This is a genomic window from Mycobacterium rhizamassiliense, assembly GCF_900157375.1.
GTDB lineage: Bacteria > Actinomycetota > Actinomycetes > Mycobacteriales > Mycobacteriaceae > Mycobacterium > Mycobacterium rhizamassiliense.
This window is the reverse complement of the sequence record NZ_LT721901.1, coordinates 337664-451186: the sequence shown is the minus strand read 5'-3', so window position 1 is coordinate 451186 and position 113523 is coordinate 337664. Positions and strand designations below refer to the sequence as shown.

The window sequence follows — 113523 nt, the reverse complement described above, 5'->3', positions numbered from 1 at the left end:
GGCCCCGGCCGACAAGAAGCTGTACGCGCTACGCGATGTCACCGGCACGGTGGAGTCGCTGCCCCTGCTCGCCAGCTCGGTGATGAGCAAGAAGCTGGCCGAGGGCGTCGGGGCGCTGGTGCTCGACGTGAAGGTGGGCTCGGGCGCGTTCTTGCCGTCCGAGGACCAGTGCCGGGCGCTGGCGCAGACGATGGTTGACCTGGGCGCGGCGCACGGGGTGCCCACCCGCGCGCTGCTCACCGACATGGAGGGCCCGCTGGGCGCGACCGTCGGCAACGCACTCGAGGTCGCCGAGGCCATGGAGGTGCTGGCCGGCGGTGGCCCGCCCGACGTCGTGGAGCTGACGCTGCGGCTGGCCGGCGAGATGCTCGAGCTGGCGGGGATCGACGACCGCGACCCGGCGCAGACGCTGCGCGACGGGACCGCGATGGACCGGTTTCGGCAGCTGGTCGCGGCCCAGGGCGGCGACTTGTCGGTTCCGTTGCCAATCGGTGCGCACTCCGAGACCGTGACCGCCGGCCGTGGCGGCACAATGGGCAATATCGACGCGATGGCAGTGGGGCTCACGGCTTGGCGGCTCGGTGCGGGCAGGTCCCGGCCGGGGGACAGCGTGCAATCCGGCGCCGGCGTCCGGATCCACCGCCGTCCCGGCGAACCCGTCGCACCCGGCGAGCCGTTGTTCACCCTCTACACCGACACCCCGGACCGGTTTGGCGCCGCGCTGGCCGAGCTCGACGGCGCCTTCAGCGTCGGCGACGCTGCCCCGGTGCGGCGACCCCTGATCATCGATCGGATCGCGACGTGAGCACCCACTTGAGTCTGGCGCAGATCCGGAAAGCGCCGAAGGCCCTGCTGCATGATCACCTCGATGGCGGCCTGCGCCCGTCGACCGTGTTGGAGATCGCCGGCCAGGTCGGCTACGACGGGCTGCCCGCCTCCGACGCCGAAGAGCTGGCGACCTGGTTCCGCACCCGGTCGCACAGCGGCTCGCTGGAGCGGTACCTGGAGCCGTTCTCGCACACCGTGGCGGTGATGCAGACGCCCGAGGCGCTCTACCGCGTCGGCTACGAGTGCGTCGAGGACCTGGCCGCCGATTCGGTGGTCTACGCCGAGGTGCGGTTCGCCCCCGAGCTGCACATCGATCGCGGGCTGTCGTTCGACGAGATCGTCGACGCCGTACTGCAGGGTTTCGCCGCCGGCGAGCGGGCGGCCGCCGAGGCGGGACGCCCCATCAAGGTGCGCCTGCTGGTCACCGCGATGCGGCACGCAGCGGTGTCGCGGGAGATCGCCGAGTTGGCGATTCGGTTCCGGGACAAGGGAGTTGTCGGTTTCGACATCGCCGGGGCCGAGGCGGGCAACCCGCCGACGCGCCACCTGGACGCCTTCGAATACATGCGAGACCACAACGCGCGCTTCACAATTCACGCCGGTGAGGCATTCGGGCTGCCGTCCATCCACGAGGCGATCGCGTTCTGCGGCGCCGACCGGCTGGGCCACGGGGTGCGCATCGTCGACGACATCGACGTGGACGAGGACGGGGCCGTTCGGCTGGGCCAGCAGGCATCGATCCTGCGCGACAAGCGAATTCCGCTGGAGCTGTGCCCCAGCTCCAACGTGCAGACCGGCGCGGTCAAAAGCATCGCCGACCACCCCTTCGACCTGCTGGCCAGGGCGCGGTTCCGGGTGACCGTCAACACCGACAACCGGCTGATGAGCGACACCACGATGAGCCTCGAAATGCACCGGCTGGTCGAGGCATTCGGCTACGGGTGGAGCGACCTCGAGCGGTTCACCATCAACGCGATGAAGTCGGCGTTCATCCCGTTCGACGAGCGGCTGGCGATCATCGACGAGGTGATCAAGCCGCGGTATGCGGTGTTGATCGGCTAGCCGGAACATTCTGCGCGGGCACGGTGTTTCACCCCCCGTGGGCAACGTGGATGCGAACAGGCAGCCGGTCGGTATCAGCGTTTTGGGCGGACCGACGACGGTCGTCGATTTGGCAGGGTGGCGCTTTGTAATTGACCCGACGTTCGATGGTCCTGGCGTTAATGGCCACTTGACCAAGACGTCAGGTCCGGCGATCGCAGCTTCGGCCCTTGGTGCGGTTGATGCGGTGCTAATCAGTCACGACGACCACGTGGACAATCTGGACACCGAGGGGCGCCGCTTCGCACTCGATGCGCCGCGGATCCTGACGAACCCGGGCGCGGCCGGGCGGCTCGGGACGTCGGCACAGGGGCTGGCTCCCTGGGAGTCGGTCCAGCTGCATGCATCAGACGGCAGGCGGGCGGTTACCGTACAAGCGGTCCCCGCGGTGCACGGTCCTGCGGACGGCGATCGTGATGCTGGCGGCAATGTGACTTGTGAGACAACGGGTTTCGTGCTCACCGGGGATGGCCTGCCCACCATCTATCTCAGCGGCGACAACGCATCGTTGGAGGCGGTGGCGGACATCGCCGCCCGCTCGGGCCCGATCGACGTGGCGGTGCTGTTCGCCGGCGCCGCGCGGGTGCCGGGCCGGCAACACGAGCGACTCCTGACATTGAACAGTGCGTGGGCGGCGGCTGCCGCTGAGGTACTGCGGGCCAAACTCGTCATTCCGGCGCACATCGACGGCTGGGCGCACGTCACCGAAGGCGTCGATGACATACGACGCGCTTTCGAGGACGCGGGAATCTCCGAGGTGCTTGGGCTGGCCGCGCTGGGCCATTGGACGGTGCCGCCAACACCGACGTCAGGCTGACGTCGTGGCCAGCTAGATGTGGCCCATCCCCATGCCGCCCATGTGGTCCATCGCGCCCATGTGGTCCATCGCACCCATGCCGCCCATGCCGCCCATCGTCGGCGTGTCAATGTGCGGCGGCTCGATCGGGGCCATCGGCGGCGGGGCGATGGGAGCCATCGGTGGTGGGGCGATGGGGTCCATCGGTGGTGGAGCGATCGGTGGCGGTGCCACGGGCGCGGCCGCGGGCGGCGGTGGCGGGATGAACGGGCTTCCCAGGCAAGCGGCGTCGGCCGGCATGGCGGCGCATTGCGGATCCAGCGGGCCGGTGGGAAGGCCGTTCGGGGCTGCCCCAGCCGGCGGCGCATAGGGGCCACCCTGACAAACCGGATCCGTGGGCATGGTTATGCATTTGGGGTCCGAGGGGCCAGTCGGCGAGTCATCCGCCTTCGCGGGAGCCGCCATGCCGACCGGAGCCGCCGCGATAAGTGCCGCGGCCACAACAAGTTTCGTGATCGTGCCGCGGAAGCCCGCGGTGGTACACCCGTCCATGTATCCCCCCAAGGTCGGTATCTACTTACTTTGACACGCTCGCTTCCCTTTGCGGAAGAGGCAATTTCAAACGGACGACCCACGGGCGAGGACCGATTGGGTCGGGTAGCTGACGCGCCCGGCTGCGGCCCGACACCTGCGGGTGAAATTAGACAAATGTCAGTACGGTGCGGTGGTTTTCACGCCATGGGGAACGGCGACCGGGGGCGCGAGGACGACGCGGCGCGACTTGGGCGGCAGGCCCATTCGACGCCGTCACGCTTTCGGACAGAAGATTCCGAGGATTTGCTGGCAGTTGTCCTTGTTGGGCGGAGGCGGGGGATTGTCGCCGTCCCAGATGTTTTGGGCGACGTTGCCCTGTCCGAAGTAGACGTAGTAGTACGTGTGGCAGATGTTGTTGTCCCACCGCACGGGGTTGGTCACGTGATTGCCGGTCGGCGGCAAGGGCTGTCCCGGGCACCAGTGGCACGGCCCGGACGGATGGTCGTTCGGGCAGCCGGGCCATGCGTCCAGCGGCAGCGGTCCCGGCTGGGCGAACGCGGTGCCCGTGGTCAGGCCGGCACCGGACAGCGCGACGCCGGCCGATAGGAACGTCGCGGCGATCAACTTCTTGACGGTGTTGCGGTGTGCCATCGCTTCGCGGCCTTTCCGGAAGGTTTGCTGCTGGGTTGCGGCAAGTGCACACCTTCCGGATCGCTACCGATCCCAATAATCGCGCATTAGCAGCTAGAACGGTGGAGGCTCATCGTCGTCGGCCGTGTGGCGCGGCTCGGCATAGGCATATTGCCAACGTCTTCGGCGAGCTTCGCGTGCCGCCTCGTTTTGCCTGCGTTCGGCGGCGATGCGAGCGGCGCGGTTCTGTGCCCGAGAGCGGGCACGTCGCGGCACCATCGCGTGGCGGTCGCCGCAGCGCGCTTCGGACGTCGCGACGGTCGGCGGGACGTCGACGCCCGCGCACAGCCCGGGGAACAGCACGGCGCTGCCGGGTGTGGTGACGTACGTGCGGCCGTCCGGGACCGACCAGATCACGGTTCCGTCCGCGAGCTGTTCATCTCGCCAGCCCCAGAATGTCTTGAGCAGATGATGTTGTCGACAAAGGCATTTGAGATTCGATGGATGGGTGGGCCCGCCGTCGGCGTGCGGAACGGTGTGGTCGATGTCGCACCGCGTGGCCGGCCGGTCGCATCCGGGCGCCCGGCAGGTCAGGTCGCGGGCACGCACGAAGTCAGCCAGCGACCGCGACGGCACGTATCCGGTCTCCGGCGTCGACGGCAGCGTAATCGGTTGTAGCTTGGCAGTTTTGGCGAGCTCGCGCAGCATGTCGGCCGGGATGATCCCGTCTCCGTAAAGAAATCCTGGCGCCGCACCGGCCCCGTCCAGGGTGGCGCGCTCGGCCACCACATGGATCACTACGGAGGATCCGGGTCTCGATCCAGATGCCATGGGGCAGTTGGCTTTCTCGCAGCCGCAGGCCAGACGATCCCGGCCGGCGGCCAACACCCCCAGCGCGTCGGCGCGCCGCTGGCGCAGGGTGCGGGGGTCGTCGGCGCAGACCGTGCGGGCGATTTCGTCGATCCTGCGATCGAGGGCTTGTCCGTCCGTCGCGAACACGCTGCCGTTGACCAGCGCCATGCCCTGCTCCATCGGGGTGAACTCCAGGTATCGGTCGGTCGCGTCCCGTTGCGACCGGCGCACCGCGTCGCGATCGACTTTGGCGACCACCCGATCGACCTCGGTGGCGAGCTTCCAGCTCGTCATCGACGGCCAGCGGGGCGCCTTGATGGCGAGTTGGGCGTCGACGGAGCACAGCGCATCGGCGTCGACGACCAGATCGGTACGGAACACGATCGTGCGGAACAGCCGGAAGTCGATGTCGCCGGCGGCAAAAACCGCGGCTACCCGCGGCAGGCGCTCGTGCATGGCACGCGCATAGCGCAGGTTGCTGTGGGCCATGGCCAAGCTGGTGGACAGCTGGGCGGCGATTTCGGCGGCCACCTCGTCACAGGTGTCGGTGGCCCACTCCTCGCAGCCGCCGTGTTGGGCCACTCGGAGCCGGAACAGGTCCCCGATCGCGATCAGGCGGGCCGCGGCGGCCTGGGCTTCCGCCCGCGCCGCATCGCCGATCCGACTGAGCAACTCAGAACTATCGAACATGTGTTCGAGTATAGGGCGGCCCTCTGACAAGAATTCTTCAGCCGCCGATGAGCGACGGCTCCACGGCCATCCCGATGGCGCGCACCGTGCTGGCCAGGTGTGCCTGCACGGCCCGCAGCGCCCGCGGCAGATCGCCGTCGCGCAGGGCCTCGGCGATGCCCAGGTGCTCGTCCATGATCGTGGCCACCCGATGTGGTTCGCGCAGCGTCGATTCGCCGATCATCCGCATCTGGCGGTCGCGCAGCGTCGAGTAGAAACCCGACAGGATCGCGTTGCCCGACTCGTCGAGCGTGATCGCGTGGAAGGCGCGGTCGGCGTCGAGGAACTCCCGCCAGTCGTCCGCCGCCGCGGCATCGCGCTGCCGCCGCAGTTCACCCGAGAGCCGCTCGAATACCGCGGCGCAGGCGGCGGGGCCGCGGCCGACCACCTTGCCGGCTGCGAACTGCTCGAGGATCAGCCGCGCCTCGATGACGGCGCGCACCTCGTCGGGCGAGACCGGAACCACCAGGGCGCCGCGCTGTGGGTACAGCCGCAGCAGGCCCTCGGCCTCCAGCCGCAGGAACGCCTCGCGCACGGGGGTGCGCGACATCCCCAGCACGGCGGCGACGTCGCCCTCGCTGATGAGCTCGCCGCCGGGGAACGCGCCGGTGAGCACCTGCGTCTTGACGTAGTCCAGTGCGCGGTCCTTGGCCGTGGCCGGCCGCGAGCTCTTTGCTGCCACGACGCCCCCTCTTGTAGCTAAGTGGTATCTCAACCGTGTCTATGACCATACGCCCAGCGCTGCTACCTGCGGAGATTGACACTGAGATACTAGATAGATACGATTCAGACACAAGATGCAGCCCGAAGCAAGGAGATCGACATGTCCACCGTGAACCTGGACCCGACGGTCCCCGCGCCAATGACCAACGTGGCCGAATACGGGTTCGAAGGCCGGTTCGTGGACTGGGCCGACGACGCCTGCTACTTCGAATACTCCAAGGCCGCCAACCCGATCGGCTCCGGTGACGCGCCGCAGGTGCCGATCACCCAGTTCGGGCCCGACGTGTACATGGACCAGCCGACCGGAATCATTCCGCTGGACCTGTCCGACGCCCTGGGTATCAAGACCGGCGCGGCGACCAGCCCCGCGCTGCTGGCCAACTTCGTGCGCATCCGGGCCAACCAGCAGATCGACACCAGTCCCAACGCCACCTCGCAGCTGTACTACGTGCTCTACGGCCGGGGCTTCGCCGCGGTCAACGGCCAGCTGGTGCAGTGGGAGAAGGGCGACTTCCTGACGCTGCCCGCCGGCACCAGTTCGGTGTTCTACGCCGACGCCGACGCGGCCATGTACTGGGTGCACGACGAGCCGCTGATGCGCTACCTCGGTGCCGAGGCGCGCGAGCCGCGGTTCCGGGCGACCAAGTTCCGCCGGTCGGACGCGGTGGCGAAGCTGGAGGAGATCGCGTCGCGCCCGGGCGCCAACGACAAGAGCCGGGTCAGCGTGCTGCTGGCCAACGAGAACCAGGAGCAGACGCTGACCATCACCCACGTCCTGTGGGCCATGTTCGGCGTGCTGCCGGCGAATCAGGAGCAGCGCCCACACCGACACCAGTCGGTCGCGCTGGACCTGATCCTCGACGCCCCAGCCAGCGGCTGCTACTCGCTGCTGGGCACCCGACTCGACGAGCGGGGCAACATCGTCGACCCGATCCGGGTGGACTGGCAGGCCGGCGGCGCCTTCACCACGCCGCCGGGCATGTGGCACGCCCACTTCAACGAGACCGACCAGCCCGCGCACCTGATCCCCGTTCAGGACGCGGGGCTGCAGACCCACCTGCGCAGCCTGGACATCAAATTCACCCAGCGCCGCGATCTCGTCGCGGGCTGACCTGCGGTGGCGGTCGGTGCACCGCCAGCGATTGACGAATAGTGTGGCTGGACATGAAGGTGCCCCTGTTGGGTCCGGTGTCGCTCACGGGCTTCGAGCACGCCTGGTTCTTCCTGTTCCTACTGGCCGTGCTGCTGCTGATCGGCATCTACGTCGCGCAGCAATACGCCCGGCGGCGCCGCGTGCTGCGATTCGCCAACATGGAAGTGCTGGAGCGGGTGGCACCGGCGCGGCTCAGTCGCTTGCGGCACATCCCGACGGTCCTGCTCGCCGCGTCGCTGGTGCTGCTGACGACGGCGATGGCGGGCCCGACCACCGACATCCGGATCCCGCTCAACCGCGCGGTGGTGATGCTGGTCATCGACATCTCGGAGTCCATGGCATCCACGGACGTCGCGCCGAACCGGCTCGCGGCCGCGCAGGAGGCCGGCAAGCAATTCGCCGACCAGCTGACCCCGGCGATCAACCTCGGGCTGGTGGCCTTCGCGGCCAACGCCACGCTGCTGGTCTCGCCGACGACGAATCGCGGCGCGGTCAAGTCGGCGATCGACGGCCTGCAGGCGGCGCCGAAAACCGCTACCGGGGAAGGGATTTTCACCGCGCTGCAGGCGATCGCGACCGTCGGCGCGGTGATGGGCGGCGGCGACGGGCCCCCGCCGGCGCGCATCGTGCTGGAATCCGATGGCGCCGAGAACGTTCCGCTGGACCCCAACGCCCCGCAGGGCGCGTTCACCGCGGCCCGCGCGGCCAAGGCCGAGGGCGTCCAGATCTCGACGATCTCGTTCGGCACGCCCGACGGCACCGTGGTGTATCAGGGCGCGACGATTCCGGTGCCGGTCGACGACCAGACGCTGCAGGAGATCTGCAAGATCACCGACGGCGAGGCGTTTCACGCCGACAGCCTGGAGTCGCTGAAGAGCGTCTACACGACGCTGCAACGCCAGATCGGCTACGAGACCGTGAAGGGTGACGCGAGCCTGGCGTGGATGCTGCTCGGTTCGGTGGCCATGGCCGGTGCGGTGCTGGCCGGTCTGCTGCTGAACCGCAGGCTGCCGGCCTAGGCCGTGCCCGACGTCAGCCGGGTTTGGCAGCGCCCGTTCTTCGTGCGGACCGTGGGGTCGTCGTACGAGTGGGCGATGCAACGCCCGCGGGTGGCGGCAGGATTCGGGCGCGTGGTGATGGGCGCCGACGTCGGTCGCATCTACCGCGCGATGGCGGTGGTCGCCGAAATGCCCGATGGCACAGACATTCTCGACGTCCCGTGCGGGGGAGGCGCCGTCATATCACGGATACGGCCCGGGCAGCGGGTCCGCTACGTCGGCGTCGACGTATCCGCCGCCATGCTGGACCGCGCCCGCGCCCGGTATGGCGACGTCGAGCTGGTCAAGGCGAGCATCGATCGAATGCCTTTCGCCGACAACGAATTCGATCTCTGCCTGTGTTTCAACGGGCTGCACTGCGTGCCCGATCCCGGGGCGGCGGTCGCCGAGATGGCCCGGTGTCTTCGCCCCGGTGGCCGGCTGCTCGGCGAGTTCGCGGTCCGGGGCCAGCTGGCCCGGTCCGATGCCTACATGTCGGTGCTACGCGCGGCCGGCGCCTTCGGCCCGGCCGGAACTATCCGGGATGCCCGGCGCTGGTTCACCGAGGCGGGCCTTGCACTCGACGCCCTGGATTGCACCGGGGCGATCGCGCATTTCGACGCGCGCCTGCGGGAGTAGCGGCCTACGGCTCGAGGATTTCGGTGAGCACTCGCCAGCGCCGGTGCCGGTGCTTGAACATCGCCCGGATGAACAGCCGCGTGACGAAGCCCGTGAGCCCGTCGTCGGTCTCGATCTCGTCGGTGTAGCGGCACTGATTCTCGCCGATCGGCACGAACGTCAGCCGGTGGTTCCAGGTGTGCACCGGCCCGCCGTGCTCGCGGGTGGCGATCTCGGTGTCGTCGAGCTTCTCGATCAGCAGGTGGTGCGTCCACGTCGGGATGACGCCGAACCACCACAGTCGCGCCGAACCCTGGGTACCGACCTCGATCCGTTCGGGCACCTCCAGGCCCCGCGTGTTCAGATACGGCCCGAGCACGAACCGCATCAGCTGTGGCTTTCGCGCCAGGCCCGCTGCCGTCTCGGCCGAGATCGGCAACTCCGTAGTTAGGGTTACCTTACTCATCTAATAAGACTGTCAAACCAGGGCCCGCTGCGCAAGGCCCCGGCTTTAAGTAGGCAGGCGCCGATTGAGCAGCAGCCCCAGCGCCGCGGCGATCAACGTTGTGATCACACCGAGGCGAAGCCACCCTGAGCTGCCGGGACCGGGCACTGTGCGATAGCCGATCTCGTTCTGGATGGCGTCGTAGTCCTTTTCGAGTTCGCCGAGATTGGTGGCCGTGTAGGACTGCCCGCCGGCCAGCCTCGCGATGGTCCGCATCTGGTCCGTCGACACCGGGACGTTGATGTGCGCCCCGTCCAGCACGATGTTGCCGCTCGGGGTGCCGAACGAGATCGTGGAGATGGGCACGCCCTGGTCCTTGGCCAGGCGCGAGGCCGTGTAGGCGCCGTCATGGGGGTCGCTGGGGTTCGTCGGCCGGTTCTCGCCGCCGTCGGACAGCAGCACGATGCGGGCCGGCGGCGGGGTGTCCCCGCCCGTGAGCCCCGCGGCCTCGATCGCGTGCAGGGCGGTGAAGATGGCCTCGCCGGTCGCGGTGCCCTCGGCGAAGTTGAGCTTGCCCAGCGCGTCGATGGTCGCCTGGTGTTGCGGCGTCGGCGGCACCAGCAGGTACGGCGTCCCGGCGAACCCGACGAGCCCCAGGTTGACCCCGGGCGTCAGCTGGGCGGCGAACTTGCCGGCCGCCTGCTCGGCGGCCTTGAGCCGGTTGGGGTCGACGTCGGTGGCGCGCATGGAATTCGACATGTCGATCACCAGCATGATGACGGCGCGGTTGCGCGGGATCTTCATGTCGTGCGTCGGTGTGCCCAGCGCGATCGTCAGCAGCGCCAGGCCCAGCAGTGACACCGCGATCGGGATGTGGCGCCACCACGGCTGCGGCACCCGCGCCTCGGTGAACCGGTGCAGGCGGCGGCGCCGCCGGAACTGGACCAGGACGTAGACGGCCAGCAGAGCCACCGGGATCACGGCGAACAGCAGCATGCCCGGACGCTGGAACCCGTATAGCGGGAGCGGGCCGATGCCGGGCAGCGACACTCGACTTACCTCTCCTTCTGGTCCTTATGGGCCAAGGCCGGTCACACCGACGCTATTCGCGTCGCAGCCGTCCGTCGACGAATTGCTCCAGCTTCTCCCACTCGCGCACCGCCGCCGTGTAGGGCGCGGACGGCTTCGCGACGGAATCGGGCTCGAGCACGTGGGCCACCAGCTTGCCCAGCGGCCGGCCCGGTTCGAGCGCCTTGTCGATCGTGGGGTCCTCGGAGTAGTCGCCGATGTCGCGAAGCAGTTCGACGGCGAGGTCCAGCTGATCGCGGTCCACCGCGTCGGGGCCCTCGGCGAAGTCGTCGGCCAGCCCGGACAGCACGTAGATGTTCTCGTCGGAGACGTCGATGGACAGGGAGCCGTCGGTCGCGGCGGTCCGGATGTCGTCGTAGGTGCTCAGGTCGGACAGGTCGTGGTCGTGTTCGTCGGCCAGGTAGCGGGCCAGCGTCCGCTCCGAGCTGAACACGCTGATGCGGCCGTTGCGGCCCAGGAATATCGGGCGGTCGTCCAGGTAGCAGCGCAGCGTGAAGAACGTGCCGGAGCTGGTCATGATCCGCACCGGGTCGATGCCGACCTCCAGCCAGAAGTCCTCGTCGCTGCCGAGCACGACCGTGTCGCCGGGCGCGCGCTCTTCGTCCTCGGCTTCGGCCTCGACCTCGTCCTCGTCGTCGACTTCGTCCGCGGCGTCTTCCTCGTCGTCGTCCTGCGTCTCGTCGACGGCGTCTTCGGTCTCGTCGCCGTCCTCGGCCTCGTCCTCTTCCGGCTCCTCGCGCTCCTCGGCGAGTTCCTCGGCGGCCTTCTCCGACAGCGCGGAGTCGACGTCGGGGGTCGTGACGATGCCGTCGATCGCGGCGAGCACGTCGTCCCAGCTGCGATCGATCACCTCGGCCAGCGAGTTCCAGCGCTTGGCGCCCGCCTTGCCGGTGAAGTGGTCGATCCCGCCGGACACCGTGCCCAGGCTGGGGTTGCCGTTGAAGAACTTCGAGACGGCGGCCAGCTCGCACACGGACCCGATCGACGACACGATCGCCAGCGCCTCGGCCAGCGCGTTCACCGACTCCTCGGTCGGCTTCTCCGACACCAATTCCTCGACGACGACCAGATCGAAGTGCTGGTCGTCGGCGGGCTCGAGGCTGTGCGCGTGCGCGGTGGTCAGGGCCTTCCACGCCGGGTGGTCGACCAGGTCGTTGTCGGAGTTCGAACGCACGAATGCGACCAGGTCGGCGACGGTCTCGAAGCCGAACAGGTCCTCGTCCTTGCCCAGGAACGCCTCCCACTCGTCGCCGGCGTCCCGCCAGCGGGGTGCCCACACGGTGTAACGGTCACCGGCGGACAAGCTCAGTCGGATGGGCAGGAGGTCAGCAGCCATGCGGCACAGAATAGGCGACGACCGATGAGCCTATGGGGCCCAGATGGTCGCGATGGGGGCAGCGTTGGCCGCGTTACCCGTCTTGGGCAGGCCGTACATCTGTTCCAGCGTGGACAGCACGCTGTAGTGATTGATCTGCTCGGTGTAGGTGCCGGGCTGCACGTGTGCGCCGTAGACGATGGTCGGGATCTGGTTGCGGCCGCCGGCACCGGAGCCGTCGTCCTCGTCCCACGTGACGATCAGCAGGCTGTTGTTGGCCACCGCCCAGTTGGCGTAGTCCGACAGGTTGCGCTGCAGCCACGCGTCACCCGCGGGGACCGAGCCGTCGTGCATGTTGTCGTCGTTGTTGGGGATGACGAACGAGACCGTGGGCAGGCTGTTGTAGTTGCCCATCGGAAACGCCGAGAACGGCACCGAGTTCGTCGCGGGCACGTTGGCGAAGTTGGCCCACGGCACGTGCTTGCGCGCATATTTGCCTGCGCTGCAAGCGGGTGAGCCCACCGCGGGCAGGTCTTCGGCGTAGCCGATGAACGTGTAGCCGGCGCCCAGCAATTCGGATCCCAGGTTGGGCGCGTTGCCGGCGTTGATCGGGCAGGTGTCCTTGGTGACGCCGAAGGTGTTGCCGGCGAACAGCGCCAGGTAGTTGGGCTCGCTCGGATGCGTCTCCGCGAACGACTGGGCCATGTTGGCCCCGCGGGACGCCAGCGCGTTGATGAACGGGTTGGACGGGCTGCCGATGATGCGGCCCTCAGAACGGTTCTCTTCCACCACGATTACCACGTGTGCCGGGCGGGGCAGTGTCGCCGCGACCAGGCCCACGCGCGGAGTCAACGGCGTGGCGACCGCCGTGATCAGCGTCGCCGCGCCGGCCAGCATCAGGGTGCGGTAGGCCCACCTGATCAGCCTTCTGCGGCTTCGAGTTTCGTGGTTCACGCGCGCAGTATATGAGCGGCGAACGGCCGTTCCGGCCCGCAAAGATGCGTGTCAGCAGGGCTTTGCCCGATCGTTATATACCCTCGTAGCCATGGAAGTGCGCGTGATCGACCACCCGTTGGCCGCGGCCCGGCTGACGATGCTGCGCGACGAACGCACCGACGGGGCGGGCTTCCGGGCCGCGCTGCGCGAGCTCACGCTGGTGTTGGTCTACGAGGCCCTGCGCGACGCACCGACCCAACCGGTCCGGATCCGGACGCCACTGGCCGAGACGTTCGGCCGCCGGCTGGCCACCCCGCCACTGCTGGTTCCGGTGTTGCGGGCCGGGCTCGGCATGGTCGACGAGGCGCACGCCGCGATCCCGGACGCCGAGGTGGGTTTCATCGGTGTCGCCCGCGACGAGGAAACGCATGAGGCCGTGCCGTACATGGAGGCGCTGCCCGAGAAGCTCAAGCGGCGGCCGGTGATAGTGCTCGACCCGATGCTGGCCACCGGCGGGTCGATGACCTACGCCATCGAACTGCTGCAGCGGCGCGGCGCGACGGATATCAGCGTGCTCTGCGTCGTGGCTGCGCCGGAAGGCATTGCGGCAGTGGAGAAGATAGCGCCCAACGCGCGGGTGTTCACCGCCGCGATCGACAAGGGGCTCAACAAGTCGGCGTTCATCGTGCCGGGCCTCGGCGATGCGGGCGACCGTCAGTTCGGGCCCCGGATATTCACCAGTGCGCCAGCGAAGCGACCAGCTGCTCACGCAGGGCGGCGGCATAAGTCCGAGAAGAAGTCAGGTCGTCGGAAGCCGCGCAGCGAATCTCCAAGTAGCACTTCAGCTTCGGCTCCGTCCCGGAAGGCCGCACCACCACCCTGATCGACGTGTCGTCGTCGCCGCCGGTGAAGATCAGCGCATCGGTGATGTCGGTGACGGTCGCGGCGAATCCCGCCAACGCGGTCGGCGGCTCGGCCCGTAGCCGGGCCATCAGCGCGGCGGCCTCGCCGGGGTCGGCGACCCGGCGCGACACCGCCGCGACCTCGTGCACGCCGTAGCGACGGGCCAGCTCGTCGAGCTTGTCCGGCACGTCAAGGCCCTGGTCTTTGCACGCGGCCACCAGATCGCACACCAGCACCGCGGCGCTGATGCCGTCCTTGTCGCGCACCGCCGCCGGGTCGACGCAGTGGCCGATCGCCTCCTCGTAGGCGTATACCAATGTGCCGGAGGGCAATTCGGCGTCGGCGCGCGCGAGCCACTTGAAGCCGGTGAGGGTTTCGACGTGCACGGCGCCGTAGCGTGCGGCGATCGCGGCCAGCATCCGGGAGGACACCACGCTGCTGGCCACCACGGCCGCCGCCGGGTCGGGCGTTCGCGACAGGAGGTAATCGCCCAGCAGCCAACCGGTTTCGTCGCCGGAGAGCATCCGCCACCCCGACGCGGTGGGTATGCCGACCGCGCACCGGTCGGCGTCGGGGTCCAGCGCGATCGCGACGTCGGCGTGGACGTCGGCGGCCAGGGCGAGCAAACCGTCGGTGGCGCCGGGCTCTTCGGGATTGGGGAACGCGACGGTGGGGAAGTCGGGGTCGGGCGCGAACTGGGCGCCGACGGTGTGCACCTGGTCGAAGCCGGCGCGATGCAACGTCTCGACGGCCACCGCGCCGCCGACCCCGTGCAGCGGGGTCAGGGCCACCCGCACCGAGCCGGCGCCGCGCCGCACCCCGGCGGCCCGCGTGATGTAGCGCTCGATCAGGCCGGCGTCGGCGGGCTCGACCGGTGTGCGCTCGATCCGGTCGGCGAAAGGGGCTGCGGCCATCGCGGTTTCGATCTGGCGGTCGGTGGGGGAGACGATCTGGATGCCGCCGTCGAAGTACACCTTGTAGCCATTGTCGGCGGGCGGATTGTGCGAGGCCGTGATCTGGATTCCGGCCGCGGCCTCAGTGTGGCGCACCGCGAACGCCACCACCGGCGTGGGCACCGCACCGGGCAGTAGAATCACCGAAAAACCCTGGGCGGCGAGCACTTCCGCGGCTACCGTGGCGAAGATCGCCGAGCCGTGCCGGGCGTCGCGTCCCACGATCACCGTCGAACCGGCCGCGCCGCGATCGGCAAGCACCCGGGCCACCGCCCAGGTGGCGCGCGCGACCACCGCGACGTTCATGGCGTCCGGGCCGCCGCGCACCGGTCCGCGCAGCCCCGCGGTGCCGAACGTCAGCGGGCGGGCGAAACGCGCGGCGAGTTCGTCTGGGGCACAAGCCGAGAGCTCCTCCGCGGTCCCCGGGTCCGGGTCGTGGTCGATCCACTCCTCGGGCGTCATGGGTTCAGAACTGGGCGATCACGCCGGCCAGCAGGGCTCCGATGCGGGTCGCGGATTCGGCGCCGGCGGCCACCACCTCGGCGTGGCTGAGCGGCTCCCCGGTGATCCCGGCCGCCAGGTTGGTCACCAGCGAGATGCCCAGCACCTCGGCGCCGGATGCCCGCGCCGCGATCGTCTCGTGCACCGTCGACATGCCGACCAGGTCGGCGCCGAGCACCCGCAGCATCCGGATCTCGGCGGGCGTCTCGTAGTGCGGGCCCGGCAGGCCAGCGTAGACGCCCTCGGTCAGCTCCGGATCGGCCGCACGGGCCAGCTCGCGCAGCCGCGGCGAGTAGGCGTCGGTGAGGTCGACGAACTGCGGGCCGACCAGCGGCGAGCGCGCCGTGAGGTTCAGGTGATCGCTGATCAGCACCGGCTGGCCGACCGTCATGTCCGGGCGCAGCCCGCCCGCGGCGTTGGTCAGCACGACGATGCGCGCGCCGGCTTCGCACGCGGTGCGCACCGGGTGCACGACATGGCTCAGGTCGTGGCCCTCGTAGGCGTGCACGCGGCCGACCAGGACCAACACCCGGTGAGCCCCGATGCGCATGGACAGCAGTTCGCCGGGGTGGCCGACCGCCTTCGGCGGTGCGAAGCCGGGCAATTCGGCCTGGGGCAAGGCGACCGTCGGCGACCCCAGCTCCGCGACGGCCGGCGACCATCCCGAACCCAGGACGATCGCGATGTCGTGCTCGTCCACCCCGGTTTTCTCCCGGATGGAATTTGCCGCGCGCTTTGCGAGTTGGGAGTTCTCGAATGCAACGTCGGTCACACTGTGCGAGCTTAGCCTCGCTATATATGTCAGGATTTGCCACATGAGATTTGGTAGGGGGCCGGTTGCCGGCTTGGTTGTTGCAGTTGCGCTGTCGGTGGCAGCGGTCGTCGTCGGCCCCGCCCCCGCCGCGCGGGCTGACTGTCCGGACGTCCAACTCATCTTTGCCCGCGGCACCAACGAGCCACCCGGCCTGGGGGCCGTGGGGGACGCGCTGTTCGGCGCGCTGCAAGGCAGTGTCGGCGGGCGCAGCCTGGACAACTACGCGGTGAACTACCCGGCCAGCTACAACTTTCTGCAGACCGGCACCGGCGCCGACGACGCGCGGAATCACATCGCGGCGATGGCCGACCAGTGCCCCGGCACCCACCTGATCCTCGGTGGCTTCTCACAGGGCGCCGCGGCGGTGTCGATGCTGGCCGGCGTGCCGCCGCTGGGCAACACCGTCGGCAACCTCGGCTCAGCGCCCGCGCTGGACCCCGGTCTGGCCAACAAGATCGCGGCGGTCGCGGTGTTCGGCAACCCGGGCAACCGCTTCAACACCCCGCTGTCGACGTCGGGCCAGTTCGCCGGCCGCGCCATCGATCTGTGCGCCGAGGGTGATCCGGTCTGCGTCGTCGGCGGCCGCGACCGTGACGCGCACCACGATTACTCGGTGCCGCCGTACCCCGGTCAAGCGGCGGGATTTATCGCCGGACGGGTGTAGCCCGCCCCGGTGCGGTGATCGGCGGCCCGCGTCGGTGAGATACTGCGAGGATGTCCCCACACACCGCATTGGACACCGTTGAGGACGCGGTGCGGCGTCGTGGTATCGATCTCGCCGAGCTGTCGCACGCAATCCACGCCGAGCCCGAACTCGCCTTCGCCGAGCACCGCAGCTGCGCGAAGGCGCAGGCCCTGGTGGCTGAACGTGGCTTCGAGATCACCGCGGCCGCCGGCGGTCTGGACACCGCATTCCGGGCCGACTTCGGCAGCGGACCGCTGGTTGTCGGCGTCTGCGCGGAGTACGACGCTCTGCCCGAGATCGGGCACGCCTGCGGCCACAACATCATCGCCGCGTCCGCGGTCGGGACCGCGCTGGCCCTCGCCGAGGTGGCCGACGAGCTGGGCCTGACGGTCGCGCTGCTGGGCACCCCCGCCGAGGAGGCCGGCGGCGGCAAGGAACTGTTGTTGCGCGCCGGGACGTTCGACGACGTCGCGGTCGCGGTGATGGTGCACCCCGGGCCCACCGACATCGCTGCGGGCCGTTCGCTGGCGCTGTCCGAGGCTGTCGCGCACTACCGCGGCAAGGAATCGCACGCCGCCGTCGCGCCGCACCTGGGCGTCAACGCCGCCGACGCCGTGACCGTCGCGCAGGTGGCCATCGGGCTGCTGCGCCAGCAACTGGCGCCGGGCCAGCTCGTGCACGGGATCGTCACCGACGGGGGGCAGGCGGTCAACGTCATCCCCGGGCGCGCGGCGGTCGAATACGCGATGCGCGCGCTGGAATCGGATTCGCTGCGAGAGCTGGAGGGCAGGATGTTCGCCTGCTTTGCCGCGGGCGCGCTGGCCACCGGCTGCGAATACCAAATCGAGCAGCCCGCACCGCCATACGCCGAGTTGAAGTCCGACGAGTGGCTGTCCGAAGTCTGCCGGCACGAGATGAATCGGCTCGGCCGCCAGCCGCTGGCACCGCAGTACGAGGCAATGTTCCCGATGGGCAGCACCGACATGGGCAACGTGACGCACGTGCTGCCGGGGATCCATCCGGTGATCGGTGTCGACGCCGGCGGGGCGACGGTGCACCAGCGCGACTTCGCCGCGGCCGCCGCGGGACCCAGCGCCGACCGCGCGGTGCTCGACGGCGCAATCATGTTGGCGCGCGCGGTCGTTCAGCTCGCCGAGAGCCCGGAGCAACGCGACCGGGTGTTGAGCGCGTTAGAACGCCGGGCCGCCACATGAGCCTGGCTGACGCCGCGGGCGACTGGCTGGGGACGCATTTCGAGGACCTGGTCGAGTGGCGCCGGCACATTCACCGCTACCCGGAGCTGGGGCGCCAGGAGTACGCCACCACCCAGTTCGTCGCGGAGCGCCTCGCCGACGCCGGCCTGAACCCCAAGGTGCTGCCCGCCGGTACCGGGCTCACGTGCGACTTCGGGCCCGAACACGCGCCCAGGATCGCGCTGCGCGCCGACATGGACGCGCTGCCGATGGCCGAGCGGACCGGCGCGCCGTACACGTCGACGATGCCGAACGTCGCGCACGCCTGCGGCCACGACGCGCACACCGCGATCCTGCTGGCTACCGGGCTGGTCCTGGCGTCGGTGCCCGAACTGCCGGTCGGAGTGCGGTTGATCTTCCAGGCCGCCGAGGAGCTGATGCCCGGCGGCGCGATCGACGCCATCGCGGCGGGCGCGCTGACCGGGGTGTCGCGCATCTTCGCGCTGCACTGCGACCCCCGCCTGGAGGTGGGCAAGGTCGCGGTGCGGCAGGGCCCCATCACGTCGGCGGCCGACCAGCTGGAGATCACGCTGTATTCGCCGGGCGGGCACACGTCGCGGCCGCACCTGACCGCCGACCTGGTCTACGGCCTGGGCACGCTGATCACCGGGCTGCCCGGCGTGATCTCGCGCCGCATCGACCCGCGCAACAGCACCGTGCTGGTGTGGGGCGCGGTCAACGCCGGCGTGGCGCCCAACGCCATTCCGCAGACCGGGGTGCTGGCCGGCACCGTGCGCACCGCCAGCAGGCAGACCTGGGTGTCGCTGGAGGAGATCATCCGCCACTCCGTGGACGGGCTGCTGTCGCCGTTGGGCATCGAGCACACGCTGCAATACCGGCGCGGCGTGCCGCCGGTGGTCAACGAGGAAGCCTCGACCCGCATCCTGACCCACGCGATCGAGGCCGTCGGCCCCGACGCCCTGGCCGACACCCGGCAGTCCGGCGGCGGCGAGGACTTCTCCTGGTACCTCGAGGAGATTCCCGGCGCGATGGCCCGGCTGGGCGTCTGGTCGGGCCAGGGGCCGCAGCTGGACCTGCACCAGCCGACGTTCGATCTCGACGAGCGGGCGCTGGAGGTGGGGCTGCGCGTGATGGTCAACATCGTCGAGCAGTCGGCCGTGCTCGCCGGGTCTTAGGCGCCGGTGCCCGGGCCGATGTTGCGTGCCGGCCGGGTCCGCAGGTCGTGCACGTATTCCTCTGGCGCACCGGCGATTTCGGCGGCGTCGGCCATCACGCCCAGGTAGCGCGCCGACGGCAGGCCGCCCTCCCAGGCGTCCAGGACATACAGCCACGCCAGCACCGGGTCGGTGTTGGTGTCCGACGACGTCCGCTCGACGCGGCACCGGATCTTCTTGTGGACGCCGAACTCGGAGCCCTCCCACCGGTCCAGGTTCATCTCGTCGGCCGGCGTCATGTCGTAGAGCACGACGAACACCTTGGCGTCGGGATCCTCCACGACGCTGGCCAGCGCGCCCTCCCAGCCGATGTCCTCGCCGCCGAACGTCAGCCGCCACCCGTGCAGCCAGCCGCAACCCGCCATCGGCGAGTGCGGTGCACGCTGCTGCATCTGTTCGGGATGCATGTTGGAGCCATAGGCGGCGTAGAGCGGCACTGGGAAAGCTTAAACGCCGCACCCGTTGGGCACCGCCGCCGCGCTGCGTCTGATGGCGCGCTCCTCTTCACGCCATGCTGGTGTGCATCGTCGCCGCGCTGCGGGGAGCCGGCAAGTCCGGCTAGGTTAGGGCTGTGGTGACCCGCATCGTGATCCTGGGTGGAGGCCCGGCCGGTTACGAAGCCGCGCTGGTGGCCGCCACGTTGCATCCCGACACGACGCACGTCACGGTGATCGACTCGGAGGGCATCGGCGGGGCCGCCGTCCTGGACGACTGCGTGCCGTCCAAGACGTTCATCGCCTCGACCTGGCTGCGCACCGAGCTGCGCCGGGCGCCCCGGCTGGGCTTCGACATCGACATCGACGACGCCAAGATCTCGCTCCCACGGATCCACAGCCGCGTCAAAAGCCTTGCCGCCGAGCAATCGGCCGACATCGCGACCCAGCTGCTCAGTGCCGGTGTGACTTTGGTCGCGGCGCGCGGGGAGCTGATCGACCCCAACCCGGGGCTGGCCCGGCACAACGTCAGGGCGACTCATTCCGATCCGGGGCCTGACGGCCCCGTCATCAGCGAGTACGAGGCGGACGTCGTGCTGATCGCCACCGGCGCCAGCCCGCGGATCCTGCCGTCGGCGCAACCCGACGGCGAGCGCATCCTCACCTGGCGCCAGCTGTACAACCTCGAGGCACTGCCCGAGCACCTGATCGTGGTGGGCTCCGGCGTCACCGGCGCCGAGTTCGTGCACGCCTACACCGAGCTGGGCGTGCCGGTGACGGTGGCGGCCAGCCGCGACCGGGTGCTGCCCTACGAGGACGCCGACGCGGCGCTGGTGCTGGAGGAGGCGTTCGCCGAACGCGGCGTGAACCTGGTCAAGAACGCCCGCGCCGAATCGGTCACCCGCACCGAGAACGGGGTGCTGGTCACCATGACGGATGGCCGGACCGTCGAGGGCAGCCACGCGCTGATGACCATCGGGTCGGTGCCCAACACCAGCGGCCTCGGCCTGGAACGCGTCGGCATCGAGCTGGGCCGGGGCGACTACCTGAAGGTGGACCGGGTGTCGCGGACGTCCGTCCCTGGGATCTACGCCGCAGGCGACTGCACCGGCCTGCTGCTGCTGGCCTCGGTGGCCGCCATGCAGGGCCGCATCGCGATGTATCACGCGCTGGGCGAGGGCGTCAGCCCGATCCGGCTGCGCACGGTGGCCGCGACGGTGTTCACCCGGCCCGAGATCGCGGCCGTCGGCGTGCCGCAGACGATGATCGACGACGGCTCGGTGCCGGCGCGGACCATCATGCTGCCGCTGCGCACCAACGCCCGCGCCAAGATGTCCGGGCTGCGGCAGGGCTTCGTCAAGCTGTTCTGCCGGCAGGCCACCGGCGTGGTGATCGGCGGCGTCGTGGTGGCGCCGATCGCCTCCGAGCTGATCCTGCCGATCGCCGTGGCCGTGCAAAACCGCATCACCGTCAACGAGCTGGCACAGACGCTGGCCGTCTACCCGTCGCTGTCGGGTTCGATCACCGAGGCCGCTCGTCGGCTGATGGCGCACGACGATCTGGACTAGGTTCGTAGGCGTGAGTGACCCGATTTCCGTCCTGGGCCCCGAGCAACGCGCGGCGGCCTGGCAGCGGCTCGGCGCCGAGCAGTTCGACGTGGTCGTCATCGGCGGCGGGGTGGTTGGTTCCGGCTGTGCGCTGGACGCCGCCACCCGCGGCCTCAAGGTGGCGCTGGTCGAGGCGCGTGACTTCGCCTCGGGTACCTCGAGCCGCTCCTCGAAGATGTTTCACGGCGGGCTGCGCTACCTCGAGCAGCTGGAATTCGGGCTGGTGCGCGAGGCGCTCTACGAGCGCGAGCTGTCGCTGACCAGGCTGGCGCCGCACCTGGTGAAGCCGATGCCGTTCCTGTTCCCGCTGACCCATCGGTGGTGGGAGCGACCGTACACCGCGGCGGGCATCTTCCTGTACGACAGCCTGGGTGGCGCGAAATCCGTTCCGGCGCAAAAGCATTTGACCCGCGCGGGCGCGCTGCGGCTGAGCCCGGGCTTGAAGCGGTCGTCGCTGATCGGGGGGATTCGCTACTACGACACCGTCGTTGACGACGCCCGGCACACGATGACGGTCGCGCGCACCGCAGCCCATTACGGCGCGGTGGTGCGCTGCTCGACGCAGGTGGTTGCGTTGCTGCGCGAGGGCGACCGGGTGATCGGCGTGCGGGTCCGCGACTCCGAGGACGGCTCGATCACCGAGGTCCGCGGCCACGTCGTGGTCAACGCGACCGGGGTATGGACCGACGAGATCCAGGCATTGTCCAAGCAGCGCGGGCGATTTCAGGTGCGCGCGTCCAAGGGCGTGCACGTCGTCGTGCCGCGCGACCGCATCGTCAGCGACGTCGCCATCATCCTGCGCACCGCGCAGTCGGTGATGTTCGTCATCCCGTGGGGAAGCCACTGGATCATCGGGACCACCGACACGGACTGGAATCTCGACCTGGCCCACCCCGCGGCGACCAAGGCCGACATCGACTACATCCTGGAAACCGTCAACACGGTGCTGGCCACCCCGCTGACGCACGCCGACATCGACGGCGTGTACGCCGGCCTGCGGCCCCTGCTGGCCGGCGAGAGCGAGGAAACCTCCAAGCTGTCCCGGGAGCACGCCGTCGCGGTACCCGCGCCCGGCCTGGTCGCCATCGCCGGCGGCAAGTACACCACCTACCGCGTGATGGCCGCCGACGCGATCGACACCGCGGTCCAGTTCGTCCCGGCCCGGGTCGCGCCGTCGATCACCGAGAAGGTCGGCCTGCTGGGCGCCGACGGCTATTTCGCGCTGATCAACCAGGTCGAGCACGTCGGTGAGCTGGTCCACCTGCACCCGTACCGGGTGCGTCACCTGCTGGACCGCTACGGCTCGCTGATGGACGACGTGCTGGCCCTGGCGGGCGGCCGGCCCGAGCTGCTGGCCCCTATCGCGGAGGCGCCGGGGTATCTGAAGGTCGAGGCGCTCTACGCCGTCACCGCCGAGGGCGCGCTGCACCTGGAGGACGTCCTGGCGCGCCGGATGCGGATCTCCATCGAGTACTCGCACCGCGGCGTCGACTGCGCCAGGGAGGTCGCCGAGATCGTCGCCCCGGTGCTGGGCTGGACGGCCGCCGACGTCGACCGCGAGGTCGACAACTACACCGCGCGGGTGGAGGCCGAGATCCTGTCGCAGGCCCAGCCCGACGACGTGTCGGCCGACGAGCTGCGGGCCAGCGCGCCGGAGGCGCGCGCCGAGATTCTCGAGCCGGTGCCGCTGAATTGATTTCGTGGTGAGGCCGGCCCCGCTGCCCGTCCGCGACGGGTTGGGGCCCGCGCGGGTCCGGCTGCACGGCGGGCCGGTGCTGGCCGAGCTGACCGCCCGGTTCGGCGAGCGGGCCGCCGCCAAGGTGCTGGCCGGGGAGGTCGTCGACGCCGACGGCGCGGTGATCGACGCGGCAACCGAGCTGCCCGCCGGCGCCAGCGTCTACCTCTACCGCGAGCTGCCCGACGAGGTGCCGGTCCCGTTCGACGTCCCGGTGCTGCATCGCGATGACGGCATCGTGGTCGTGGACAAGCCGCATTTTCTGGCCACCATGCCGCGCGGGCGGCACGTCGCGCAGACCGCGCTGGTGCGGCTGCGCCGCGAGCTGGAGCTGCCCGAGCTCAGCCCCGCGCACCGGCTGGACCGGCTGACCGCGGGCGTGCTGCTGTTCACCACGCGCCGCGAGCTGCGCGGCGCCTACCAGACGCTGTTCGCCAGGGGCCTGGTCGCCAAGACGTACCTGGCGCTGGCCGCGATCGACCCGGCCGTCGAGCTGCCGCGCGTGGTCAGGAGCCGAATCATCAAGCGCCGCGGCCACTTACAGGCCGTCAGCGAGCCGGGCGAGCCCAACGCCGAGACGCTGGTGGAGCTGTCCCCCGCAAGTGGGAGGCGCCCCCATGCGCCGGAGGGGCTCTACCGGTTGACGCCACGCACCGGGCGCACCCATCAACTGCGGGTGCATATGGCGTCGCTGGGTCTGCCGATAATCGGAGACCCGTTGTACCCCAACGTGATTGACGTGCCCGCCGACGACTTCAGCACTCCGCTGCAGCTACTGGCGCAACGCATCGAATTCGACGACCCGATCACCGGATCGCACCGCGAGTTCGCCAGCCGGCGAACCCTGGACCCCGGTCAGGCCTGAGGCGTGGTCTGGTTCCCCACGGGCTGCGGCACGTCCTGCTTGGGGACGTCCGGCATGAACTGCGGGCAGTACGCCTTGATCGCCGCGCCGACGAAGAAGCCGGTGTCGTAGTCGGGCATGTTGCTGCTGTTCTCGACGTCGGCCGCGACCTCTTTCCAGTTCATCCCGGATTCGAGGTACTCGCAGACCTTGTGGCCGGCCGCGATGGCGGCCGGCGCCGAGCTGTGGTTGATGTCGTCCTTCTTCAGCATGGCCAAGAATTGGGCGTCGCCGGCGTCGGCGCTAGCGATGGGCGCCGTTCCTAACAGGCCGAAAACCGAGATCAACCCGGCGGCCGATAGCGACAGCACAGCCCCCGACATGCGGATACGCGTACCGATCATTTGCGTCACTCCCCTGAAACTTCAATCGCGGCCGAATGGTGACTATCAAAGCGATCCGTGATTACTAAAGCCGTCCCACAAGATGGCCGGAAGGTTAAATCTCGGCGCGATTTGATTAACACCCAGGTTGCGGCTGGATTTTGCCGCCGCCGTAAGTTGACGCCGGGTTGTGTCGGCCGTCACACTCTTTAGCCGCCCGTCCCCCCTCGACCCGCGATTGCAATCGGTAATTTGACGCCCATGCCGTACCGACACTGGTTAGCGCTGGCCGTGCTGGCCGCGTGCCTGGTCGGCTGCGGTGTGCGGCACGTCTCGGCCACCCACCGGGACCTGACCGGCAGCTTCCGGTCCGGAGGCATGAACCGGACCTACACCATGCATCTGCCGCCCGGCGACCCCGTCGGCCTGGTGCTCAGCCTGCACGGCGGCGGCGGCACCGGGAACGGGCAGCGCGGGCTGACCGAGTTCGACGCCGTCGCCGACGCGAACAACCTGCTGGTCGTCTACCCCGACGGCTACGACAAGAGCTGGGCCGACGGGCGCGGCGCTTCGCCGGCGGATCGCCGCCACGTCGACGACGTCGGCTTCCTGGCCGGGCTGGCGGCCAAGCTGCAGAACGACTACAACATCGCGCCCGGGCACGTCTTCGCCACCGGGATGTCCAACGGCGGGTTCATGTCCAACAAGCTGGCCTGCGACCGCGCCGACATCTTCGCCGCGATCGCGCCGGTGGCGGGCACCCTGGGCGTCGGTGTGGCCTGCAATCCGTCCCGCCCGGTGTCGGTGTGGGAGGCGCACGGGACGGCCGATCCGCTGGTGCCCTACAACGGGGGAGCCGTCCACGGCCGCGGCGGGCTTAGCCATTCGATCTCGGTGGGCAGCATGGTCGACCGGTGGCGATCGGCGAACGGGTGCCAGAGCGGCCCGGCGTCGCAGGTGCTGCCCAACGTCGGCGACGGCACCGTCGTGCGTCGCTACGACTCCGTCGAATGCACGTCGTCCACCGAAGTGGTGCTGTACCAAATCGACAACGGCGGGCACACCTGGCCGGGAGGCAAGCAATATCTGCCCAAGGCCATCATCGGCCCCACCACCCGCGCCCTGGACGGCTCGGAGGCCATCGCGCAGTTCTTCCTGGCGCACGCTCGCGACTAGCGCTCAGACCTGGCAGGCCGGGCACCAGTAGGCCACCCGCTCGCCGCTGTCGTCGCGCCTGATGCGGGTGCCGCAGCGTCGGCAGTTCTCGCCGGCCCGGCCGTAGACCCACAGCTGCCTGCCCTGACGGGTATCGCCCGTCGTGCACCGGTTCCAACGAAACCTGTTCAGCCACAGCATGTCCCGGGCACGCGACACCAGGCGTCGCGGATCGGCGATCGCGGCGACCGGCGCTGTGGGCAGATGCCCGGTGACGAAACACAATTCGTTGCAGTACACGTTGCCGATGCCGGCCAGCACCCGCTGGTCCAACAGCGCCTCGGCGATCGGCCGGTCCGGCTGCGCGGCCAGGTTCGCGGCGGCCAACGGGGCGTCCCAGTCGGGGCCCAGCAGGTCGGGCCCCAGGTGCGCGACGGCCTCGCTCTCGTGCTCGCGCTCGAGTATCTCCAGCACCCCGAGGTCGACGCCGATGGCGCGAATGGGCCCGGCCTCCAAGATGATTCGCGTTCGATGGTCCACCCGCACCGGGCGGTTGCCGACCCGCCAGCTGCCGTCCATCTTCAGATGCGAATGAATGCTGGCCTGCCCCACCCGAATGAACAGGTGCTTGCCGCGGCTGACCACCTCGTCGATCACCTGACCTGTCAGGTCGACGGTGGCGAATTTCGGCACCCGAACGTCGCAGCGGGTCAGCGTGCGCCCGGCCAAGTGCTCGCGCAGCGTGGCCGCCGTGTGCCAGACGGTGTCACCCTCGGGCATCAGTCAATCCCGGCTCACCGCAGCCGCATCCCGCGCGGGGTGCGCGTGAAACCGGCCTCGGACAGGGCGGCGCTCACCAGGGTGGGGCCGCCGGCCGACGCCTCCAGGGCCGGTGCCCCGTCGATGCGTTCGACCAGGATGGACGCGACCCGTCCGCCCGAGACCAGGTCGGCCAGCGCCACGGCGGCGGCGTGATGGGCGGCGGGGTCGCCGGTGAACGTCAACAGCGACCGACCGCCGCGCTCGAGGAACCAGGCCAGCTCGCCGTCCACCAGCACCACCAGGGCGCCCGCCTTGCGACCGGGCCGGGCCCCCTCGGGCGACGGCCAGGGCAGGGCCGCGCCGTAGGGATTGGCCGGGTCGGTGGCGGCCAGCACCACCGCCCGGTATTCCGGACGCTCCGGATCGACGCCGTCGAGGTAGCTGCGCAGCCGGTCGACGGTCGACGCGACGGCGAACTGGGCGCCGCCGAGTGACTCCACGAAATAGCCGCGCTGGCAGCGGCCGGCCTCCTCGAAGGTGCTCAGCACCTTGTACAGCGTGGCGAACCCGCCCGGCACGCCCTCGGCGGTCACCGCGCCCCTGGTCAGCACGCCGTGCCGGTTCAGCAGCAGCTCGGCCTGGTAGTGGGCGCGCAGCGTGGAATCCGGCTCGGGAGCCGGCAGGACGGACCATCGCCCGGCCACGGTCGCGTCGACGCTGCGTTGCTGGGCGTGCGCGACGCTGTAGCGGCTCAGCCGCGGCGCCCGGCGTCCCCGGTGTGCCGGGGCGGCTCGCTTGCGGCTGCCGGTCCCGGCGAGCGCCGCGCGAACCGGGGCGAACGTGTCGCCGCTGATCCAGCCGGCCCAAATCAGTTCCCACAGAGCCTCTTTGAGCGCCGTCTCGCCGACACCGTCCTGGGCGAGCTGGCGGAAGAAGTACCCGCCGCCACCGGCAAGCGTGTCCAGGATCGCCCGGTGGGTGTCGGTGAACTCGATCTCGGCGGGGGCGGCCAGCGTCAGCGGCGCGGTGTCGCTGGCGTGCAACGTGATCCAGCCGTCGCTACCCGAGATCGACCCCGCGCCCGACCAGGTGACTTCCCCGGTCGCCAGCAGCTCGTCGAGCATCGCCGGCGAGTAGTCACGCACCCGGGGCGCCAGCACCAGCGGCTCGATCGCCGAGGCCGGGATCCGGACGGCGGCCACCTGGTCGATCACCGACATCAGCCCGTCCAGCCCCGAGTAGCCGGCGGACAGGCCGTGCCAGGACGGCAGGAAGCGGCCGTAGGCGGCGGTGCTCACCGGCTCGACCTGGGCGCGCAGCGCGGCCAGCGAACGGCGCCGCAGGATGCGCAGCACCTCCGCGTCGCACCACTGCTCGCCGCCCGGACCGCCGGTGGTGTCGCCACCCGCGACGAAGTCGCCGCGCACCAGCCGGCCGTCGCCGGCCAGCCTGCCGAGCACGTCGGCGGTCACGCGCAGTCCCAGGCCGAAGCGGCCGGCCGCGTCGGCCGTGGTGAACGGGGTGCGGGTGCGGGCGTAGCGGCCGAGCAGCTCGCCCAGCGGGTCGGCGACCTGCTCGGCGAAGGCCGCCGGGACGCCGACCGGAACCGCGACCCCGACGCCGTCGCGCAGCCTGCCGATGTCCTCGATGGCCACCCACCAGCTGCGACCGGCGAACGACACGGTCAGCGCGCGCCGGGCGGCGCGCAGGCCCTCCAGCCAGCCGCCGACGTCCTCGGCGGCGGCCCGCTCGGCGACCTCGTCCTCGGTCAGCGGGCCGAGCAGCCGCAGCAGGTCGGCCACGCCCTCGGCGTCGCGCGCCGCGCGGTCGGCCGATAGGTGCTGCAGCTGGCGGCCGGTGGCGACGATGACGTCCGGGTCGAGCAGCTCGCGCAGTTCCACGCGGCCGAGCAGCTCGGCCAGCAGCGTGCTGTCCAGCGACAGCGCCGCGGCGCGGCGTTCGGCCAGCGGGGTGTCGCCCTCGTACATGAACGCGCCGACGTAGCCGAACAACAGCGACGCCGCGAAGGGCGACGGCCTCGCGGTCTCGACCTCGAGCATCCGGACCCGGCGGCCCGCGATGCCGGTCATCAGTTCGGTCAGGGCGGGCACGTCGTACACGTCCTGCAGGCATTCGCGGATGGTCTCCAGCACCACCGGGAAGTCGGGGTACTTGCGGGCCACCTCCAGCAGCTGCGCGGCGCGCTGGCGCTGCTGCCACAGCGGCGAGCGGCGGCCGGGCTGGCGGCGGGGCAGCAGCAGCGCGCGGGCCGCGCATTCGCGGAACCGCGAGGCGAACAGCGCCGAGGAGCCCACCTCGGCGGTGACGATGGGGTCGATCTCGTCGGCGTCGAAGACGAAAAGCTCTGCTCCGGGCGGGCTTTCGTCCAGGGTGTCGGGGAGCCGGACCACGATGCCGTCGTCGGAGGCGGTCGGCTTCTCGTCGACGCCGTAGCGTTCGCGCAGCCGCTTACTCACCGCCAGTGCCAGCGGGCCGTGCACCCGCAGCCCGTACGGCGAATGCAGGATCACCCGCCAGTCGCCGAGCTCGTCGCGGAACCGCTCGACCAGCAGGGTGGTGTCGGTGGGCACCACCCCGGCGGTGCTGCGCTGCTCGTCGAGCAGTCCCCACAGATTGTCGGTCGCATAGGCATCGAAACCCAATGCGGCACAACGCGTATCGAACTCATCGCGGCCGAGGCCGGCCAGCTCGCCGGTGAACGCGCCGAGCGCGGCGCCCAGCTCGGCGGGGCGCCCCGCGTCGTCGCCGCGCCAGAACGGCAGCCGGGCCGGCTGGCCGGGCGCGGGAATCACCAGCACCCGGTCGTGGGTGATCTCGGTGATCCGCCAACTGGTCGCGCCCAGCGAGATGACGTCGCCGGGCCGCGACTCGTAGACCATCTCCTCGTCCAGTTCGCCTACCCGCGAAGGCTTTTCGGAATCGGTCGCCAGGAACACCGCGAACTGCCCGCGGTCGGGGATCGCGCCGCCGGAGGTGACGGCCAGCCGCTGTGCGCCGGGCCGGGCGGTCAGCGTGCCCGTGTCGCGGTCGTAGACCAGACGCGGCCGCAGCTCGGCGAAATCGGTGGACGGGTACTTGCCCGACAGCAGGTCCAGCGTGGCCTCGAAGACGCTGCGGGGCAGCGTCGCGAACGGGGCGGCCCGCCGCACGGTGTCGAACCAGCGGTCGGCGTCCAGCGGCTCGAGCGCGGCCGCCGCCACGGTCTGCTGGGCCAGGATGTCGAGTGGGTTGGCGGGCACCCGCATCATCTCGATCTGCCCGGTCAGCATCCGCTGCACGCTGACCGCGCAGCCGATCAGGTCGGTGCGGTGTTTGGGGAACAGCACGCCCCGGGAGACCTCGCCGACCTGGTGGCCGGCGCGCCCGATGCGCTGCAGGCCGCTGGCCACCGACGGCGGGGCTTCCACCTGGATCACCAGGTCGACGGCGCCCATGTCGATGCCCAGTTCCAGGCTGGACGTCGCGACCACCGCCTTGAGCAGCCCGCGTTTGAGGTCCTCCTCGACGACCGCGCGCTGCTCCTTGCTGACCGAACCGTGGTGGGCGCGGGCGAGTATCGCGTCGGCGCCCAGGGTCTGGCCGCTGCCCATGATGTGCGCGGGCGCGCCACCGGGCACCTTCGGGTTGGCCTCCATGGCCAGCGCAATGCCGCAGCGCTCGGCGTGAATCTCGTTGAGCCGCGCGGTAAGTCGCTCGGCCAGCCGCCGCGAGTTGGCGAACACGATGGTCGAGCCGTGCGCTTCGATCAGGTCGACCAGCCGGGCCTCGACGTCGGGCCAAATGCTGTTATTGGCGAGGTTCGCCATGTCGGGCACCGGCACCTGCACGGAGAGCTCGAAGGACTTGTCGGACTGCGGGGCGACGATGGTCGTCGGGGCCTGCCCGGACAGGAACCGGGCCAGCTCCTCGGGCGGGCGCACGGTCGCCGACAGACCGATGCGCTGCGCGGGGCGCCCGTCGCGAAGGTCGCGGGACAGGTCCTCGAGCCGCTCCAGCGACAGTGCCAGATGCGCGCCGCGCTTGCCCCCGGCGATCGCGTGAATCTCGTCGACGATCACCGTCTGCACCCCGACCAGCGTCTCGCGGGCGGCGGAGGTCAGCATCAAGAACAGCGACTCAGGGGTGGTGATCAGCACGTCGGGCGGGTGCGCGATGAGCTGCCGGCGTGCCGCGGGCGGGGTATCGCCGGAGCGGACGCCGACGCTGATCTGCGGGGCCGGCAGGCCGTCCCGCTCGGCGATCCGGGTGAGTCCGGCCAGCGGGGTGCGCAGGTTGCGCTCGACATCGACCGCCAGGGCCTTCAGCGGCGACACGTAGAGCACTCGGGTGCCCGCCGGCTTTTCGGCCGGGCGGGCGAGGCTGTCCAGCGCCCACAGGAAGGCCGCGAGCGTCTTGCCGGACCCGGTCGGCGCGACGACCAACGTGTTCTTGCCGTCGGCGATCGCATCCCAGGCCGCCGCCTGGGCGGTGGTGGGCGCGGCGAACGTACTGTCGAACCACTCACGGGTGGTCGCGCTGAACCGGCTCAGCGCATCGGTGCTCACCTAGCCATGGTGCCAACAGACACCGACAAAAGCCGACCCGAAGGCCGATTACTGCGGTTGGTGACGAGAATTCGCCATCGCGTGCGCGAGCTCCGGCGGAATCTCGGGCACCCGGGTGATCGCGTCCAGCAGCGTGTGTGCGCACGAATCGGCGAGGCGCTCGGCGCTGGCGGTGGGGTCCATGATGCGCTGGCGGCACAGCTCGAAGGTGAACGCGATCCAGCCGTTGACGATGATCCGCAGGTCGCGCTCGATGTCCGGTTCCAGCTTCGCCCCGGGAACCTTGGTGACGACCTCGCCGATGCGCGTCATGATGAGTTCCATCTGACGGATCTTGGCGTCGTCCTCGACCCCGAGCAGGACCGGGTCGGACCGGCCCAGGCCGACGTATGCCGCCCAGGCCGCCTCCGGGTTCTGTTCGTGGTAGGCCATGTAGGCCAGCACGCCCATCCGCGCCTCTTCGAACATCGTCAGCCCGGCGACGGGCTCTTTGTTCGTGGCCTCGTAGAGCCGGTCGGCCTCGTCCTTGACCACGGCGGCGAAGAACGCGCGCTTGTCCGGGAAGTAGTGATACATCAGGGCCCGAGAGACTCCGGCGCGCTCGGCTATCTCGTCAATGCGGACCTCGTCGTAGGGTCGTTTCCCAAAGACTTCTGCCCCCAATGCGAGCAGCTCGGCGCGCCGATCCTCGGGGGATAAGCGCCTTCTGGCTGTCGGCATGTGACAGATATTACTCATGTCGATTAGGTGCACCGCCAGCCCGCGTTCATCCGGAGTCCACGCCCCGTGCCAGGGCCAACCCCGCACGGGCGCGCAACCGGCGGCGGGCCGACCGGAACCGCTTGCAGACGTCGGCAATTGGGCATCGAGAGCGCGGCATAGGCGGGTGGCGGGTTAGTCGGGAATCCGGCGGGTATCCGCATCGGGTGGAGCAAATTCCCGCAACTCGGTAACTAATCCCGCGTTGCGGCCGAAATAGAAGTGCAATCAATACCCGGACATGAGGTTCAGCGATGCCGAAAGCCGACGAGCGTTCGCGTGGCGACCGCCTGGGCCAGGAGGACGGCGACGTGCGCGCCGCCATCCGGTTCGCGATGCTGTCGGCGGCCGGCGGGGTCGGCTTCGTCATCATGGCCGCCCTGTGGGTCAGCACCTGCCCGGCCACCGGTGTCGACACCGTCGCGTGCGGCGCGCCACAGCGCACGCTGCTGGCAATTGGCGGACCGGCGATCCTTCTGGCGGCCGGGCTTTGGGCCTTCGTGCAGACCTACCGCGTGTGGCGCCGGGAGGGCACGTGGTGGGGCTGGCACGGCGCGGGCTGGTTCTTGCTGACGCTGATGATCGTGACCGTCTCCATGAGCGTCCCCGCGATTGCCGGGCCCGTGCTGGCTCTTTGAGATTCGGCGTTCTACCGTGGATATTGCGGCCTTAACTAGGAGCAGCCATGGGAGACACCTACCGTGACCCCGTCGACCATCTACGGACGACGCGTCCACTCGCCGGCGAGTCGCTGATCGACGTAATACATTGGCCCGGCTACCTGTTCGTGGTAGCCGGGGTGATCGGAGTGTGCGGAAGCCTGGCGGCCTTCGGCACCGGACACCAGCACGAGGGCATGACCGCGGGCGTCACCGCGGTCGTCGTCACGGTGGTGGGGCTGGTGTGGCTGGCCGTCGAGCACCGGCGGATCCGAAGAATTTTTGAACGATGGGCCTCCGAGCACCCCGAGGTGCCCAGGTCGGGGCTCAGCAGCTAACCGCAGTCCAGGTCGCGAATATTTAATAGATCCGTGGGTTATTCGGTGCCTTCAGTGGGTATCAGGTGTGAACCATGATGAGTGCTGCCTATATTCGCGCGCCCGCGCACGCAGTCCAGCATCGGGCACGGAATCAAGAAAGCACCAACATCAATGGTGACGCGACAGCGACAAGTATGATCAGCACAATCCCGGGTAATCACTGCTACGCGCCCGAGTCTGCGCGTCCGGGGTGGGTTGGTTATGACGGGCCCGTTCATCGCGAACGGAATAACCCGGCGGCGATCATGAATAACCGGCTCGACCGTAACGTCCAGGGCGCGCTCCAACGCGAGGAGTAGTGTGAGTCAAACTTTGCCGGGAGAGCATATGACCGATGCGCAACTGCGCGGTAGCAAACGCCAACGGGGCCACCGCGCCGTCGAATTGCAAGTTGCTGCACGCCTGGAGAACCTGGCGATGCTGCGTACGTTGGTCGGCGCCATCGGCACTTTCGAGGACCTCGATTTCGACGCGGTGGCCGATTTGCGGCTCGCGGTCGACGAAGTTTGCACCCGTTTGATCCGGTCGGCGACGCCCGACGCGACCCTGGCCGTCGTGGTCGACCCGCGCGACGAGGTCTTGATTGTGGAGGCCTCCGCGGCATGCGAAACACACGACGTGGTCGCGCCCGGCAGCTTCAGCTGGCATGTCCTGACATCCTTGGCCGATGACGTCCAGACCTTCCAGGACGGACGCGAACCCAATGAAACCGGCAGTGTTTTCGGTATCACGCTGACGGCGCGACGGGCGGCCTCCAGCAGGTGACAGCGAAAGCTGACGGCGGTTCGGGTTCGCGCCCAAATGAATACGCCGACGTTCCGGACATGTTCCGTGAGCTGGCCACTGTCGACGCCGATTCGTCGGAGTTCCAGCGGCAGCGGGACAAGATCGTCGAGCGGTGCCTACCCCTTGCCGACCACATCGCCCGCCGATTCGAGGGCCGCGGCGAGCCGCGCGACGACCTGGTTCAGGTGGCGCGCGTCGGATTGGTCAACGCCGTAGCGCGTTTCGACGTCGAGACCGGATCTGACTTCGTGTCGTTCGCCGTGCCCACGATCATGGGAGAGGTTCGCCGCCACTTCCGCGACAACAGTTGGTCGGTCAAGGTTCCCCGGCGATTGAAGGAATTGCATCTGCGGCTGGGCACCGCCACCGCCGAACTCTCGCAACGGCTGGGCCGTGCGCCCACCGCCACCGAACTCGCCGCCGAACTGGAAATGGACCGTGCCGAGGTCGTCGAGGGCCTGGTGGCCGGCAGCTCCTACAACACCCTGTCCATCGACAGCGGCGGTGGCAGCGGCGGCGAAGAGGACGACGCGCGCGCCATCGCCGACACGCTGGGCGACGTGGACGCCAGCCTCGATCGGATCGAGGACCGCGAGGCGCTGCGGCCGTTGCTCGAGGGGCTGCCCGAGCGTGAGCGAATGGTGTTAATGCTCAGGTTCTTTGAGTCGATGACCCAGACTCAGATCGCGGATCGGGTGGGCATCTCGCAGATGCACGTGTCGCGACTGCTGGCCAAGTCGCTGACGCGGCTACGTGACCAGTTGGAGTAGCGGACGCTGGTCGTCGCCCCGGTGCGCGGCCTTGAGCAGCGGCTCGTCCGTCGCACCGGTGACCGGCAGGGTGCCGTCGGGATCACAGACCCGCAATAGCCGCGACACCGCTTCGCTCGGTGCCATCGCCCAGTGCACCTGGGCGGCCGAGCACACCACATTGATCCGGTGCAGCGCCGAAAACCCGGCGGTGCCAATGAATTCCAGGCCGCGAAGGTCGAGGATGACCCGGCTGGTGCGGCCCACATTGCGCTGGACGTAGGTGGCGAGCTGATCGGCGTTGGCGGCATCGAGCTCTCCGTCGACGGTCATCACGGCGCCCGACGCGTGCCATTGCGCGCTGAATTGGGCGGTACGGCAACGCTGCCAAGATTGGGCCACAGCCATTGCTGACTCCATCCATTGAGGAGAATTCCTGCTATGGAACACGTCAGCCACGAGGGAAAGGTTCGGAGGAGGAGGGAATTCCGCCTACCCCACGCGTCTGGCACGTATTCCGGGTGGCTGTGAACTCAACCTGTCCGCAACCCTACTCGGGGCAGCCGGGACCGACAACGCTCCCTGTGAATTCTCGCAGGATCGTTACTTGATCTCCGCGAGCACGGTGCCCTGCGTGACGGCGGCGCCGGCCTCGACAGCCAGTCCGGTGATGACGCCGTCCTTGTGGGCGGTGACGGGGTTCTCCATCTTCATCGCCTCGAGGACCACCACCAGATCGCCCGTGGCGACCTCTTGGCCTTCCTCGACCGCGACCTTGACGACGGTGCCCTGCATGGGCGCGGTGACGGAGTCGCCGGAGGCCGCAGCGCCGCCGTGCGAGCCACGCTGGCGCGCCTTGGGCTTCTTGCGGACGACGCCGGCCTCGCCGCCGCCACCGCCGCCGGACAGCGCCAGGTCGCCGGGCAGCGAGACCTCGAGCCGGCGTCCGTTGACCTCGACGACCACCTTCTGGCGCGGCTGGGGGTCCTCGCCGTCCAGGGGTTCGCCGGCGGTGAAGGGCTCGACGGTGTTGTCCCACTCGGTCTCGATCCAGCGGGTGTGCACCGTGAAGCCGTCGTCGTCACCGATGAACGCCGGGTCGGACACCACGGCGCGGTGGAACGGGATGACCGTCGCCAGGCCCTCGACGTGGAATTCATCGAGCGCCCGGCGGGAGCGCGCCAGCGCCTCCTCGCGGGTGGCGCCGTACACGATCAGCTTGGACAGCATCGAGTCGAACTGGCCGCCGATCACCGAACCCGCCTCGACGCCGGAGTCCAGCCGGACGCCGGGGCCGGTGGGGATGTCGTAGCGGGTGACCGGGCCGGGGGCGGGCAGGAAGCCACGCCCGGCGTCCTCGCCGTTGATCCGGAACTCGATGGCGTGCCCGCGCGGCGTCGGGTCCTCGGTGATGTCCAGCTTCTCGCCGTTGGCGATCTTGAACTGCTGCAGCACCAGGTCGATGCCCGCGGTCTCCTCGGTGACCGGGTGTTCCACCTGCAGCCGGGTGTTGACCTCGAGGAAGGAGATCAGGCCGTCCTGGCCGACCAGGTACTCGACCGTTCCCGCGCCGTAGTAGCCGGCCTCCTTGCAGATGCGCTTGGCGGACTCGTGGATCTCCTTGCGCTGCGCGTCGGTCAGGAACGGCGCGGGCGCCTCCTCGACCAGCTTCTGGAACCGGCGCTGCAGCGAGCAGTCGCGGGTGCCGGCGACGATGACGTTGCCGTGCTGGTCGGCGATCACCTGGGCCTCGACGTGGCGCGGCTTGTCCAGGTAGCGCTCGACGAAGCACTCACCGCGGCCGAACGCCGCGACCGCCTCGCGGGTGGCCGACTCGAACAGCTCGGGGATCTCCTCGATGCTGCGGGCCACCTTCATGCCACGTCCGCCACCGCCGAAGGCCGCCTTGATCGCGACCGGCACGCCGTACTCCTTGGCGAAGGCCACCACCTCGTCGGCGTCCTTGACCGGGTCCGGGGTGCCGGGCACCAGTGGCGCCTGCGCCTTGGCGGCGATGTGGCGGGCGGTGACCTTGTCGCCGAGGTCGCGGATGGACTGCGGGCTGGGCCCGATCCAGATCAGGTTCGCGTCGAGGACCGCCTGGGCGAAGTCGGCGTTCTCGGACAGGAAGCCGTAACCCGGGTGGATGGCGTTGGCGCCGGACTTCGCGGCGGCGTCGAGGATCTTGGCGAAGTCCAGGTAGGACTCCGCGGACGTCTGGCCGCCCAGGGCGAACGCCTCGTCGGCCAGCCGCACGTGCGGCGCGTCGGCGTCGGGTTCGGCGTACACCGCCACGCTGGACAAGCCCGCATCGCGGGCCGCCCGGATCACCCGGACAGCGATTTCGCCGCGGTTGGCGACGAGCACCTTGGAGATCCTTGAGCTGGCGTGACTGGCCACTGCGCCTCCTGTTTGGGCCTTCTGCAGAGATTCTTCTGCGTGCGTCTCTAAGAGAATTTCTTACAACGATTTCGGGGGAAGTCTAAGCGCCGCGCCGCCGGGCCGATGAGGCGGTGTCGGAATTCCTTGGTTACTCGGGAGTAGCTCGCAATCGCCGCTTGATGCGGGCCAGCATCGCCGACATGCCGCGTAGCCGCAGCGGGCTGATCAGAGGGCCCAGGCCAAGCTCGGTGTAGAAATCCTCTGGCACGGCCAGGATGTCGGCGGCGGGCTGGTTGTCGAGGCCGGCGGCCAGGATGGACGCGAAACCCCGGGTGGTCGGCGCCTCGGCCGGCGCGCTGAAGTACAGCCGGACCCGGTTCGGGTCGTCGGCGTCGACATGCAGGAACAGCGGCGACTGGCATTCGGGCACCGGCTCCATGGCCGCCTCGGCCATGTCGTCGGGCAGGGCCGGCAGCTCGTCGGCGAATTCCAGCAGCAGCCTCAGCTTGTCCTGGCCCTGCACTTCGGAGAAGTCGGACACCACCTCGGCCAACGGCGCGGGCATGCTCATCCGGCGGCCCTCAGGCGGGTACGACGCCGGGGCTTTCGCCCGCGACGATCGGCACTCGCACGGTGTTGCCCCACTCGGTCCAGGAGCCGTCGTAATTGCGGACGTCCGGCTTGCCGAGCAGGTGCGTGAGCACGAACCAGGTGTGGCTGGACCGCTCGCCGATGCGGCAGTAGACGACGGTCTTGTCGTCGGGCTGCAGGAAGTCGTAGAGCTCCTCGAGCTCCTCGCGGCTGCGGAACCGGCCGCTCTCGTCGACCGCCTTGCCCCACGGGATCGAGCGCGCGGTGGGGATGTGCCCGGCGCGCAGCGCGCCCTCTTCGGGGTAGTCGGGCATGTGGGTGCGCTTGCCCGTGTACTCGTCGGGCGAGCGGACGTCGATCAGCGGCTGGCTGCCGATGACGGCGAGCACGTCGTCCTTGTACGCCCGGATCGGGGTGTCGTTGCGCTGCACGACGGGATAGCCCGACGACGTTCTGGTCGGCACCTCCAGGCTGGTGTCGCGCCGTTCGGCCAGCCACAGGTCGCGCCCGCCGTTGAGCAGCCGGACGTCGGGGTGGCCGAACAACGTGAACACCCACAGCGCGTAGGCCGCCCACCAATTGCTCTTGTCGCCGTAGATCACCACGGTGTCGTCGCGCGAGATGCCTTTGCGATCCATGAGTTCGGCAAACTGCTCGCCGCTGATGTAGTCGCGGACCCGCGGGTCGTTGAGGTCGGTGTGCCAGTCGATCTTGACCGCGCCGGGGATGTGGCCGACGTCGTAGAGCAGAACGTCCTCGTCGGATTCGACGATCACCAGACCGGGCGCGCCCATGTGGCCGGACAACCAGTCGGCGGTGACCAATCGCTCGGGGTGGGCGTAACCGGTCAGCGTTGGGCTTGGATCGGGAGGTAGCGGCACAAAACCGAGCCTACCGTCAGGGCCCCAACCAGCACCGGGCGGCGCATGAGCTGCCGGATCAGATGCGTTCGTCCGCGTCGGGGCCGGCGGCCCACAAGGCGTTGATCGACAACCCGATTCGCTCCAGCATGCCGCGCAGCAGGGGCAGGCTGAGCCCGATGACGTTCGAGGGATGGCCCTCGATCCGGTCGATGAACCAGCCGCCCAGGCCGTCCAGGGTGAACCCGCCCGCGACCCCCAGCGGCTCGCCGCTGGCGACGTAGGCGCTCAGATCGGCGTCGGTCGGATTGCCGAAATGTACTGTGGTACAGCCTGATTGGACTTCGCTGTGGGTGACGGCGCCGTCGACCAGCCGCAGCAGGCAGTGTCCGGTGTGCAGCTGTCCGGACCGGCCGCGCATCAGGTGCCACTGGCGCACGGCGGCGTCCGCCGACCCGGGCTTGCCGCAGAGTCGGCCGTCCAGGTAGAGCATCGAATCACAGCCGATGACAACGCAATCCGCCGCGACGCCGGGGTCCAGCTCGCCGGCCACCTGCGCGGCCTTGGCTCTGGCGAGCGCGCAGACGACCTCGTCCGGCGGGGCCTGGGGCCCCAGTTCTTCGATGAGGCGATCCTCGTCGACGCCGGAGACCGCGACCAGGGGATCGATGCCGGCCTGGCGCAGCACGGTGCGGCGGCCGGTGGAGGCCGACCCGAGTACGACCCGGGTCAATGCTTCATGTGCGCGATTTGCTGCATCGTGAGCCGCTGGTAATTCGACATCGAGAACCGCAGCCTGTCGACCGGAAGGCCCCAGCGGGTGCGCTCGGTGGGCGGCTGCGGGGGCATGCCCCCGGTGGCACCCAGCACCACGATGAGCGCGGCCAGCTCGGCGTCGGTGGGCTGTCCCTTGACTACCTGGATCCGCGGCTCGTGCGGCTGCGGGGTCTCGTCGGCCGTGGTGGCCTCGTCGCTCGTCGCGTCGTCGCTCATAGCGGGATGTTCCCGTGCTTCTTCGGCGGCAGGTGGGAGATCTTGCGTTCCAGCAGGCGCAGCGCGGTGGCGATGTAGCCGCGGGTGTGCGAGGGCGGGATCACCGCGTCCACGTAACCGCGCTCGGCGGCGACGTACGGGTTGACCAGCGTGTCCTCGTACTCCTGCTGCAGCTGCAGCCGCAGCTCGTCGACGTCCTTGCCCTCCTTGGCGGCCTCCTTGAGCTGCTGGCGGTAGACGAACCCGACCGCACCGGAGGCGCCCATGACCGCGATCTGCGCGGTCGGCCAGGCGATGTTGACGTCGCAGCCCATGTCCTTGGAGCCCATGACGCAGTAGGCGCCGCCGTAGGCCTTGCGGGTGATGACGGTGATCTTCGGGACGGTGGCCTCGCCGTAGGCGAACAGCAGCTTGGCGCCGCGGCGGATGATGCCGTTGTATTCCTGGCCGGTTCCCGGTAGGAAGCCCGGAACGTCCACCAGCATGATGATCGGGATGTTGAAGCAGTCGCAGGTCCGCACGAACCGCGCCGCCTTCTCCGAGGCGTTGATGTCCAGGCAGCCGGCGAACTGGGTCGGCTGGTTGGCCACGATCCCGACCGGCCGACCTTCGATGCGGCCGAACCCGACGACGATGTTCTGCGCGTAACCGCCCTGGACTTCCAGGAATTCGTCGTCGTCGAGGATGCGGGTGATCACCTCGTGCATGTCGTACGGCTGGTTGGGCGAGTCCGGGATCAGCGTGTCCAGCTCGAGGTCCTCGTCGGTGAGGTTGTCCTCGATGGCGCCGGGCGGATGCGGCTCGGCGTAGCGCGGCGGATCGGTGAAGTTATTCGGCGGCAGGTAGCCCAGCAGGTCGCGGACCCAGTCGAAGGCGTCCTGTTCGCCGGAGGCGACGTAGTGCAGGGTGCCCGACTTGGCCATGTGCGTGTGCGCGCCGCCGAGCTCTTCCATCGTGACGTCCTCGCCGGTGACGGTCTTGATGACGTCGGGTCCGGTGATGAACATCTGGCTGGTCTGGTCGACCATGATGACGAAGTCGGTCAGCGCGGGGGAGTAGACGTGCCCACCGGCGGCGGCACCCATGATCAGCGAGATCTGCGGGATGACGCCCGAGGCCAGGATGTTGTTGCGGAAGATGCGGCTGTACAGGCCCAGCGAGACGACACCCTCCTGGATGCGCGCGCCCGCGCCGTCGTTGATGCCGATCAGGGGGCGGCCGGTCTTGATGGCCAGCTCCTGGATCTTGACGATCTTCTCGCCGTACACCTCGCCGAGGCTGCCGCCGAACACGGTGGCGTCCTGGCTGAAGATGCACACGTCGCGGCCGTCGATGGTGCCGTAGCCGGTGATCACACCGTCGCCGAGCGGGCGGTTGTGCTCCAGCCCGAAGTTCTTGCTGCGGTGCTTGGCCAGCGCGTCGAGCTCGACGAACGAGTCCTCGTCGAGCAGGGCGAGGATGCGCTCGCGGGCGGTCAGCTTGCCCTTGGCGTGCACCTTCTCGACGGCCTCTTCACCGACCGGGTGCAGGGCCTCTTCGCGGCGCTTGTGCAGCTCGGCCAGCTTGCCCGCGGTGGTGTGGATGTCGATGGTGTGCTCGGCGGCGGGTTCCGCAGTGTGGTCCGTAACGCTCGTCATGGCAGCGATGTTATCGGCAGCCCTGTCGGTCCCCCTTAAGCAGCCCTTAAATATTCGTCGGCGATTTGCGAATATAAACAGATGTTGAGTTTTGGTCGTCGGGATCGTAGGTTGCAGGAGTGACTTCCGCAGACCCGTCGGCCCGGGAACAAATGGTGTTCATGCCGTCTCGCCCGCTGGAACCGGGCGACCGATACGGCGTGCTGAGCGGGTTCGATCCGGGCACGCGGACCCTGCCGGCGGGATTTCGGCTCGCGCCCGCGTTCCGGGAGCTGCCGGTCGACATCGTGCTGGAGAAGGACGTGGCGGTCACCATGCGCGACGGCGTCACCACCTACGTCGACATCCTGCGACCGGTGGGTGCCGAGAAGGTGCCGGTCATCGTGGCGTGGAGCCCCTACGGCAAGGGGGAGGGCAGCGCCCCGGCCGCGATGGGGGTGTTCGGGCTGGTCGGCCTGGCCAACGACATCGTGTCGGGCCTGCACAAGTTCGAGGGACCCGACCCGGCCTACTGGTGCGCGCGGGGCTACGCGATCTGCAACCCGGACGTTCGGGGGGTGTCCGACTGCGAGGGCGACAGCGTCCTGTGGGATCGCCAGGAGGGCCAGGACTGCTACGACCTGATCGAATGGCTGGCCGCCCAGGACTGGTGCACCGGCAAGGTCGCGATGAGCGGCACCTCCTACCTCGCGGTCGCGCAGTGGTTCGCCGCCGCCGAACAACCGCCGCACCTGGCGGCGGTCAACCCCTGGGAAGGCGTCAGCGACACCTACCGCGATCTGGTGCTGCGCGGCGGCATGCCCGACACCGGGTTCGCCAGGCAGCTCCGCGACAACAGCTACTGGGGCAAGGGCCGCAAGGAGGACATCCTCGCCGAGGCCGAGCGTTACCCGCTCGTCAATGACCTGTGGCGCAACAAGATTCCGCGCGTGGAGCGGATCACCGTGCCGGCGTATGTCGTGGCCAGTTATTCCAACTCGCTGCACACGGCCGGCACCTTTCGCGCCTGGCGCCGCATCGGGTCGAAGCAGAAGTGGCTGCGCATCCACAACAGCCAGGAGTGGCCGGACTACTACGACGAGGCGAACACCGACGACCTGCGGCGATTCTTCGACCACTTCCTCCGGGGCGACGACAACGGCTGGGAGCGGACTCCGCGCGTGCGGTACGCGCTGCTCGACCTCGAGGGCGGCGACCGGGTCAATCTGCCCGCGCAGCAGTTCCCCCCGGCCGATGTCACCTACACGAAGTACTACCTGGACGGCGCCTCGCGAACGCTGGGCACCGAGCCGCCGGCGCAGGCGTCGACCGCGGCTTACGACACGCAGGCCAACCCGAACTTCGTCTCATTCCTGGTCCGTTTCGGCGAGCAGACCACGATGGTCGGCTATCCGAAGGCGCGGCTGTGGGTCGAAGCGACGGGCGCCGACGACATGGACCTGTTCGTCTTCGTCCAGAAGCTCGATCGGCACGGGACGCCGCTGCAGCAGTTCACCGTGCCCAATCACGGCGCGCGGGTCCACGACGTCACCGAACGGGGGGCATCGATCCTGCGGTACAAGGGTTCCGACGGTCGCCTGCGCGTGTCGATGCGGCACCTGGACGAGACGCAATCGACGGACGAAGTGCCCGCCCACAGCTTCGACCGGGTCCAGAAGCTGACTCCCGGCGAGGTGGTCGACGTCGAAATCGATTTGCTGCCAGTCGGTCTCGTCTTCTACCCCGGCGAACAGCTTCGGCTCGTCGTCAGCGCGCAGAACCTGTTCGGCACCTGGATGCCCGGGCTGCGCGAATACTCGCCGCGCAACACCGGACAACACGTCGTCCATACCGGGGGATCGCGCGCCTCGTATCTGCAACTGCCGATCCAGCCGGCCGGATGACAACCGCGCGCCGCGGCCGGCGGCCGGGGGCGAGCACCACCCGGCAGGCCATTCTGGATGCGGCCCGCGCCAGGTTCGCCGCCGACGGCTATGCCGGCACGACGATCAGGCGGGTCGCCGCCGACGCCGGGGTCGACGCGTCGCTGGTGATGCAGTTCTTCCGGTCGAAGGACGAGCTGTTCGGCGCGGTCATGTCGATCACCCCGGAAGCGTTGGCGCGCTTGGGATCCGCGTTCGAGGGTCCCGACGAACACCTCGGGGAGCGAGTCGTCCGCGCCTTTCTCGACGTGTGGGAGGGCGATCCGCGCGACTCCGAGCCGTTGATGGCGATGCTGCGTGGCGCGATCGTCAACGAGCAGGCGGGTGAGCAGCTGCGCGCGTTCATCCAGGCGCGGCTGCTCGACGGCATCCGCTCGCGACCCGGCGACCCCGACGATGCGGCGTTGCGTGCCGGTCTGGCGTCGTCGATGTTGGTGGGTATCGTCGTCGGACGACGAATCGTGGGAGTTCGGATCCTCGCGGAAGCGGACAGCGAAACGCTGATCGCGCGGCTGGCGCCGGCGATTCACCACGTATTGACGGCAGCGCAGGAGTAGCGATGGTCGACTGGGCGCAGGAGTGCGACGTACTGGTTGCCGGATCGGGCGGGGGCGGCGTCACCGGCGCCTACACCGCGGCCCGCGAGGGCCTCGAGGTGCTGCTGGTCGAGGCGACCGACAAATTCGGCGGCACCACCGCGTACTCCGGCGGCGGTGGCGTCTGGTTCCCGTGCAACCCGGTGCTGATCCGCGCCGGCATGGACGACGACACCATCGAGGACGCGCTCACCTACTACCGCGCCGTCGTCGGCGACCGCACCCCGCGCGAACTGCAGGAGACCTTCGTCCGCGGTGGCGCGCCGCTGATCGAGTACCTGGAAGCCGATTCGACCATCAAATTCGTGCCGCTGCCCTGGCCCGACTACTACGGCAAGGCGCCCAAGGCGCGGCTGGACGGCCAGCGCCACATCGCGGCAAAGCCGTTGGCGGTGGCCGCCGCTCCCGAATTCCGCGACGCCATCCGCGGGCCGCTGGACACCGACCGGCTCGGCGCCGAGACGCCTCCCGACTACTACCTCGGGGGCCGCGCCCTGATCGCGCGTTTCCTCAAGGCGATCGGGCAGTACCCGACTGCGTCGCTGCAGCGTGAGACGGAACTCGTCGAGCTGGTGGTGTCCGACGGTCCAGAAAGACGGGTGACGGGCGCGATCGTCGAGACCGGCGGGCAGCGCCGGGCGATCCGCACCCGCCGTGGCGTGCTGCTGGCCGCCGGTGGCTTCGAGGCCAACGACGAGCTGCGACAGCGCTACGGCGTCCCCGGCGTATCGCGAGACACCATGGGCGGCCCGGGAAGTCGCGGCCTGGCGCTGCAGGCCGGTATCGCCGCGGGCGCCGACACCGACCTGCTGGACCAGGCGTGGTGGTCGCCGGGCATGACCCACCCCGACGGGCGCTCGGCGTTCGCGCTGTGGTTCACCGGCGGCATCTTCGTCAACCAGGACGGCAACCGGTTCGTCAACGAGTCGCGGGCCTACGACCGGGCCGGCCGCGAGATCATCGCGCAGCTGCAGGACGGCTCAATGTCGTTGCCGTACTGGATGATCTACGACGACAAAGAGGGCGAGGTGCCGCCGGTCAAGGCGGCCAATGTCAGTATCGTCGAGACGGAGAAGTACGTCGCCGCCGGCCTGTGGCATACCGCGGACACCCTGGAGGAGCTGGCCGCCAAGATCGGGATACCGGGCGAGCATCTGGCGGCAACGGTGTTGCGGTTCAACGGTTTTGCAGCCTCAGGCGTCGACGAGGACTTCGGCCGCGGCGACGAGGCCTTCGATCGGGCGTTCTCGGCGGGCGCCTCGCCGCTGGTGGCCATCGCCCGCCCGCCGTATCACGCCGCGGCATTCGGCATCTCCGACCTGGGTACCAAGGGCGGCCTGCGCACCGACACCGCGGCGCGGGTGCTCGACGCGTCCGGTGATCCCATCGGCGGCCTGTACGCGGCGGGCAACACGATGGCCGCGCCCAGCGGCACGGCGTATCCGGGCGGGGGCAACCCGATCGGAACCAGCATGCTGTTCAGCCATTTGGCCGCTATGGACATGCGCGACCGTCGGCCCTGAGTTCTAGGCTGGGTCCGGTGACAGACTCCGACCAACTCAGGACGCCACTGGACGCCGCCGCACTGCGCGCCGAGTTGATCGGCACCGGGCTGGGCTGGCGAAAGCTCGACATCGTCGAGCAAACCGGTTCCACCAACGCCGATTTGCTGGCCCGCGCGGCCGAGGGAGAAGACATCGCCGGGGCCGTGCTCATCGCCGAGCATCAGACCGCCGGTCGCGGGCGGCACGGCCGCGGCTGGTCGGCCTCGCCGCGCGCGCAGATCACCATGTCGGTCGGGGTCAGCGTGGTCGACGTGCCGACCGAGGGATGGGGCTGGCTGTCGCTGGCCACCGGGGTGGCGGTCGTCGACGCGCTGGCCCCGTTGCTGGACGGGGTCGGAGTCCGGGCCGGCCTGAAATGGCCCAACGACGTGCTGGCCGGGCCGGCGGATTCGCGGGGCAAGCTGGCGGGCATTCTCGCCGAGGTCACCCGGCCGGTGGTGGTAATCGGCTTGGGGCTCAACGTAACTCAGGCACCCGGGGAGGTCGACGGGTCCGGGGCTAATCCGCCCACGTCGCTGCTGGACCTTGGGGTGAGCGCGCCGGACCGCGGCCAGCTGGTCAGCCGGCTGTTGCGCGAGCTCGGGGGGCGCTTCCTCGCGTGGCGGGCCGCACGCGGGGCGGACTGGCAGCTGGCGGCCGACTACCGGGAGCGCAGCCTGACGATCGGTGCCCGGGTGCGCGCGCAGTTGCCCGGCGGCAAGGAAGTGGTCGGAACTGCGACCGCCATCGACGACCAGGGCAGGTTGTGTCTGGAGGCCGGCGCCGAGACCGTCGTGGTTTCCGCGGGTGACGTTATTCATCTGCGGGGCTAATGTCTCGACCATGGGCTATCCGGACAACGCGTTGGCCGCCGGCGAGCAGGTCGTCATTCATCGCCACCCGCACTGGAAGCGGCTGATCTGGCCCGTCGTGGGGTTCATCGTCGTGACCGGACTGGCGGCGTTCGGGTCCGGCTACCTCAACTCCACGCACTGGGAGCAGGTCGCCAAGAACATCCTCTACGCCGTCATCTGGGGAATCTGGCTGGTGATCGTCGGCTGGCTGACCCTGTGGCCGTTTTTGACCTGGCTGACCACCCACTTCGTGGTCACCAACCGGCGGGTGATGTTTCGGCACGGAGTGCTGACCCGCAGCGGCATCGACATCCCGCTGGCGCGGATCAACAGCGTGGAATTCCGGGACCGGCTGACCGAGCGCGCGTTTCGCACCGGGACGCTGATTATCGAGTCGGCGTCACAAGATCCGTTGGAGTTTCACGACATTCCGCGACTGCGCGAGGTGCACTCGCTGCTGTATCACGAAGTCTTCGACACCCTGGGTTCCGAGGAATCGCCGAGCTGACTCGACCGGCTGGTCCGGTTCCGCCAGACGCGCAACAGGGTGACGTTCTCGTTCAGCAAGCCACCCTCGATTTCGTCCTCGAAGACTTCGGCGATACCGCCTGCGGTAAGCGCGGTTTCGGCGGACTCCAGGGCCTTGTCGGGGTCGCGGGCGAACTGGTCGGGAAACACCCAGCGCCGAAATGCCCAGAACCGGAACGCCATCTGCAGCAGGTTGCCGATGACGTAGGCGGAAACGAAGTCCGCGATGTTCTCCACGGTCAGCGAGACCATCGGCACCCGTAGCCCGAAGACGTAGCTGGAGACCCACAGCGGCGCCATGGACAGCAGCACCCCGACCCCACTGAAGGCGAAGAACAGCAGCGCCTCGTGATGGCGCTCGCGCCCGCCCCGGCCGCGGAAGCTCCACTCCCGGTTCAGCACGTAGGACGCGATCACCGCGACAATTCCCGCGATCACCTTGGCCGTCACCGGCTTGGGCTCGAGAATCGTCAGTTTCAGCGTGTAGAAAATTGCCGAGTCGATGACAAATGTGGTGCCGCCAACGATGGCGAATTTGATGAATTCATGATGGCGCTGCGCAAAGGGCTGAAGGACCCCGGGCAAACGCTCGATCGTGGCATCGGCGAAGGACACAAGACGTGAGTGTACGGACGGACGCGAAAACGACGCAAAATGGTACATAACAATTGCATGTCATCGCCGGTCAACACGCCATGACACGATGATGCCCGTGCCGAGTAGACGTAGCCCATCTCCTGCTCCCGTCGTTGCGATGGTCGGTGGCGGCCAGCTGGCCCGGATGACGCACCAGGCGGCGATCGCGCTGGGCCAGACGCTGCGGGTGCTGGCCACCGCCGCCGACGAGCCCGCCGCGCAGGTGGCGCCCGACGTGGTGATCGGCTCGCACACCGACCTGGACGACCTGCGCCGGGTCGCGGCCGGGGCCGACGCGCTGACGTTCGACCACGAGCACGTCCCCAACGAGCTGCTGGAGAAGCTGGTCGCCGAGGGCGTCAATGTGGCCCCGCCGCCGCAGGCGTTGTTGCACGCCCAGGACAAGCTCGTGATGCGGCGCCGGCTCGAGGCGCTGGGCGCACCGGTGCCCCGCTACGCCGACATTCAGAACCTCGACCAGCTGGAAGCGTTCGCGGCGCGGGTGGGCGGCCCCGTGGTCGTCAAGGCGGTCCGCGGTGGCTACGACGGGCGCGGGGTCCGGATGGCCCGCGACCCATCGCACGCCCGTGAGATCGCGGCGGACTTTCTGGCCGATGGGGTGCCGGTGATGGCAGAGGAGCAGGTGGACCTGCGCCGCGAGCTGTCGGCCCTGGTGGCGCGGTCGCCGTTCGGCCAGGGCGCCGCGTGGCCGGTGGTGGAGACCGTGCAGCGGGACGGGATCTGCGTGCAGGTCATCGCGCCCGCCCCGGAGCTCACCCACGATTCGGCCGCGGGTGCCCAGCAGTTGGCGTTGCGGCTGGCCGCCGAGCTCGGCGTGGTCGGTGTGCTCGCGGTCGAGCTGTTCGAGATCCGCGACGGCACCCTGCTGGTCAACGAGCTCGCGATGCGGCCGCACAACTCCGGGCACTGGACCATGGACGGGGCCCGCACCAGCCAGTTCGAGCAGCACCTGCGCGCGGTGCTGGACTATCCGCTGGGCGACACCGACGCCATCGTGCCGATCACGGTGATGGCCAACGTGCTCGGCGGCTCGCGGCAGCCGGAGATGACGCTCGACGAGCGGCTGCACCACCTGTACGCGCGGATGCCCGACGCGCGGGTGCACCTATACGGCAAGGCCGAGCGCCCCGGGCGCAAAATCGGGCACATCAACTTCCTGGGCACCGATTCGGACCTGAAGAACCCCGGGAAGCTGCGTGAGCGCGCCGAGCTGGCGGCACACTGGTTGTCGGATGGGCAGTGGACGGACGGATGGGATCCACATGGCTAAACAGCCTCGCGTCGGGGTGATCATGGGCAGCGACAGCGACTGGTCGGTGATGGCCGACGCCGCCGCCGCGCTGGCCGAGTTCGACATCCCGGCGGAGGTGCGCGTGGTCTCGGCGCACCGGACGCCCGACGTGATGTTCGACTACGCGCGCAGCGCGGCCGACCGTGGCCTCGAGGTGATCATCGCCGGGGCCGGCGGCGCGGCCCACCTGCCCGGAATGGTGGCGTCCGCGACGCCGCTGCCGGTGATTGGCGTGCCCGTGCCGCTGGCCCGGCTGGACGGACTGGACTCGTTGCTGTCGATCGTGCAGATGCCCGCCGGGGTCCCGGTGGCCACCGTCTCGATCGGCGGCGCACGCAATGCCGGCCTGCTGGCCGTCCGGATGCTGGCCTCGTCCGACGCCGCGCTGCGGGCCAGGGTCGTGGCATTCCAGGAGGGGCTGGCCGAGAGCGTGCGGGCCAAGGATGCGGCCCTACAGGAGCGCCAGGGTAAAGTTACCGGCCAGTAGCCGGCGACGGCGCGGGCCGTGTCGGCCCGAAGAGGAGCCGGCGGAGTTCGGCGGAGTGCTAGGAGGCTGACATGGCCGGATGGGCCGGAAACCCCACGTTTGATGTGTTCAAGCTGCCCGAGGAACACGACGAATTGCGGGCCGCGATTCGGGCGCTGGCCGAAAAGGAAATCGCGCCCCACGCCGCCGAGGTGGACGAGAAGTCGCGGTTCCCGCAGGAGGCGCTGGACGCGCTGAACGCCTCGGGCTTCAACGCCGTGCACGTGCCGGAGGAGTACGGCGGGCAGGGCGCGGACTCCGTGGCCGCCTGCATCGTCATCGAAGAGGTAGCCCGCGTCGACGCCTCCGCGTCGCTGATCCCCGCCGTGAACAAGCTGGGCACCATGGGCCTGATCCTGCGCGGCTCCGACGAGCTGAAGAAGCAGGTGCTGCCGCAGATCGCCGACGGGACCGCGATGGCGTCCTACGCGCTGAGCGAGCGGGAGGCCGGCAGCGACGCGGCGGCGATGAAGACCCGCGCCAAAGCCGACGGCGACGACTGGATCCTCAACGGCGCCAAGTGCTGGATCACCAACGGCGGCAAGTCGAGCTGGTACACCGTGATGGCGGTGACCGACCCCGACAAGGGCGCCAACGGCATCTCGTCGTTCATGGTGCACGTCGACGACGAGGGCTTCACCGTCGGGCCGAAGGAGAAAAAGCTCGGCATCAAGGGTTCGCCCACCACCGAGCTGTACTTCGAGAACTGTCGGATCCCCGGCGACCGGATCATCGGCGAGCCGGGCACCGGCTTCAAGACGGCGCTGGCCACGCTCGACCACACCCGCCCGACCATCGGGGCCCAGGCTGTGGGCATCGCCCAGGGCGCCGTGGACGCCGCCATCGCCTACACCAAGGACCGCAAGCAGTTCGCGCAGTCGATCAGCACCTTCCAGGGCGTGCAGTTCATGCTCGCCGACATGGCCATGAAGGTCGAGGCCGCGCGGCTGATGGTCTACAGCGCGGCGGCCCGGGCCGAGCGCGGCGAGGGCGACCTGGGGTTCATCTCGGCGGCGTCCAAGTGCTTTGCCTCCGACGTCGCGATGGAGGTCACCACCGATGCCGTGCAGCTGTTCGGCGGCGCCGGCTACACCATCGACTTCCCCGTCGAGCGGATGATGCGCGACGCCAAGATCACCCAGATCTACGAGGGCACCAATCAGATTCAGCGCGTGGTGATGTCGCGGGCGCTGTTGCGCTGACGGTAGCTTTGACGCACCGGGTGGCAAAACAGGCTGACCGCCCCGTTTAAGATCGGCCTTTGCATACCGCGGCCAGGGTGAGAGGTGAAGGACGTGGCTTCACGTGCACACCCGCTCGGACTCGATGCCGGTGCGTAGCCCCGTGACGTCGGTGGCCAACCGGCAGACATTGTCGTTGCTGTTGGTCGAAGACGACCGGGCCGACGCGATCTTGGTGGAGGAGCTGATCGCCGAGGCGGTCGACGACATCCGCATGGTGTGGGCGCCGTCGATCGCGGTGGCCGAACGCGAGCTGGAATCGCTGCGGCCCGACTGCGTGCTGCTGGACCTGAACCTGCCGGACGCCAGCGGCATGGACGCGCTGGACCGCATCGCCAAATACGACGTGACCGTCCCGATCGTCGTGCTGACCGGCCTCAACGACGAATACTTCGGGGCCTCCGCGGTGGCCGCCGGGGCGCAGGACTATCTGGTCAAGGGCCGGGTCGAACCCGAAATGCTGCGGCGCGCAGTGCTTTACGCGATCGAGCGCAAGCGGGTCGAGCTCATCGCCGCGGACCTGCACACGAGCCAGTTGCGTGCCCGCGAGAACGCGCTGCTGGAACGCGGGTTGCTGCCCTCGCCGCTGCTGCTGGACAATCCGGGCGTCGAGATCGTCGCCCGGTACCGGCCCAGCCGGGTGGACGCGCTGCTGTGCGGTGACTTCTACGACGTCGTGCAGACGCCGGACCGGGTGCTGCACGTCCTGATCGGTGACGTCGCCGGGCACGGACCCGACGAGGCGGCTCTGGGCGCGGCGCTGCGAATCGCTTGGCGCGCACTCACTTTCGCCGATGTGCGCGGCGCCGAATCGATGCGCCAGCTCGAGCGGCTGCTGCACGCCGAACGGACCGCCACCGGGATCTTCGCGACCGTGCTCAGCCTGGAGATTCCGCCGGACAGCGCGGTCATCACGGGAATCCGCGCCGGCCACCCGGGAATGCTGCGGCAGGACGCGACGACCGTAGAATGGATCGAGCCGCCCGCCGGCCCGGCGTTGGGCCTGCGCGCCGGCGGCTGGCCGCAATTCGAGATGGAATTGCCGGTGGGGCAGGGGCTGATGTTGCTCACCGACGGGCTGTTCGAGGGCTACTGCGGGCCGGGTAACGAGCGTCTCGGGGAGGACGGCTTGCTTGCACTGGCTCGATCACACGCGGACCTGTCCGGTCCGGCGTTCGTCGACGCGCTGATCGACGGCGCCGAGGAACTCGCCCAGCCCCGCGGCGGTCTCACCGACGACATCGCGGTGGTGCGGGTGGAGCGGACCGCGTGAGCGCCGACTCGCATCCGCTCTGGCGTGCCCGGCTCACGGTCCGGGGCTGGCTGGCCCTGGTGCTGATCCTGATGGGGGTCCTGGTCCTGGCGGGGGCGGTGGTGGGCGCGGCGCTGCTGCATCGCACCGACACGGTGTCGCGCGAGCTGAGCGACCAGATTCAGCCGGCGCGGGCGGCATCCCTCCAGCTACAGGCCGCGCTGCGCGACCAGGAGACCGGGGTCCGGGGTTACCTGCTCGCCGCCGACCGGCAGTTCCTGACGCCCTACTACGACGGACAACAGGCCGAACACGCTGCGGCCGAGGACATTCGGCGCCTCGTCGGTGGCCGCCCCGAGCTGATCGCCGACCTGGACGCAATCGAGCGGGCGGCCGGGTCGTGGCGGTCCAGCTACGCCGAACCACTCATCACGAGCGTCACGCCCAACGCCCCCAGCGTCGTCAACGGCGCGATCGCCGACCGCGGCAAATACGAATTCGACCAGCTGCGTGGGCTTTTCGACACCCAGAACGCGGACTTCGGCACGGCATCCAGCCACGCCGACACTCAACTGAAGAACATCGACACGTGGCGCGACCGGACGCTGGGCGCGATTGTGCTGCTGTTCTTCGGCATGGCTATTCTGCTGGGCTTTTTGACCAGGGCCGCGATCACCGTGCCGCTATCCAGGCTGGCCGAATCCTGCCGGCGGATCACCGACGGCAACTTCGGGGAGACCATCACGCCGCCCCAGCGGCCCAAGGACATTCGCGACATGGCGATCGACGTCGAGAACATGCGGCAGAGCGTGGTGGCGGCGCTGGAGGCGTCGCGGGAGGCGGAGGCCCGGCTCGACGAGCAGGCCGTCGATTTGCGGCGTTCCAACGCCGAGCTCGAGCAGTTCGCCTATGTCGCGTCGCACGACCTACAGGAACCCCTGCGTAAGGTCGCCTCGTTCTGCCAGCTGCTCGAAAAGCGCTACGGCGACCAGCTCGACGAGCGCGGCATCGAGTACATCGGCTTTGCGGTCGACGGGGCCAAGCGCATGCAGGTGCTCATCAACGACCTGCTCAGCTTCTCCCGGGTGGGGCGGATCGGCACCAAGGAAATAGAGGTCGACCTGGACGCCACGCTGGATGCCGCGATCGCCAACCTTGCCGTCGCCATCGAGGAGACCGGCGCAGAGGTGGTGCGCCCGGATTCGCTGCCCTGCATCGTCGGGGATCCCACGCTGCTGACGATGTTGTGGCAGAACCTGATCGGCAATGCGATAAAGTTCCGCCACAAGGAACGCACACCGCGGATCGTGATCGACTGCGAACGCGCCGACGACGACGCCAACTGGCTGCTGACGTTGTCGGACAACGGCATCGGCATCGCCGAGGAATTCACCGACAAGGTCTTCGTCATCTTTCAGCGGCTGCACGGCCGCGAGGTGTATCCCGGAACCGGCGTCGGCCTGGCGCTGGTGAAGAAGATCGTCGAGTACCACGACGGGACCGTGCGCATCGATCCGACCTACACCGACGGCACCAAATTCGAGTTCACGCTGCCGGCCGCGGTCGACACCGAACAGCAAACCGCCCTGGAAGGAGCGCATTAAATGACACCAGCCGGACGGCCGATCGAGATCCTGCTCGTCGAAGACGATCCGGGTGATGAGCTGATCACGCGAGAAGCTTTGGAGCACAACAAGTTCCAGAATAACTTGCACGTCGCCCACGATGGCGAGGAGGGCCTGAACTTCCTCTATCGGCGCGGTGGGTTCGAGGACGCGCCGCGGCCCGACCTGATCCTGCTCGACCTCAATCTGCCCAAATACGACGGCCGGCAGCTACTCGAGAAGGTCAAGTCCGACGCCGAGCTGTCCCGCATTCCGATCGTCGTGTTGACCACCTCCTCGGCCGAGGAGGACATCGTGCGCAGCTACAAGCTGCACGCCAACGCGTACGTCTCCAAGCCCGTCGACCTCGACCAGTTCATCAACGCGGTGCGCCAGATCGACGAGTTCTTCCTCCAGGTCGTGCGCCTGCCCGGAGGGTGAACGCGGTCAACGAGATTCGGAGTGCCGGCGGGCGAACCAGGTGATCAGCCGGCCGACGATGATGAGCAGCAACACGAAAACGATCAGCAGGAACGCCGCATCGTAGGACAGGTTGCGCGCCGCCTTCGACGGCAGGTTGTAGAACGTCCAGATCGGGTAGGTCAGGTAGCCGACCGGTGAGTCGGTGAGCTTTCCGGTGGGCGCCGAATTCGACCACCCCGCCGTGTACAGCATCGGCGCCGTCTCGCCGACGGCCAGCGCGAGTGCGACCAGTAGGCCGGTGACGATTCCGGGGATGGCCGACTTGAGCACGATCTTGCGCAGGGTCCACCCCAACGGCAGCCCGAGCGCCTCGGCCCCCTCCCGGTAGGACGTCGGCACCTGGGACAGCGCGGATTCGGTGGCCTTGGCGATGTACGGAATGCTCATCGCCGACAGCGTCAGCACGCCGGCCGCCAGCGAAAATCCCCAGTGGAACGTGACCACCAGGGCCAGGTATCCGACGTAGCCCAGCACGATGGACGGGATGCCGGACAGCACCTCATAGGCGCCGCGCAGAATCGATCGCGTTCTGCCGCCGGCGAATTCGGACAGATAGATTCCGGTCAACACGCTCACGGTCCCACCCACCAGCATCACCCCGACGCCGACGACCACGGTGCCGATGATCGCGTTGCGCAGGCCGCCGCCGTTGCCGCGGGTGTCGGTGAACAGCACGCGCCAGTGGAACACCGGCAGGGCGCGGCCGACGACTTCGATCAACATCCACAGCGTGGGCACGACCACCACCGCCAAGCAGCACACGCAGCCGGCCCAGAACAGCGCGTTGACGACCTTGCGCCTGGTTGCGCTCACTTCACACCCCCCGGCCCACGGGTAGTGCCGTGCCCGACACCCTGCGCACCAGTGCGCGGGCCGCCACGTTGGTCAGCAGCGTGATCACCATCAGTACCAGGGAGACCTCGGCGAGGGTCTTCACCGCAAAGTCCGTGAAGTCGGTCATCGCCGAATCCAATTGCGACACAACGGTTGCGGCGATGGTGGTCATCGTCGAATAGATGTTGGTGGGCATTGCGCCCAGCACCGCGCCCGACACCATGGCCACGGCCATCGTCTCGCCAAGCGCGCGGCCCAGCCCGAGCACCACGGCGCCGACGATGCCGCTGGACACCCACGGCAGCGTGACCCGTCGCGCGCACTCCCAGTCCGTCATGCCCAGCGCGACCGCACCCTCGCGGGGCAGCACCGGGACCTGTCGGATCAGGTCGCGGGTGGTGCTGGCGATGATGGGGATGACCATCACCGCCAGCACCAGGCCCGAGATCAACAGGCCCTCGCCGTTGCCGGTGCTGCCGCGGAAGTAGTCGAGCACCGGCACGTCGGGTGCGTTGCGCGCGATCACCGGGGCGACCTGGTGGGCGATGAACGGCCCGAATGTCATTGCGCCCCAGAGGCCGACGATGACGCTCGGGATGCCCGCGAGCAGTTCGAGGACCATCCCGATCGCGGACGCGAGATGCCTGGGCAGCCGCTCGACGATCACCAGCGCCGCGCCGATGGAGACCGGCACGGCGATGATCAACGCGATCGCCGAGCTGGCCAGGGTCCCGACGATCATCGGCAACGCCCCGTAGTTGGCGCCGATCGGATGCTGGACGCCGTGCGTGACGACGGCGTCGCCATAGGTGTTGCCCGGGTTCCAATCGGTTGCGGTGAAAAAGTGCCAACCGTTGACCTTGATCGCGGGCAGCGCCTCGAGGAGCAGCGTCGCCAGCACGAACGCGAGCACGAGCAGCGGTATCACCGCGCCCACCGCGCCGAGCGAACGAACGGCGAAACCCGCGCGGGTCGCGCCGCGAATCCGGTCCAGTGCGCGTTGCACTTCTACTGGGCGCTGATCTTGGCGATCTGGGCGTCCGACAACTTCACCACCGGGGCCGGCAGCGGTTGGAAGTGAACCTTGTCCAGGAAGGTGGGGGCGTTGCCGTCGGTGATCGCCCAGTGCAGGAAGGCCTGCACGGTCTGGGCGGTGGCGGCGTCCTTCTGGCCGCTGTTGACGATGGCGTACTCGTAGTTGACGATCGGGTATCCGTCGGCGGCCGGCCCGTTGATCAGCGAGACCGCCTGGTTGGCCGGTGTCGACGACGCGAAGCCCGCGGCCTCGGCCTGGATGCTCTGCGCGTCAGGCATCAGGTACTTGCCGGAGGCATTCGCCAGCTGTGCCTCGCCGAGGCCTTTTTGCTGGGCCTGGTCGAGGAAGCTGATGCCGATGTAGGCCACGCAGCCCGGGGTGTCCGCACAGCCGGTCACCATGCCGCCGTTGCCGTTTTCACCCAGCGCGCCGGGCACCGCCGGGAACGCCACGGTGGTGCCGAAGGCGGGCGACTTGCCCCAGCCGTCGGGGTCCTGCTTGGACAGGTACTGGGTGAACAGGAAGGTGTCGCCGGACCCGTCGGAGCGGTGCAGCGGCACGACGGGGGTGGCGGGCAGATTCACCCCGGGGTTGAGGGCGGCGACCTGTGGGTCGTTCCAGGTCTTGATCGAGCCGTTGTACATGCCGGCCAGCACCTTGCCGTTGAGCTTGACGTGGTCGGTGACGCCGGGGAGGTTGTAGTTGATCTGCTGCGCCGAGATCGCCAACGCGATGTTCATCAGCCCCTTGTGCTGGGCCATGTCGCCGTCGGACAGGTAGGCGTCGGAGGCGCCGATGTTGACCGCCCCTGCCGCGGCCTGGGAGATGCCGGTCCCCGAACCGGTGCCCTGCGGAGTGATCGTGACGTTCGAATACTTGTCGTGATAGGCCGGGCCCCACAGGTTGAACAACGGGTACAGCAGCGTGCTGCCGGTCTCTGACAGCGTCACCGGTGAGGTCGCCGGGGCGGTCGCGACCGGGCCCCCGCCGGCCCCGGGGGTCGACGAACTGTTCGACGAGTTCGAACCGCAGGCGGCGGCGGCCAAAACCAATGGCGCAGTAGCCGCCAGGGCCAAGAATTTCTCCAAACGAGTTTTCACGGTCTCACCTTTCCGTTGACTGTGCTCACCCAGTGATCTTGGCGATCTGGGCGTCGGACAACTTCACTACCGAATCCGGTAGGGGCTGGAAGTGAACCTTGTCCAGGAATGTGGGGGCGTTGCCTTCGGTCACCGCCCAGTGCAGGAATGCCTGCATCGTCTGGGCGGTGGCGGCGTCCTTCTGGCCGCCGTTGACGATGGCGTACTCGTAGTTGACGATCGGGTATCCGTCCGCGGCCGGCCCGTTGATCAGCGAGATCGCCTGGTTCGCCGGCGTCGTCGTCGCGAAGTCGGCGGCCGCGGCCCCGATGGTCTTGGCCTTGGGCAGCAGGTACTTGCCGGAGGCGTTGCCCAGCTTGGCCTGGCCGAGCCCCTGCTCGTCGGCGGCGTCGACGGAGCCGAGGCTGGTATAGGCCACGCATCCGGGGTTCGCGGAGCAGCCGGTCACCATGGCGCCATCGCCGTTCTCGCCCACCGCGCCCGGCACCGCCGGGAAGTCGACCGTGGTGCCGAAGCCGGGCGAGCGGCCCCAGCCGTCGGGGTCCTGCTTGGACAGGTACTGAGTGAACTGGAACGTGCTGCCCGAGCCGTCGGAGCGGTGCAGCGGAACCACCGGGGTGTCGGGCAGTTGCACGTTGGGATTGAGCGCGGCGATCTGCGGGTCGTTCCACTTTTTGACCGTGCCCCGGTACATGGCGGCCAGCACCTTGCCGTTGAGCCGCAGATGCTGGTGGACGCCGGGCACGTTGTAGCTGACCTGCTGGGCCGAGATGGCCAGTGCGATGTTCATCAGGCCTTTGTGGGCGGCCATGTCGCCCTCGGACAGGTAGGCGTCGGAGGCACCGATGTCGACCGCCCCGGTCGCGGCCTGGGAGATCCCGGCCCCCGAGCCGCTGCCCTGGGTGGTGATGGTGACGTTCGGGAACTTCTGGTGATAGGCCGGGCCCCACTCACTGAACAGCGGGTAGAGCAGCGTGCTGCCGGTCTCCGACAGCTCCACCTTCGACGTCGCGGGGGAGGCGCTGGCGGTGGTGGACCCGGCGGGCGAACCGACCGTCGGGTGCGAACCGCAGGCCGCGATGCCCAGGGTCAGCGGGGCGGCGGTCACCAGTGCCAACAGCACTGCCAAGCGAGTCTTGGTGTCCTCGCTTCCTCGTGCCCCCTTCGTCCGGCAGGCCGTCCGGGTGCTAACCGTCTGCGGCCCCAACCTTGTGGGCCCCGGCCGCCATCGAGGAGTCGTTGGACGGCCGAAACGGGGCGAAGTAGCGGACGGTTTCCTCGTGCTTCGGCGCGAGGAACAGCTGCTCGGTAGGGCCCTCCTCGACCAGCCTGCCCTCGAAGAAGAAAGCGGTCCGGTCACTGGTGCGAGCGGCCTGCGCCAGATCGTGGGTCACCATGATCACGGTCAGCCGGTCGGCGAGCGATCGAATGAGCCCCTCGATCTTTTCGGTCGTGGTCGGGTCCAGCGAGGACGTGGGCTCGTCGAGCAGCAGCACCTGGGGGTCGACGGCAAGCGCGCGGGCCAGGCAGAGCAACTGTTGCTGGCCGCCGGAGAGCCGGAACGGGGAATCACCGAGCCGATCTTTGACCGCGTTCCAGAGGCCGACCTCGGTGAGCCGGGCCTCGGCGACATTTTTGAACTCCTTGCGCGGCGCCATCTTGTGGGCACGCACACCCGCCACGACGTTGTCCATGATCGACATCGGGAAGGGGTTGGGGCGCTGGAACAGCATGCCGACGCTGCGGCGGAGCTCCATCAAATCGCGCTCGGAGAACACGCTGCGCCCGCCCAGCAGGACCTCGCCGGTGTGCCGGAAACCGGAGACCTTGTCGTTCATTCGATTCAGGGTGCGCAGGAAGGTCGTCTTGCCGGAACCGGTCGGTCCCAGCAGTGACGTGACAGCGCGCGCCGGGAAATCCAGGCTCACCCGATCGAGCACGGTTTTGGGGCCGAAACCCAAGGTCAGGTCCACGGCTGCCATCGCGGAAGCAGCGGCTCCGGCGCTGGCGTCGAGCTGTTGACGGCCCATAACGGCCCGATGGTACTGCCGGATCCTGTGCCAACCTGTGAGACAACTGGCTATTCGTTCTCAGCTGGCTCCAAGGCGCCGTTAATCACCCGCCCATCTTTAGGGGTTTGTATATTCACCACTAGTTCATTTGCTCGTTGCCGACGTTCCCGCGTCGATCGCGTGCTTGCCCGGACTGAACTGAGGTGCTCCGTGAGGTTTGCCCGATCTAGCGCGGCGCTCGGCCTGCTGGCCGCGAGCGCGCTGCTGCTGTCGGGGTGCGGTGGCCATGGCAACAATTCGGCTCCATCCAGCGCCAAGCCGGCGCCGGTGAACTGCGGCGGCAAAAAGGTGCTGCGCGCCAGCGGTTCGACCGCACAAGAGAACGCGATGGAGCAATTCGTCTACGCATACGTCCGCGCGTGTTCGGGCTACACGCTGGACTACAACGCCAATGGCTCCGGTAGCGGGGTGGAGGAGTTTTCCAGCAACGTCACCGACCTGGCCGGCTCTGATGTTCCGTTGGACCCGTCGACCGGTCAGCCCGACCGGGCGGCGGCCCGGTGCGGTTCCCCGGCGTGGGACCTGCCGACGGTGTTCGGTCCGATCGCCATCACCTACAACGTCAGCGGCATCGGCTCGCTGAACCTGGACGGGCCCACCGCGGCGAAGATCTTCAACGGCACCATCACCAAGTGGGATGACCCGGCGATCAAGGCGCTCAACGGGGGCGCCGCCTTCCCCTCGACGCCCATCCACGTCGTGTTCCGCAGCGACAAATCCGGGACCACGGCCAATTTCCAGAAGTACCTCGACGGCGCAGGCAACGGCGCCTGGGGCAAGGGCACGGACGAGAAGTTCAACGGGGGCGTCGGGGACGGTGCCAGCGGCAACAACGGCACGTCGGCCTCGCTGCAGAACACCGACGGGTCGATCACCTACAACGAATGGTCGTTCGCGGTGGGGAAGCAGTTGCACATGGCGCAGATCATCACGTCGGCCGGCCCGACTCCGGTGGCGATCACCTCCGACTCGGTCGGCAAAACCATCGCGGGCGCCAGGTTCCAAGGGCAGGGCAACGACCTGGTCCTGGACACGTCGTCGTTCTACAAGCCGACGCAGGCCGGCGCCTATCCGATCGTGCTGGCGACCTACGAGATCGTCTGCTCGAAATACCCCGATGCCGCGACGGGGGCGGCGGTCAAGGCGTTTATGCAGGCCGCGATCGGCCCGGGGCAAGATGGACTGGAGCAGTACGGATCGATTCCGCTACCCAGCTCGTTCCAGTCGAAGCTGGCGGCGGCTGTCGATGCTATCGCGTGACCAGGCGAGAGGAGTCCCGACGGTGAGCGGCCCAACTTCGTGGGCGGGGTCCCAATTCGGGCCCTACCGACTGCTGCGCCTGCTGGGCCGGGGCGGGATGGGTGAGGTCTACGAGGCCGAGGACACCCGCAAACGCCGGGTGGTGGCGTTGAAGCTGATCTCCAACCAGTACTCCGGCAACCCGCTCTTTCGCGAGCGGATGCAGCGCGAGGCCGACGCCGCGGGCCGGCTGACCGAGCCGCACGTGGTGCCGATCCACGACTACGGCGAGATCGACGGCCGCCTGTATCTGGACATGCGCCTGATCGAGGGCAGCGACCTGGCCACGCTGTTGAAGCGCTACGGCCCGCTCAGCCCACCACGCGCGGTGGCCATCGTGAGCCAGATCGCCGCCGCGCTCGACGCCGCGCACGCCGGCGGCGTGACGCACCGCGACGTCAAACCGGAAAACATCCTGATCACCAACAGCGACTTCGCCTATCTGGTGGACTTCGGGATCGCCCGTGCCGCAAGCGATCCCGGCCTGACCGCAACCGGGACGGCGATGGGGACCTACAAGTACATGGCCCCGGAGCGGTTCACCAGCGACGACGTCACCTACCGAGCCGACATCTATTCTCTCGCTTGCGTTTTGGGCGAGTGCCTGACCGGGATGCCTCCGTATCAGTCCGACAGCGTCGAGCGGCTGATCGCCTCACACCTGCTCGAGCCCGTGCCGCGGCCCAGCCAGCAGCTGCCCGGGCGGGTGCCGGTGGCCTTGGATCAGGTGATCGCCCGGGGCATGGCCAAGAACCCGCAGGAGCGGTATCGCAGCGCCGGCGATATGGCCGCCGCCGCCCAGAACGCCCTGACCACATCCGACCAGCACCAGGCGTTCGCGATCTTGGAGCACGGCGAACATGCGCCCGGTACAAGCGATTTGGCTGAAACGATGGCCCGTCCGGTGCCTAACGGCGGCGACACCAGCTGGCGGCACCGGCCCGAGCCGCCGCCCGCCGCTCCCTCGGGCCAACCGCAGTACCGGCAGCCATCCGCCGCGCCCCCGGCTGACTACTGGCGCGCCGAACCCCCGGCCGGCCGGAAGCGCAAGCTGTGGATCATCGCCGCGGTCGTCGCGGCCGTGCTGGTGGCCGGCGTTGTCATCGCCACCGTCGGATCCCGCGGACCGCAGAACCCGCCGTCGACGCAGGCGTCCGGGCAGAGCGTCCTGCCGTTCACCGGCATCGACTTCCGGCTGTCGCCGGGCGGGGTCGCGGTGGACCAGGCCGGCAACGTGTACGTCACGAGTGAAGGCATGTACGGGCGGGTGGTCGAGCTACCCGCGGGGTCGAGCACCTCAACGGTGTTGCCGTTCAACGGCCTTTACCAACCGCAGGGGCTGGCGGTGGACGATGCCGGCGCGGTGTACGTCGCCGACTTCAACAACCGGGTGGTGAAGCTGACGGCCGGGTCGAACAACCAGGCGGTGTTGCCGTTCAACGGCCTCAACTACCCCGAAGGCGTTGCGGTGGACCCGCAGGGCGGTGTCTACGTCGTCGACCGGGGCAATAGCAGAGTGCTGAAGCTGGCTGCCGGGTCGAACGCGCAGACCGTGCTGCCGTTCGATGGCCTCAAGAACCCCGACGGCGTCGCGGTCGATACCACCGGGAATGTCTACGTCACTGACACCGACAACAACCGGGTGCTGCAGCTGGCTGCCGGGTCGAACGCGCAGACCGTGCTGCCATTCACCGGCGTCAGCGTGCCCTGGGGTGTCGGCGTCGACAACGCCGGCGACGTGTTCGTCACCGAGCACGACAGCAACCAGGTGATGAAGTTGCCGGCCGGCTCGAACACCCCGACGGTGCTGCCGCTCACCGGACTCAACACCCCGCTGGGGGTGGCGATCGACAAGACCGGAAACGTCTACGTCGCCGACCGCGGCAACGACCGGACGGTCAAACTGGCGCCCTGAGCTCAGGCGAGAATGTCGTTGTGCTCGCCCAGGTTTGGCGGCGGTTCGGCAACCGCGGCATCGAAGCTGGAGTACCGCGCCGGCGTGCGGACCACCGTGACGGCGGTGTCGCCGTCGCCGACCGCGAGCGCCAGTTCGTTTTCGGCGAACAGCTCGGTGCCCACCACCTGTTTCCAGTTGTAGGCCAGGCAGGCCATCAGGCCACCCTGCTGCAGCAGCTCGACCCACTCGGCGGCGGGCTTGGCGGCCAGCGCCTTTTCCAGCTCCTCGGTCAGCTCGTGATAGTTGACGGCGCGAGCCCGCTGGTCGACGAAGCGCTCGTCGGTCAGCATGTCGGGCCGGTCGATGATCTCGCACAGCTTGGCCCAGTGCTTGGGCACGTAGGCCGACAGCACGAGGTAGCCGTCGGCGGCCTTGAACGCGTCGGACGGCTGGGTGGCGAACCCGACTCCCTTGCGCTTCTTGGTGTTTGGTGCGGCGTCCGGCTTCGGCTTGGGCGCCTCGGTGGGCTTGTTCAGGTGAATCGTCAGCTGGCCGGCCTGCAGGCTGACGGCGACGTCGTACATCGCGACGCGCACCACGTCGCCGATGCCGTGGCGCTCGCGGTTGAGCAGCGCGGCCAGCACCGCCTGGGCCAGCACGTGACCGCTGGCGGCGTCGACGAGCTGGAACGGGATGATCTGCGGCTTGCCGGTGGGCGTGGGCATCCCGGTCGTCATGCCCGACTCGGCGGCGACCATCAGGTCGACGCCGGGCCTGCTGCCCTGCGGGCCGTTGCCGCCGTACGCCGACAGCCGCGCGTAGATGAGTTTCGGGTTGCGCGAACGCAATTCGTCGGGACCCAGCCCCATGCGTTCCATCACGCCGGGCCGAAAGCCTTCCAGTACAACGTCGGCGGTGTCGACCAGCCGCAGGATCTGCTCCTTGGCCTCGTCGGTCCGCAGGTCCGCCATCACCGACTTCTTGCCCCGGTTGTGCGGCAGGAACAGCGTGGCCAGCGGCGGGCGCCCGGGCAGCACGGCGGTGATGTGGCGGGCCGCCTCGCCGGCGGGCGCCTCGACCTTGATCACCTCGGCGCCCAGGTCGGCCAGCACCTGCCCGGCCAGCGGCCCGGCGATGTTCTGGGTGAAGTCGAGTACCCGGAACCCGTCAAGTGGCTTAGGGGGCTGGCTGTTTGGCATCATCGGCCTTCCGTTAATCCGCCTCGCGCAATACCGCGGTGCAGTAGTAGTTCCTGCCGAACGGGGCTTCCTCGCCGCCGGTGTGCGGCGGTAACCCGTTGTCGGCCAAGAGTTGATTAAGCGGGGTGTTGGTCGTCTGCCAGCCGCGATCGCCCAGGTAGGTCGCGGCGTCGTTGCGCTCGCCCGGGAAGCCGAGGCTGTCCAGCGCGATCTCTAGCCCGTTGGCCCGCCACCTCGCGGTGGCCTCGTCCAGGGCATCCCCGCTGTTGCCGGTGTTCACGAAGATCTCGGCGACCACCCGGCTGCCGTCGGCGGACAGCTCGGTGATCTTGTCCAGCAAGCGATCCTGGGCCTCGGGCGGCAGGAACCCGAGCAGGCCCTCAGCAGCCCACGCGGCGGCCCGGCCCGTGTCGATGCCGGCCTCTTGCAGCGCCGCGGGCCAATCGTGGCGCAGGTCGACTCCGACGACGCGGATCTGCGCGGTGGGTTTGGCGCCCAGCCCCTCGATGGTGGCGGACTTGAATTCGATGACCTCCGGCTGGTCGATCTCGAACACCGTCGTCCCCGGCGCCCAGGGCAGCCGGTAGCCGCGGGCGTCGAGCCCGGAAGCCAGGATCACCACCTGGCGGATGCCGGCGGCCACGACGTCGGCGAAGAACGCGTCGATGTAGCGGGTGCGGGCGGCCAGCAGGTCGGTCATGCGCTGCATGCCCCACGGCGCGCCGGGGACGTCGACGTCGGCGGCGGCGATCTCGCCGTTGGCCCATCGGGTGAAGAAGTCGACGCCGACGGCGCGCACCAGCGGTTCGGCGAAGGGGTCGTCGATCAGCCCGTCGTGGGTGGCCCGGCCGCGTCCCGCGGCCACCATCGTCGCGGTGGCCCCCACGCTGGTCGCCAGGTCCCAGGTGTCGTCGTCGCTGCGCGCCATGGTTAGACAGATTAACGAAAGGACTTTCGCCGGTGGTACTGACCCGGCCCCGCTCAGTCCAGCCGATAGCGGATCAGCCGGGAGCTGTTGGCCACCACGGCGACCGAGGACGCGTTGTGCAGGATCGCGGCCAGCACGGGGGACAGGGCCCCGCCCGCGCCGATCAGCAGCCCGACGGCGTTGACCGCGATGGACATGCCGTAGTTCTCCCGGATCACGTCGACGGCGCGGGCGCCCAGGTCGCCGACGTCGAGCAGACGGTGCAGGTCGTCGTTAGCCAGCGCGACGTCGGCGGTCTCGACGGCCACGTCGGTACCGGCCAGGCCCATCGCGATGCCGATATCGGCGGCCGCCAGCGCCGGGGCGTCGTTGATGCCGTCGCCCACCATCCCGACGATGTAGCCCTCGGCCTGCAGCTCGCGCACCACCTCGAGCTTGTCCTCCGGCATCACCTCGGCGCGCCACTCGTCGATGCCCAGCTCGTCGGCGACCACCCCGGCGATGTCCGGGTGGTCACCGGTCAGCATCACGATGCGGCGAATCCCGTTGGCCCGCAGCTTGTTCAACACGTCGGCGGCTTCGGGACGCACCTCGTCGCGCAGGCTGATCAGCCCGACCAGGGTGCCGTCCACCGCGAGCAGCAGCGGCGTCTCGGCCTGGCGGCGCAGTTTGGCGACCCAGTCCTTGGCCTTCTTGGACACCTTGACCTTCTCGGCCTGCAGCAGCCCCGGGCTGCCCAGCAGCAGGGTGCGGCCGTCGGCCCAGGTCCGCATGCCCAGGCCCACCAGCACCTCGCACTCCTCGTGCGGCGGGATGGTGATGTGGCGTTCCTCGGTCGAGCGGATCACCGCCTCGGCCAGCGGGTGTCGCGAGTGGATCTCCGAGCTGGCCGCATACGCCAGCACCTGTTCGGGTTCCCAATCCGTGTGCATGGCAACGATATTCGTCACGACCGGGCGTCCGGCCGTCAGCGTTCCGGTCTTGTCGAACACGATCGCGTCGACGCGGCCGGCCTGCTCGAGGTGCGATCCGCCCTTGATCAGGATGCCGCGGCGCGCCCCGTTGCCGATCGCCGCGCTGATCGCCGTCGGGGTGGCCAGCCCGACCGCGCACGGGCAGGCGATCAGCAGCATCGTCATCGCGCGCCGCACGTCGCCGGTGATCGCCAGGGTGACGGCCGAGACGATGAACGACGTGGGAACGAAACGGCGGGAGAAGTTTTCGCCGACGGTCTGGATGGGCGCCCGGTCGTGATGCGCCTCCTCGACGCGGGTGATGATGCGCCCGATGGTGGTCTGGTTGCCGACGGCCTCGGCGCGCACCACCAGCCGGCCGCGCTCGACCACCGAGCCGGCGTGCACGTGCGCCCCGGCCGTGATGCTGACGGGCAGGTTCTCGCCGGTGATCGCGGACTGGTTGACGACGGCCTCGCCGTCGACCACTTCGCCGTCCACCGGGATCGCGACGTGATCGTGCACCACGACCTCGTCGCCGACCTCCACTGAGTCGATCGGCACCTGAATCTCATTGCCGTCCAGTCTGATCCAGGCCGTATCCTGTGTACCGCGCAGCAGCTCGGAGATGGCCCGCCGGGTGCGGCGCAGCGTCAGATCCTGTAGGTACTCACCGATATTCAGCAGCCACAGCACGGTGAGGGCGACGACGTTCTCGCGCAGGATCAGGCTGGCCACGGTCGCGGCCGAGACCAGCGCGTCGGTCCCGGCCCGGCCCGATCGCAGCGAGCTCAGCGCCCCGCGCAGGAACGGGTAGCCGGTGAAGACGGTGACGCCGGTGGCGACCACCCGGCCGCTCGTGCCCAGCAGCGGCGGCCGGGCGAACACGTAGCGGCGCACGCCGAGCAGCGCCAGCGCCGCACCGCCGATCACCATGCGCAGCACGTCGGTGTTGCGGATCTCCTCCGAATGCGGGGCGCGGGCGGGAATCAGCTCCGCGGCGACCTGTGCGGCGGCGCCGATCGCGGCCAGCACCGCGGCGCGATCGCAGCGCCGGGGGGAGTACCAGACGACGACGGACCCGGTGCGCGGGTAGGCGTGCACGACCCGCACCCCGTTGCACTTGGCGACGGCCTCTTCCACCGCGACGGCGCGCCGCGCGTCGCAGCGCACCCAATCGACCAGCACGCGCATGCGTCCGGCGGCGTCCGAAACAACCTGGTACGCAGCGTCATTCGACGTGTCCGCAGCCGGGACCAGGGCGAGGCTCATGTCGCGCGGTCAGTGCTCGTGGTCGTGCACTTCGCCGACGGCGGGAGTGGGCGCCTCCTCGCCGATGCGCTCCCGGGCCTCGGCCATCACGTCGGCGATCTTGAGGCGGGCCGATTCCGCGGCCTCCTCGGCCTTGCGGGTGCCGCGCAGCCCCAGCTCGGCGCCCTTGACGGCCGTCTCGTGCAGCGGCGCCTTGGCTGCGGCTTTGCGCACCACCTCGTAGGCCGTCACTCCGACCAAACCGGTGAATACCGTCCCCGCCGCCTTTGCCAACAATCCGTATGCCGCCATGGTGTGAACCTTTCCCGCAGTTCGGCGAAGCGTCAACCCTTAATGACAATCATTCCCAGTAACCGCCACAGCGCAATTTCGGCGTAGGCCGACGCTAACATCGCTATATTGCGATATCAACATAGATCCGAACGCGGCCGCGCCGGACCCGCCGATTACAGGACGCGGGTGACCTTTTCGGTCTCGACGCGGCGGTCTAGCGCCGCGGGATTGAGGTTGGCCACCTGCACCAGCGAGGCACCGACGGCCATGATCGCCAGCAGCCCGTCGACCAACTCGGCGGGGCCGGGCCACGAAGCGGTGGACAGCACCCGGTCCTTGGCCGTCAAACCCCTTGCGGCCGTGGACTTCTCGCAATCGGCGAGGATGTCTTCGGCCGAACGCCCGGCCAGCGCCGGGCCGGGATTGCGCTCGGCGATGATCTGGTCGCCGTGCACGCGCACCGCGGTGGCGTAGTCGGTGACGCCGATCGGCAGGTCGGATCCCCCCAGTTTCGCAGGGCGGCCGAACGGGTCCAGCGACAGGACGGCGACCTCCGCGGCCCCAGTGCCATCGGCGTCGTCCAGGCGCTCGCCGGTGCACAGGGCCAGGTCGGCCGGCGAGCCGTCGAGCACGGCCTCGGCGCCGATCCACCAGACCCCGAACAGCACCGCCGCGGTCTGCCAGTGCGCCGGCAGCAGGATGGACACCCGGCTGCCCGGGCCCGCGCCCAGCTCGTCGCGTAACAGGTTGCCGGTCTTGGCCGCCCAGTTAGCCAGCGTCACCCCGGACAACTCGATGCGCTCGCCGGTGGCGTCGTCGTAGTAGGTGATCCGCGGCCCAACCGGGTCGGCACGCAACATCGGGTCCAGGATCGCCCCGGAAAGAGTGACAGCCACGAGTGGCTAGTTTATGCACTCCGGCTTGTCGGACCCGGCGGTCAGGATCGGCGACGGCGCCGGCACGTTCGGATCGGCGGCGGTGGAGTTCGCCCGGGCCGGCACGATGGATGCGGTGCCCGACAATCCGGAGCCCGGGCCGCTGTAGTCGTTGGCCAGCACCACCCGGACAGTGCCCGCCGCAAGCGACGTGTCCGGCACCACCGGCAACCCGCCCAGGTCCTTGGAGACCTCCTGGGCGCCCAGGTCGTCGGACTTGGCGGCGCGCACCTGGCTGGCCTTGACGTGGCCGCCGTCGTTGTTGCCGACGGCTCCGGTGTTAAAACCCTTGGCGCTCAACACGTCTGCGACCGCCGATGCGAGGCCGTTGATGTCGGTGTCGTTCACCACGCTGGCGGTGGTCTTCGCCGGCGTGTAGGCCAGCTGCTCGGTCTTGCCCTCGTTCTGGTCGTTGAGCAGGCCGCCGACCCAGTCCTGCACCTGGCGCGGGTCCACCCGCACGACGCTCTGCATGCCGTCGTCGCTCCAGCCGGCGCCGTCGAGCACCGGGATGGTGGCGAAGGCGACCTTGCCGCCGGCCAGCTTGGACAGCTGTTGGACGAAATCCATCACGTCCCAACCCGAGGAGATCACCACCGACCGCTGCACGGCGGATTCCAAGCGCTTGAGCGTCGTCGGGCTGGACAGGGTCTTGCCGGAGATGATCCGGTGCGCCAGCGAGGCCATCACCACCTGCTGGCGGACCACCCGGTCCAGGTCGCCGCGCGGCAGGTCGTGGCGCTGGCGCACGAAGCTGAGCGCCTCGGGGCCGCTGAGCTTCTGCGGGCCGGCCGGGAAGTCGGCGCCCGAAAGGGGTTCGAACACCGGGTCTTTGAGGCAGACCTGCACGCCGCCGAGCGCGTCGGTGATCAGCGCGAAGCCGAGCAGCCCGATCTCGGCGTAGTGGTCGACGGTGACGCCGGTGAGGTCGGCGACGGTCTTGATCAGGGCGTCGCGGCCGGCCTCGGTGCCCTGCGCCGCGGCCTCCTGGGCGGACGCGCCGGTCCGCACCAGGCTGGCCCGCTTGGTCTCGCGGGTCTGGCCGTAGACGCCGTTGATCTTCGTCTTGCCCAGGCCGGGGGCCGCGACGTAGGAGTCGCGCGGGATCGAGATCGCGGTGGCCGACTTCCCGTTGTTCGGTATCCGGATCAGGATGATCGTGTCGGTGTTGGTCGCCTCCTCGTCGCCGGCGCGCAGCGTCGCCAGCTCCTCGGGGGACAGCGCGTTGCCGTGCGCGTCGGTGCGGCTGTCGACACCCACCAGCAGGATGTCGATTGCGCCGTCGTCGCCGCCCTTACCCAGCGAGGACGCCGTCATGTGGAAGATGCCGTCCTCGAATCCGCGGACGTTGTTCCATGCGATACCGGTGCCGATGACGACGGCGACAGCGAGCACAGTTGCAATCACACGCATCACACGGTGCACAGGCATCACATTAGATTACTTGCGAATCACCAGTTCGCGGGTAGCCGACGGCGGCGCGCCCAGGACATGCCAGACTTCAAACCATGTCGAGCAGGATCGTCATCGCCGGAGCCGGAGGGCAGCTCGGCAGCTCTCTCACGGCGCAGGCCCAGGATCAGGGCCGCGACGTGCTGGCATGTACGTCGTCGCACTGGGACATCACCGATCCGGCCGCGGCCGAGGCGATCGTCCAGCGCGGCGATGTGGTGATCAACTGCGCGGCCTACACCGACGTCGACGGCGCCGAAAGCGACGAGGCCGCCGCCTACGCGGTGAACGTCACAGGCCCCGAACACATCGCGCGCGTGTGCGCCCGCGTCGGCGCCCGGCTGCTGCACGTCTCCACCGACTATGTCTTCGACACCGACGCCGCCGCGCCCCAACCCTTCGAGCCCAGCGACCACACCACGCCGCTGGGCGTCTACGGCCGCAGCAAGCACGCCGGCGAGCAGGCCGTGCTGGCCGCGCTGCCGGAGGCCGTCGTCGTGCGCACCGCCTGGGTGTACACCGGCGGGACGGGCAAGGACTTCGTCGCGGTGATGCGTCGGCTGGCCGCCGGCGACGGCCCGATCGACGTGGTCGACGATCAGACCGGCTCGCCGACCTACGTGGCCGACCTGGCCGCGGCGCTGCTGCAGATCGTCGACGATCGCGTTCCCGGCCCGATCCTGCACGCTGCCAACGAGGGTGTGGTGTCCCGCTTCGACCAGGCCCGCGCCGTCTTCGAAGAGTGCGGCGCCGACCCGGCCCGAGTGCGGCCGGTCAGCACCGCACAGTTTCCGCGGCCCGCGCCGCGGCCGACCTACTCGGCGCTGTCCGGCCGGGAATCGGTGGCCGCGGGCATGACGCCGCTAAGGCCATGGCGCCCTGCGCTTGTCGCGGCGCTGGCCGCCTCCGTGACCGATCGACCGATAACCTCGACGCGTGACTGACGTCCTGCCGGTGGTGACCGTGACCTTTTCGCCAGGTCCGCACCTGGAGCGTTTTCTGGCTTCCCTGGCGCTGGCCACCGAGCGCCCGGTCAGTGTGCTGTTGGCGGACAACGGTTCCACCGACGGCACCCCGCAGGAGGCCCTGGACCGCTATCCCAACGTGCGGTTCTTCGACACCGGCGCCAACCTCGGCTACGGCACGGCGATCAACCGCGCGGTCCGGCACCTGTCGCAGAGCGGGGGAGTCGATGACTGGGTGATCGTGGCCAACCCCGACGTTCAGTGGGGGCCCGGCAGCATCGACGCGCTGCTGGATGCCGCCAACCGCTGGCCGCGCGCCGGGGCGCTGGGCCCGCTGATCCGCGACCCCGACGGGTCGGTCTACCCGTCGGCGCGCCACCTGCCGAGCCTGATCCGCGGCGGCATGCACGCGGTGGTGGGGCCGTTCTGGAAACGCAACCCGTGGACGGCGGCCTACCGACAGGAGCGGATCGAGCCCAGCGAGCGCCCGGTCGGCTGGCTGTCGGGATCGTGTCTGCTGGTGCGCCGCTCGGCCTTTGAGCAAGTGGGCGGCTTCGACGAGCGCTACTACATGTATATGGAAGACGTCGACCTCGGCGACCGGCTGGGCCGGGCCGGCTGGCTGTCCGTCTACGTGCCGACCGCCGAGGTCCTGCACAACAAGGGCCACTCCACCGGTCGCGATCCAGCGAGCTATCTGGCGGCCCACCATAAGAGCACGTACATGTTCCTGGCCGATCGGTTTTCCGGTTGGTGGCTGGCCCCGCTGCGCTGGACGCTGCGGGCATCGCTGGCGGTGCGTTCGCGGCTGATGGTGCGCAACTCGCGGAAGCGTTCTCTGGCAGAAGGGCGGCGCTGAATTGTCAAGTCCCCCAGTCGATGTGGTGATCCTGGTCGGCGGCAAGGGCACTCGGTTGCGGCCGCTGACGCTGTCGGCGCCCAAGCCGATGCTGCCCACCGCGGGGCTGCCCTTCCTCACCCACCTGTTGTCGCGGGTCGCCGCGGCGGGCATCAAGCACGTCGTGTTGTCGACGTCGTATCAGGCCGCGGTGTTCGAGGCGGAGTTCGGCGACGGCTCGCAGCTGGGGCTCGAGATCGACTACGTCACCGAGTCCCAACCGCTGGGCACCGGCGGCGGCATCGCCAACGTCGCCGACAAGCTGCGCCACGACACCGTCATGGTGTTCAACGGCGACGTGCTCTCCAGTCTCGACCTGGGCCAGCTGCTGGAGTTCCACAACGCCAGGCAGTCCGACGTCACCCTGCACCTGACGCGGGTCGGCGACCCGCGCGCGTTCGGCTGCGTGCCCACCGACGACGGCCGGGTCACCGCGTTCCTGGAGAAGACCGAGGATCCGCCGACCGACCAGATCAACGCCGGCACCTATGTTTTCGAGCGCAAGATCATCGACCGGATCCCGCGCGGTCGCGCGGTCTCGGTGGAGCGTGAGGTGTTCCCGTCGTTGCTGGCCGACGACGCGGTCAAGTTCTGCGGCTACGTCGACACAAGTTACTGGCGCGACATGGGCACGCCCGAGGACTTCGTGCGCGGGTCGGCCGACCTGGTGCGCGGCATCGCGCCCTCGCCCGCGCTGGGCGGCCACCGCGGCGAGCAGCTGGTGGACGACAGCGCGGCGGTGTCGCCGGGTGCGCTGCTGATCGGCGGCACGGTCGTCGGGCGTGGGGCCGAGATCGGCCCGGGCGTGCGGCTGGATGGCGCGGTGATCTTCGACGGCGTCAAGATCGAGGCCGGCTGCGTGATCGAGCGCTCCATCATCGGCTTCGGCGCGCGCATCGGCCCGCGGGCGCTGATCCGCGACGGGGTGATCGGCGACGGCGCCGACATCGGTGCGCGCTGCGAGCTGCTGCGCGGCGCGCGGGTGTGGCCCGGCGTCTCGATTCCCGACGGCGGCATCCGCTACTCGTCCGACGTCTAACCCGCCGGCGCCGTGGCCCGCGCGACCAGATAGGCCAGCGCGTGGTCGGTGCCGTCCGGCAACGCGTCGGCCGGCCACCACCGCAGGTCGTCGGACTCGTCGCTGATCGCGATCTGCGCGTCTGGCGGCGCGTGCGCGACGAATTGCAGATCCAGGTGGCGCGTCGGCACACCCAGCGAGCAGGTGACCGGGTGGACGTGAATCGCCGTCAGCCCGGGCGCCAGTCGCAGGTCTGCGACGCCGGATTCCTCGACCGCCTCGCGCAGCGCGGCGGCCGCGATGTCGGGATCGTCGTCGTCGCAGTGCCCGCCGAGTTGTACCCACTTGCCAAGGCGCGGATGCAAAGTCAGCAACACCCGGGTGCCGGTGGCGTCGAGCACCAACGCCGACGCGGTGACGTGGCCGGGCACGCACTCGCGCACGCAGGCGTCGGCGCGGGCGTCCACGAACGACAGCACCGCATGGCGCAGCGCGTCCTGTTCCGGGTCGGGCGGCCGCCAGTCGGCGAGCAGCGTGCGCACCGACTCCCGGACGCTCACCGCGACCCCCGCTTCGTCCGGCGGTCGCGCAGCGTCATCCACGCCGCGCGGCACTGCGCCACGACATCCGGCGACCAGCCGAGCCCGTCGATCAGCACCCGACGGTCGACGAGGTCCAGGGCCTTCTCCAGCTCGTTGGCCTTCAACAACAGATCGACGTCGGCGGCGAGTTCCCCGCCGGCGTGCGCCAGTGGGGGAATGGGCAGCTGCTCGGCTTCCCGCGGTTCCAGCTCCAAGATGCCCCCACCATAGCTGCGGCCCATGATCTCGGCGAAGGCGAACGTCGCGCTGTTGTGGAACGCCGCGGCCAGCGCGCGCGGCTCGGTCGCGGGGTCCGTCAGCCGCACCCGATGCACGGTGTCGGTGCAAGTCGTCCCGGCCGCGTTGACGGTCAGCCGGGGCGCGAGATGAATCTGGCGCAGCATCAACAGGTTTGGGATCCACAGCGACGGCGTGGTCCACCACGGCTTTCTGATGGAGCACTTGTAGCCGCGGTCCACGCCCGCGGCCGCGCCGGCCTCGATGTGCGCGAGCAGCGCGGCGTCCGTCGGGTCCGGCGGCGCGTCGAGCAGCCAGGTGCGGTGGCCGCCCGCGAGATCGCTTGCGCGGCAATCGTTGTCGTAGACCAGGCCGCACAGCTGGCTGCTGCGCGAGACCAGCGGGACGCAATGCGGCCGCAGCGCCAGATCGCGGGCCTGCGCGTCGGTGAAGGTGAAGAAGCTGTTGCGGCCCGTCACGATGCCGACGTCGACCTCGGCGACCGACCCGAGCGGGGCCATCTCGTCGGACCGCTTCAGGGACCGCAGCAGCCCTATCGCATCAGGGTCCAGAAAATACTTCGTCCACTTCTCGTTCTCATGCAGCAGCGCGGGGGCGGAGCCGGTGGGCAGCCGCGCGCTCGCGAGCTCGCTCGCATCGACGAGCTGCATCGTGCGTATCCGCGCCGGGCCGGCACCGGTGACGCCGCAAAACAACACGACCTCCTGCAGGATGCCGTCGAACACCAACCGCCCGAACGTGACAAGGGTGATGTCGCGGAATCGGGCCAGCAGGAATTCGCGCAGGGGTGCGGCGTAACCGACCTGGAGCAGTTCGGCGGGCAGCACCAGGCCCACCCGGCCGCCGTCGCGCACCAGCACCGTGCTCGCGACGACGAACGGGACCCAGGCGTTGGTCAGCTTGCTGGGGTGCAGGCCCTCGCGGCGCATGAGTTCCAGCGCGGGCTCGCGCTGCTCGGCCGGCCAGTTGCCGAAGCGGATGTAGGGCGGGTTGCCCGCGACGCCGTCCCAGCGGCCTGCGCCGGCGCCGGTGTTGGCCAGCCAGGCGAACAGGCTGTCGGTGTCGACGGGTGCGAACTCGCGCGCCTTCGCCGCCTCGGCCGCGACGAGCTCCACGCCGCGCACCCGGTCGCTGAGCGCGGCGAGCTCGCGCAGGATCCGGCCGTCGCCGCAGGACGGTTCGACGATGCGGGGCCCGGCCTGGCGAACCCAGCCGGCCAGAAACCGGGCCACCGGCTCCGGCGTGTAGTACCCGCCGCGCACCTTGTCCGCAGACGCCGCCGCCTTGCCCGCGAACGTCTTCATCGGCTCAGTATTACTTGCGGATCAGCAAATCTTCGGCATCGGCGGGTTCGCGGGGGCCGCCGGGTCCCCCTTCTTCGGAGGCGTAGCCGATCGCGATGGCACCCAACGGCTCCCAGTCGTCCGGCAGTCCGAGCTCGGCGCGCACCAGGTCGGCGGCGAAGATCGTCGAGCCGATCCAGCAGCTGCCCACGCCGCGCACGGCCAGCGCCACCAGCAACGCCTGCACGGCGGCGCCGACGGCGACGGTGAACATGGTGTGCTCGGCGTCGGTGCGCGCCGCATCGGGATAGCTGTGTGCGCCGTCGAGCACCAGAACCGGGATGACGACCTCGGGGGCGTCGTAGAGAATCTGGCCGCGTCCGACCCGCCGCTCGACGGCGTCGGTGGCCTTCCCGTCGCCCGCGAGATCGGCGCGCCACTTGTCCTTCATGCGGTCCAGCAGCCGGGTCCGGGTGGCCCCGGTCCGCAGCCACACGAATCGCACCGGCCGGGTGTGATGCGGGGCGGGCGCGGTGAGGGCCTCGGCGACGGCGGCCTCGATCAGCTCCGGCGGCACCGGCTCGGCGGAGAAACGGCGCACCGATCGGCGCAACAGCTGCGCCTGCTGCCGGCCCAGCTCGATGGCCTCGGCGGTGCCGAGCCAGAACAGGTCCTCCTCGCCGGCGCGCAGCAGTTGCCGGGCCGTCGTGCCGTCGTCGACGACGGTCAGCCCGCGCACCACGGCCACCGGCATCGCGGTGAGCTTGCCCTTGACCAGATCGGCCGCCGCCGCGACCTCGTCGGCCACCGCGATCTCGGTGACCACCAACTCGTTGCCGTGCTCGTCGACCGCACCCGAATAGCCATGCAGCACAGCCAGACCGGCCGAACCCACCGCGGCGTCGGTCTGCCCGTTGCGCCAGGCCCGGCCCATGGTGTCGGTGATGACGACCGCGACCGCGACGCCCAGCCGCTCGCGCAGCGCCGCGCGCAACCCCGCCGCGCTGGCGTCCGGGTCGACGGGCAGCAGCGCCAGCTCGGCCCGGCCGACGTTGGAGCCGTCGACGCCGGCGGCGGCCTGCACCAGCCCGATGCGGCTCTCGGTGATCAGGGTCTTGCCCTTGCGGGCCAGCACCCGCACGGCCTCGTCCTCGACCAGCTTGCGGCGCAGCTCGTCGCGCTCCTCGGGATCCTCCGGCGCCGCGACCAGCCGGCCCTCGCACTTGGACACGACCTTGCTGGTGACCACCACGACGTCGCCATCGCGCAGCCACGGCGCGGCGCCGGCGAGCGCGGCACCCAGATCGTCGCCCGGGCGGAATTCGGGAAGCCCCGCGACGGGCAGGATCTCGATGGCCGCGGCGGTGCCGTGCTCGATGGGGGAGTCGGTCACATCGTCACGCCCGCAAGCTCGAGCCCGGCGCGCACCATCTCGGCCGTCGCCTTCGGGTCGGTCATCAACAGCGGGATCGAGCGCACCGCGACGCCGTCGATGTCGGCGTGATCGCCCTCGTGCACCAGCCAGCCATCCAGGATGCCGGTGGCTTGCCGCGCGCCGAAGTGCCGGCCGACCGCCTCGGCGGTGGATTCGATGCCGACGACCTTGAGGCATTCGTCGGCCATGCCACGCAACGGCTTTCCGCCGACGATCGGGGAGTAGCCGACGACCGGCGCGCTGGCCGACCGCAACGCGCCGCGAATACCGGGCACGGCCAGGATGGCCCCGACGCTGACCACCGGGTTGGACGGCGCCAGGAAAATGACGTCGGCCCCGGCGATGGCCGCCAGCGCTTCGGTTGCCGCGCTGGCCTTTTCGGCGCCGACGAAAGCGAAGCTGTGCGTGGGCACCTGGGCCCGGTAGCGCACCCACCACTCCTGGAAGTGGATCGCCCGGCGGCTGTCGTCGGCGGGATCGGTGATCACCACGTGTGTTTCGCAGCGGTCGTCGGTGGCGGGCACCAACACCGCCCCCGGCTGCCAGCGGTCGCACAGCGCCGTGGTGATCTGTGACAGCGGGTAGCCGGCCTGCAGCATCTGGGTGCGCACCAGGTGCGTGCCCAGGTCGCGATCGCCCAACATAAACCAGTCCGGCTGCACGCCGTAACGCGCCAATTCCTCTTTGGCATGCCAGGTTTCGTCGCGGTGGCCCCACCCTCGCTCCGGGTCCACGCCTCCACCTAAGGTATACATACAGGTGTCCATATCGGGGCACACGCGCAATCCGTGAATCCAGGCATCGTCGCCAATGTTGACGACCGCAGTCAGTTCATGACCGGTCGTATCGGATCCGACTGCGCCGAACTGCCCTAGGGCCAGCAGCTGCTGAACCCCTAGTAGGAAACGGGCGCCGCCGACCCCACCGACGAGAACGGTGACCTTCACATCGCACGACAGTACCGGCCAGCGATAGTGCCACTGCGAGGCCCCTTTTGACGACGAATTGGAGGAGTGTTACGTGCCTGTGATCGACACGCCGAAAGCCCGCTACAACAGAAACGCCGAAATTTGGTCACGAGATGATATGGAAATGCGCCGAAACGCTTGACCCGGCAGATCAACCCGTGTCTAATCACATCAGTGTCATTTCCCGGTTAGCCGGCCGGTTCCGGTGTCGCAGACCGAGATTCGATCACTTGTTCGAATTGTCGGTTACATCAGAACAGTGGACAACTTTCACTCTCTCAAATCTAGCTGAGGAGGCGGACAAGCATGTCTTATGAGCACCTTCGGGGCATTATGACAGGCATACCGCAAACCGCGATTGGCTCAGTAGCGACGCCAATCGTCCGGCCGCACCTGACCGTGGTTCCCGATGCGCCAGTCGCATTCGAGCCCGAGCCGTTGCCGGAGGTCGAGCTCACCCCCGACCAATGGCAGGACCGTGCGCTGTGCGCGCAGACGGACCCCGAGGCCTTCTTCCCGGAGAAGGGCGGCTCCACCCGCGAAGCGAAGAAAATCTGCCTGGGATGCGAGGTCCGGCATGAGTGCCTCGACTACGCTCTGGCGCACGACGAGCGCTTCGGCATCTGGGGCGGCCTGTCCGAGCGGGAGCGCCGCCGTCTCAAGCGCGGCATCATCTGATCTTCGAAGCCCGCCTTGGGCTAATCGTCGTCGATCGTCGGGTCGATGACCGACGGCTCGACGTCCAGATAGATGGCCACCTGAGCTACCAGGATCTCGTGCAGCAATTCGCCGAGTTCTACGGTGTCCTTGGCGCGTCGCTCGATGGGTTTGCGGAACAACACAATTCGTGCCCGGGTTGCATTGCCGCGGACGTCGACGCCTGCCGCGATCAACCGGGCGAGCGCGATGGGTCCGTCGGCGACGACCTCCGGCGGCCACTGCACGCTGTCGGGGTCCTTGGCCGAGATGCGCGGGATCTCGTCGACCGCGACGTCGAGTTCGGTCACACGGTCGTGCCAGCGGCGCTCGATGGGTTCGTAGGCCTCCAGCACGGCCATGTCGAAGCGCTCGGCGCGGCTGCGCCAGCCGGGCACCGTCGGCGGCAGCAGCGGGCCGCGCATATCGCGCCCGCGCCGTACCGCACGATGCGCCGAGCGTCCGCCGGACCGAGCGTCCGACGGGCCGCCGCGCGGGGTGCTGCGCGAATCGCCCACGCGCCGATGGTAACGGGTTGTCCGCCGTTGATAACGGTTCGGAACCGTGCGCCCAGGAGTTGCGCGTGTCCGGCGCTTCGGGGGCGTTTCCGCACGATAGCCTTTGCGACGTGAACGTTCCCCGTCGCTGCTGCCGGCCCGGGTGTCCGCATTACGCCGTGGCGACCTTGACGTTCGTCTACTCGGACTCGACGGCAGTCGTAGGTCCACTCGCCACCGCGCGCGAGCCGCATTCGTGGGACCTGTGCGTCAACCACGCCGGCCGGATCACCGCACCTCGCGGGTGGGATCTGGTGCGCCACGCCGGGCCTCTGAATATTGAGCCCACTAACCCCGACGAGGACGACCTGGTCGCCCTGGCCGATGCCGTGCGCGAGGGTGGCCCCGGCGACGGCGGCGTGCCCTTAGCCGCGCCGGTCAACGGATTTGCTGATCCGCACGTCCACCACAGCGGGCCGCACGCCACCGCACCGAGCAGCGGGCTGCTCGCGCCGCCGGAGCACCGGTCCGGACGCCGGCGGGGACATCTTCGGGTGTTGCCCGATCCCAGCGACTAGCCCTGACTAGCGCCCCGGGGGGCCGATAGGCTGACGTCGAAGCGCGAACCAATTCATGGCGTCAGGAGGCCCCCGCATGTCCCGGCTTGCCGAGACTGTCCACCGTGTCATCAAGGCTTATGACGTCCGTGGGCTGGTAGGCGACGAGATCGACGACTCGTTCGTCGGCGGCGTCGGGGCGGCCTTTGCGAGGCTGATGCGCGACGAGGGCGCCCGGCGCGTGGTGATCGGTTACGACATGCGGGACAGCTCGCCCGGGCTCGCCGAGGCCTTCGCGGCCGGGGTCAGGAGCCAGGGCCTCGACGTGGTGCGCATTGGGCTGGCGTCCACCGATCAGCTGTATTTCGCCTCGGGGTTGCTGGACTGCCCCGGCGCGATGTTCACCGCGAGCCACAACCCCGCGGCCTACAACGGCATCAAGCTGTGCCGGGCGGGAGCCAAGCCCGTCGGCGCCGAGACCGGGCTGCGCGTGATCAGTGCGGACCTGATCGCCGGGGTCGCATCCTATGACGGGCAGCCGGGCAGCGTCAGCGACCAAGACGTGCTGGGGGACTACGGCGCGTTCCTGCGATCGCTGGTGGACACCTCCAAGCTGCGCCCGTTGCGGGTGGCCGTGGATGCCGGCAACGGGATGGCCGGCCACACCACCCCTGCCGTGCTCGGTGCCATCGACTGGATCACCTTGGTGCCCTTGTACTTCGAGCTCGACGGCTCGTTCCCCAATCACGAGGCCAACCCGCTCGACGCGGCGAACCTGGTCGACCTGCAGGCCTGCGTGCTCGACTGCGGGGCCGACATCGGGCTGGCCTTCGACGGCGACGCCGATCGCTGCTTCGTGGTCGACGAACGCGGGCAGTCGGTGTCGCCGTCGACGGTGACCAGCCTGGTGGCCTCCCGCGAGTTGGGCCGCGAGATCGGCGCCACGATCATCCACAACCTGATCACGTCGCGCGCGGTGCCCGAGCTCGTCACCGAACGCGGCGGCACCGCGCTGCGCTCGCGGGTGGGCCACTCCTATATCAAGGCGATGATGGCCGACACCGGCGCGATCTTCGGCGGCGAGCATTCCGCGCACTACTACTTCCGGGACTTCTGGGGGGCCGACTCGGGGATGCTGGCCGCGCTGTACGTGCTGGCCGCGCTCGGCGAGCAGGACCGGCCGCTGTCGGAGCTGACCGCGGACTACCACCGCTACGAATCGTCCGGCGAAATCAACTTCACCGTGGGCGACGCCTCGCAATGCACCGAGGCCGTGTTGAAGTCGTTCGGCAGCCGGATCCACTCCATCGACCACCTGGACGGGGTGACCGTCGACTTGGGCGACGGCAGCTGGTTCAACCTGCGCAGCTCCAACACCGAGCCGTTGCTGCGGCTCAACGCCGAGGGCCGCACCACCGAGGACGTCGAGGCGGTGGTCGCCCAGATCAGTGCCGAGATCACCGCCGTGGCGGCCCCCGACGGGGCCGCGCCATGAATGCCACCCGGGCGATCGACCTAGAGGACGCCGACGGCTTGCTCGCCGCCGATCGGGACGGCCTGCTGCGGGCCGCGTCGTCGGCCGGTGCCCAGGTGCGCGCGATTGCCGCGGCGGTCGACGAGGGCGCGCTGGAAACGCTGCGCAGCTCCGACCGCGCCCGCAGCGTGATCTGGGTGGCCGGCCGGGGGAGCGCCGAGTCGGCCGGCGCGATGCTGGCCGCGACGCTGGGTGGCGCGGCGTCGGCGCCCATCACGGTCCTCAGCGAGGCCCCGCCGTGGGTGGGCCCGCTCGACGTATTGGTCGTCGCGACCGACGATCCCGGCGATCCCGCCATCGTCGGTGCGGCCGCTACCGGCGTGCGCCGCGGTGCCCGCGTCGTCGTCGCCGCTCCCTACGAGGGACCGCTGCGCGACTCCACCGCCGGGCGCACTGCGGTGCTCGCGCCGCGGCTTCCGGTGCCCGACGAATTCGGGCTGTGCCGCTACTTGGCCGCCGGCCTGGCCACGCTGCACGCCGTCGACCCCCGGCTGAGCATCGACCTGGCCGCGCTGGCCGACGAGCTGGACGCCGAGGCGCTGCGCAACAGCGCCGCGCGCGACCTGTTCACCAACCCCGCCAAGACAATCGCCGCGCGCCTGTCCGAGCACCACGTGGCGCTGGCCGGCGACGGCGCCGGGATGCTGGCGCTGGCCCGGCACGGCAGCTCGACCATGCTGCGCGTCGCCCATCACGTGGTGGCGGCCGCCGGGCTGGCGGATGCGGTTGTCGCGCTGCGCTCCACCGCCGGGTTCGGCTCCGGATTGGATCAAGCGGCCTCCTCGGCCGACGCCCTGTTCCACGACGAGGAGTTCGACGGGCCGCTGCCCGAGCGGCTGCGGGTGCTGGCGCTCACCTTGACCGACGACCGGACGGTCACGGCCGCGCGGGTGGCCGGGCTGGACGACGCCTATCTGGTCACGGCCCAGGACGTGCCCGATGCGCCGCAGCCGTCGACCGGTGCGGGTCGCGCCGAGCAGCAACTGGCAGTATTGGCCGTTCGGCTGGAGATGGCCGCCGTTTACTTGCGACTGGTGCGGGGATAAAGAAGAAAGTGGAACTGCTTCGCGGAGCCTTGCGGACCTACGCCTGGGGATCGCGCACCGCCATCGCCGAATTCACCGGGCGTCCGGTTCCTGCGGCCCATCCCGAGGCCGAACTCTGGTTCGGCGCGCACCCCGGCGATCCGGCCTGGCTCGAGACCGACCACGGCGAAACCTCCCTGCTGCAGGCCCTGGCGGCCGACCCCGAGGGTCAGCTCGGCGCCGCGTCGCGCGCCCGGTTCGGCGACGTGCTGCCGTTCCTGGTGAAGGTGCTGGCCGCCGACGAGCCGCTGTCGCTGCAGGCCCACCCGAGCGCGGCGCAGGCCGTCGAGGGCTACCTGCGGGAGGAGAAGCTGGGCATCCCGGTGAACTCGCCGGTGCGCAATTACCGCGACACGTCGCACAAGCCCGAGGTGCTGGTGGCGCTGCAGCCGTTCGAGGCGCTGGCCGGTTTCCGGCAGGCGTCGCGCACCACGGAATTGCTGCGGGCGCTGTCGGTCTCCGACCTCGACCCCTACATCGAGCTGCTGAACGACCAGTCCGACGCGGACGGGTTGCGGGCGCTGTTCACCACCTGGATCACCGCGCCGCAGCCCGACATCGACGTGCTGGTGCCCGCGGTGCTCGACGGTGCCATCCAGTACCTCAGCTCGGGCGCAACGGAATTCGCCGCGGAAGCCAAGACGGTGCTGGAACTCGGCGAGCGCTATCCCGGCGACGCCGGTGTGCTCGCGGCGCTGTTGCTCAACCGCATCAGCCTGGCGCCCGGCGAGGCCATCTACCTGCCGGCCGGCAACCTGCACACGTATCTGCGCGGCTTCGCGATCGAGGTGATGGCCAACTCCGACAACGTATTACGCGGCGGGCTGACGCCCAAGCACGTCGACGTGCCGGAGTTGTTGCGGGTCTTGGACTTTGCGCCCACCGCCGAGTCGCAGCTGCGCCCGCACGTTCGCCGCGAGGGGATCGGGCTGATCTACGAGACCGCGGCCCCCGAGTTCGCGGTCGCGTTGTTGTCCATCGACGGCGAGCATTTGGGCCACGAGGTCGACGCGTCGTCGAGCCACGAAGGCCCGCAGATCCTGTTGTGCGTCGACGGATCGACGACCGTCCACGGGAAAACGGGGTCGTTGGTGCTGGAGCGCGGCCAGGTGGCCTGGGTGCCCGCGGACGACGTGCCGATCCGGCTGGTCTCGCGCGAGCCCGCCAAGCTGTTCAGGGCGACCGTGGGCTTGTGACGGCCGCGGCCTTGGCCGCGTCCCGCTGCTCGCGGCGCCCGCGCAGCCACAGCCGCATGTTGTGAGCGATCGTGCGGCCGAGGATGCGCGGCGGCGGGACCATGTACAGGCTGTCCAGCAGCGAGAATCGGCGCAAAAACCATTCGGCCAGAACGGGTTCGGTCTCGGCCGCGCCCAGGAATTGGTCGAACAGCGCGCCCGACGGCCGGTACCACCAGGGCATCGGCCCCTTGGTGTCGGCGTGGTGGAAGGTGACGTCGCCGATCGCGTTCATCGTCCACACCGGGAAGGTGGTCTTGGCGGTCGCGCGGTTGACTTCGGTCGCCAGGTCGTCGGTTCCGGATTGCAGGGCGCGTCGCAGATGACCGGCCTGCAACGCCGTCATCGTCATGCCCTGGCCGAACGTCGGGTTGAAGCTGACCACGGAATCGCCGAGCGGGAGGATGCCGGCCGGGAAGCGGTCCAGCTTGTCGTAGCGTCGCCATTTGCTCGCCGGGAACGCGTGAAATGACGGGTCGCCCACCGGCTGCGCCTGCGCCAGCGCCTCGTTGAAGTGCGCGGGCAGCAGTTTGTGGGCCAGCGCCAGCATCTCGCCGAATTCCGTCGGTGGTTTGGCGCTGGCCACCCCGAACGTCGTCAGCACCCAGGTGCCGTCCTCGTAGCTCAGCATGCCCAGCCCCAGCGACAGGTCGTGGGAGGCCCCGGCGACGACGACGCGTTCCTGGATCAGCCCCTCCGGGATGCGGAAGTAGTGGGTGGCGTAGTTGATGCCGATGTCCACGACTTGTTCGGTCGGGCGCTCAAATCCCCACTGCGTCAACCAGGTTGGCAGCCGGGTGCCGCGGCCGGCCGCGTCGACCACGAGGTCGGCCGCCACGAACTGCGGCTCGGCGCCCGGACCGTCGGGATCCAGCAGCACACCGGTCACCCGGCCGCGCGCGCCGTCGAAGCGCGGCTCGGCGACCGAGCGCCGCTGGATCGAGACGTTGTCGATGGCCTGCACGCGCCGGCGAATCTGCCATTCCAGGTGCGGCCGGCTGGGGACGTACGCGGTGAACTCGTCGCGCAGCGTGTGCCCGGTCCCCAGCACGTGACCCGCGGCGCCGAGGTGGATGCAGTCGGGACGGTTCTCCAGGATCGGCACACCGGCGGCCACCATGTCTTTGAGCAGGCCGGGAAACAGGTCCTCGAATTCCATCGCCCCGCGCGCCATCAGCATGTGTAAGTGCCGGTCCTGCGGGACGGCCGCGCGGTTGGCCGGTGCGCTCGGCAACTCGTCGCGCTCGTAGACCGTGACCGTCGAGTAGCGATCGGCGAGCACCCGCGCCGCGCACAGGCCGGCGATGCTGCCCCCGACGACTACCGCATGGTCCCTGACGTTTACTTCCGTGACCCCCATCCACGCAGACTACCCAGTACTGTGCGGTACCAACGGGGCCCCAACTAGGCGGGAAAGGGCTGAGGAATGGCCAATCGATGGCGCACGAAGTCGGTTGAACAGTCGATCGAGGACACCGACGAGCCGGACACGAAGCTGCGCAAGGACCTCACCTGGCGGGACCTGACGGTGTTCGGCGTCGCGGTGGTGATCGGCGCGGGCATTTTCACGGTGACCGCGTCGACCACCGGCGACATCACCGGCCCCGCGATCTGGATTTCGTTCGCCATCGCGGCGGTCACCTGCGCGCTGGCCGCGCTGTGTTACGCCGAGTTCGCGTCGACCCTGCCGGTCGCGGGCAGCGCGTACACCTTCTCCTACGCCACCTTCGGCGAATTCCTGGCCTGGGTCATCGGCTGGAACCTGCTGCTGGAGTTGGCGATCGGCGCCGCAGTGGTATCCAAGGGCTGGTCGAGTTACCTCGGCACGGTGTTCGGATTCGCCGGCGGCACAATCAAACTCGGGCCGGTCAACCTCGACTGGGGCGCGTTGATCATCGTCTTGGGAGTGTCGGCCTTGGTCGCCGCCGGCACCAAGATGTCGTCGCGGGTCTCCATGGTGATCACCGCGATCAAGGTTTCGGTCGTCATTCTGGTCGTGGTCGTCGGTGCGTTCTACATCAAGGCCGCCAACTACTCGCCGTTCATCCCGAAACCCGAAGCCGGGCACGACGTGTCGGGCATCAACCAGTCGGTGCTGTCGCTGCTGACCGGCGCGCACAGCAGCAGCTACGGCTGGTACGGCGTGCTGGCCGGGGCGTCGATCGTGTTCTTCGCTTTCATCGGATTCGACATCGTGGCGACCATGGCCGAGGAGACCAAGGAGCCGCAGCGCGACGTCCCGAAGGGGATCCTGGTCTCGCTCGCGATCGTGACCGTCCTCTACGTCGCGGTCTCGGTGGTGCTGTCCGGCATGGTGTCCTACACCCAGCTCAAGACGGCCCCCGGCGGCAAGCCGGCGAACCTGGCCACCGCGTTCGCCGCGAACGGAATCCACTGGGCCAGCGAAATCATCGCCATCGGGGCGCTGGCCGGGCTGACCACCGTGGTGATGGTGCTGATGCTCGGGCAGTGCCGGGTGCTGTTCGCGATGGCGCGCGACGGCCTGCTGCCGCGCTCGCTGGCCAAGACCGGTAGCCGCGGCACTCCGGTGCGGATCACCGTCCTGGTCGCGGTGGTGGTCGCCGTAACCGCCGCGGTGTTTCCGATCACCAAGCTCGAGGAGATGGTGAACGTCGGAACCCTGTTCGCCTTCATCCTGGTCTCGGCCGGGGTCATCGTGCTGCGCCGGACCCGTCCCGACCTGCCGCGCGGGTTCCGCGCGCCGTGGGTGCCGGTGCTGCCGATCGCCTCGATTTGCGCGTGCGTGTGGCTGATGGTCAACCTCACCGCGCTGACCTGGGTGCGGTTCGCCGTCTGGATGGTCGTGGGCACCGCGATCTACCTGGGCTACGGCTATCGGCACTCGAAACAGGGCCGGCGCGAGGTCGAGGAGGCCCGCGTCTAGCGCCTCGCCTCGCTTTACAAACATACGTCTTTTGTCTAGACAGGAGACGCATAGCGTCGTATTGTCCAAAGCATGACCACTCTCAGGCCCACCCCGTCAGTCCCCGAAGCCAGTGCGCCCGCGGCATGGCGCGACAAGAAACGTCGCCTCTGGCTGATGGGGCTGATCGCCCCGACCGCGCTGTTCGTGATGCTGCCCCTGACCTGGGGGCTCAACCAGCTCGGCTGGCACGCCGCCGCGCAGGTGCCGCTGTGGATCGGGCCGATCCTGCTCTACGTCCTGCTTCCCGCCCTCGACCTGTTCTTCGGGCCGGACGGGCAGAACCCGCCCGACGAGGTGATGGAGCAGCTGGAGAACGACAGGTACTACCGGTACTGCACCTACGTGTACATCCCGTTCCAGTACCTCAGCGTGGTGCTGGGCGCCTACCTGTTCACCGCGTCGAACCTGCACTGGCTCGGCTTCGACGGCGGCTTGGGCTGGGCCGGAAAGCTGGGCGTGGCGCTGTCGGTCGGCGTCCTCGGCGGCGTCGGCATCAACACCGCGCACGAGATGGGGCACAAGAAGGACGAGCTGGAGCGGTGGCTGTCCAAGATCACCCTGGCGCAGACCTGCTACGGGCACTTCTACATCGAGCACAACCGCGGCCACCACGTGCGCGTCGCCACCCCGGAGGACCCCGCGTCGTCGCGCTTCGGCGAGACATTCTGGGAGTTCTTGCCGCGCAGCGTCTTTGGCAGCCTGCGCTCGTCGCTGCGGCTGGAGGCCCAGCGCATCCGCCGCCACGGCGACAGCCCGTGGAACCCCAAGACGTATCCGTCCAACGACGTCCTCAATGCCTGGGCGATGTCGGTGGTGCTGTGGGGCGCGCTGATCGCGATCTTCGGCCCGGCGCTGATCGGGTTCGTGGTCATCCAGGCGGTGTTCGGCTTCGGGCTGCTCGAGACCGTCAACTACCTCGAGCACTACGGACTGCTGCGGCAGAAGAACGCGGGAGACCGCTACGAGCGCTGCACCCCGGAGCACAGCTGGAACTCCGACCACGTCGTCACCAACTTGTTCCTCTACCACCTGCAGCGGCACAGCGATCACCACGCCAACCCGACGCGGCGCTACCAGACGCTGCGCAGCATGGAGGGCGCGCCCAACCTGCCGAGCGGATACGCGTCGATGATCTCGCTGACCTACTTCCCGCCGCTGTGGCGCAAGGTGATGGACCACCGGGTGCTCGCGCACTACGACGGCGACATCACCCGCGTCAACCTGCAGCCGCGCCGGCGCGAGAAGCTGCTGGCGAAATACGGGGCGTCCCAGGCGGTCGCGGCATGATCGCCTACCGCTGCCCCGGCTGTGACTACACCTACGACGAAGCGAAAGGCGCTCCGCGGGAAGGCTTTCCGGCGGGCACGGCATTCGCCGACATCCCCGACGACTGGAGCTGCCCCGACTGTGCGGTGCGCGAGAAGGCAGATTTCGAAACAACTGGACAGGAGTGAACCGATGACCGACTACAAGCTCTTCATCTGCGTGCAGTGCGGCTTCGAGTACGACGAGGCCAAGGGCTGGCCGGAGGACGGCATCGCCCCCGGCACCCGCTGGGACGACATCCCCGACGACTGGAGCTGCCCGGACTGCGGCGCGGCGAAAACCGACTTCGAGATGGTCGAGGTAGCTCGATCCTGAGCGCACCAGCAACTAGTGTCGCGCCTGTGAAGCGGATTCCCTACGCCGAGGCGTCGCGGGCCCTGCTTCGCGACTCGGTGCTGGACGCGATGCGCGAGCTGCTGGGAACCCGCGACTGGTCCGCCGTCACGCTGTCCGACGTCGCCCGCGCCGCGGGCATCAGCCGGCAGACTATCTACAACGAGTTCGGCTCCCGGCAAGGTCTGGCGCAGGGTTACGCCCTGCGCCTGGCCGACCGCCTGGTCGACACCATCCATGAAGCCCTCGACGCCAACGTCGGCCACATCTACGAGGCGTTTCTGCAGGGGTTCCGCGCGTTCTTCGCCGAGGCGGCGGCCGACCCGCTGGTGACCTCGCTGCGCACGGGTGTCGCCAAGCCTGACCTGTTGCAGCTGATCACCACCGACAGCGCGCCCATCATCACCCGCGCGTCGACCCGGCTGGCGTCTGCGCTCACCCAGACTTGGGTGGCCACCAGCGACGAGGACGCCGGCGTGCTGGCGCGGGCCATCGTGCGGCTGGCGCTGAGCTACGTGTCGATGCCGCCCGAGGCCGATCACGACGTCGCGCAGGACCTCGCCCGCCTGATGACGCCCTTCGCCGAGCGTCACGGCGTCATCAACGTCCCCTGACCTGCCGGGCCCCAAGCCGCCGACTACAGTGGCGGAAGAACATACCTAAGCTAATTACTGCTTGAACCCCTGAACCGCAGAAGGAACAGACACGCCATGACGACGACCGAAGCATCGCTGACCGCCGACGTGCGAAACGGCATCGACTTCAAGGTGGCCGACCTCTCGCTGGCTGACTACGGCCGACGGGACATCGAACTCTCCGAGCAGGAGATGCCCGGCCTGATGTCACTGCGCCGCGAGTACCACGACGTGCAGCCGCTCAAGGGCGCGCGCATCTCGGGTTCGCTGCACATGACCGTGCAGACCGCGGTGCTGATCGAGACGCTGGTCGCGCTGGGCGCCGAGGTGCGCTGGGCGTCCTGCAACATCTTCTCCACCCAGGACCACGCCGCCGCCGCGGTCGTCGTCGGCCCGCACGGTACCGCGGAGGAGCCCAAAGGCGTCCCGGTGTTCGCCTGGAAGGGCGAGACGCTGGAGGAGTACTGGTGGGCCGCCGAGCAGATCCTGACCTGGCCGGGCGAGCCCGCCAACATGATCCTGGACGACGGTGGCGACGCCACCATGCTGGTGCTGCGTGGCGCGCAGTACGAGAAGGCCGGCGTGGTGCCGCCCGACGAGGAAGACGACTCGGACGAGCACCGGGTCTTCCTGAGCCTGCTGCGCAAACGCTTCGAGACCGAGAAGGACAAGTGGACCAAGATCTCGGAGTCCATCAAGGGCGTTTCCGAGGAGACCACCACCGGCGTGCTGCGGCTCTACCAGTTCGCCGCTGCCGGTGACCTGGCCTTCCCGGCGATCAACGTCAACGACTCGGTCACCAAGAGCAAGTTCGACAACAAGTACGGCTGCCGGCACTCGCTGATCGACGGCATCAACCGCGGCACCGACGTGCTGATCGGCGGCAAGAAGGTGCTGGTCTGCGGCTACGGCGACGTCGGTAAGGGTTCCGCCGAGTCGGTGGCCGGCCAGGGCGCGCGGGTGACCGTCACCGAGATCGACCCCATCAACGCCCTGCAGGCGCTGATGGAGGGCTTCGACGTCAAGCGGGTGGAGGACGTGATCGGCGAGGCCGACATCGTCATCACCACCACCGGGAACAAGGACATCATCACCCTCGAGCACATGAAGGCGATGAAGGACAAGGCGATCCTGGGCAACATCGGCCACTTCGACAACGAGATCCAGGTGGCGCGGCTGGAGAAGTCCGGCGCCACGAAGGTCAACATCCGCCCGCAGGTCGACCTGTGGACGTTCGGCGACACCGGCAAGTCGATCATCCTGCTGTCCGAGGGCCGGCTGCTGAACCTGGGTAACGCCACCGGGCACCCGTCGTTCGTGATGAGCAACAGCTTCTCCAACCAGGTCATCGCGCAGATCGAGCTGTGGACCAAGAACGACGAGTACGACAACGAGGTCTACCGGCTGCCCAAGCACCTGGACGAGAAGGTGGCCCGCATCCACGTCGAGGCACTCGGCGGCGAGCTGACCAAGCTGACCAAGGAGCAGGCGGAGTACATCGGCGTCGACGTCGACGGCCCGTACAAGGCCGACCACTACCGCTACTGATCCGCACCGAGGCGGCGCGGGCCCGATAGGCTCGCGCCGTGCTCATCGCGATCGAAGGCGTCGACGGCTCCGGTAAGCGGACGCTGACCGAAGGCCTGCGCAACTCGTTCGAGGCCGCCGGGAAGACGGTGGCCACCTGCGCCTTTCCGCGCTACGGGCGGTCGGTGACCGCCGACGTCGCCGCCGAGGCGCTGCACGGCCAGCACGGTGACCTGGCGTCCTCGGTGTACGCGATGGCGATGCTCTTCGCGCTGGATCGTGCCGCCGCGATCGACGAGATCGACGGCCTGCGCCGCGAGCACGACGTGGTGATCCTGGATCGCTACGTCGCCTCCAACGCCGCCTACAGCGCCGCCCGCCTGCACGAGGACGCCGCCGGGCCGGCCGTCGCCTGGGTCCAGGCGCTCGAATACCAGCGGCTGGGGCTGCCGTCGCCCGACTGGCAGATACTGCTCGCGGTCACCGCCGAGCTCGCCGGCGAGCGGGCCCGGCACCGGGAAAAGTCCGAACCGGGCCGCGCCCGCGACAGCTACGAACGCGACGACGGACTGCAGCAGCGCACCGGCGCGGTGTACGCCGAGCTTGCCGCCGCGGGCTGGGGTGGGCGCTGGCTGGTGGTCGGCGCGGACGTCGATCCGGGCCGGCTGACCGCCGATTTGGCCGCCAACTAGCACAGATTTGTCACGATTCGGCCGTTTCCAAGGAGAAACGCCCGTGTGGTGTCCGAGTTTTATCCCGATCTGGTGACACCATGGACTCCATGAGGCAAAGGATTTTGGTCGTCGACGACGACGCTTCGCTTGCGGAGATGCTGACCATCGTTCTTCGTGGGGAGGGCTTCGACACTGCGGTCATCGGTGATGGCACGCAGGCTCTGACTGCGGTGCGCGAGCTGCGGCCCGATTTGGTGCTGCTTGACCTGATGCTGCCGGGCATGAACGGCATCGACGTATGCCGGGTGCTGCGGGCCGACTCCGGCGTGCCGATCGTGATGCTGACGGCCAAGACCGACACCGTCGACGTGGTGCTGGGCCTGGAGTCGGGCGCGGACGACTACATCATGAAGCCGTTCAAGCCGAAGGAGCTGGTCGCGCGGGTGCGCGCACGGCTGCGGCGCAACGACGACGAGCCCGCCGAGATGCTGTCCATCGCCGACGTCGAGATCGACGTCCCGGCGCACAAGGTCACGCGCAACGGCGAGCAGATCTCCCTCACACCACTGGAGTTCGACCTTCTGGTCGCGCTGGCACGCAAACCACGCCAGGTGTTTACTCGTGATGTGCTGCTCGAACAGGTGTGGGGATACCGGCACCCGGCGGACACCCGCCTGGTGAACGTGCACGTCCAGCGTCTACGGGCCAAGGTCGAGAAAGACCCTGAGAACCCGACCGTGGTGTTGACCGTTCGAGGAGTGGGATACAAGGCCGGACCTCCGTGATCTGGGGCTCCCGGCGACGTATTCACGGTCACCGCTGGGGGCGCACCGGCCCCATGACCCGGGGCATGAGTGCGTTGAGTCGAGCCGTCGGCATCGCCTGGCGCCGCTCGCTGCAACTTCGAGTTGTCGCACTCACCCTTGGTTTGTCGTTGGCAGTAATCCTGGCGCTCGGCTTCGTGCTGACCAGCCAGGTGACCAATCGCGTGCTCGACGTGAAGGTCAAAGCCGCCATCGAGCAGATCGAACGGGCGCGCACCACCGTCGGCGGGATCGTCAACGGTGAGGAGACGCGCTCCCTGGACAGCAGCCTCCAGTTGGCCCGCAACACGCTTACCTCCAAGACCGACACGGCCTCGGGTGCCGGCCTGGCCGGTGCCTTCGACGCCGCCCTGATGGTGCCCGGCGACGGCCCGCGCGCGGCGACTACCGCCGGCCCCGTCGACCAGGTGCCCAACTCGCTGCGGGGCTTCGTCCGGGCGGGTCAGGCCGCGTACCAATACGCCACGGTGCACACCGACGGCTTCTCGGGCCCGGCGCTGATCGTCGGCACGCCGACCTCGTCGCAGGTGGCCAACCTGGAGCTCTACCTGATCTTCCCGCTGAAGAACGAGCAGGCCACCATCACGCTGGTGCGCGGCACGATGATCACCGGCGGCGCGGTGCTGCTGGTGCTGCTGGCCGGGATCGCGCTGCTGGTCTCGCGCCAGGTGGTGGTGCCGGTGCGATCCGCGTCGCGGATCGCCGAACGCTTCGCCGAGGGCCATCTGTCCGAACGCATGCCGGTGCGCGGCGAGGACGACATGGCGCGGCTGGCGGTGTCCTTCAACGACATGGCCGAGAGCCTGTCGCGGCAGATCACCCAGCTGGAGGAGTTCGGTAATCTGCAGCGCCGATTCACCTCCGACGTCAGCCACGAACTTCGCACGCCGTTGACCACGGTGCGGATGGCCGCCGACCTGATCTACGACCACAGCGAGGACCTCGACCCGACGCTGCGGCGGTCCACCGAGCTGATGGTCAACGAGCTGGACCGGTTCGAGTCGCTGCTGTCCGACCTGCTGGAAATCTCTCGGCACGACGCCGGTGTGGCCGAATTGTCGGTCGAGGCAGTCGATTTGCGCACCACCGTGCAGAGCGCGCTGAGCAACGTGGGCCACCTGGCCGAAGACGCCGGCATCGAGCTGGCGGTCGACATGCCGGACGAAGGGGTGATCGCGGAGGTCGATCCGCGCCGCGTCGAGCGCATCCTGCGCAACCTGATCGCCAACGCCATCGACCACGCCGAGCACAAGCCGGTCGACATCCGGATGGGCGCCGACGAGGACACCGTCGCCGTCACCGTCCGTGACTACGGTGTCGGGCTGCGGCCGGGGGAGGAGAAGCTGGTGTTCAGCCGGTTCTGGCGGTCGGACCCGTCGCGGGTAAGGCGTTCCGGCGGAACGGGTTTGGGCCTGGCGATCAGCGTCGAGGACGCGCGGCTGCACCAGGGCCGGCTGGAGGCGTGGGGCGAGCCGGGCCAGGGCGCCTGCTTCCGGCTGACGTTGCCGCTGACCCGCGGGCACAAGGTCACCACCAGCCCGTTGCCGATGAAGCCGATCCCGCCGTCCGCGCAGCCGACCCCAGAACCGCTTGCGCCGGAACGGGACAAGCGGCAGCGCCATCGCGAACCCGCCGAGCGGAGCGGTTGATGCGCCTGCAGCCCGGGTGGAAGCTCGCGGCGCTGATGTCGTTGGCGTTGTTGCTCGTGGGCTGCGCCGCGGTACCCAGCTCCTCGGCCCCGCAGGCCATCGGCACCGTCGACCGGCCCGCCCCGTCGAACCTGCCCAAGCCGACCCCCGGCATGGACCCCGACGTGCTGCTGCGCGAATTCCTCAAGGCCACAGCCGATCCGGCCAACCGGCACCTCGCGGCCCGGCAGTTCCTCACCCAGTCGGCGTCCAACTCCTGGGACGACGCCGGTAGCGCGCTGTTGATCGACCACGTGGTGTTCGTGGAAACCCGTGGCGCCGAGCGTGTTTCGGCGAGCATGCGGGCCGACATCCTGGGCTCGCTATCGGACGTCGGCGTGTTCGAGACGGCCGAGGGCACGCTGCCCGACCCGGGGCAGATCGAGCTGGTGAAGACGTCCGGCGGGTGGCGCATCGACCGGCTGCCCAACGGCGTTTTCCTTGACTGGCAACAGTTTCAGGCCACCTACAAACGAAACACGCTGTACTTCGCCGACCCGACCGGCAAGACGGTGGTGCCCGACCCCCGCTACGTCGCGGTGTCCGATCACGATCAGCTGGCCACCGAGCTGGTCTCCAAGATGCTGGCCGGGCCGCGGCCCGAGATGGCGCACACGGTGCGCAACCTGCTCGCCCCGCCGCTGCGGCTGCGCGGGCCGGTGACGCGCGCCGACGGCGGCAAGAACGGCATCGGCAAGGGCTACGGTGGCGCGCGCATCGAGCTGGAGAAGCTGTCGACCACCGATCCGCACAGCCGGCAATTGCTTGCCGCGCAAATCATTTGGACCCTGGCCCGAGCCGACATCCGGGGCCCTTATGTGATCAACGCCGACGGTGCGCCGCTGGACGACCGGTTCCGCGACGGGTGGACCACCTCCGACGTCGCGGCCACCGACCCCGGCGTGGCCGACGGCGCGGGCGCGGGAGTGCACGCCCTGGTCAACGGGTCGCTGGTCGGCCTGGACGGGCAGCGCACCAGCCTGGTGCCCGGGGCGTTCGGGCGGATGGCGGACCAGAGCAGCGCGGCGTTGTCGCGCAGCGGGCGCCAGGTGGCGTCGGTGGTGACGCTGCACCGCGGCGCGCCCGACATGGCGGAGTCGCTGTGGATCGGCGATCTCGGCGGCGAGGCGGTCCAGTCCGCCGACGGGCACAGCCTGTCGCGGCCCAGCTGGTCGCTGGACGACGTCGTCTGGGTGGTGGTCGACGCCAACAACGTGCTGCGGGCCATTCAGGAGCCGGCATCCGGGCAGCCCGCCCGCATCCCGGTGGATTCCGGCGCGGTCGCGAGCCGCTTCCCCGGGCCGATCTCGGACCTGCAGCTGTCCCGGGACGGCACGCGGGCGGCGATGGTGATCGCCGGGCAGGTGATCCTCGTCGGCGTCGAGCAGACGCAGGCCGGGCAGTACGCGCTGACCTATCCGCGGCGGCTGGGGTTCGGGCTGGGCAACACGGTGGTGTCGCTGTATTGGCGGACCGGCGACGACATCGTCGTCACCCGCAACGACGCCGTCCACCCGGTGTCGTACGTCAACCTCGACGGCGTGAACTCCGACGCACCCGAGCACGGCCTGCAGATTCCGCTGACGGCGATCGCGGCCAACCCGTCGACGATCTACGTCGCGGCGCCGCAAGGGGTGCTGCAGTACTCGGCGTCCGCGGCCGAAAGCCAGCCGACCTGGTCGGAGGTGCCGGGCCTGACGACCGGCGGGGCCGCCCCGGTGCTGCCGGGCTGAGCCAAGCGCTCAGGAAATACAACAGCCCGCCTGATTCGTTAACACTCGGACCGACGAAAATCGTCGACCGGATCGTGGAGGCCAAAGCATGTCGTCGAAAGTGTGGTTCATTACCGGGGTTTCGCGGGGCTTCGGCCGGGTGTGGGCGTCGGCCGCGTTGGAGCGGGGTGACAAGGTCGCCGCCACGGCGCGCGATACGTCCGCCCTGGCCGATCTTGTGCAGCGCTTCGGCGACGCGGTGTTGCCGCTCGAGCTGGACGTAACCGACCGGGAGGCGGCCTTCGCACGCGTCGCGGAGGCGCACGCGCACTTCGGCCGGATCGATGTGGTGGTGAACAACGCGGGCTATGGGCAGTTCGGCTTCGCCGAGGAGCTCTCCGAGCGTGAGGTTCGCGACCAGATGGAAACGAATTTCTTTGGCGCCGTGTGGGTTACCCAGGCGGCGCTGCCGCTGCTGCGCGCGCAGGGCAGCGGTCACATCCTTCAGGTGTCGTCGGTCGGCGGACTTTTCAGCGGCCCGAACCTGGGGCTGTACACCGCGTCCAAACACGCTCTGGAGGCGTTCAGTGAGGCGCTGGCCTTCGAGGTCGAGCCCTTCGGAGTCAAAGTGACGCTGATCGAGCCCGGATTCTTTGCCACCGACTGGGCCGGGCCGTCGGCCAAGCTCGCCACCCGGCTACCGGCGTACGACAAGCGCCATCAGGACGCGGACGAGTATGCCGCGAGCATCCTCGGCGAACCGGCCGACCCGGACAGCACGACCGCCGCGCTGCTCTCGGTCGTTGACGCGGAAAAGCCACCACTGAGAGCCATTTTCGGATCTTGGATGCTGCCGATCGTGGAGGACGTTTACCAGGAGCGGCTAGCCGGCTGGAAGGACTGGGACGGCGCCGATCGGGCGATCTCGCGCAGCGCCTGACTGTCGGTGTAGACCGCCACACTGGCCGTGTGCTCGATCTGGTTCTGCCGCTGCAGTGCGGCGGCTGTGGCGCCCCGGCGACCCGCTGGTGTGACGCCTGTGCCGGCGAGCTGATCGTCGCTCCGGACGAGCCGCACCTGATCAGTCCGCGCGTCGACCCGCAGGTGCCGGTGTTCGCGCTCGGCCGCTACGCCGGCGCCCGCCGCCGGGCGATCCTGGGGGTCAAGGAGCACGGCCGCGGCGACCTTGTCGCGCCGCTGGCGTGCGCGCTGGCCACCGGCGTGCACCGACTGCTGGTCTGGGGCATGGTCGACGCCCCGCTGACGATCGTGCCCGCGCCCACGCGGCGGCTGGCCGCGCGGCGGCGCGGCGGCGACCCGGTGACCCGCATCGCGACGGCGGCGGTCGCCGGCCACCCGGAGATCGGCGTGGTCCCGGCGCTGCGGATGCGGGCGCTGGCCCGCGACTCGGTCGGGCTGGGCACCGCGGCGCGCGAGCGCAACCTCGCCGGCCGGGTGGTGCTGCGCGGTCGGCCGCCGCGCACCGACGTCCTCGTCGTCGACGACATCGTCACCACCGGGGCGACGGCCCGCGAGTCGGCGCGGGTGCTGACCGCGGCCGGCCTGCGGGTGACGGCGGTGCTGGCGCTCGCGGCCGCCTGAGGCCGTCGAATCCGTTTCAAACCAATGAAATCGCCAAGAGGATGTGAAGAACTCGCAACGGGTCCGTCAAATCGGTGGCACGGCGAGGCGAACACGAGCTAACGTCGAAAACAACCTTCAACGTCTCCAGTCGCAATCACAGTAGAGACGCCCTACGCGGAGGGGGTGAGCATTCGACACCTTGCACCGGCGGGCTGCCTGCGGCGGTGACCACTCTTTGAGATCCGCTCTCCAACCCCGTCGTTGCGCTTCGTAGAAAGCCGACACGCAGGTCGCGTGCGACGTGAAAAGAGAAATGAGTTGTCACGTATGTCAAGGCTCACCACCATGGATTCCGGCGTGATTTTGGACGAACCGCCGGTCGAAATCGACGCGCAGGAACCGACCGTCAACGCCGAGGTGGTCTTCAAAGGCCGCAACGTTGAGATCCCCGACCACTTCCGCGTCTATGTCTCGCAGAAACTCGCACGCGCGGAGCGATTCGACAAAACCATCTACCTGTTCGACGTCGAGCTCAAGCACGAACGCAACCGCCGCCAACGTAAGTCCTGTCAGCGCGTGGAGATCACCGCGCGGGGCCGTGGGCCGGTTGTCCGGGGTGAGGCGTGCGCCGACAGCTTTTATGCCGCGCTCGAGTCCGCCGTGGTCCGGCTGGAGAGCCGGCTGCGCCGCGGCAAGGACCGCCGCAAGGTGCACTACGGCGAGAAGACCCCGGTCTCCCTGTCCGAGGCGACCGCGGTGTCACCGCCGCCGGTGCAGCCGCTCACCAACGGCGGCTCGGTGGACCAGCACGAACACGACGGCGCCACGCCGGAGTCGGACGGCTTCGACCACGAGCCGGGGCAGGTGGTGCGCACCAAGGAGCACCAGGCCACGCCGATGTCGGTGGACGACGCGCTCTACGAGATGGAGCTGGTGGGGCACGACTTCTTCTTGTTCTACGACAAGCACACCGAGCGACCGTCCGTGGTCTACCGACGGCACGCCTACGATTACGGGCTGATCAGGCTGTCCTGAGGAGCAACCGCCCTCGCGGGGCTGTCACCTACGATGGGAGTCGCTTAACAAAGAAGACTCCTACCTACAGGGGACATTGCTGTGCTGTCGAAGTTGCTGCGCCTTGGTGAAGGTCGCATGGTCAAGCGCCTGCGAAAGGTCGCCGACTATGTCAACACGTTGTCCGACGACGTGGAGAAGCTCACCGATGCCGAGCTGAGGGCCAAGACCGACGAGTTCAAGAAGCGCCTGGAAGAGGGCGAGGAACTCGACGACCTGCTGCCCGAGGCGTTCGCCGTGGCCCGCGAGGCCGCCTGGCGGGTGCTCGACCAGCGGCCCTTCGACGTGCAGGTGATGGGCGCCGCGGCACTGCACCTGGGCAACGTCGCCGAGATGAAGACCGGTGAGGGCAAGACGCTGACCTGTGTGCTGCCGGCCTATCTCAACGCGCTGGGCGGCAAGGGCGTGCACGTCGTCACCGTCAACGACTACCTGGCCAAGCGCGACAGCGAGTGGATGGGCCGGGTGCACCGCTTCCTCGGCCTGGAGGTCGGCGTCATCCTCGCGCAGATGACGCCCGAGCAGCGCCGCGTCGCCTACAACGCCGACGTCACCTACGGCACCAACAACGAGTTCGGCTTCGACTACCTGCGCGACAACATGGCGCACTCGGTCGACGACATGGTGCAGCGCGGCCACAACTTCGCGGTCGTCGACGAGGTCGACTCCATCCTGATCGACGAGGCCCGCACCCCGCTGATCATCTCCGGGCCCGCCGACGCCGCCTCGAACTGGTACACCGAGTTCGCGCGCATCGCGCCGCTGATGGAAAAGGACACCCACTACGAGGTCGACCTGCGCAAGCGCACCGTCGGTGTGCACGAGAAGGGCGTGGAGTTCGTCGAGGACCAGCTCGGCATCGACAACCTCTACGAGGCCGCGAACTCGCCGCTGGTCAGCTACCTCAACAACGCGCTGAAGGCCAAGGAGCTGTTCAACCGCGACAAGGACTACATCGTCCGCGACGGCGAGGTGCTGATCGTCGACGAGTTCACCGGCCGCGTGCTGATCGGCCGCCGCTACAACGAGGGCATGCACCAGGCCATCGAGGCCAAAGAGCACGTCGAGATCAAGGCCGAGAACCAGACGCTGGCCACGATCACGCTGCAGAACTACTTCCGGCTCTACGACAAGCTCTCCGGCATGACCGGTACCGCCCAGACCGAGGCGGCCGAGCTGCACGAGATCTACAAACTCGGCGTGGTCAGCATCCCGACCAACAGGGAAATGATCCGCGGCGACCAGTCCGACCTGATCTACAAGACCGAGGAAGCCAAGTACATCGCGGTCGTCGACGACGTCTCGGAGCGCTACGAGAAGGGCCAGCCGGTCCTGATCGGTACCACTAGCGTCGAGCGCTCGGAGTACCTGTCACGGCAGTTCCAGAAGCGCCGCATCCCGCACAACGTGCTCAACGCGAAGTATCACGAGCAGGAGGCCGGCATCATCGCGGTGGCCGGCCGCCGCGGCGGCATCACCGTGGCCACCAACATGGCCGGCCGCGGTACCGACATCGTGCTGGGCGGCAACGTCGACTTCCTGGCCGACCAGCGGCTGCGCGAGCGTGGCCTGGACCCGGTGGAGACGCCCGAGGAGTACGACGCGGCGTGGCACGTGGAGCTGCCGAAGGTCAAGGCGGAGGCCAGCGAGGAGGCCGCCGAGGTGATCGAGGCGGGCGGCCTGTACGTGCTGGGCACCGAGCGTCACGAGTCGCGCCGCATCGACAACCAGCTTCGCGGCCGCTCCGGCCGGCAGGGTGACCCGGGGGAGTCGCGCTTCTACCTGTCGCTGGGTGACGAGCTCATGCGGCGCTTCAACGGCGCCGCGTTGGAGTCGCTGCTGACCCGGCTGAACCTGCCCGACGACGTGCCGATCGAGGCGAAGATGGTCACCCGGGCGATCAAGAGCGCCCAGACCCAGGTCGAGCAGCAGAACTTCGAGGTCCGCAAGAACGTCCTCAAGTACGACGAGGTGATGAACCAGCAGCGCAAGGTGATCTACGCCGAGCGCCGCCGCATCCTCGAGGGCGAGGACCTGCAGAAGCAGGCCACCGACATGCTGAAGGACGTCATCACCGCCTACGTCGACGGCGCCACCACCGAGGGTTACGCCGAGGACTGGGACCTCGAGGCCTTGTGGTCGGCGCTGAAGACCCTGTACCCGGTCGGCATCGACCACGCGACGCTGACCCGGCAGGACGAGGACTCCGAGCGCGACGAGCTCACCCGCGAAGAGCTGCTCGACGCGCTGGTCGAAGACGCCGAAAAGGCTTATGCCACAAGGGAAGCCCAACTCGAGGAGATGGCAGGCGAAGGCGCGATGCGCCAGCTGGAGCGCAACGTGTTGCTCAACGTCATCGACCGCAAGTGGCGTGAGCACCTCTACGAGATGGACTACCTCAAGGAGGGCATCGGGCTGCGCGCGATGGCGCAGCGCGACCCGCTGGTGGAGTACCAGCGCGAGGGCTACGACATGTTCATGGCCATGCTCGACGGCCTGAAGGAGGAGTCGGTCGGCTTCCTGTTCAACGTCTCCGTCGAGGCCGTGCCCGCCCCGCAGGTGGCCGCGGTCGAGGCGCCGGAAGGGTTGGCGGAGTTCGCAACTGCCGCCGCCGCTGGCGCCCAGCAGGACGCCCCGGCGCGCGAAGAAGCTGCTCCAAAGACTCTGCGCGCCAAGGGCATCGATGACAGCGCGCCGGCCCTGACGTATTCCGGTCCGGCAGAAGACGGTTCGGCCGAGGTGCAGCGCAATGGCGGTGGCGCGCAGAAGGCCGCCGCCGGGGCGCCCGCGGGCGGCAGCCGGCGCGAGCGGCGTGCCGCCGCTCGCCAGCAGGGCCGCGGCGCCAAGCCGCCGAAATCGGTGAAGAAGCGCTAACCCTCGAGCAGCGTCGCGAGCCGGTCCAGCGTGGCGGCCATGCCCTTTTCGGTCTGCTGGGGCAGCGAACCTCTGATGACCATCGACCTGTTCTTCTCCTGGGACACGTCCCAGGTCTCGCGGACCAGCGTCCCGCCATCGGTCGGGTTCAGCTCGTAGCGCCAGATGCGGCCGCCGACCAGGCCGCCCAGGCCGTAGGTCTGCCACGCGATGCGGCGGTCCGGCTCGTATTCGATGACGGTGTTGGTGGTGCGGTAGGGCAGGAACAGCGTCTCCTTGCGGCCGCGCATCGCCATCCCGAATTTCGATCCCATCGATAGCGGAACCGATTGCTGCACAGCGTGATTAACGGACTCCGAGCCGTCGAAAGCGGCGTGCTTGCCGGCGTCGGCCAGCAACGCGAAAATCCGGTTCGGGGGCGCTGCGATCTTGCGCTCGACGCTAACTGTGTTCCCGTCCATCCGGCCACCCTAGCGCTATGAGGTTGGCCTGTAGAGCTTCACTCCGCGCCGATTTTCGTCAAGGATTGACGGTATGGATGTCAAGGAGGTGTTGCTGCCGGGCGTCGGGCTGCGCTACGAGTTCACCAGCCACAAGGGGGAGCGGATCGGCATCATCGCGCGCCGCGGCGGCGACTTCGACGTCGTCCTGTACGGCGCCGACGACCCTGACCAGGCCCGGCCCGTCTTCCGCCTCACCGACGAAGAGGCCGACACGGTCGCCCAGATCCTGGGCGCGCCGCGGATCGCCGAGCGGTTCACCGAGCTGACCCGCGAGGTGCCGGGACTCGAGGCGGGCCAGGTCGTCATCGTGGCCGGTAGCCCGTTCGTCGACCGGCCGCTAGGCGACACGCAGGCCCGCACCCGCACCGGCGCCTCGATCGTCGCGATCGTGCGCGACGAGGACGTGCTCGCCTCGCCGGGCCCGGCCGAGACCCTGCGCGCCGGCGACGTGCTCATCGTCATCGGCACCGACGAAGGCATCGCCGCGGTTCGGCAGATCATCGACAAGGGCTGAACCAATGCAAGTTTCGGGGGCGCTGCTGTTTCAGCTCGGCGCCCTCCTGGCCGGGCTGGCCGTGCTGGGCACTGTCGCGCGCCGCTACGCGCTGTCCCCGATACCGGTGTACCTGCTGGCCGGCCTGTCGCTGGGCAAGGGCGGCATCTGGCCGGTGGCGGCCGCCGGCGAGTTCATCATGACCGGGGCGCCCATCGGCATCGTCCTGCTGCTGCTGACCCTGGGACTGGAGTTCTCCGCGACCGAGTTCTCCGCCAGCCTGCGCCACCACCTGCCGTCGGCCGGCGTCGACGTCGTCCTCAACGCGACGCCCGGCGCGATCGCGGGGTGGCTGCTGGGGTTCGACGGCGTGGCCATCCTCGCCCTGGCCGGCGTCACCTACATCTCCTCGTCGGGCGTCATCGCCCGGCTGCTCGAGGACCTGCGCCGCCTCGGTAACCGCGAGACCCCGGCCGTGCTGTCGGTGCTGGTGCTGGAGGACTTCGCGATGGCGGCCTACCTGCCGCTGTTCGCGGTGCTGGCCGCAGGCGGCAGCTGGCCGGAGGCCATCGGGGGCGCGGTCGTCGCGATCGGCGCGCTGCTGGCCGCGTTCGCGGCGTCGTATCACTGGGGCCATCACGTCGGCCGGCTGGTCGCCCACCCCGACTCCGAGCAGCTGCTGCTGCGGGTCCTCGGCGGCACCCTGCTGGTGGCGGCGCTGGCCGAGTCGCTGCACGCGTCGGCGGCGGTCGGCGCGTTCCTGGTGGGCCTGACGCTGACCGGCGAGACCGCGGACCGGGCCCGCCAGGTGCTGGGGCCGCTGCGCGACCTGTTCGCCGCGGTGTTCTTCGTGGCGATCGGCCTGCAGGTCGACCCGCACGAGCTGATCCCGATGCTGCCGGTCGCGCTGGCCCTGGCCGCGGTCACCGCCGCGACCAAGGTGGCCACCGGGGTGTTCGCCGCCCGGCGCGACGGGGTGGCGCGGCGCGGGCAGCTGCGCGCGGGGGCGGCGTTGATCGCCCGCGGCGAGTTCTCCCTGATCATCATCGGCCTGGTGGGCGCGTCGGTGACGACGGTGGCCGCGTTGGCGACCGCGTATGTGTTCGTCATGGCGATCGTGGGTCCGGTGCTGGCGCGTTTCGCCGGCGGCGTCGGGCCCGCGCTGTAGCCGCCGTCAACCGATGTGCAGGGCCACGACCTGCCAGCGGGTGCCGCCGCCGGTCGGCAGCTTCTCCACCCGGCAGGCGATCGCGTGCATCCGGTCCGCGCGGCTGTAGCAGCCGAACACCTCGGCGGCCGTCTCGTGGTCCGGCGGCCCGACGGGCTGCAGTCGAACCCGGCGCAGCATCGCGGCGCCCTGCTGCCCGGCGGCGGCCCGGCTCACCGCGAGCATCGGGTCGATGAGGCCGGCCACCAACAGCGGCCGCAGCTGGGCCGGCGGGCGGCGCCGATCGATGACCTCGAGCACCCGGCGCAGCGCGGCGTCGGCGAACACCGCCGCTTGGCGCATCGGCGCGGACGGGGTCGGCGAGGCCGGCGGCGGCGGGTGGCTGACCCGACGCGAGCTGTAGGGTCGCCGCGGCGTTCGGCACAGGGGAGCTGCCCGCGGCACCTCCCGTGGCACGTCCCTTTGTGGAGGCTCGTACTCGACGACGGGCTCGACCGCGAACGCGGCGCGGTCGGGCGGGCTCGTGGCGGGGCTGACGGTCAACGCGCGCACTCTCCATCTCATCGCTGGGACCAGCCTGCTGGAGAGTGGCAGACGATCGATTCTGAATTGACCGTCCGCGTTGCGCAATTCGCTTCGGCACGCACCCGCGCCGTGCTGTGTCGTGGCCGGACGATTACGGTGGTGGCCAATAGCGGTGGTCGGGACGAATCGACGAGGAGGCCAGGTCCGCAATGGTGACCCGGTTGTCCACATCAGACGCGTCCTTTTATCGGCTGGAGAACAGTGCCACCCCGATGTACGTCGGCTCGCTGTCGATCCTGCGCAAGCCGCGCGCCGGGCTGAGCTACGAGACGCTGCTCGCCACCGTCGAGAAGCGGCTGGCCCAGATACCGCGTTACCGCCAGAAGGTCCGCGAAATTGGCGTGGGTATCGCCCGGCCGGTTTGGATGGACGACGGCGACTTCGACATCACGTATCACGTGCGGCGATCGGCGTTGCCGTCCCCGGGCAGCGACGATCAGCTGCACGAGCTGATCGCCCGGCTGGCCGCCCGGCCGCTGGACAAGACGCGGCCGCTGTGGGAGATGTACCTGGTCGAAGGGCTGGCCAAGAACCGCGTCGCCCTCTACACCAAATCGCACCAGGCGCTGATCAACGGCATGACCGCGCTGGAGATCGGCCACGTCATCGCGGACCGGACGCGGAATCCACCGCCGTTCCCCGAGGACATCTGGGTGCCGGAACGCGACCCCGGCCATACCCGGCTGCTGCTGGGCGCGCTCACCGACTGGATGGTCGGGCCGGGAACGCAGCTGCAGGCGGTCGGGTCCGCGCTGGCCGGGGTGGCGACCAACTATGGGGAACTGCTCGACGTCGGGCGCCGCGCCGTCAACATCGCGCGCACCGTGGCCCGCGGCACCGCCCCCAGCAGCCCGCTGAACGCCAGAGTCTCGCGGCACCGCCGATTCACCGTCGCCAGCGGCAGCCTCGAGGACTACCGAGCGGTGCGGGCGCGCTACGAGTGCGACATCAACGACGTGGTGCTGGCGGTGGTGGCCGGTGCGCTGGGTAACTGGCTGATGTCGCGTGGCGTCGGGGTGTCAGCGACCGAGACGGTGCGGGCGATGGCGCCGCTGTCGGTCTACGCCGAGGGCCAACACGATTCGACCGGTCCGGGCCAGACCATCAGCCAGGTCACGCCGTTTCTGGTCGATCTGCCGGTGGGGGAGGCCAACCCGGTGGTCCGGCTGTCGCAGATCGCCCACACCACCGAGTCGATCCCGGCGGCCGCGCGGTTGGTCGACGCCAGGACGATCGTCACGCTGTCGGGTTTCGCGCCACCTACCTTGCACGCCATGGGTATCCGGGTGGCGACCAGCTTCTCCGCGCGCCTGTTCAACCTCTTGATCACCAACGCGCCGGGCGCCCAATCGCAGATGTATGTCGCGGGCACCAAACTGCTCGAGACCTACGCCGTGCCGCCGCTGTTGCACAACCAGGCGTTGGCCATCAGCGTCACCTCCTACAACGGCATGCTGTATTTCGGGATCAACGCCGACCGCGACGCGATGAGCGATGTCGATCTGCTGCCCGCGCTGCTGCGTCAATCGCTCGAGGAACTGCTGGAAGCTTCCCGGTAGTTCTGTGGGGTGAAAATCGCTGCGTGGGGATACCATTCGTTGCTGTGAGTACCGCCACCAACGATGACGCGTCGACGAAGGCGAAGAAGAAGAAATCCGCGGCGTCCGAAAGGCCGAAGATCTCCGACGCCGTCTACGAAGCCGAATTGTTCCGCCTGCAAACGGAATTCGTGAAACTGCAGGAGTGGGTACGGCAGTCGGGGGCGCGGGTCGTCGTCGTCTTCGAGGGCCGCGACGCCGCGGGCAAGGGCGGCGCCATCAGCCGGATCACCGAATACCTGAGCCCGCGGGTCGCCCACATCGCGGCGTTGCCGGCGCCCACCGACCGCGAACGCGGCCAATGGTACTACCAGCGCTACATCGCGCACCTGCCCGCCAAGGGCGAGATCGTGCTGTTCGATCGGTCCTGGTACAACCGCGCCGGCGTCGAGAAGGTGATGGGATTCTGCACGCCCGCCGAGCATGCGCTGTTCCTGCGGCAGACGCCGATCTTCGAGCAGATGCTGATCGACGACGGGATCCTGCTGCGCAAGTACTGGTTCTCGGTGTCCGAGGACGAGCAGCTGCGCCGGTTCAAGGCGCGGCTGAATGATCCTGTGCGGCAATGGAAGCTGAGCCCGATGGACATGGAATCGATATACCGGTGGGAGGATTACTCGCGCGCCAAGGACGAGATGATGGTGCACACAGACACCCCGGTCAGCCCGTGGTTCGTCGTGGAATCCGAAATCAAGAAGCACGCGCGGCTGAACATGATGCACCACCTGCTGTCCACCATCGAGTACCTGGAAGTAGAAATTCCCAAAGTCGAGCTGCCGCAACGCCCGGTGGTGTCCGGCAATTACCAGCGCCCGCCGCGTGAGCTGTCGCGCTACGTCGACGACTACGCCGCCACCCTGATCGGATCATGACCCAGGTCTACATCCCCGCGACGTTGCCGATGCTGGAGCAGCTCGTCACCGATGGATCGCTGCTTGCGGTCAACGGCACCGCGTTCGCGGTGACGCCGACGCTGCGCGAGGCCTACTCCGAGGGCGACGACGAGGAGCTCGCCGACGTGGCGCTGCGGGAGGCGTCGCTGGCCTCGCTGCGGCTGCTGGCGGCGGACGCCGACGAGAGCCCGCCGCCCCGCCGGGCGGTGTTGTCCGCCGACGTGGCCGACGTGACCGTGCGGCCCGATCTCGACGACGCCGTTGTCCGGCTCGCCGGGCGGGTGACGCTCGACCAGGTGATCGCCGCCTACGTCGACACCTCCGACGCCGAACCGGCGGTGACGAGGGCGATCGAGGCGATCGACGCCGCTGACCTGGGCGACGAGGATGCCGACCTGATCGTCGGCGACGCGCTGGACCACGACCTGGCCTGGTACGCCAACCAGGAGCTGCCCTTCCTGCTCGACCTGCTGTGAGCTGGGCCTGAGTTCGATCACGGTGCGGAAAATGTGACGCAATCTTGGCGGTTGGGCCTAGATACGGAGCAGTAACCTACGGTACCGTAGGTTGTGTTATGGGTAGAACATACGCATCGATCACGGCCAACCTCGCCGACACCAAGCGCCCCACCGTGGTGGGCGCTGAGCGGCATCCCGGCTGGCACGCTCTGCGCAAGATCGTCACGCGCATTACGACGCCGCTGCTGCCCGACGACTACCTCCATCTGGCCAATCCGTTGTGGTCCGCGCGGGAGTTGCGCGGCCGCGTCGTGCGGGTCCGCCGCGAGACCGAAGACTCCGCGACCCTGGTGATCAAGCCGGGCTGGGGCTTCAGCTTCGACTACGAGCCGGGCCAGTACATCGGCATCGGGTTGCTCGTCGACGGGCGCTGGCGCTGGCGGTCGTACTCGCTGACGTCGAGCCCGGTCGCCCGCTCGGGGTCGGGCCCGGAGCGCACGGTGACCATCAGCGTGAAGGCGATGCCGGAAGGCTTCTTGTCGACCCACCTGGTCGACGGCGTCGAGCCGGGCACGATCGTGCGCCTGGCCGCGCCGCAGGGCAACTTCGTGCTGCCCGATCCGGCGCCGTCGTCGATCCTGTTCCTCACCGCGGGCTCGGGGATCACGCCAGTGATGTCGATGCTGCGAACCCTGGTGCGCCGCAAGCAAATTGGTGACGTCGTGCATCTGCACTCGGCGCCTACGGAATCGCACGTGATGTTCGGCGCCGAATTGGCCAAGCTGGCCGCGGTGCACGACGGCTATCGGCTGCAGGTGCGTCAGACCCGCACGCACGGTCGGCTCGACCTGGCCCGGCTCGACGAGCAGGTGCCGGACTGGCGCGACCGTCAGACCTGGGCCTGCGGGCCGGAAAGCATGCTCGCCCAGGCGGAGCAGGTTTGGGCGGCGGCGGGAATCGGCAATCGGCTGCACCTGGAGCGGTTCGCGGTGGCCAAGGCCGCACCCGCCGGGGAGGGCGGCACGGTCACGTTCGGCCGCAGCGGGCGTACGGTCAGCGCCGATGCCGCGACGTCGCTGATGGACGCCGGTGAAAGCGCCGGCGTGCAGATGCCCTTCGGCTGCCGCATGGGCATCTGCCAGTCATGTGTGCTACCGCTGCTAGACGGCCACGTCCGCGACCTGCGGACCGGCCAGGAGCGCGAACCCGGCTCGCGGGTGCAGACCTGTGTGACGGCCGCGTCGGGCGATTGCACTCTCGACATCTAAAGGCTACTCACAGGTAACCTACGGGTTCGTAGGTTACGATAGCGTAGGTACGAGACCACCGGACGAACGATCAAGGGAGGACGACGATGGCAGTCACAGACGTCGACGTATTCACCCATCTGACCGACGCCGACATCGAGAGCCTGGGGATTGAGCTGGATGCCATCCGCCAGGACATTGAAGACTCGCGCGGCGAGCGCGACGCCCGCTACATCCGCCGCACCATCGCGGGGCAGCGTGCCCTCGAGGTGGCCGGCCGGCTGCTGCTCGCCGCGAGTTCGCGGCGCTCGGCCTGGTGGGCCGGGACCGTGACGTTGGGCGTGGCCAAGATCATCGAGAACATGGAGATCGGCCACAACGTCATGCACGGCCAGTGGGATTGGATGAACGACCCGGAGATTCACTCCTCGACGTGGGAGTGGGACATGGCCGGGTCGTCCAAGCACTGGCGGTACACGCACAACTTCGTGCACCACAAGTACACGAACATCCTCGGGATGGACGACGACGTCGGCTACGGCATGCTGCGCGTCACCCGCGACCAGCGCTGGAGCAAGTACAACCTCCTCAATCTGGTGTGGAACACCTTGCTGGGCATCGGCTTTGAATGGGGTGTCGGCCTGCAGCACGTGGAGATCGGCAAGATCGTCAAGAAGCGGATGGACCAGGACGATGCCCGGCAGCGGACCGAAGAGTTCTTTGCCAAGGCCGGTCGCCAGATACTCAAGGACTACGTCGCGTTCCCCGCGCTGACCTCGCTGTCGCCGGGTGCGACCTACCGGTCGGCCCTGACGGCCAACGCGACGGCCAACGTGATCCGCAACATCTGGGCCAACGCCGTGATCTTCTGCGGCCACTTCCCCGACGGCGCAGAGAAATTCACCAAGACGGACATGATCGGCGAGACCAAGGGGCAGTGGTACCTGCGTCAGATGCTGGGCAGTGCCAACTTCGAAGGCGGACCCACACTGCGGTTCATGAGCGGCAACCTGTGCCACCAGATCGAGCACCACCTGTACCCGGACCTGCCGAGCAACCGGCTGCACGAAATCTCCGTGCGGGTGCGCGAGGTGTGCGACAAGTACGACTTGCCTTACACCACAGGCTCTTTCCTGATGCAGTACGGCAAGACGTGGCGCACCATCGCCAAACTGTCGCTGCCGAACAAGTACCTGCGTGACGACGCCGACAACGCGCCCGAGACGCGTAGCGAGCGGATGTTCGCCGAGCTGGGCCCGGAATTCGCGGGAACCGATCCGGCGACGGGACACAGGCGCGGCCTCAAGACGGCCATCGCCACCGTGCGGGGCTGGCGGCGCCGCAAGCAGGCCGCCGCGCAACGTCGCGACGACCTGGCGGCCTAGAACTTCGCGACGGCCCCGGCATCGATCGGCAGCGCCGCGCCAGTGATGTACTGCGACTCGTCGGATGCGAGGAACAGCACGGCGTTGCTGACCGCGCTCGCCTCGATGATCGGCACCGGCATCAGGTGGAACTGACCGATCACCGCGGCCGTGTCGTCGATGGTGGGCTCAGGCAGGTCGGGTCGCAGCGTGCGGTGGAACGGCTCGTTGTCGATCATCGGCGTCCGGACGTTGCCCGGGTGGATCGAATTGACCCGAATCCATTGATGCGCAAGCTCGTTCGCCATTGAGTTCATCAGGCCGACGACGCCGTGCTTCGCCGAGGCGTAGTGCGCCATGTACCCGCCGCCGCGCAGCCCCAACATGGAGCTCACCAGGATGATGGACCCGCCGCGGCCGTCGGACATGTGCGGCACCGCCACCTTGATGGTGTGCCAGACGCCGGTGAGATTGATGTCGAGCATCGTCTGCCACGCGGCCTCTTCGAGCAGCGCGCCGGGCGCGGGACTGCCGCTGATGCCGGCGTTGGCGATCACGATGTCGGGCCGGCCCAGCTCGTCGACCCCCCGCTGCAACGCTTCGCGCAGGCCCGCGACGTCCCGGACGTCGGCCTTGGCGGCCACGATGCGCCGGCCCGACTTCTCGACCAGCGCCGCGGTTTCGTCGAGGTCGGCCTCCGTGGCCCCCGGGTAGATGACCCCCTCGACGTCGGCACACAGATCGACCGCGATGATGTCGGCGCCTTCCTCGGCCAGGCGGACGGCGTGTTCGCGACCCTGGCCGCGCGCGGCACCCGTGATGAATGCGACCTTGCCGGCCACCCTGCCAACGGCTTTCGTCATCGTGACCTCTCCAGCGCTCGATTGGTGTCCCCGAGACGATAGCGCGGGGCCGACGACGCTGGTCGTACAGGCGCTGTTACAGCAGGGCAAAGAACATCGTCGCCGTACCGGCGGCGGTGCACGCCTGATACAGCGGTTCCACGCGGGCGTACTGGCGCCGCGCCACCCAACGGCACGACCAATACAGCGCCACGACGGCGAATCCAAGGGTGGCGGTCCAGTTCACCATCGCGATCCAGCCGATTCCGGCTGTCGCGTGGCCCATCTCGTGTCCCGGCATCCGCATGCCGGGCATCTCCATGGCCATCGAATCCGGGGCCGCGTGGCCGCCGCCGCGCGGCAGGAGGTCGCTCATCACCGCGTACATCCACACCATCGCCGCCGTCATCGCGGCGTAGTAGGAATTGATCAGGCGCTCGCCGGTGGTCGTGGAGGCCCGGCTGGCCGCCCACACAAAGCCGACGCCCGCCACCCCGAAGAAGATCATCGGTACGACGGCCGAAAGCTCCATTCCTATGCGCCACGCCATCAGGATCATCGCCGCGGCCATCGTCAGGTGCAGCACGTGACCGAGCGGGCTAGCCGATCGGTTACGTTGCACGACAAGGACATACGCGTAGGCCGCGATCCCGGCGCCGAACAGCGCCGTCACAACCCACCGCAGCGTGGGGTCGCTGAGCATGCGGCGAACCATACCCCGGTGGGGTACCGCGGTCAAGCAGCGCGGCCGCCCGGCGCGTCGCGATCGAAATCCTGGCGCCACGCGCGGGAACTCAGCAGCCGCAACCCGTTGAGGGCGACGATGATGGTGGATCCCTCGTGCCCGGCGACGCCGAGGGGGAGCGGCAGGGTGCCGAGCAGGTCCCACAGGACGAGCCCGGTGATGAAAGTCGCGGCGATGACGAGGTTGGCGACCACCACGCGGCGCGCGCGATACGCCAGCGTGAGCAGCGCCGGGATGGTGGCGAGCTCGTCCTGGACGGTGACGGCGTCGGCCGTTTCCAGTGTCAGGTCGGCGCCCCTGCGCCCCATGGCAATTGACGAGTGCGCGGCGGCCATCGCCGGTGCGTCGTTGATCCCGTCGCCGACGAACAGCACGCGCTGGCCATCGCCTTGCAGTTGACGAACGACGGCGACCTTGTCGTCGGGCAGCAGGTCGGCACGGACATCGTCGATCCCCACCTGTGCCGCGTGGTGCTTCGCCGCCAAGAACGCGTCCCCGGTCAGCAGCACCGGCGTATTCGACGTGATCGCCGCGACGGCGCGGACCACGGCGCCGGATCCCTGGCGCACTGTGTCGTCCAGCCCGAGCACACCCACCGTCCGCCCGTCGATGAGCACGACAACGGCGGTGGCGCCGCCGTTTTCGAGCTCGGTCGCCGCCGCCAGCGGGTCGCCCCCAAATGCCCGCGGGCTGAGTACCTCGACCGTTTGATGCGCGAGGCGGCCGCGCACGCCGCGACCCGGAAGGGCTTGGAAGTCGGTGACATGCGGAAAGTCGAGACCGCGCTGTCGGGCGGCGGCGACGACCGCGCGGCCCAGCGGATGTTCGCTGAATTGCTCGGCACTTGCCGCCATCCGCAGCACGTCGTCGTCCGCGTACCGCCGATCGACCGCGACGACGCCCGTCAGCCGCGGCGAACCGGTGGTCAGCGTGCCGGTCTTGTCGAAGGTGACTTGTGTTGTGTCCGCGAGATGTTCGATGGCGATCGCCGACTTGACGAGAACGCCGTGGCGCCCGGCGTTCGCGATCGCCGAGAGCAGTGGGGGCATCGTCGCCAGGACCACGGCGCAGGGCGACGCCACGATCATGAACGTCATCGCCCTCAGCAGTGTGGGCCGCAGATCGGCCCCCAGGATCAGCGGAAGGCAGAAGAGGGCGACGGTGGCCACGACCACGCCGACCGAATAGCGTTGCTCGACCTTCTCGATGAACAGCTGCGTCCTGGCCTTGGTGGCCGACGCCTCGGCGACCAGGGCGACAATGCGTGCGACGACCGTGTCCGCCGGATCTTTCGTGACGCGAATGCGAAGCGCCCCAGCGCCGTTGAGCGTTCCGGCGAACACCTCGTCCTCGCTGGACTTGTCGACCGGCATGGGCTCCCCGGTCACCGACGATTGATCGACGTCCGAGGCGCCGTCGACAACGGTTCCGTCGGCCGAGACGCGCTCACCGGGCCGCACGCTGACGAGGTCCCCGATGCGCAGCTCCGCGGCGTTGACCACCTCTTCGATTCCATTGCCGTCGACGCGGACAGCGCGATCGGGTGCGAGGTCGAGCAGCCCCTGCACCGAGTCCTCGGTGCGTTTGGTTGCCGCGTCTTCCAGTGCGCCGGACGTGGCGAAGATGACAATCAACAGGGCCCCGTCGAAGACCTGACCGATGCCCGCCGCGCCGATGGCGGCCACCACCATCAACAGATCGACGTCCAGCGTTCGTGAACGCAGCGCCTGCAGGCCTTCGAGCGCCGGCGACCAGCCGCCGGTGGCGTAGCACGCCAGGTAGCACGTCCACGACAGCCACGGTGGTGCATGGCAGATCTGGGCGGTCAGTCCCGCCAGGAAGAGGACCAGCGCGGCGGTCGCCCACCGTACGGACGGCACCGACCACAGGCCCAAGACGCTCGACGGCACTGGGCTCGCGGCGGTCGCGCGGGTCGGCGGCGCAGTGGCGGTGGTCAATCGAGGCCCCTCATATTCGGTCGACAACACGGCTTCTACATGTATACATGTAAAGCTCTACATATGTCATATCAGTTGCTGCGTCGTGCTTCAATTGAGGGCATGGGGCACGGAGTTGACGGCAGGGTCACGCCGCCGGCGACGCTGGACCACGCGTCGGCGGGCAAGATCGCCGAGACGCTGCAGGCGCTGGCTTCGCCGAACCGGCTGATGATCCTGACCCGGCTACGCCAATCCCCGTGTTCGGTCGGCGAGCTGTCGACGGCCGTCGGGATGGAACAGCCGGCGGTCTCCCACCAGTTGCGGCTGCTGCGGGCGCTCGGCCTTGTTGCGGGTGACCGCAACGGCCGCAACATCGTGTACCGGCTGTACGACAATCACGTCGCCCAACTGCTCGACGAGGCCGTCTATCACATCGAACACCTGCGCCTCGGCGCCACCGATACGACGGCTTAGGTACTAACTACCGCAGCACTCACAGTCGCCGCTCGCGCAGCAATCGGCGCCGGCGGTGCTGGCGGTCGGCGCGCAGCACGCATCGCCGCGCCAGGCCTGAACGCCTTCGCGGGCGGCGATCGCCGCAATCACCAGTGCCGCAACGGGATCCGCCCACGACCAGCCCAGGAGTGAATTGAGCAGCAGCCCAACCAGCAGCACCGCGGACAGGTAGGTGCACAGCAGCGTCTGCTTGGAGTCGGCCACCGCCGAGCGTGAATTGAGCTCGGCACCGGCGCGACGCTGCGTCAGCGACAGCACGGGCATCACGACCAGGCTGGCGGCCGCAAGTGCGATGCCCACCGTGGAATGCTTTGCCTCGCTGAGCCCGAACAGGGAAGCGATCGAGTCCGCGGTGACGTAGGCGGCCAGGCCGAAGAACGAGAACGCGATGAGGCGCAGCGCCAGCGGCTCGCGCGCCTCGGGGTCGCGGCCGGCGAACTGCCACGCCACGACGGCCGCCGACGACACCTCGACCACGGAGTCCAAGCCGAATCCGATCAGCGCCGTGGACGAGGCCCGGGTGCCCGCGGCGAGCGCGATCGCGGCCTCGATGACGTTGTAGGTGATGGTCGCGGCCACCAGCAGCCGGATCCGTCGCGATAGCACGTCGCGCCGCGACATCTGCATACCTAATCCTGACAGCTGGCGGCGTGGGCGCGCACCGACGGCGCGACCCAGTCCTGCAGGAAGCCGCGCAGCTGCGCGCCGGAGCGCGGTGGCCGGCCCGGGTCCACGATCAGCGATTGCAGCGTTCGCAGCATGAACTCGATCAGCTCGTCCAGCTTGTCGCCGGTGAAACCCGCTGCGGCCCAATCGACGCCGAACCTGCCCAGGATCGACCGGCCGAACGAGATCGCCAGATCGGAGGTCACCCCGGCGGTGAACGCGCTGGCCTTGCCCGGCGTGAACACCAGGCTGAGGTACTTGTCGTCGGCGAGCTGCTCGAAGGTGTAGGCGATGCCCTCCACGACCGCCTCGGTCGGATCGGTGAGGGCGCCCAGGTGGACGGCGAGCCGGTCGAGGAAGCCGTCGACCGACGACAGCGCCGACGCCCCCAGCAGCGCCTCGAGGGTCGGGAAATAGCGGTAGATCGTCTGGCGCGTCACGCCGAGGGTGGTGGCGACCTCCGAGACGGTCACGGTTCCGCGCTCGTCGATGGCGTGCCGGGTCACCGAGAGGATGCGGGCGACGGCCTCGTCGTCGTCAGCGGGGATGTCCCCGGACCAACCGTGCCGCCGCATGCGGTGATCGTCGCATAATCGGCGGTTGTGTCTTGACAATACAAAGCATATTGATTGTATGGTCTGGGGTATGTTCACCATCAGCGGCCCCGTGAGCGGAACCGACGAAACATTGACGCAGCGCGGCCTGCGTCACGCGCTGGACGGCACCACCGACTTCGCGGAGCGCGAGCTGCGGGTGCCGCTGCACTACTACCGCGATCCCAAGCTCACCGAGATCGAGGAGTCGCAGATTCTGCGCCGGGTGCCGCTGGCTATCGTGCCGTCGGCGCAGATCGCGGAGAAGAACGACTACGTCGTGCGTTCGGTGCTGGGCGACTCGCTGCTGGTGACCCGCGACCGCGGCGGGGCCAGCCACGTCTTTTTGAACTACTGCCGCCACCGGGGCGCGATGCCCGCGTGTGGGTCCGGCAACGCGTCCCGGTTCGTGTGTCCGTACCACGCGTGGACGTACAAGAACACCGGCGAGCTGTTCATGGTCCCGGGCAAGGCCGGCTTCGATTCGATGAACACCAAGGACTACGGGCTGGTGGAGCTGCCGTCGCAGGAGCGGCACGGCTTCGTCTGGGCGGTGCTGACCGCGGACGCCGACATCGACGTCGACGCGCATCTCGGTGACCTGAATGCCGAACTGGCGCTGTGGGATTACGACTCCTACGGCTACCACACCCAGCGCGAGTTCGACTCGGACGTGTCGTGGAAGGGCGCGCTGGAGGCGTTCGCCGAGGGATACCACTTTCCCTACGTGCACGGCCAGAGCCTCATCGGCCAGAACACGCTCGCCAACACGATGGTCTACGACGAGTTCGGCAAACATCACCGGATCGGTTTCCCGTTCAACTGGATCACCAACGTCGACACCGACCCCGCCGCGTCGCGCGAACCGTCGGCGAACATGGGCGTGATCTACTGGGTGTACCCGAACCTGATCCTGGCCAATAGCCCTGTCGGCGTGGAGATTATCGACATCCTGCCGGCCGGCGAGCCGACCCGCTGCACCGTCCGCCACAGCTGGATGGGCCGCATCCCCGCCACCAACGACGAGATGCGATCGGCCTACGACGCGATATACGAGGGCGTCCACGCGGCGGTGCGCGACGAGGACTTCGTGATGCTGCCGCAGTGCGGTGAGGGTGTCCGCCGCGGCCAGCACGATCATATGATCATCGGGCGCAACGAAATTGCCGTCCAGCACATGATCAAGGTGTTCGCGCAAGAACTCGGCATCTGCCTACCGGAGGTGTAATGACCAAGCCAGAACGTCCGCCGAACCTGGATTCCCCGGTGCTGCCGGTGATCTTCCGCCATGTGGGCAGGGCACAGGTGTGGCTCTATCGCGTCACGAAGGGCAGGGTCGGGGGCAAGTGGCGCATCGGCGCCGGCTTCCGCAAGCCGGTGCCGACGTTGCTGCTGCAACACCGGGGCCGCAAATCGGGCAAGCTGTTCACGATTCCGCTGTTGTACCTGCGCGACGGCGAGAACATCGTCGTGGTGGCGTCGCAGGGCGGGCTGCCCAACCACCCGCAGTGGTACCGCAATCTCGTCGCCAGTCCGGACACCATCGTGCAGATCCGCGGCGAACGCCGAAATGTGCGCGCCGTCGTCGCCAAGGGCGAGGAGCGA

General features: G+C 69.0%; 109 protein-coding genes and 1 pseudogene (2 of these 110 only partly in view). 63 read left to right on the top strand and 47 right to left on the bottom strand.

Annotated features, from left to right (window positions below):
* The 3 genes in view from MRAB57_RS02235 to MRAB57_RS02225 are tightly spaced (at most 37 nt apart) and all read left to right on the top strand, a layout consistent with a single transcriptional unit that may run on beyond the window.
* Positions 1-805, top strand: the 3' portion of a protein-coding gene (locus MRAB57_RS02235; protein ID WP_077086104.1) for a thymidine phosphorylase. Its footprint begins 497 nt before the window's first position; the window shows 805 of its 1302 coding nt (coding positions 498-1302); the start codon falls outside the window, past its left edge; the stop codon is at positions 803-805.
* Positions 802-1890 (top strand): adenosine deaminase, encoded by a 1089-nt coding sequence (locus MRAB57_RS02230; RefSeq protein ID WP_077086103.1) that lies wholly within the window; start codon positions 802-804, stop codon positions 1888-1890. The genes MRAB57_RS02235 and MRAB57_RS02230 overlap by 4 nt, the downstream gene beginning before the upstream one ends.
* Before the next feature lie 37 nt (positions 1891-1927).
* Positions 1928-2746 carry an MBL fold metallo-hydrolase gene (locus MRAB57_RS02225; protein ID WP_245835801.1) on the top strand — a complete coding sequence of 273 codons (819 nt, stop codon included), beginning with the start codon at positions 1928-1930 and terminating at the stop codon, positions 2744-2746.
* Positions 2747-2758: 12 nt separating this feature from the next.
* Here the strand turns inward: MRAB57_RS02225 and MRAB57_RS28440 are convergent, their stop codons facing one another.
* The 4 genes from MRAB57_RS28440 to MRAB57_RS02210 form a co-directional block, all read right to left on the bottom strand.
* On the bottom strand, positions 2759-3025 hold the full coding sequence (locus MRAB57_RS28440; protein ID WP_157900550.1) for a hypothetical protein: 267 nt from the start codon (positions 3023-3025) through the stop codon (positions 2759-2761).
* Between the two features lie 507 nt (positions 3026-3532).
* Positions 3533-3910, bottom strand: a complete 378-nt coding sequence (locus MRAB57_RS02220) for a hypothetical protein (RefSeq protein ID WP_077086102.1) — start codon at positions 3908-3910, stop codon at positions 3533-3535.
* A 93-nt stretch (positions 3911-4003) separates the two neighbouring features.
* The gene (locus MRAB57_RS02215; protein ID WP_077086101.1) at positions 4004-5431 is read right to left on the bottom strand and encodes an HNH endonuclease signature motif containing protein; all 1428 of its coding nucleotides are present in this window, start codon (positions 5429-5431) and stop codon (positions 4004-4006) included.
* 37 nt (positions 5432-5468) lie between these two features.
* The gene (locus MRAB57_RS02210) at positions 5469-6152 is read right to left on the bottom strand and encodes a GntR family transcriptional regulator (protein ID WP_077086100.1); all 684 of its coding nucleotides are present in this window, start codon (positions 6150-6152) and stop codon (positions 5469-5471) included.
* Between the two features lie 141 nt (positions 6153-6293).
* Here MRAB57_RS02210 and MRAB57_RS02205 point away from each other — a divergent pair, with 141 nt between their 5' ends.
* The 3 genes from MRAB57_RS02205 to MRAB57_RS02195 are packed head-to-tail and all read left to right on the top strand — an operon-like array spanning position 6294 to position 9022.
* On the top strand, positions 6294-7304 hold the full coding sequence (locus MRAB57_RS02205; protein WP_077086099.1) for a cupin domain-containing protein: 1011 nt from the start codon (positions 6294-6296) through the stop codon (positions 7302-7304).
* Positions 7305-7357: 53 nt separating this feature from the next.
* The gene (locus tag MRAB57_RS02200; protein WP_077090341.1) at positions 7358-8365 is read left to right on the top strand and encodes a VWA domain-containing protein; all 1008 of its coding nucleotides are present in this window, start codon (positions 7358-7360) and stop codon (positions 8363-8365) included.
* 3 nt (positions 8366-8368) lie between these two features.
* The gene (locus MRAB57_RS02195) at positions 8369-9022 is read left to right on the top strand and encodes a class I SAM-dependent methyltransferase (protein ID WP_077086098.1); all 654 of its coding nucleotides are present in this window, start codon (positions 8369-8371) and stop codon (positions 9020-9022) included.
* Between the two features lie 4 nt (positions 9023-9026).
* On the opposite strand, the gene MRAB57_RS02190 is transcribed toward MRAB57_RS02195, so the two are convergent.
* From MRAB57_RS02190 to MRAB57_RS02175, 4 genes are read right to left on the bottom strand one after another with little or no spacing between them, the layout of a single operon-like run.
* Entirely contained in the window at positions 9027-9467 is a 441-nt protein-coding gene (locus MRAB57_RS02190) for an SRPBCC family protein (RefSeq protein ID WP_077086097.1), read from the bottom strand.
* Between the two features lie 45 nt (positions 9468-9512).
* Positions 9513-10496 carry a VWA domain-containing protein gene (locus MRAB57_RS02185; RefSeq protein ID WP_077086096.1) on the bottom strand — a complete coding sequence of 328 codons (984 nt, stop codon included), beginning with the start codon at positions 10494-10496 and terminating at the stop codon, positions 9513-9515.
* Between the two features lie 52 nt (positions 10497-10548).
* Positions 10549-11871: a protein export chaperone SatS gene (satS, locus tag MRAB57_RS02180; RefSeq protein ID WP_077086095.1), complete on the bottom strand. Its 1323-nt coding sequence runs from the start codon at positions 11869-11871 to the stop codon at positions 10549-10551.
* A 30-nt stretch (positions 11872-11901) separates the two neighbouring features.
* The gene (locus MRAB57_RS02175) at positions 11902-12747 is read right to left on the bottom strand and encodes an alkaline phosphatase family protein (RefSeq protein WP_077090340.1); all 846 of its coding nucleotides are present in this window, start codon (positions 12745-12747) and stop codon (positions 11902-11904) included.
* A 148-nt stretch (positions 12748-12895) separates the two neighbouring features.
* Between MRAB57_RS02175 and upp the strand changes: the two are divergent.
* A pseudogene (gene upp, locus MRAB57_RS02170) lies at positions 12896-13516 on the top strand (uracil phosphoribosyltransferase); the annotation flags it as partial.
* A gap of 4 nt (positions 13517-13520) precedes the next feature.
* On the opposite strand, the gene MRAB57_RS02165 reads toward upp, so the two are convergent.
* Positions 13521-15104 (bottom strand): phospho-sugar mutase, encoded by a 1584-nt coding sequence (locus tag MRAB57_RS02165; RefSeq protein ID WP_108637864.1) that lies wholly within the window; start codon positions 15102-15104, stop codon positions 13521-13523.
* 4 nt (positions 15105-15108) lie between these two features.
* Complete coding sequence (locus tag MRAB57_RS02160; RefSeq protein ID WP_077086093.1) at positions 15109-15915, bottom strand: purine-nucleoside phosphorylase; 807 nt, start codon at positions 15913-15915, stop codon at positions 15109-15111.
* A gap of 91 nt (positions 15916-16006) precedes the next feature.
* On the opposite strand from MRAB57_RS02160, the gene MRAB57_RS02155 reads away from it, so the two are divergent.
* From MRAB57_RS02155 to MRAB57_RS02145, 3 genes are read left to right on the top strand one after another with little or no spacing between them, the layout of a single operon-like run.
* The gene (locus MRAB57_RS02155; RefSeq protein WP_173813994.1) at positions 16007-16621 is read left to right on the top strand and encodes a cutinase family protein; all 615 of its coding nucleotides are present in this window, start codon (positions 16007-16009) and stop codon (positions 16619-16621) included.
* Between the two features lie 50 nt (positions 16622-16671).
* Entirely contained in the window at positions 16672-17856 is a 1185-nt protein-coding gene (locus MRAB57_RS02150; RefSeq protein WP_077086091.1) for a M20 family metallopeptidase, read from the top strand.
* Entirely contained in the window at positions 17853-19031 is a 1179-nt protein-coding gene (locus tag MRAB57_RS02145; RefSeq protein ID WP_077086090.1) for a M20 family metallopeptidase, read from the top strand. The genes MRAB57_RS02150 and MRAB57_RS02145 overlap by 4 nt, the downstream gene beginning before the upstream one ends.
* On the opposite strand, the gene MRAB57_RS02140 is transcribed toward MRAB57_RS02145, so the two are convergent.
* Positions 19028-19507, bottom strand: a complete 480-nt coding sequence (locus MRAB57_RS02140) for a gamma-glutamylcyclotransferase family protein (protein ID WP_077086089.1) — start codon at positions 19505-19507, stop codon at positions 19028-19030. The genes MRAB57_RS02145 and MRAB57_RS02140 overlap by 4 nt on opposite strands.
* 134 nt (positions 19508-19641) lie before the next feature.
* Between MRAB57_RS02140 and MRAB57_RS02135 the strand changes: the two genes are divergently transcribed.
* The 3 genes from MRAB57_RS02135 to MRAB57_RS02125 are packed head-to-tail and all read left to right on the top strand — an operon-like array spanning position 19642 to position 23711.
* Complete coding sequence (locus MRAB57_RS02135; protein ID WP_077086088.1) at positions 19642-21072, top strand: NAD(P)H-quinone dehydrogenase; 1431 nt, start codon at positions 19642-19644, stop codon at positions 21070-21072.
* 10 nt (positions 21073-21082) lie between these two features.
* Entirely contained in the window at positions 21083-22807 is a 1725-nt protein-coding gene (locus MRAB57_RS02130; protein WP_245835796.1) for a glycerol-3-phosphate dehydrogenase/oxidase, read from the top strand.
* A 7-nt stretch (positions 22808-22814) separates the two neighbouring features.
* Entirely contained in the window at positions 22815-23711 is an 897-nt protein-coding gene (locus tag MRAB57_RS02125; protein WP_077090338.1) for a pseudouridine synthase, read from the top strand.
* Here MRAB57_RS02125 and MRAB57_RS02120 read toward each other — a convergent pair.
* On the bottom strand, positions 23702-24094 hold the full coding sequence (locus MRAB57_RS02120) for a DUF732 domain-containing protein (RefSeq protein ID WP_245835794.1): 393 nt from the start codon (positions 24092-24094) through the stop codon (positions 23702-23704). The genes MRAB57_RS02125 and MRAB57_RS02120 overlap by 10 nt on opposite strands.
* Before the next feature lie 240 nt (positions 24095-24334).
* Here MRAB57_RS02120 and MRAB57_RS02115 point away from each other — a divergent pair, with 240 nt between their 5' ends.
* Positions 24335-25249, top strand: coding sequence for an extracellular catalytic domain type 1 short-chain-length polyhydroxyalkanoate depolymerase (locus tag MRAB57_RS02115; protein ID WP_077086087.1), 915 nt, complete (start codon positions 24335-24337; stop codon positions 25247-25249).
* A 3-nt stretch (positions 25250-25252) separates the two neighbouring features.
* Here the strand turns inward: MRAB57_RS02115 and nei2 are convergent, their stop codons facing one another.
* Genes nei2 through MRAB57_RS02100 form a run of 3 tightly spaced genes read right to left on the bottom strand, consistent with a single transcriptional unit; the run spans position 25253 to position 31275 of the window.
* Entirely contained in the window at positions 25253-26008 is a 756-nt protein-coding gene (gene nei2 / locus MRAB57_RS02110; protein WP_077086086.1) for an endonuclease VIII Nei2, read from the bottom strand.
* Between the two features lie 14 nt (positions 26009-26022).
* A complete protein-coding gene (locus MRAB57_RS02105) occupies positions 26023-30555 on the bottom strand; it encodes an ATP-dependent helicase (protein WP_077086085.1) in 4533 nt (1510 codons plus the stop codon).
* A 48-nt stretch (positions 30556-30603) separates the two neighbouring features.
* The gene (locus MRAB57_RS02100) at positions 30604-31275 is read right to left on the bottom strand and encodes a TetR/AcrR family transcriptional regulator (RefSeq protein ID WP_077086084.1); all 672 of its coding nucleotides are present in this window, start codon (positions 31273-31275) and stop codon (positions 30604-30606) included.
* 293 nt (positions 31276-31568) lie between these two features.
* On the opposite strand from MRAB57_RS02100, the gene MRAB57_RS02095 reads away from it, so the two are divergent.
* The 4 genes from MRAB57_RS02095 to MRAB57_RS02080 all read left to right on the top strand — a co-directional run bounded on the left by MRAB57_RS02095 (position 31569) and on the right by MRAB57_RS02080 (position 33909).
* Entirely contained in the window at positions 31569-31952 is a 384-nt protein-coding gene (locus tag MRAB57_RS02095) for a hypothetical protein (protein WP_077086083.1), read from the top strand.
* 47 nt (positions 31953-31999) lie between these two features.
* On the top strand, positions 32000-32311 hold the full coding sequence (usfY, locus tag MRAB57_RS02090) for a protein UsfY (protein WP_077086082.1): 312 nt from the start codon (positions 32000-32002) through the stop codon (positions 32309-32311).
* A gap of 369 nt (positions 32312-32680) precedes the next feature.
* On the top strand, positions 32681-33118 hold the full coding sequence (locus MRAB57_RS02085) for an anti-sigma factor (RefSeq protein WP_077086081.1): 438 nt from the start codon (positions 32681-32683) through the stop codon (positions 33116-33118).
* The gene (locus MRAB57_RS02080; protein WP_077086080.1) at positions 33115-33909 is read left to right on the top strand and encodes an RNA polymerase sigma factor SigF; all 795 of its coding nucleotides are present in this window, start codon (positions 33115-33117) and stop codon (positions 33907-33909) included. The genes MRAB57_RS02085 and MRAB57_RS02080 overlap by 4 nt, the downstream gene beginning before the upstream one ends.
* Here the strand turns inward: MRAB57_RS02080 and MRAB57_RS02075 are convergent.
* The 7 genes from MRAB57_RS02075 to MRAB57_RS02045 form a co-directional block, all read right to left on the bottom strand.
* Positions 33889-34308: an STAS domain-containing protein gene (locus MRAB57_RS02075; protein WP_077086079.1), complete on the bottom strand. Its 420-nt coding sequence runs from the start codon at positions 34306-34308 to the stop codon at positions 33889-33891. The genes MRAB57_RS02080 and MRAB57_RS02075 overlap by 21 nt on opposite strands.
* 183 nt (positions 34309-34491) lie before the next feature.
* Entirely contained in the window at positions 34492-36288 is a 1797-nt protein-coding gene (locus MRAB57_RS02070) for an acetyl/propionyl/methylcrotonyl-CoA carboxylase subunit alpha (RefSeq protein WP_077086078.1), read from the bottom strand.
* Positions 36289-36418: 130 nt separating this feature from the next.
* Positions 36419-36841 carry a SufE family protein gene (locus tag MRAB57_RS02065; protein WP_077086077.1) on the bottom strand — a complete coding sequence of 141 codons (423 nt, stop codon included), beginning with the start codon at positions 36839-36841 and terminating at the stop codon, positions 36419-36421.
* 10 nt (positions 36842-36851) lie between these two features.
* On the bottom strand, positions 36852-37742 hold the full coding sequence (locus MRAB57_RS02060) for a sulfurtransferase (protein WP_077086076.1): 891 nt from the start codon (positions 37740-37742) through the stop codon (positions 36852-36854).
* 58 nt (positions 37743-37800) lie between these two features.
* Entirely contained in the window at positions 37801-38454 is a 654-nt protein-coding gene (locus MRAB57_RS02055; protein WP_077086075.1) for a Maf family protein, read from the bottom strand.
* The gene (locus MRAB57_RS02050) at positions 38451-38714 is read right to left on the bottom strand and encodes an acyl-CoA carboxylase subunit epsilon (protein WP_077086074.1); all 264 of its coding nucleotides are present in this window, start codon (positions 38712-38714) and stop codon (positions 38451-38453) included. The genes MRAB57_RS02055 and MRAB57_RS02050 overlap by 4 nt, the downstream gene beginning before the upstream one ends.
* Complete coding sequence (locus tag MRAB57_RS02045; protein ID WP_077086073.1) at positions 38711-40351, bottom strand: acyl-CoA carboxylase subunit beta; 1641 nt, start codon at positions 40349-40351, stop codon at positions 38711-38713. Before MRAB57_RS02045 ends, MRAB57_RS02050 begins: the two co-directional genes overlap by 4 nt.
* Positions 40352-40470: 119 nt before the next feature.
* Here MRAB57_RS02045 and MRAB57_RS02040 point away from each other — a divergent pair, with 119 nt between their 5' ends.
* From MRAB57_RS02040 to MRAB57_RS02020, 5 genes are read left to right on the top strand one after another with little or no spacing between them, the layout of a single operon-like run.
* Entirely contained in the window at positions 40471-42234 is a 1764-nt protein-coding gene (locus MRAB57_RS02040; protein WP_216823723.1) for a CocE/NonD family hydrolase, read from the top strand.
* Positions 42231-42830 carry a TetR/AcrR family transcriptional regulator gene (locus tag MRAB57_RS02035; protein WP_077086071.1) on the top strand — a complete coding sequence of 200 codons (600 nt, stop codon included), beginning with the start codon at positions 42231-42233 and terminating at the stop codon, positions 42828-42830. The genes MRAB57_RS02040 and MRAB57_RS02035 overlap by 4 nt, the downstream gene beginning before the upstream one ends.
* A gap of 2 nt (positions 42831-42832) precedes the next feature.
* Positions 42833-44392: an FAD-binding protein gene (locus MRAB57_RS02030; RefSeq protein WP_077086070.1), complete on the top strand. Its 1560-nt coding sequence runs from the start codon at positions 42833-42835 to the stop codon at positions 44390-44392.
* A 17-nt stretch (positions 44393-44409) separates the two neighbouring features.
* Positions 44410-45246 carry a biotin--[acetyl-CoA-carboxylase] ligase gene (locus MRAB57_RS02025; protein WP_077086069.1) on the top strand — a complete coding sequence of 279 codons (837 nt, stop codon included), beginning with the start codon at positions 44410-44412 and terminating at the stop codon, positions 45244-45246.
* 10 nt (positions 45247-45256) lie between these two features.
* Positions 45257-45775, top strand: a complete 519-nt coding sequence (locus MRAB57_RS02020) for a PH domain-containing protein (protein WP_077086068.1) — start codon at positions 45257-45259, stop codon at positions 45773-45775.
* Here MRAB57_RS02020 and MRAB57_RS02015 read toward each other — a convergent pair.
* The gene (locus MRAB57_RS02015; protein ID WP_077086067.1) at positions 45730-46410 is read right to left on the bottom strand and encodes a GtrA family protein; all 681 of its coding nucleotides are present in this window, start codon (positions 46408-46410) and stop codon (positions 45730-45732) included. The two genes, MRAB57_RS02020 and MRAB57_RS02015, sit on opposite strands and share 46 nt — an antisense overlap.
* Positions 46411-46498: 88 nt before the next feature.
* Between MRAB57_RS02015 and MRAB57_RS02010 the strand changes: the two genes are divergently transcribed.
* The 6 genes from MRAB57_RS02010 to MRAB57_RS01985 all read left to right on the top strand — a co-directional run bounded on the left by MRAB57_RS02010 (position 46499) and on the right by MRAB57_RS01985 (position 52807).
* Positions 46499-47722, top strand: coding sequence for a 5-(carboxyamino)imidazole ribonucleotide synthase (locus MRAB57_RS02010; RefSeq protein ID WP_077086066.1), 1224 nt, complete (start codon positions 46499-46501; stop codon positions 47720-47722).
* Positions 47715-48230, top strand: a complete 516-nt coding sequence (gene purE, locus MRAB57_RS02005; protein WP_077086065.1) for a 5-(carboxyamino)imidazole ribonucleotide mutase — start codon at positions 47715-47717, stop codon at positions 48228-48230. Before MRAB57_RS02010 ends, purE begins: the two co-directional genes overlap by 8 nt.
* Before the next feature lie 71 nt (positions 48231-48301).
* Entirely contained in the window at positions 48302-49471 is a 1170-nt protein-coding gene (locus MRAB57_RS02000) for an acyl-CoA dehydrogenase (protein ID WP_077086064.1), read from the top strand.
* A gap of 124 nt (positions 49472-49595) precedes the next feature.
* The gene (locus MRAB57_RS01995; protein ID WP_077090336.1) at positions 49596-50783 is read left to right on the top strand and encodes a PP2C family protein-serine/threonine phosphatase; all 1188 of its coding nucleotides are present in this window, start codon (positions 49596-49598) and stop codon (positions 50781-50783) included.
* Positions 50784-50854: 71 nt separating this feature from the next.
* Positions 50855-52366, top strand: coding sequence for a sensor histidine kinase (locus MRAB57_RS01990; protein WP_083743571.1), 1512 nt, complete (start codon positions 50855-50857; stop codon positions 52364-52366).
* Positions 52367-52807 carry a response regulator gene (locus tag MRAB57_RS01985; RefSeq protein ID WP_077086062.1) on the top strand — a complete coding sequence of 147 codons (441 nt, stop codon included), beginning with the start codon at positions 52367-52369 and terminating at the stop codon, positions 52805-52807.
* A 6-nt stretch (positions 52808-52813) separates the two neighbouring features.
* Here MRAB57_RS01985 and pstA read toward each other — a convergent pair whose 3' ends face one another.
* From pstA to MRAB57_RS01960, 5 genes are read right to left on the bottom strand one after another with little or no spacing between them, the layout of a single operon-like run.
* Positions 52814-53662 carry a phosphate ABC transporter permease PstA gene (gene pstA / locus MRAB57_RS01980; RefSeq protein WP_077086061.1) on the bottom strand — a complete coding sequence of 283 codons (849 nt, stop codon included), beginning with the start codon at positions 53660-53662 and terminating at the stop codon, positions 52814-52816.
* A 1-nt stretch (position 53663) separates the two neighbouring features.
* Positions 53664-54677: a phosphate ABC transporter permease subunit PstC gene (pstC, locus tag MRAB57_RS01975; protein ID WP_077090335.1), complete on the bottom strand. Its 1014-nt coding sequence runs from the start codon at positions 54675-54677 to the stop codon at positions 53664-53666.
* Positions 54678-54691: 14 nt separating this feature from the next.
* Positions 54692-55819, bottom strand: coding sequence for a phosphate ABC transporter substrate-binding protein PstS (pstS, locus tag MRAB57_RS01970; RefSeq protein WP_077086060.1), 1128 nt, complete (start codon positions 55817-55819; stop codon positions 54692-54694).
* Between the two features lie 25 nt (positions 55820-55844).
* Complete coding sequence (gene pstS, locus MRAB57_RS01965) at positions 55845-56948, bottom strand: phosphate ABC transporter substrate-binding protein PstS (RefSeq protein ID WP_245835793.1); 1104 nt, start codon at positions 56946-56948, stop codon at positions 55845-55847.
* Positions 56949-57006: 58 nt separating this feature from the next.
* Positions 57007-57849, bottom strand: a complete 843-nt coding sequence (locus tag MRAB57_RS01960) for an ATP-binding cassette domain-containing protein (RefSeq protein ID WP_077086059.1) — start codon at positions 57847-57849, stop codon at positions 57007-57009.
* Positions 57850-58041: 192 nt separating this feature from the next.
* On the opposite strand from MRAB57_RS01960, the gene pstS (MRAB57_RS01955) reads away from it, so the two are divergent.
* Positions 58042-59151 (top strand): phosphate ABC transporter substrate-binding protein PstS, encoded by a 1110-nt coding sequence (gene pstS, locus MRAB57_RS01955; RefSeq protein ID WP_077086058.1) that lies wholly within the window; start codon positions 58042-58044, stop codon positions 59149-59151.
* Positions 59138-61105, top strand: a complete 1968-nt coding sequence (locus MRAB57_RS01950; RefSeq protein ID WP_077086057.1) for a serine/threonine-protein kinase PknD — start codon at positions 59138-59140, stop codon at positions 61103-61105. Before pstS (MRAB57_RS01955) ends, MRAB57_RS01950 begins: the two co-directional genes overlap by 14 nt.
* A 2-nt stretch (positions 61106-61107) precedes the next feature.
* On the opposite strand, the gene MRAB57_RS01945 is transcribed toward MRAB57_RS01950, so the two are convergent.
* From MRAB57_RS01945 to MRAB57_RS01920, 6 genes are all read right to left on the bottom strand, one after another.
* Entirely contained in the window at positions 61108-62286 is a 1179-nt protein-coding gene (locus MRAB57_RS01945) for a CoA transferase (protein ID WP_077090333.1), read from the bottom strand.
* A 13-nt stretch (positions 62287-62299) separates the two neighbouring features.
* Complete coding sequence (locus tag MRAB57_RS01940) at positions 62300-63214, bottom strand: class I SAM-dependent methyltransferase (RefSeq protein ID WP_077086056.1); 915 nt, start codon at positions 63212-63214, stop codon at positions 62300-62302.
* Between the two features lie 53 nt (positions 63215-63267).
* Entirely contained in the window at positions 63268-65439 is a 2172-nt protein-coding gene (gene ctpC, locus MRAB57_RS01935; protein WP_077086055.1) for a manganese-exporting P-type ATPase CtpC, read from the bottom strand.
* A gap of 9 nt (positions 65440-65448) precedes the next feature.
* The gene (locus tag MRAB57_RS01930) at positions 65449-65730 is read right to left on the bottom strand and encodes a DUF1490 family protein (RefSeq protein WP_077086054.1); all 282 of its coding nucleotides are present in this window, start codon (positions 65728-65730) and stop codon (positions 65449-65451) included.
* Positions 65731-65885: 155 nt separating this feature from the next.
* Complete coding sequence (locus tag MRAB57_RS01925) at positions 65886-66572, bottom strand: TIGR03089 family protein (protein ID WP_077090332.1); 687 nt, start codon at positions 66570-66572, stop codon at positions 65886-65888.
* Between the two features lie 42 nt (positions 66573-66614).
* On the bottom strand, positions 66615-68078 hold the full coding sequence (locus MRAB57_RS01920) for an LCP family protein (protein WP_077086053.1): 1464 nt from the start codon (positions 68076-68078) through the stop codon (positions 66615-66617).
* Positions 68079-68155: 77 nt separating this feature from the next.
* Between MRAB57_RS01920 and rfbD the strand changes: the two genes are divergently transcribed.
* From rfbD to manB, 3 genes are read left to right on the top strand one after another with little or no spacing between them, the layout of a single operon-like run.
* The gene (gene rfbD / locus MRAB57_RS01915; protein WP_077086052.1) at positions 68156-69043 is read left to right on the top strand and encodes a dTDP-4-dehydrorhamnose reductase; all 888 of its coding nucleotides are present in this window, start codon (positions 68156-68158) and stop codon (positions 69041-69043) included.
* 10 nt (positions 69044-69053) lie between these two features.
* Positions 69054-69923: a glycosyltransferase family 2 protein gene (locus MRAB57_RS01910; RefSeq protein WP_173813992.1), complete on the top strand. Its 870-nt coding sequence runs from the start codon at positions 69054-69056 to the stop codon at positions 69921-69923.
* A gap of 1 nt (position 69924) precedes the next feature.
* The gene (gene manB / locus MRAB57_RS01905) at positions 69925-71001 is read left to right on the top strand and encodes a mannose-1-phosphate guanylyltransferase (protein WP_077086050.1); all 1077 of its coding nucleotides are present in this window, start codon (positions 69925-69927) and stop codon (positions 70999-71001) included.
* On the opposite strand, the gene MRAB57_RS01900 is transcribed toward manB, so the two are convergent.
* From MRAB57_RS01900 to cofD, 4 genes are read right to left on the bottom strand one after another with little or no spacing between them, the layout of a single operon-like run.
* A complete protein-coding gene (locus MRAB57_RS01900) occupies positions 70998-71540 on the bottom strand; it encodes an NUDIX hydrolase (RefSeq protein ID WP_077090331.1) in 543 nt (180 codons plus the stop codon). The two genes, manB and MRAB57_RS01900, sit on opposite strands and share 4 nt — an antisense overlap.
* Positions 71537-73123 (bottom strand): Eco57I restriction-modification methylase domain-containing protein, encoded by a 1587-nt coding sequence (locus tag MRAB57_RS01895; RefSeq protein WP_077086049.1) that lies wholly within the window; start codon positions 73121-73123, stop codon positions 71537-71539. The genes MRAB57_RS01900 and MRAB57_RS01895 overlap by 4 nt, the downstream gene beginning before the upstream one ends.
* 10 nt (positions 73124-73133) lie before the next feature.
* Positions 73134-74495: a coenzyme F420-0:L-glutamate ligase gene (locus MRAB57_RS01890; protein ID WP_077086048.1), complete on the bottom strand. Its 1362-nt coding sequence runs from the start codon at positions 74493-74495 to the stop codon at positions 73134-73136.
* Entirely contained in the window at positions 74492-75484 is a 993-nt protein-coding gene (gene cofD, locus MRAB57_RS01885) for a 2-phospho-L-lactate transferase (RefSeq protein WP_077086047.1), read from the bottom strand. Before cofD ends, MRAB57_RS01890 begins: the two co-directional genes overlap by 4 nt.
* Positions 75485-75838: 354 nt before the next feature.
* On the opposite strand from cofD, the gene MRAB57_RS01880 reads away from it, so the two are divergent.
* Entirely contained in the window at positions 75839-76183 is a 345-nt protein-coding gene (locus MRAB57_RS01880) for a WhiB family transcriptional regulator (protein ID WP_077090330.1), read from the top strand.
* A gap of 20 nt (positions 76184-76203) precedes the next feature.
* Here the strand turns inward: MRAB57_RS01880 and MRAB57_RS01875 are convergent, their stop codons facing one another.
* Positions 76204-76626, bottom strand: a complete 423-nt coding sequence (locus tag MRAB57_RS01875; RefSeq protein ID WP_077086046.1) for a metallopeptidase family protein — start codon at positions 76624-76626, stop codon at positions 76204-76206.
* Positions 76627-76829: 203 nt separating this feature from the next.
* Here MRAB57_RS01875 and MRAB57_RS01870 point away from each other — a divergent pair, with 203 nt between their 5' ends.
* From MRAB57_RS01870 to manA, 4 genes are all read left to right on the top strand, one after another.
* On the top strand, positions 76830-77276 hold the full coding sequence (locus tag MRAB57_RS01870; RefSeq protein WP_216823721.1) for a DUF3499 domain-containing protein: 447 nt from the start codon (positions 76830-76832) through the stop codon (positions 77274-77276).
* Positions 77277-77352: 76 nt separating this feature from the next.
* The gene (locus MRAB57_RS01865; RefSeq protein ID WP_077086044.1) at positions 77353-78750 is read left to right on the top strand and encodes a phosphomannomutase/phosphoglucomutase; all 1398 of its coding nucleotides are present in this window, start codon (positions 77353-77355) and stop codon (positions 78748-78750) included.
* Positions 78747-79835, top strand: a complete 1089-nt coding sequence (locus tag MRAB57_RS01860; RefSeq protein WP_077086043.1) for a TobH protein — start codon at positions 78747-78749, stop codon at positions 79833-79835. The genes MRAB57_RS01865 and MRAB57_RS01860 overlap by 4 nt, the downstream gene beginning before the upstream one ends.
* A gap of 8 nt (positions 79836-79843) precedes the next feature.
* Complete coding sequence (gene manA / locus MRAB57_RS01855; RefSeq protein WP_077086042.1) at positions 79844-81070, top strand: mannose-6-phosphate isomerase, class I; 1227 nt, start codon at positions 79844-79846, stop codon at positions 81068-81070.
* On the opposite strand, the gene MRAB57_RS01850 is transcribed toward manA, so the two are convergent.
* Positions 81048-82469, bottom strand: coding sequence for an FAD-dependent oxidoreductase (locus MRAB57_RS01850; protein ID WP_077086041.1), 1422 nt, complete (start codon positions 82467-82469; stop codon positions 81048-81050). The genes manA and MRAB57_RS01850 overlap by 23 nt on opposite strands.
* 66 nt (positions 82470-82535) lie before the next feature.
* Between MRAB57_RS01850 and MRAB57_RS01845 the strand changes: the two genes are divergently transcribed.
* The 14 genes from MRAB57_RS01845 to secA all read left to right on the top strand — a co-directional run bounded on the left by MRAB57_RS01845 (position 82536) and on the right by secA (position 98307).
* The gene (locus MRAB57_RS01845) at positions 82536-84014 is read left to right on the top strand and encodes an APC family permease (protein WP_077086040.1); all 1479 of its coding nucleotides are present in this window, start codon (positions 82536-82538) and stop codon (positions 84012-84014) included.
* Positions 84015-84086: 72 nt separating this feature from the next.
* Positions 84087-85343, top strand: a complete 1257-nt coding sequence (locus tag MRAB57_RS01840; protein ID WP_077086039.1) for an alkane 1-monooxygenase — start codon at positions 84087-84089, stop codon at positions 85341-85343.
* Positions 85340-85510, top strand: a complete 171-nt coding sequence (locus MRAB57_RS01835) for a rubredoxin (protein WP_077086038.1) — start codon at positions 85340-85342, stop codon at positions 85508-85510. The genes MRAB57_RS01840 and MRAB57_RS01835 overlap by 4 nt, the downstream gene beginning before the upstream one ends.
* Positions 85511-85514: 4 nt before the next feature.
* On the top strand, positions 85515-85697 hold the full coding sequence (locus MRAB57_RS01830) for a rubredoxin (RefSeq protein WP_077086037.1): 183 nt from the start codon (positions 85515-85517) through the stop codon (positions 85695-85697).
* Positions 85698-85723: 26 nt separating this feature from the next.
* On the top strand, positions 85724-86329 hold the full coding sequence (alkX, locus tag MRAB57_RS01825) for a TetR family transcriptional regulator AlkX (protein WP_077086036.1): 606 nt from the start codon (positions 85724-85726) through the stop codon (positions 86327-86329).
* Positions 86330-86425: 96 nt separating this feature from the next.
* Entirely contained in the window at positions 86426-87898 is a 1473-nt protein-coding gene (gene ahcY, locus MRAB57_RS01820) for an adenosylhomocysteinase (protein ID WP_077086035.1), read from the top strand.
* Positions 87899-87936: 38 nt separating this feature from the next.
* Positions 87937-88569 (top strand): dTMP kinase, encoded by a 633-nt coding sequence (locus MRAB57_RS01815; protein WP_077086034.1) that lies wholly within the window; start codon positions 87937-87939, stop codon positions 88567-88569.
* 80 nt (positions 88570-88649) lie between these two features.
* Entirely contained in the window at positions 88650-89336 is a 687-nt protein-coding gene (mtrA, locus tag MRAB57_RS01810) for a two-component system response regulator MtrA (protein ID WP_007168097.1), read from the top strand.
* Entirely contained in the window at positions 89333-91024 is a 1692-nt protein-coding gene (mtrB, locus tag MRAB57_RS01805) for an MtrAB system histidine kinase MtrB (protein WP_077086033.1), read from the top strand. Before mtrA ends, mtrB begins: the two co-directional genes overlap by 4 nt.
* Positions 91024-92796 carry an MtrAB system accessory lipoprotein LpqB gene (gene lpqB / locus MRAB57_RS01800; protein ID WP_077086032.1) on the top strand — a complete coding sequence of 591 codons (1773 nt, stop codon included), beginning with the start codon at positions 91024-91026 and terminating at the stop codon, positions 92794-92796. The genes mtrB and lpqB overlap by 1 nt, the downstream gene beginning before the upstream one ends.
* An 88-nt stretch (positions 92797-92884) precedes the next feature.
* Positions 92885-93715, top strand: coding sequence for an SDR family NAD(P)-dependent oxidoreductase (locus MRAB57_RS01795; protein ID WP_077086031.1), 831 nt, complete (start codon positions 92885-92887; stop codon positions 93713-93715).
* 29 nt (positions 93716-93744) lie between these two features.
* Positions 93745-94377, top strand: a complete 633-nt coding sequence (locus MRAB57_RS01790; protein ID WP_077086030.1) for a ComF family protein — start codon at positions 93745-93747, stop codon at positions 94375-94377.
* Between the two features lie 327 nt (positions 94378-94704).
* The gene (gene hpf, locus MRAB57_RS01785) at positions 94705-95394 is read left to right on the top strand and encodes a ribosome hibernation-promoting factor, HPF/YfiA family (protein ID WP_425436800.1); all 690 of its coding nucleotides are present in this window, start codon (positions 94705-94707) and stop codon (positions 95392-95394) included.
* Between the two features lie 81 nt (positions 95395-95475).
* Positions 95476-98307: a preprotein translocase subunit SecA gene (secA, locus tag MRAB57_RS01780; RefSeq protein WP_077086028.1), complete on the top strand. Its 2832-nt coding sequence runs from the start codon at positions 95476-95478 to the stop codon at positions 98305-98307.
* On the opposite strand, the gene MRAB57_RS01775 is transcribed toward secA, so the two are convergent.
* Positions 98304-98768, bottom strand: coding sequence for an SRPBCC family protein (locus MRAB57_RS01775; protein WP_077086027.1), 465 nt, complete (start codon positions 98766-98768; stop codon positions 98304-98306). The two genes, secA and MRAB57_RS01775, sit on opposite strands and share 4 nt — an antisense overlap.
* A gap of 73 nt (positions 98769-98841) precedes the next feature.
* Here MRAB57_RS01775 and MRAB57_RS01770 point away from each other — a divergent pair, with 73 nt between their 5' ends.
* Together MRAB57_RS01770 and MRAB57_RS01765 are read left to right on the top strand one after the other, a co-directional pair.
* Positions 98842-99324 carry a cation:proton antiporter regulatory subunit gene (locus MRAB57_RS01770; protein ID WP_077086026.1) on the top strand — a complete coding sequence of 161 codons (483 nt, stop codon included), beginning with the start codon at positions 98842-98844 and terminating at the stop codon, positions 99322-99324.
* A 4-nt stretch (positions 99325-99328) separates the two neighbouring features.
* Positions 99329-100471: a cation:proton antiporter gene (locus MRAB57_RS01765; protein ID WP_077086025.1), complete on the top strand. Its 1143-nt coding sequence runs from the start codon at positions 99329-99331 to the stop codon at positions 100469-100471.
* 6 nt (positions 100472-100477) lie between these two features.
* Here MRAB57_RS01765 and MRAB57_RS01760 read toward each other — a convergent pair whose 3' ends face one another.
* Complete coding sequence (locus tag MRAB57_RS01760; RefSeq protein WP_077090329.1) at positions 100478-101014, bottom strand: Rv3235 family protein; 537 nt, start codon at positions 101012-101014, stop codon at positions 100478-100480.
* A 191-nt stretch (positions 101015-101205) separates the two neighbouring features.
* On the opposite strand from MRAB57_RS01760, the gene MRAB57_RS28890 reads away from it, so the two are divergent.
* The 5 genes from MRAB57_RS28890 (at position 101206) to MRAB57_RS01735 (ending at position 106637) form a co-directional block, all read left to right on the top strand.
* On the top strand, positions 101206-102615 hold the full coding sequence (locus MRAB57_RS28890) for a WS/DGAT/MGAT family O-acyltransferase (RefSeq protein WP_077086024.1): 1410 nt from the start codon (positions 101206-101208) through the stop codon (positions 102613-102615).
* Positions 102616-102659: 44 nt separating this feature from the next.
* Entirely contained in the window at positions 102660-103526 is an 867-nt protein-coding gene (gene ppk2 / locus MRAB57_RS01750) for a polyphosphate kinase 2 (RefSeq protein WP_077086023.1), read from the top strand.
* Positions 103523-104023 (top strand): DUF6912 family protein, encoded by a 501-nt coding sequence (locus tag MRAB57_RS01745; RefSeq protein ID WP_077086022.1) that lies wholly within the window; start codon positions 103523-103525, stop codon positions 104021-104023. The genes ppk2 and MRAB57_RS01745 overlap by 4 nt, the downstream gene beginning before the upstream one ends.
* A 98-nt stretch (positions 104024-104121) precedes the next feature.
* Positions 104122-105273, top strand: coding sequence for a ferredoxin reductase (locus MRAB57_RS01740; RefSeq protein ID WP_077086021.1), 1152 nt, complete (start codon positions 104122-104124; stop codon positions 105271-105273).
* 86 nt (positions 105274-105359) lie between these two features.
* Positions 105360-106637 carry a fatty acid desaturase family protein gene (locus MRAB57_RS01735; RefSeq protein ID WP_077086020.1) on the top strand — a complete coding sequence of 426 codons (1278 nt, stop codon included), beginning with the start codon at positions 105360-105362 and terminating at the stop codon, positions 106635-106637.
* Here the strand turns inward: MRAB57_RS01735 and MRAB57_RS01730 are convergent.
* The 3 genes from MRAB57_RS01730 to MRAB57_RS01720 form a co-directional block, all read right to left on the bottom strand.
* Complete coding sequence (locus MRAB57_RS01730; RefSeq protein WP_077086019.1) at positions 106634-107479, bottom strand: mycofactocin-coupled SDR family oxidoreductase; 846 nt, start codon at positions 107477-107479, stop codon at positions 106634-106636. The two genes, MRAB57_RS01735 and MRAB57_RS01730, sit on opposite strands and share 4 nt — an antisense overlap.
* A gap of 76 nt (positions 107480-107555) precedes the next feature.
* Complete coding sequence (locus MRAB57_RS01725) at positions 107556-108161, bottom strand: DUF5134 domain-containing protein (RefSeq protein ID WP_077086018.1); 606 nt, start codon at positions 108159-108161, stop codon at positions 107556-107558.
* A 32-nt stretch (positions 108162-108193) separates the two neighbouring features.
* Positions 108194-110113 (bottom strand): heavy metal translocating P-type ATPase, encoded by a 1920-nt coding sequence (locus MRAB57_RS01720; protein WP_281254402.1) that lies wholly within the window; start codon positions 110111-110113, stop codon positions 108194-108196.
* Positions 110114-110263: 150 nt separating this feature from the next.
* On the opposite strand from MRAB57_RS01720, the gene MRAB57_RS01715 reads away from it, so the two are divergent.
* Complete coding sequence (locus MRAB57_RS01715) at positions 110264-110617, top strand: ArsR/SmtB family transcription factor (RefSeq protein WP_077086016.1); 354 nt, start codon at positions 110264-110266, stop codon at positions 110615-110617.
* A 3-nt stretch (positions 110618-110620) separates the two neighbouring features.
* Here the strand turns inward: MRAB57_RS01715 and MRAB57_RS01710 are convergent, their stop codons facing one another.
* A complete protein-coding gene (locus MRAB57_RS01710) occupies positions 110621-111286 on the bottom strand; it encodes a cation efflux transmembrane domain-containing protein (protein ID WP_077086015.1) in 666 nt (221 codons plus the stop codon).
* Between the two features lie 2 nt (positions 111287-111288).
* A complete protein-coding gene (locus MRAB57_RS01705; RefSeq protein WP_077086014.1) occupies positions 111289-111900 on the bottom strand; it encodes a TetR/AcrR family transcriptional regulator in 612 nt (203 codons plus the stop codon).
* 70 nt (positions 111901-111970) lie between these two features.
* Between MRAB57_RS01705 and MRAB57_RS01700 the strand changes: the two genes are divergently transcribed.
* Positions 111971-113146: an aromatic ring-hydroxylating oxygenase subunit alpha gene (locus MRAB57_RS01700; protein WP_077086013.1), complete on the top strand. Its 1176-nt coding sequence runs from the start codon at positions 111971-111973 to the stop codon at positions 113144-113146.
* On the top strand, positions 113146-113523 hold the 5' portion of the coding sequence (locus MRAB57_RS01695) for a nitroreductase family deazaflavin-dependent oxidoreductase (protein ID WP_077086012.1). Its footprint extends 102 nt past the window's final position; only the first 378 of its 480 coding nucleotides appear in the window; its start codon is at positions 113146-113148; its stop codon lies off the right edge, out of view. Before MRAB57_RS01700 ends, MRAB57_RS01695 begins: the two co-directional genes overlap by 1 nt.

Coding starts and splice junctions, on each gene's coding strand:
- MRAB57_RS28440 (WP_157900550.1), bottom strand. CDS start 3,025: ATGCCGGCCGACGCCGCTTGCCTGGGAAGCCCGTTCATCCCGCCACCG.
- MRAB57_RS02220 (WP_077086102.1), bottom strand. CDS start 3,910: ATGGCACACCGCAACACCGTCAAGAAGTTGATCGCCGCGACGTTCCTA.
- MRAB57_RS02215 (WP_077086101.1), bottom strand. CDS start 5,431: ATGTTCGATAGTTCTGAGTTGCTCAGTCGGATCGGCGATGCGGCGCGG.
- MRAB57_RS02205 (WP_077086099.1), top strand. CDS start 6,294: ATGTCCACCGTGAACCTGGACCCGACGGTCCCCGCGCCAATGACCAAC.
- MRAB57_RS02200 (WP_077090341.1), top strand. CDS start 7,358: ATGAAGGTGCCCCTGTTGGGTCCGGTGTCGCTCACGGGCTTCGAGCAC.
- MRAB57_RS02190 (WP_077086097.1), bottom strand. CDS start 9,467: ATGAGTAAGGTAACCCTAACTACGGAGTTGCCGATCTCGGCCGAGACG.
- satS (WP_077086095.1), bottom strand. CDS start 11,871: ATGGCTGCTGACCTCCTGCCCATCCGACTGAGCTTGTCCGCCGGTGAC.
- MRAB57_RS02175 (WP_077090340.1), bottom strand. CDS start 12,747: ATGCTGGCCGGCGCGGCGACGCTGATCACGGCGGTCGCCACGCCGTTG.
- MRAB57_RS02165 (WP_108637864.1), bottom strand. CDS start 15,104: ATGACGCCCGAGGAGTGGATCGACCACGACCCGGACCCGGGGACCGCG.
- MRAB57_RS02150 (WP_077086091.1), top strand. CDS start 16,672: ATGTCCCCACACACCGCATTGGACACCGTTGAGGACGCGGTGCGGCGT.
- MRAB57_RS02145 (WP_077086090.1), top strand. CDS start 17,853: ATGAGCCTGGCTGACGCCGCGGGCGACTGGCTGGGGACGCATTTCGAG.
- MRAB57_RS02120 (WP_245835794.1), bottom strand. CDS start 24,094: ATGATCGGTACGCGTATCCGCATGTCGGGGGCTGTGCTGTCGCTATCG.
- MRAB57_RS02115 (WP_077086087.1), top strand. CDS start 24,335: ATGCCGTACCGACACTGGTTAGCGCTGGCCGTGCTGGCCGCGTGCCTG.
- nei2 (WP_077086086.1), bottom strand. CDS start 26,008: ATGCCCGAGGGTGACACCGTCTGGCACACGGCGGCCACGCTGCGCGAG.
- MRAB57_RS02100 (WP_077086084.1), bottom strand. CDS start 31,275: ATGCCGACAGCCAGAAGGCGCTTATCCCCCGAGGATCGGCGCGCCGAG.
- MRAB57_RS02095 (WP_077086083.1), top strand. CDS start 31,569: ATGCCGAAAGCCGACGAGCGTTCGCGTGGCGACCGCCTGGGCCAGGAG.
- usfY (WP_077086082.1), top strand. CDS start 32,000: ATGGGAGACACCTACCGTGACCCCGTCGACCATCTACGGACGACGCGT.
- MRAB57_RS02085 (WP_077086081.1), top strand. CDS start 32,681: ATGACCGATGCGCAACTGCGCGGTAGCAAACGCCAACGGGGCCACCGC.
- MRAB57_RS02075 (WP_077086079.1), bottom strand. CDS start 34,308: ATGGAGTCAGCAATGGCTGTGGCCCAATCTTGGCAGCGTTGCCGTACC.
- MRAB57_RS02065 (WP_077086077.1), bottom strand. CDS start 36,841: ATGAGCATGCCCGCGCCGTTGGCCGAGGTGGTGTCCGACTTCTCCGAA.
- MRAB57_RS02050 (WP_077086074.1), bottom strand. CDS start 38,714: ATGAGCGACGACGCGACGAGCGACGAGGCCACCACGGCCGACGAGACC.
- MRAB57_RS02045 (WP_077086073.1), bottom strand. CDS start 40,351: ATGACGAGCGTTACGGACCACACTGCGGAACCCGCCGCCGAGCACACC.
- MRAB57_RS02035 (WP_077086071.1), top strand. CDS start 42,231: ATGACAACCGCGCGCCGCGGCCGGCGGCCGGGGGCGAGCACCACCCGG.
- MRAB57_RS02030 (WP_077086070.1), top strand. CDS start 42,833: ATGGTCGACTGGGCGCAGGAGTGCGACGTACTGGTTGCCGGATCGGGC.
- MRAB57_RS02020 (WP_077086068.1), top strand. CDS start 45,257: ATGGGCTATCCGGACAACGCGTTGGCCGCCGGCGAGCAGGTCGTCATT.
- MRAB57_RS02010 (WP_077086066.1), top strand. CDS start 46,499: ATGATGCCCGTGCCGAGTAGACGTAGCCCATCTCCTGCTCCCGTCGTT.
- purE (WP_077086065.1), top strand. CDS start 47,715: ATGGCTAAACAGCCTCGCGTCGGGGTGATCATGGGCAGCGACAGCGAC.
- MRAB57_RS02000 (WP_077086064.1), top strand. CDS start 48,302: ATGGCCGGATGGGCCGGAAACCCCACGTTTGATGTGTTCAAGCTGCCC.
- MRAB57_RS01995 (WP_077090336.1), top strand. CDS start 49,596: ATGCCGGTGCGTAGCCCCGTGACGTCGGTGGCCAACCGGCAGACATTG.
- MRAB57_RS01990 (WP_083743571.1), top strand. CDS start 50,855: ATGGGGGTCCTGGTCCTGGCGGGGGCGGTGGTGGGCGCGGCGCTGCTG.
- MRAB57_RS01985 (WP_077086062.1), top strand. CDS start 52,367: ATGACACCAGCCGGACGGCCGATCGAGATCCTGCTCGTCGAAGACGAT.
- MRAB57_RS01960 (WP_077086059.1), bottom strand. CDS start 57,849: ATGGGCCGTCAACAGCTCGACGCCAGCGCCGGAGCCGCTGCTTCCGCG.
- MRAB57_RS01950 (WP_077086057.1), top strand. CDS start 59,138: ATGCTATCGCGTGACCAGGCGAGAGGAGTCCCGACGGTGAGCGGCCCA.
- MRAB57_RS01945 (WP_077090333.1), bottom strand. CDS start 62,286: ATGCCAAACAGCCAGCCCCCTAAGCCACTTGACGGGTTCCGGGTACTC.
- MRAB57_RS01940 (WP_077086056.1), bottom strand. CDS start 63,214: ATGGCGCGCAGCGACGACGACACCTGGGACCTGGCGACCAGCGTGGGG.
- ctpC (WP_077086055.1), bottom strand. CDS start 65,439: ATGAGCCTCGCCCTGGTCCCGGCTGCGGACACGTCGAATGACGCTGCG.
- MRAB57_RS01930 (WP_077086054.1), bottom strand. CDS start 65,730: ATGGCGGCATACGGATTGTTGGCAAAGGCGGCGGGGACGGTATTCACC.
- MRAB57_RS01925 (WP_077090332.1), bottom strand. CDS start 66,572: ATGTTGCGTGCCGACCCGGTTGGGCCGCGGATCACCTACTACGACGAC.
- MRAB57_RS01920 (WP_077086053.1), bottom strand. CDS start 68,078: ATGCCTGTGCACCGTGTGATGCGTGTGATTGCAACTGTGCTCGCTGTC.
- rfbD (WP_077086052.1), top strand. CDS start 68,156: ATGTCGAGCAGGATCGTCATCGCCGGAGCCGGAGGGCAGCTCGGCAGC.
- MRAB57_RS01895 (WP_077086049.1), bottom strand. CDS start 73,123: ATGAAGACGTTCGCGGGCAAGGCGGCGGCGTCTGCGGACAAGGTGCGC.
- MRAB57_RS01880 (WP_077090330.1), top strand. CDS start 75,839: ATGACAGGCATACCGCAAACCGCGATTGGCTCAGTAGCGACGCCAATC.
- MRAB57_RS01875 (WP_077086046.1), bottom strand. CDS start 76,626: ATGCGCGGCCCGCTGCTGCCGCCGACGGTGCCCGGCTGGCGCAGCCGC.
- MRAB57_RS01865 (WP_077086044.1), top strand. CDS start 77,353: ATGTCCCGGCTTGCCGAGACTGTCCACCGTGTCATCAAGGCTTATGAC.
- MRAB57_RS01860 (WP_077086043.1), top strand. CDS start 78,747: ATGAATGCCACCCGGGCGATCGACCTAGAGGACGCCGACGGCTTGCTC.
- MRAB57_RS01850 (WP_077086041.1), bottom strand. CDS start 82,469: ATGGGGGTCACGGAAGTAAACGTCAGGGACCATGCGGTAGTCGTCGGG.
- MRAB57_RS01845 (WP_077086040.1), top strand. CDS start 82,536: ATGGCCAATCGATGGCGCACGAAGTCGGTTGAACAGTCGATCGAGGAC.
- MRAB57_RS01840 (WP_077086039.1), top strand. CDS start 84,087: ATGACCACTCTCAGGCCCACCCCGTCAGTCCCCGAAGCCAGTGCGCCC.
- MRAB57_RS01835 (WP_077086038.1), top strand. CDS start 85,340: ATGATCGCCTACCGCTGCCCCGGCTGTGACTACACCTACGACGAAGCG.
- MRAB57_RS01830 (WP_077086037.1), top strand. CDS start 85,515: ATGACCGACTACAAGCTCTTCATCTGCGTGCAGTGCGGCTTCGAGTAC.
- ahcY (WP_077086035.1), top strand. CDS start 86,426: ATGACGACGACCGAAGCATCGCTGACCGCCGACGTGCGAAACGGCATC.
- mtrA (WP_007168097.1), top strand. CDS start 88,650: ATGGACTCCATGAGGCAAAGGATTTTGGTCGTCGACGACGACGCTTCG.
- lpqB (WP_077086032.1), top strand. CDS start 91,024: ATGCGCCTGCAGCCCGGGTGGAAGCTCGCGGCGCTGATGTCGTTGGCG.
- MRAB57_RS01795 (WP_077086031.1), top strand. CDS start 92,885: ATGTCGTCGAAAGTGTGGTTCATTACCGGGGTTTCGCGGGGCTTCGGC.
- hpf (WP_425436800.1), top strand. CDS start 94,705: ATGGATTCCGGCGTGATTTTGGACGAACCGCCGGTCGAAATCGACGCG.
- MRAB57_RS01775 (WP_077086027.1), bottom strand. CDS start 98,768: ATGGACGGGAACACAGTTAGCGTCGAGCGCAAGATCGCAGCGCCCCCG.
- MRAB57_RS01770 (WP_077086026.1), top strand. CDS start 98,842: ATGGATGTCAAGGAGGTGTTGCTGCCGGGCGTCGGGCTGCGCTACGAG.
- MRAB57_RS01765 (WP_077086025.1), top strand. CDS start 99,329: ATGCAAGTTTCGGGGGCGCTGCTGTTTCAGCTCGGCGCCCTCCTGGCC.
- MRAB57_RS28890 (WP_077086024.1), top strand. CDS start 101,206: ATGGTGACCCGGTTGTCCACATCAGACGCGTCCTTTTATCGGCTGGAG.
- MRAB57_RS01745 (WP_077086022.1), top strand. CDS start 103,523: ATGACCCAGGTCTACATCCCCGCGACGTTGCCGATGCTGGAGCAGCTC.
- MRAB57_RS01740 (WP_077086021.1), top strand. CDS start 104,122: ATGGGTAGAACATACGCATCGATCACGGCCAACCTCGCCGACACCAAG.
- MRAB57_RS01735 (WP_077086020.1), top strand. CDS start 105,360: ATGGCAGTCACAGACGTCGACGTATTCACCCATCTGACCGACGCCGAC.
- MRAB57_RS01730 (WP_077086019.1), bottom strand. CDS start 107,479: ATGACGAAAGCCGTTGGCAGGGTGGCCGGCAAGGTCGCATTCATCACG.
- MRAB57_RS01725 (WP_077086018.1), bottom strand. CDS start 108,161: ATGCTCAGCGACCCCACGCTGCGGTGGGTTGTGACGGCGCTGTTCGGC.
- MRAB57_RS01715 (WP_077086016.1), top strand. CDS start 110,264: ATGGGGCACGGAGTTGACGGCAGGGTCACGCCGCCGGCGACGCTGGAC.
- MRAB57_RS01710 (WP_077086015.1), bottom strand. CDS start 111,286: ATGCAGATGTCGCGGCGCGACGTGCTATCGCGACGGATCCGGCTGCTG.
- MRAB57_RS01705 (WP_077086014.1), bottom strand. CDS start 111,900: ATGCGGCGGCACGGTTGGTCCGGGGACATCCCCGCTGACGACGACGAG.
- MRAB57_RS01700 (WP_077086013.1), top strand. CDS start 111,971: ATGTTCACCATCAGCGGCCCCGTGAGCGGAACCGACGAAACATTGACG.